Raw genomic sequence first — 114,298 nt, 5'->3', positions numbered from 1 at the left:
CCTGCGGCGATATCACGAACGTTTCTGGCGGCGTTCACATCGGCGTTCTCCTGATGCCCACAGGCGCGACACCGGAACACCGCTTGGCTCTCACGGTTATCCGGGTCACGATGCCCGCAGCGATTACAGGTCTGCGATGTATAAGCGGGATTGACTTTGACGACCCGGACGGAGGCCTTGTCTTTGAGCCGGGCGTCGAGCCGGCCCCATCCAGCTGCGAGAATGTCTCGGTTGAGCCCGGCCTTCTGGCGAACGTTCCGTCCCGGCCGCTCGATCGTGCCCTTGGCCGAACGGGTCATGGCGGCGACCTTCAGGTCCTCCACTCCGATGACATCGAACCGCCGCGCGAGCATGGTGGTGGTCTTCTCCACCCAATCCTTACGCCGGTCGATCTCGCGCGCCCTGACGCGGGCGATGGCCTGCTTGACCTTGCGACGCCGATTCGACCCGCGCTTGGCGCGAGCAAGTTTTCGCAGCAGGTGCAGAAGCCGCGCCTTCTCCGTGTCCCGCAGTGTGGGCATGACCAGGTGTTCACCTGTGGACAGGGCTGCCGCGACGGCCACTCCGCGATCCACACCGACTACTTCACCTCTTCCCGGCGCGGGGATGGGCTCTGGAATCGCGGCGAACGCGACATGCCAGCGCCCGGCTCGGTCCCAGGTGACGCGGTAGGACTTCACGCCATCTGGAACGGATCGCGACCAGCGGAAACGGACCCAGCCGACTTTGGGGACCTTGACCTCGCCGACGTGACGGGAAAGGCGGCGAACGTCGCTGGGCGTGATCGCCACGATGCGGAAGCCCTCGTTCTGCCCGCGCTTTCGCCATGTCGGCCGGTTGTGCGTTCTGCGGAAGAAATTCGCCATGGCTTGGGCGAAGTCTTTGAGTGCCTGCTGCTGGACGACGACGGAGCCATTACGCAGCCATTCGAATTCAGTTCGCGCCTCCGTCAGTTGGCGGCATTGTTCGGCGAATCCAGGGGCGCTGCCGCCGCCCGGCTTCCAAAACGAATGCTGTTCGACGGCGAGATTCCACACAAAACGCGCGTGCCCGCAATGCTCCGCCAACGCCGCCTCCTGGGCAGGCGTGGGCGAAAGGCGGTAACGGGACACGCGGATGAATGTATCGGACCCCACCGGCAGAATCAGGGAGATCGAAAAGTGCCGCAGTGTTCCGCATTTCCTCCCCGTCCCGGACGGCTGAGCATCTCTGCCGGACGGTCTTGGTGACCGTGGGAACGCTACTGGAGGTCGAGGACCTCACCGTGTGGCTCGCCACCAGGAACGGACCCCGCAAGGCCGTCGACGGCCTGTCGTTCCGGGTCGACTCCGGCGAGGTCTTCGGCATCGCGGGGGAGAGCGGCAGCGGCAAGACGATGACCGCGATGGCGCTGCTCGGCCTGCTCCCGCACGCCGCCCGCACCAGCGGCCGGGCCGTCTTCGAGGGCCGCGACCTGCTGGCCATGAAGCCGCGCGAGCTGCGCGACGTGCGCGGGCGCAGCATCGCGATGGTGTCGCAGGACCCGTCGACGAGCCTGCACCCGATGCTCAGCATCGAGACCCAGGTGACCGAGCACATGCGCCACCACCTGGGGATCGGCAAGGCGGAGGCGCGCGGCCGGGCGGTGGAGCTGCTGTCGACCGTGCGGATCCCCGATCCGGAGCGGGCGCTGAAGGCGCACCCGGCGCAGTTCTCCGGCGGCATGCGCCAGCGCATCGCCATCGCCGTCGCGCTGGCCTGCGAGCCCCGGCTGCTGCTGGCCGACGAGCCGACGACCGCGCTCGACGTGACCGTGCAAGCGGGCATCCTGCGGCTGCTGAACCGGCTGCGGCAGGAGCGCGACCTGGCGGTCGTGGTGATCACCCACGACCTGGGCGTGATGTCGGCCGTGGCCGACCGCATCTGCGTCATGTACGGCGGCCGCACCGCCGAGGTCGGGCCGCGCGAGACCGTGCTGACCCACCCCCGGCATCCCTACACCCGGGGCCTGCTCGACGCGCTGCCGCACCCGGAGGGCGGGGCGGCGACGCTGCGGCCGATCTCGGGCAGCCCGCCGTCGCTCGGCGCGGTGCCCGAGGGGTGCGCGTTCCATCCCCGCTGCGCCTTCGCCGTCGACTCGTGCCGGGTGGACCGCCCCGAGCCGGTGCTCGTCGGATCCGACCACCGGCTGGCCTGTCCCCCCGACCCGCTGGGAGATACCGCGTGACCGCGCTGCTGGAGGCGACCGGGGTCGCCGTCGAATACCACCGGACCGGCGCGCCGCCGCTGCGCGCCGTCGACCACGCCGACCTGACCCTGAACAGGGGCGAGATCCTCGGGCTGGTCGGCGAGTCCGGGTGCGGCAAGTCGACGCTGGGCCGCGCGGTCGTCGGGCTCCAGCGCACCGCCGCCGGGGAGATCCGCTTCGACGGCCGCCCGGTCGCGCCGCTGGGGCTGCGCCGCCGTCCCGCCGACCTGCGCGGGCTGCAGATGGTCTTCCAGGACCCGTACGCCTCCCTCAACCCCCGCCGCCTGGTCGGCGACCAGGTCGGGGACGGGTACCTGCTCGGCGGGACGTCCAAGGCGGAGGCCCGCCGCCGGGCCGGTGAGCTGCTCGAACGCGTCGGCCTCCCGGCCGACGCGGTGAAGCGCTACCCGCACGAGTTCAGCGGCGGCCAGCGCCAGCGCATCGCGATCGCCCGGACCCTGGCCGCCGAGCCGAGCTGCATCATCGCCGACGAGCCGATCAGCGCGCTCGACGCCTCGGCGCAGGCGTCGGTCGCCAACCTGCTGGTGGAGCTGGTCCGCGAGCTCGACATGGGCATGGTGTTCATCTCGCACGACCTGTCGGTGGTGCGGCAGATCGCCGACCGCACGGCGGTCATGTACCTGGGGCGGGTCGTCGAGGTCGGGCCGACCCGGCAGGTGTGGTCGGAGCCCGCCCATCCGTACACGAAGGCGCTCATCTCGGCGGTGCCCCGGGCCGACGGCGCGGGCGTGCTGCCGGTCGAGCTGCCGGGCGACGTGCCCGACCCCTCGCGGCCGCCCGGCGGGTGCCGGTTCCACCCGCGCTGCCCGGTGGCCCTGCCGTCGTGCGCGGACGACGACCCGCCGCTGACGATCCTGCGGGACGGCCGGTCGGCCGCCTGCGTGCTGGCGAAGTGACTCATGGAAGGACATCTCGTGCTCGCGGAGCTGACCGAGCGGTTCTGGGCCTGGCGGCTGGCCACCACGCCGCGTAGCCGCGACGACATCCCCCGGGTGGTCCGGCCCGCCGGGTGGCGTCCGGAGTGGGACGCCCTCACCGTCGAGGAGGACCTGCGCTTCCTGGCCGGGATCGAGAGCGACCTGGCGACGGTCGCGCCGTCGGACGACCCCGCGATCGAGGTGCCGCGCCGGCTGCTCGGCTCGGCGACCGCGCGGGTGCGCTGGGAGCTCGACGTCCTCCGGAGCTGGCGGCGCGACCCCTGGTTCTACCTCGACCAGACCGTCGGCCACGTCTACGACGCGCTGCTCCAGCCGGGTCCCTTCGACGCGGCCCGCAGCGCCGACCTGGTCGAGCGGCTGCGCTGGATCCCCGGCACCCTCGACACCGCCAGGGACAACCTCGACGGCACCGCGACCCGCGAGTTCGCCGAGCTCGCCCTGACCGACAGCGCCGACGTGCCCGACCAGCTCCGGACCGCCGTCGGCCTGCTGCTGCCGCACCTCGATCCGGCCGCCCGCGACGCCGCGGCGGCGGCGGCCGAGGAGGCGGCGCGGGCGCTCGCCGACTGGCGGGCGTGGCTGATCGAGCGGCTGCCGGGCCTCGCCCCGCACCGGCCCGTCGGCGCGGAGGCGTTCGGCTTCTTCCTGCACCAGGTCGCCCTGCTGCCCTGGTCGGCCGACGAGATCCTCGCCCTGGCCGCCCAGGAGCGCGACCGGGCCGAGGCCTTCGAGCTGTTCGAGCGGGCCAGGTCGGGCCCGCCCGAGTGGCCGCCGCCCCCGGCGAGCGCCGAGGAGCAGAGCGCGGCCGAACGGGCCGCCGAACTGGACGTGCGCGCCTTCTACGAGGAGCGCGGCCTGCTGTCGCAGCCGGCGGAGCTGCGGCACTACCGGAACCTGCCCCGGCCCGACTACCTGGAGCCGCTGCGCTGGCTGGGCGTCAGCGACGACCTGACCGACGAGCACCGGCTCGACCAGGACGGCATCGCCTACGTCCCGGTGCCGGGCCCGGACCTGCCCTACTTCTACCGGGCCAACGCCGCCGACCCCCGGGCCGGGATCATCCACGAGGGCGTCCACTACCAGCAGCTCGCGCTGACCTGGCGGCACCCCGACCCGGCCCACCGCCGCTTCTACGACTCGGTGCCCAACGAGGGCATCGCCTTCTACAACGAGGAGATGATGCTCCAGGCCGGCCTGTTCGAGGACGCGCCGCTCACCCGGGCCATCGTCTACAACTTCATGCGGCTGCGCGCGATCAGGGTCGAGGTGGACGTGCGCCTGGCGCTCGGCGAGCTCGACATCGACGGCGCGGCCCGCATGCTGCACGAACTCGTGCCGGTCGACCTCGACACCGCCAGGGAGGAGGCCGCCTTCTTCGCGTCGGCCCCGGGCCAGGGGCTGTCGTACCAGGTCGGGAAGGTCCAGGTGACCCGCCTGCTGGCCGACGCCGCCCGCCGCGACCGCGACGGCTTCGACCTGCGCGCCTTCCACGACGCGCTGTGGGCCGACGGCAACATCCCGCTGGCCGTGCAGCGCCTGCAGCTGCTCGGCGACGACGGAGAACTGCGCAGGGCCGACGCCCTCGCCGGTGACATGCGCGCCTTCGCCGCCGAACTCCTGGACGCCATCACCTCCGGCGACGTCGCCCGCCTCGACCGCCTGTACGCCGACGACATCCGCATCTGGCACAACTACGACGGAGTCGAGCGGGACAAGGCCGAGAGCCTCGACGCGATCCGCCGCTTCGACGCGGAGATCGAGGACTTCCGCGCCACCGGCGTGCGCGTCGACCCGGTGGCCGGCGGCTACGTGCAGCGCTGCGTCTACCGGGGCCGTGAGCGCGGCGCCGAGATGGCCGTCGACGCGATGATGTTCGTCGAGGTCCGGAACGGCCAGGTCGTCCGGATCGAGGAGTACACCGACCCTGCGCAGGGCTCGATTCCCCCGGCGACCCGGTTCAAGGACGGCTCGGGCTGGGAGGAGCAGGCCGGCTACTCCCGCGCCGCCCGCGAGGGCGACCTCATCGCCGTGAGCGGCACGACGGCCGACGGCCCGGACGCCTACGCCCAGACCCTTGAGGCCCTGCGCCGGGGCGTTGCGGCGGTGGAGGCGCTGGGCGGCTCGCGCGACACCGTGTTCCGCACCCGGCTGCTGCTCACCCCCGACGCCGACTGGGAGCAGGCCGCGCGCGCCCACGCCGAGGTGCTCGGCGACGTGGCCCCCGCCAACAGCACGTACGTCGTCAACGCCCTCATCGGCGAGGGATTCCTGGTCGAAGTAGAGATCGACGCGAAGGCGGTCGGCGCATGACGTTCTCCCTGCGGGTCAACAACGACCTCGACATCCCGACCCTGGTCGACCTGGCGCGGCGGGCCGAACGGCACGGCTTCGACCAGCTGTGGGTCTCCAACGACCTGTTCCTGCGCTCGGCCCCGGTGCTGCTCGGCGTCCTGGCCGCCAGGACCGAGCGCATCAAGCTCGGCGTCGGCATCATGAACCCCTACTCCATGCACGTGTCGGAGATCGCGATGATGGCCGCCACCATGCGCGAGGCCACCGGCGGCCGGTTCCTGCTGGGCGTCGCCGCCGGGTCGGCCGAGTTCCTCGGCTGGGCGGGGATCGAGCGCCCGCGCCCGCTGTCCAAGACCGCCGAGGCGGTCACCGTGCTGCGGGCACTGCTCGGCGCGGAGGAGGTCGGGGGCGAGCTGCCCGCGTGGTTCGGCCCGCTGTCGGAGCTGCGCCTGCCGCCGGGCGATCCGGTGCCGGTGTACGTCGGCGCGATGAGCCCCAAGATGCTCCAGATGGCCGGGCGGCTGGCCGACGGCGTGCTGCCGCTGCTCTATCCGCCGGAACACTTCACCACCGCGAGGGCCGAGGTGGCGAAGGGGGCCGAGGAGGCGGGGCGGTCCGTCGAGGAGCTCGACATCCCGGCCTGCTTCTGGGTGTCGACCGGCGACGACGACGAGCGGGCCCGGCTCGCCATGGCCGCCAAGATCGCCTATTACGGGCCGTCGTTCGCGCCGTACCTGCTCAGCCGGGCGGGGCTCGCGGTGGAGGACTTCGCCCCGATCACGGCCGTGCTGGAGCGCGACGGCCTGGACGCCGCCGCGCGGCTGGTCGACGACCGCATGCTGTCGCTCGGCATCACCGGCGGCACGGCCGACGTGGTCGACCGCTGCCGGGCGCTGCGGGCGGCGGGCGCCACCCACCTGTCGTTCGGGCCGCCGCTCGGCCCTGACCTGCGGGAGGCCGTCGAGAAGCTCGGCAGCGAGGTCCTGCCCGCCATTGCGCTTTAACTGAACAGCGGTGAACACACCTCCGCAGGTCAGCGAAGACATGTTTACTCAGATGAAACAGCTTCCCCTCTTGTTCACGGAAGTTTCGCCTTGGTAGAACGGTGCTAGGTGCGGGCGACCCCCAGCCCGCACACACCTGTTCGTGGAAGGCGAGCTATGGCTGGTTCACCCGCTTTCTCTCGTCGGTCGGTGCTCCAGCTCGGCGGCGGCGTCGCCCTGCTGCTGGCCACCGGCTGCGCCGCCGGCTCCAAGCCCCAGGGCGCGAACGCCCCTTCCGGCACCGCCCCCGCCGCCGCGTCGTCCCTGCGGATCGCCGTCTCCAGCTACCTCAGCAGCTGGGACCAGGACTTCGTCGGTTTCGACCTCACCGCGCTCATGCTCTACAAGAACGTCTACCCCTACCTGATCGACTACGGCGTGACCGACGTGAACGGGGCCCAGATCCTCGACACCACGAACATCACGCCCACCTTCGCCGAGTCCTTCACCCCGAGCGCCGACCAGAAGGTCTGGACCCTCAAGCTGCGCAAGGGCGTCAAGTTCGCCAGCGGCAACGAGATGAAGGCCGCCGACGTCAAGTGGTCCAAGGACCGCGCCTTCGCCGCCCAGGCCAACGTGGCCGGCGTCTACCGCGTCATCGGCCTGACCGAGCCCGACCAGGTGAAGGTCGTCGACGACTACACCGTCGAGTTCACCCAGGCCTTCCCGAGCGCGCTCACCCCGCAGATCCAGGCCATCTCCCTGTACGTCTTCGACTCCGTCGAAGCCAAGAAGCACGCCACCGACGCCGACCCTTGGGCCAAGGAGTGGTTCGCCAAGAACCCGCCCACCGGCGGCTACTTCAACGTCGAGAAGGCCACCCAGGGCCAGGAGATCGTGCTGGCGGCCAACGCCGGCTACCCCGGCCCCGACCCGGCCAAGACCCCGACGATCCGCGTCTCCGTCGTGCCGGCCGCCTCCAACCAGCGGCTCCAGCTCCAGAACGGCGACATCGACATCGCCCTCGGCGTGAGCAAGCGCGACGTCGCCGACCTCAAGAAGGTCCCCGGCGTCAAGGTCATCTCCGCGCCGAGCAACCAGCAGGTCACCCTCCAGATGTCGGTGACCACCGCCCCCTTCGACGACGTGAACGTCCGCAAGGCGCTGGCGTACGCGGTGCCGTACGAGCAGATCATCGCCAACATCTACGGCGGCGACGCGCGCCCGGCCAAGAGCCCGGTGCCGCTCGACATGCCCGGCTACGACGAGCGCGGCTACCCGTACACCTACGACCTGGCGAAGGCCAAGGCGGCGCTGGCGGCGGCGGGCAAGCCCTCCGTCGCCTCCGAGCTGGTCTTCGAGGCCGACAACGAGGAGCAGCAGCAGCTCGCCGTGCTCGTGCAGAGCGAGGCCCGCAAGGCCGGCATCGAGCTCACGCTCGCCCCGCTCGACCCGGCCACGCTGGCCGAACGCCGTCAGAAGCGCAGCGTGCCGCTCCAGATCACCTCGGGCCAGCTGTGGGTCAACGACGTCGAGTACATGCTGGCCACCAGCCTGGTGAAGGGCGCGAACCTCAACTACTCGAACTACTCCAACCCGGAGATCGAGAAGATCTACGAGGAGTCGCACACCACGGTCGAGGCCGCCGCGCGCGGCGAGCTGTGGGCGAAGGCGCAGGACATCCTCGCCGCCGACGTGCCCTGGGTGGTCGTCTGCCAGCCCAACTTCAACCTGCCCGTACGCGAGAACGTGGCCGGGTGGGTGCAGCCCATGGACGGCCTGGCCCGGCTCCGCTTCCTGGGGTAACGACATGCGGATCGCGCGTTTCGTCGGCAGGCGGCTGCTCCAGCTCATCCCGGTGCTGCTCGGAGTGGTCGTCCTGACCTTCCTGCTGGTCCGGGTGCTGCCGGGTGACCCGATCCGGACCATCCTCGGCCCGAACGCCACGCCCGAGGACGCCGCCGCCGCGCGGGCCCGCTACGGCCTCGACCAGCCCATGGTGAAGCAGTTCCTCGACTACCTCGGCGGGCTGGTCACCGGCGACCTCGGCACCTCCATCCAGAGCGGCACCTCGGTCGGCGCGGAGATCGGGCTGCGCATCGGCCCGACCTTCGAGCTGGTCGTGCTGGCGCTCGCGGTGGCGCTGGTCGTCGCCGTGCTGCTCGGCGTCTGGTCGGCGCGGCACGCCGACCGGGCCGGCGACCACGGGGTGCGGCTGGCGGCCCTGGTCGGCAACTCGATGCCGGAGTTCTGGCTCGGGCTGGTGCTGATCCTGGTCGGCTACAGCGTGCTCGGCTGGTTCCCCGCGCCCAGCGGCCGGGTCGACCCGGACACCAACCTGACCCCGCTCACCGGGGCCGACCTGCTCGACGCCGCGCTGACGCTCAACGGCCCGGCGTTCGGGTCGGCCCTGGCCCACCTGATCCTGCCGGTGGCGACGCTGTCGATCGTGGTCGTCGCGCCGCTGCTGCGCAGCGTGCGGGCCTCGGCGCTGGAGGTGCTGCACTCCGAGCCCTACGTGGCGGCCACCGCCCACGGCCTGCGCGGGCGCACGCTGCTGCGCGGCTACCTGCTGCGGGCCACGCTGGCCCGGCTGCCCTCGCTGGCCGCGCTGGTCTTCGGCACCTCGATCGGCTCGACCGTGCTGGTCGAGTACGTGTTCTCGTGGCAGGGCTTCGGCCAGTGGGCGCTGCGCGGGCTGCTCTACCGGGACTACCCGGTCGTCCAGGCGTCGGTGCTGGTGATCGCGTTCTGCTACGTCGTGGTGTTCCTCATCGCCGACGTGGTGCAGGCCGTCCTCGACCCGCGCGTGCAGATCTAGGAGCCGCGTCATGCCCGAAGTCATGCCCGAAACCGTCGTCGTCGGCGCGGCCCGCGCGGGCCGCTTCGCCACCGTCCTCATCGTCACCGGCTCGGCGATCCTGGCCGTCGTCGCGCTGGCCGCGATCGTCGCCCCGCTGCTCACCGGCTGGGGACCGACCGAGATCGACCCCCTCGGCACGCTCGTGCCGCCCGGCCCCGGCCATCCGCTCGGCACCGACGCCAACGGCATGGACGTCTGGAGCAGGCTCCTGTACGCCGGCCGCCTCGACCTCGGCATCGCGGTCGCCGGGGTGGCCGCGGCCGTGGTCGCCGGCACCGCGCTCGGCCTGGTGGCCGGCTATCTCGGCGGCTGGGTCGACGACGTGCTGATGCGCGTGGTCGACGTCTTCCAAGCCTTCCCCACTTTCATCCTGGCCCTGGCGGTGGCGGCGCTGGTCGGCAACGGCACCGGCAACCTGATCGCGGTGATCGCGGCGGTGAACGCGCCCGCGTACGCCCGGCTGGTCAGGGCCGAGGTGCGCACGGTCCGCGAGTCGTCGTTCGTGGCCGCCTCGGTCACCTCGGGCGCCTCCACCTTCGGGGTGCTGTGGCGGCACGTGCTGCCCAACAGCCTGACCCCGGTCCGGGTGATCGCGCCCCTGAACGCCGGGTGGGCGATGCTCACGCTGGCCGGGCTGTCGTTCCTCGGGCTGGGCGTGACCGTCCCGGCCGCCGAGTGGGGCGCGATGATCAGCCTCGGCAGCCCCGACGTGGTGGCCGGACGCTGGTGGACCTCGGTCCCGCCCGGCCTTGTCCTGCTCATCTGCGTGCTCGGCTTCAGCCTTCTGGGCGAGGGCCTCCAGGAGCGCGCCGAAGCGAAGCGGCGGTGAGCCCCGTGGACCCTGACCTGCTCTCGATCGAGAATCTGTCGGTCGTCATCCGCCGTCCCGGCCGCGAGGTGGCCGCGCTCAGCGACGTCACGCTGCGGGTCGGCCGGGGCGAGGTGGTCGGCCTGGTCGGAGAGAGCGGCGGCGGCAAGAGCATGGTCGCCCGCTCGATCGTCGGGCTGCTCCCGGGCGGGTCCCACGCCACCGGCGCGGTCCGCTTCGAGGGCGACGACGTGCTCCGCATGGACGACGACGCGCTGCGCCGCCACCGGGGGCACGGCGCGGCCATCTGCTTCCAGAACCCGCGCGGCGCGCTGAGCCCGACCCGAACCGTGGGCCGCCAGCTCACCGACCGCCTGATCACCCACCAGCGGCTGACCGAGACCGAGGCGCGGCGGGCCGCCGAGGAGCAGTTCGCCGCCGTCGGCATCCGCTCGCCCCGGCGGCGGCTGGGCGCCTACCCGCACGAGCTGTCGGGCGGCATGGCCCAGCGGGTGATGATCTCGCTGGCCACCGGCTGCGCCCCCGGCCTGCTCATCGCCGACGAGCCGACCACCGGCCTCGACGTGACGCTGACCAGGGAGATCCTGCGCCAGTTCCGGCACGCCGCCGACACCGACGGCCGGGGAGTGCTGCTCATCTCACACGACCTGGCCTCCGTCGCCGACGTGTGCGACCGCGTCGTGGTGCTCTACGCGGGCACCGTGGTGGAGAGCGGCCCGGCCGCGCGGGTGCTGGGGCGGCCCGCCCACCCGTACACGCGGGCGCTGCTGCGGTCGGTCCCCGACGTCGACGGCCGCGCGGTCGTCGCCACGCCGGGCGCGATGCCGCTGCTGAAGGCGGCCCCGCGCGAGTGCCCGTTCGCGCCGCGCTGCGCGCACGCCACCGCCGAGTGCTCCGTCGACCGGCCTCTCCCGACCCCGGTGCCGGGCGCCACCGACGAATGGAGCCTGGCCTGCTTCCATCCGCGTACCGACGAACTCGCCTTCGAAGAGCCCGCCGCCACCCCTGCGCGGGCGACGGCGGCGGAGCGGGCCGTGCTGGAGGTCGACGACGCCCACGTGGTCTACCGCAGCCGGTTCGGCAAGGGCGGCCACGCCGCGCTGCGCGGGGTCAGCCTGCGGGTGGCGGCGGGTGAGACGCTCGGCGTGGTGGGGGAGAGCGGCTGCGGCAAGAGCACCCTGGCCAAGCTGCTGCTCGGCCTGGTTCCGGCGGCGCGCGGCGACGTGCGGGTGGCCGGGTCGCGCATGTCCGACCTGCGCGGACGTGAGCTGCGCCGGTTGCGGACCCGCGTCCAGATGGTGTTCCAGGACCCGATCGGGTCGCTCAGCCCGCGCCGCACCGTCGCCGAGGCCATCGCCGAACCGCTCCGGGCCCTCGGCCTGCCGGCGGCTCAGCGGGCCGAGCGGGTCGCCGCCGTGGCCGACCGACTGAAGATCGACCGCTCGATGCTGGCCCGCCACCCCCACGAACTGTCGGGCGGGCAGGCGCAGCGCGTCTGCATCGCCCGCGCGCTCGCCGGGGAACCCGACGTGCTCGTCTTCGACGAACCCACCTCGGCGCTCGACGTCACCGTGCAGGCGCAGATCCTCGACGTGATCGCCGACGTGGTGCGCGACCCGTCGCGGGGCTCGGTCTTCATCTCGCACGACCTGGCCACCGTGCGCGGCTTCGCCGACCGGGTGATCGTGCTCTACCTCGGCCGGATCGTCGAGGAGGGCCCGGTCGAGGAGGTCTTCGGCCGCCCACGCCACCCCTACACCCGGGCGCTGCTGTCGAGCGCGCCCAGCCTCGGCTCCGGCTTCTCCGGGCCGAAGGTGACGCTCACCGAAGATCTCGACGACACCGAGGCCGCCGCCACCGGGTGCCCGCTGGCCGCGCGCTGCCCGTTCGCGGCCGACCGCTGCCGTACCGAGGAGCAGCAGCTCCGGCCGCACGGGACCGCCCAGGTGGCCTGCTGGCGGGTGCCCGAGATCCCCGACCTGCTGAAAGGTAGTGACATCCGTGTCTGACCGCACCATCCGGCTGGCCGTCGACATCGGGGGCACCTTCGTCGACGCGATGGAGCTCGACTCGCGCACCAACCGGGTCAGGTTCCGCAAGGCCTCCACCACCCCGGCCCGGCCGTGGGAGGGCGTGCTCAACGCGATCGAGGCGCTGGGCACCGACCTGTCCCGCGTGGAGCTGTTCATCCACGGCACCACCCTCGGCCTGAACGCCGTGCTGGAGCGCCGGGGCGGCCCGACCGGCATCATCACCAACGAGGGCTTCCGGGACGTCTTCCTCATCGGCCGGGGCAACGTACCGCCCGACCACATGTACGACTTCCAGTACGAACGCCCCGAGAGCCTGGTCCGCCGCCGCCACACGGCGGGCGTCAGAGGACGGCTCGACTACCGGGGCCGCGTCGTGGAGGACCTCGACCCCGACAGCGTGCGCGCGGCGGCCCGCACCCTCGTCGAGGAGCACGGCGTGCACGGCATCGCCGTCTGCTTCCTGCACTCCTACCTCGACCCGGTCCACGAACGGGAGGCGGCGGCCGTCATCCGCGAGGCGTACCCGCAGGTCAGCCTGTCGCTGTCCACCGACATCGTGCGCGAGTACCGCGAGTACGAACGCACCAGCACCACCGTGCTGGAGGCCTACATCCGGCCCATCTTCGAGAGCTACGTCGACGAGCTGGAGGCCGGGCTGGCCGCGCGCGGCTTCGGCGGCCGGTTCCTCATCATGCGCTCGGGCGGCGGCTCGATGACCTCCTCGGTGGCCAAGACCTCGCCCACCCACACGGTGCTGTCCGGCCCGGCCGGGGGCATCGTCGGCGCGGCCTACCTGGCCGACGCCCTCCAGCGCGACTACCTGCTGACCTTCGACATCGGCGGCACCTCGCTGGACGCCTGCGTCATCGAGCGCGGCTCGGCGGTGGCCGCCTACGAGGCCCAGCTCGAACACTTCCCGCTGCTCATCCCGACGTACGACATCCGCACCATCGGCGCGGGCGGCGGCTCGATCGCCTGGCTGGACCGGGGCCTGCTCAAGGTCGGCCCCGAGAGCGCCGGGGCCGACCCGGGCCCGGTCTCCTACGGCCGGGGCGGCACCCGCCCCACGGTCACCGACGCCGCCGTCGTCCTCGGCTACGTCGACCCCGACCGGTTCCTCGGCGGCGAGATGGGCCTGCACGCCGACGCCGCCCGCGCGGCGCTGGAGGAGCAGATCGCCGGGCCGCTCGGGCTGCCGGTCGAGTCGGCCGCCGCCGGGGTGTTCGACGTGCTGCTGGCCAAGACGGTCGGCGCGGTCCGGCAGATCACCGTCGAGCGCGGCCACGACCCCCGGGTCTTCTCGCTGCTCGCCTTCGGCGGGGCCGGGCCGCTGCTGGCCCCGCTGCTGGCCAGGGAGATGGGCATCCGCGAGGTGGTCGTGCCGTTCGCGCCCTCGGGCTTCTCGGCCTGGGGCATGCTGTCGGCCGACATCGTCGGCGACTTCTCCCGGACCGTCATGGCGACCCTCGACGACATCGACCTCGCCGGCCTGGAGGGACGCTTCGGCGAGGTGGAGGCCGAGGCGGTGGCCTCCCTGAAGGAGCAGGGCATCCCCGCCGACCTGGCGATCCTGGAGCGGCAGCTCGAACTGCGCTACCTGGGCCAGGAGCACACGCTGACGGTCCCGGTCGGCCGTGACCTCGACGCCGAGACCGTCCGGGTCGCCTTCGAGGAACTGCACCGCGCCCGCTACGGCCACGCCATGGACAACCGGCTCCAGATCCTCAACCTGCGCGTACGCGGCATCGGCCGGGCCGAGCGCCCCGAACTGACCCGCCCGCCCCGCCGCGAGAAGGACCTCGCGCCGGCGTACCGCCGGGCCTACGACTTCGGCACCCGAACGCTGACCTCCTTCGCGGTGTACGACCGGGCCGACCTCGCGCCCGGCGACACGTTCGCGGGCCCGGCCCTGGTCGACGAGGGCACCTCCACCACCGTGGTGCCCAGCGGCCAGCGGGTCGAGGTCGACGAATTCGGCCACCTGCTGGTGACCCTCGACGAGGAGGCGTGATGACCCCGCTCGACGGCGCGACCGTGGAGGTCGTGCGCAGCTACCTGCTGTCGGCGGCCGAGGAGATGCGCGCCACCCTGGTGCGCACCTCCTTCAACCCCGTCATCTACGAGGTGCACGACTTCGGCATGTCGATGTACGACGCCGACCTGCGCCTGATCGCCGAGGCCACCGGCCTCACCTTCTTCCTCGGCGCCAACGACTTCGCCCTCCGCAGGGGCGTGGAGTACGTCGGCAGGGAGAACCTGCACCCGGGCGACGTGGTGCTGATGAACTATCCGTACTGGAACTCCGCCCACGCCTACGACGCGACCCTGTTCGCGCCGGTCTTCGAGGGCGCCGACCTGGTCGGCTTCCTGTGTGTGCGGGCCCACTGGATGGACCTGGGCGCGAAAGACCCGGGCTACGTGCTCGACTCGACCGACATGCACCAGGAAGGCCTGATCTTCCCCGGGACGAAGGTCGTCTCCCGGGGCGAGCCGGTGCGGGAGATCCACGAGCTGATCCGGTTCAACTCGCGCATGCCGAACGAGGTGCTCGGCGATCTGCACGCCCAGATCGCCGCCCTGCGCACCGGTGAGCGCCGCTTCCTGGAGATCCTCGCCAAGTTCGGCCGCCCCACCGTCGAGGCAGCCGTCGAGCGGATCATCGCCGACGGCGAGGCGCGCACCCGCGCCGCGCTGGCCGCCCTGCCGCAGGGCTCGTGGACGGCGGTCGACTGGGTCGACGACGACGGCATCACCGACGACCCGGTGAAGATGCAGGTCACCGTCACCATCGACGACGGCGGGTTCACCGTCGACTTCGCCGGTTCCGCCCCGGCGACGGCCGGCCCGATCAACATGCCCTACGGCGCGACCGAGGCGATCTGCAAGGTCGTGCTCAAGTCGCTCACCTCGGCCGACCAGCCCTCCAACGAGGGCACCGTCGCGCCGCTGGTGGTGAAGGCCGAGCCGGGGACGCTGTTCCACGCCGTCTACCCGCAGCCGACCTTCACCCTGTGGACCGGCATCGTCGCGGTGGAGCTGATCCTCAAGGCCCTGGCCCAGGGCATGCCCGACCGGCTGGCGGCCTCCTCCGGGGGTGACGTGCCGGGCTTCATGATGGTCGGCGTCCACCCCGACACCGGGAAGCTGTTCGCGGTCAGCAACAACGACCCGGTCGGCTGGGGCGCGACCCCCGACCACGACGGCATGCACGCCGCCACGCACGTCTCCGGCAGCACCGGCCGCACCACCCCGATCGAGGTCCTGGAGGCCAAGACCGGGATGTTCTTCGAGCGGGTCGAGATCCGCACCGACTCGGGCGGGGCGGGAAGGCACCGGGGCGGCGCGGGCCTGCGCCGCGACATCCGCTTCGTCACCGAGGGCGAGTTCCTGTCGGTCATCAAGAAGACCCGCACCCGCCCCTGGGCCCTCGACGGCGGCTGCGAGCCCGAACCCAACCAAGTCATCGTGTTCCCCGGCACCGACCGCGAGGAGCGGGTCAGCACCCGCCGCACCCCCGTGTCGCCGGGCGACCGCGCCACCCTGCTCACCGCGGGCGGCGGCGGCCACGGCGACCCCCGCGACCGCGACCCGGCGGCCGTCCGCGACGACGTCGCCGAAGGCTACGTCTCCCCGCAGGCGGCCCGCGACCTCTACGGAGTGGACGTCGATGACTGACGGCACCACCGTCGAGGTCGTCCGCAGCCACCTGGTCTCGGTGGCCGAGGAGATGCGGGCCACGCTGGTCCGCACCTCCTTCAACCCCGTCATCTACGAGGTGCACGACTTCGGCATCTCGATCTACGACCCCCGGCTGCGCCTGGTCGCCGAGTCGACCGGCCTGAGCCGGTTCCTGGGCGCCAACGACTACTCCGTCCGCAAGGGCGTGGAGTACGTCGGCGTCGGGAACCTGCATCCCGGCGACGTGGTGCTGATGAACTATCCGTACTGGAACGCCGCCCACTCCTACGACGCGACCCTGTTCGCCCCCGTCTTCGACGACGAGCTGATCGGCTTCGTCTGCGTGCGGGCGCACTGGATGGACCTGGGCGCCAAAGACCCCGGCTACGTCCTCGATTCGATCGACATGCACCAGGAAGGGCTGATCTTCCCCGGGACGAAGGTCGTCTCCCGGGGCGAACCGGTGCATGAGATCCACGAGCTGATCCGGTTCAACTCGCGCATGCCGAACGAGGTGCTCGGCGACCTGCACGCCCAGATCGCCGCCCTGCGCATGGGTGAGCGCCGCCTGGTCGACCTGAGCGTCCGGTATGGCCGCGACACCGTCGCCGAGGTGATCGACACCGTGATCGAGGTGGCCGAGGCGTCCACCGCCGACGCCCTGGCCGCGCTGCCGCAGGGTTCGTGGACCGCCGAGGACTGGCTCGACGACGACGGCGTCACCGGCGACCCCGTGAAGATGCGGGTCACCGTCACCATCGCCGACGGGACCTGCGTCGTCGACTTCGCCGGTTCCTCGCCCGCCGTGGCCGGCCCGGTGAACCTGCCCCTCGGGGCCACCATCGCCACCGCGCGGGTCGCGTTCAAGGCGATCACGACGCCCGGCGAGGCCGCCAACGCCGGTCACTTCACCGCCCTGACCGTCCGGGCCGAACCCGGCACGATCTTCCACGCGGTCTACCCGGCGGCGACCTTCACCCAGTGGACCGGCACGGTGGCGCTCGAACTCATCTACAAGGCCCTCGCGCAGGGCATGCCCGACCGGCTGCCCGCCTCCTCCGGGGGCGACGTGCCGGGTTTCATGATGGTCGGCGTCCACCCCGACACCGGCAAGCTGTTCGCGGTCAGCAACAACGAGCCGGTCGGGTGGGGCGGCACGCCGCACCACGACGGCATCGGCCCGGCCAACCACCTGGCCCAGACCCAGGCGCGGATGACGCCGATCGAGGTCCTGGAGGCCAGGACCGGGATGTTCTTCGAGCGCCTGGAGATCCGCACCGACTCCGGGGGAGCGGGCCGCTTCCGCGGCGGCCCCGGCCTGCGCCGGGACATCCGGTTCGTCACCGAGGGCGAGTTCCTGTCGGTGATCAAGAAGACCCGCTCCCGCCCCTGGGCCCTCGACGGCGGGCACGAGCCCGAACCCAACCAGGTGATCGTCTTCCCCGGCACCGACCGCGAACACCGCGTCAGCACCCGCCGCACCGCCGTGTCGCCCGGCGACCGCGTCACCGTCCTCACGGCCGGGGGCGGCGGCCACGGCGACCCCCGCGACCGCGACCCCGCGGCCGTCCAAGACGACCTCGCCGAAGGCTACGTCTCCGCCGAGGCGGCCCATGACCTGTATGAAAGGAAGAACCCTTCATGAACTCGACCGTGCTGACCGGCTGCACGGTGGTCGACGCCCGCGTCCTTGACGGCGTCGCCCCACTGCGCGACGCGGCGGTGTGGGTCCGCGGCGACCGCATCGCCGCCGTCGGCCCCGCCGACGACGTCCTGGCCGAGGCCGGGCGAGACCATCGGCGGGTCGACCTGGGCGGCGCGTTCGTGACGCCCGGCCTGGCCAACATGCACACCCACCTGTCCCTGTCGCTGCCCGGTCAGGGCGGCGACGCGGTCAAGGGGCTGAGCCCGCACGACCTGGCCTTCTACATGGCCGACGGAGCCCGGCGCACCCTGCTCTGCGGGGTGACCACGGTCCGCTGCGTCGCCGAGAAGGACCACGCCGACTTCGCGCTGCGCCGCGCCGTCACCGCCGGCCGCGCGGCCGGGCCGCGCATCTTCACGGCGGGCCGCGCGCTGGTCTCCACCGGCGGCCACGGCCACGAGGGCACCGACACCCTGGAGTGCGACGGCGCCGACGGCTTCCGCCAGGGGGTGCGCAGCCAGGTCAAGGCCGGGGCCGACCTGATCAAGGTGATGATCTCCGGCGGCATCGCCGGCGAGCACGAGGACATCGACACCCGCCAGCTCTTCACCGACGAGCTGACCGCCGTCATCGAGACCGCGCACGCCTGGGGCCGCAAGGTCACCGCCCACGCGGGCCCCGCCCCGGTCATCGCCGAGGCCGTCGAACTCGGCCTCGACTGCGTCGAGCACGGCTACCAGCTGACCCCCGAGGTGGTCGCCGCGATGGCCGCCCGGGGCACCGCCCTCGTGCCGACCCTGCTGGTCACCCGCTGCAAGGCGTTCTTCGACGAGCTCGGCGTACCCGAGTGGATGCAGCGGCGCTCGCTCGGCGCGGGCCCCCGCCACCTGGAGAGCTACGCCCTGGCCCTGGCGGCGGGCGTGGAGGTGCTGCTCGGCAGCGACATGCCCCCGTTCTGGGACTTCGAGGGCACCAACGCCACGGTCCGCGAACTGGAGCACATGTCGGACGCCGGCCTCGGCCCCGCCCGCGCCCTCTACGCCGGCACCCTCGGCCCGATCCGCTGGCTCGGCGCGGAGGCCGACCTCGGCACCGTCGAGCCCGGCAAGTACGCCGACCTCATCGCCATGGACGCCGACCCGCTGGAGTCGACGTCGGCCTTCCGGGGCGTGCGCTGGGTGATGTCCGGCGGCCGGATCGTCCGCGACGACCAGAACGGCCGGGCCGCCCTGTGACCGGCTTCGACGTCACCACGCGCGGCACCACCGCCGCCGATGTCGCCGCCGCCATCGACGACATGTACGACGCCTTCCTGGCGGGCGACCGCGCCCGGTTCGACAGCCACCTCCACCCCGAGGTGACCACCTGGGAGACCCACCTGCCCGGCCCGCTGCGCACCCGCGCCGAACTCGACGCCTACCGCGCCCAGCGGGACGCCGCCGGGGCGCGGCCGTCGCTCGACTCGCTGAGCGCCAGGGAGATGCGCGTGGACGTCTGGGGCGACACCGCCGTGGCCCGTTACGTGCTGGTCGCGGTCGCGCCGGGCGGCCCGCCGGAGCACACCCGGGTCACCGACGTGCTGCGCCGGTCGGCCACGGGCTGGGCCATCGTGCACCATCACGCGGAACTCGTCCGCGATGTTACGTGAGAGTGAACAGAGCCCTCGTCAGAACAGCCGGGGGGTGACCACGGACACCACCGTGGTCACTTCGTCGGTGTCGTTGTAGAGCCGGTGCGGCACGCTCGACCGCAGGTGCACGCTGTCACCCGGCAGCAGCCGGTGTTCGACCCCGTCGACCTCGTAGAGCAGCTCGCCGTGCACGACGTAGGCGAACTCCTCGCCCCGGTGACCGTAGGACTCCTCGCGCCGGCCGCCGGGCGCGATGTGCACCAGCATCGGCTCCAGCACCAGGTCGGGGCCCCGGTCGGAGAGCATGCGGTAGGTGGTCTGGCCCGAGACGTACTGGGTCGCGCCGTCGTCGCGGCGGGTCAGCGTGAAGTGCGGCGGCGCGGCGGCCGGCTCGGACCGGGGCTCCGGCTCGTCGGCGCTGAAGAACTCCGGCACCGGCCGGTCGAGCGCCTTGGCGAGGCTGTTGAGCGCCGTCAGCCCGATGGAGGAGACACCCCGCTCGACCTGGGAGAGGAACCCGATCGACAGCCCGGACTGGGCCGACAGCCCGCGCAGGGTCAGCCCCCGCTCGGTGCGGAACTGCCGCACCCGGGCGCCGACCAGCACCTGCTGACTGTCGCCGTCGTCGGCACGCCGGTCACTCCTGGCCACCTGATCTCCCCATGACTCACGCCGGATTTGTTCGATGGTATCGAACATCGGTGGGCGATGTATGTGATCATGCCGTGACCTGGCCTTGTGAGACTTTCGCGCATGAAGCGAGTGATGGCGGGGACAGTGTTGCTGGTGAGCGCCCTGGTGGTGCCCGCGGCGCCGGCGGCGGCCAAGGTCGATCCGATCAAGGCGCTGAAGGCGCGGTTCGTCGCCGGGCAGGGCGTCAAGTTCAAGACGGTGCAGCAGGTGAAGGTGAAGGGCGGGAACGGGAGCGTCACCCAGGAGATCGGCGTGATCCAGTTCGGTCCGAAGGGGGCGCTCGCGTCCGATCTCACCAAGAAGATGCGCTACGACAAGGGCTTCTTCGACGACTCGAAGAAGGACGAGCGCGAGATGCGGAAGCTCCTTGAGGCCCCCGGCAGGGTGATCTCGCTGCCGAAGGCGGCGTACATGCAGGGACGCTGGGCCGGGGAGCTGCCCGAGGGCAAGTCGTGGGTCCGGAAGCGGCCGATCCCCCCGGTCCCCGACGGGATCATCATCAGCGTGTTCGAGCCGGACACGGTCAAGGCCCTGATCGCGAGGGCCGATTCGGTCCGCGGGGGCGTGGTGAAGGGGTCCACCACGAGCGCGAAGATGGCCGCGCTCTCCCCGGTGTTCCGCAAGCAGTACGGCCCCGGCGGCAAGAGCGAGAGCGGGCAGATCTCCAAGATCACCTATGCGTTCACCCTCAACAAGGAGGGCCTGGTCACCCGCCTGCACGCCACGATGCGGATGCCCGTCCCCGGCGGCAGCATCGTCGACCACGTCTCCGACACCCGTCTCTACAACTGGGGCGCCAGGGTCTCGGTCGCGGCGCCCCGAGCCGACCAGGTGATCGACGAGAAGGACCTCAAGCGCTAGGTCACTTCCGGCGGAAGGTGGCGATCTTCTCGGAGTCGCCCTTGAGGACGTTGACCGTCAGCCACAGCCGGGAGGTGCCGGGGATGCGCTCGATCTGCGCATGCAGGCCGGTGCCGACCTGCGGGGGCGTCTCCTGAGTCCAGGTCCGGCCGTCCCAGTGCAGGACGGTGATGTGCCCCGGCCGGCTGAGGTCGCGGCCCGCGAACCAGACGTCGTCGGGGCCGAAGGCGGTCACGCTGTTCACCTCACCCCGCACCTGCGGGATGGCGGGCCGCTGCCACGACCGGCCGTCCCAGTGCAGCAGCAGGGGTTTCTCGCCGTCGCCGCCGACCGCCCAGACGTCGTCGGGGGCGAGCTGCAGGATCCGGTTGAGGCGGCCCTTGGGCAGGGCGGGGGTGGTCTTGTACCTGCCCCGGTGCCCGTGCCAGACGACGGGCTGGTCGGGGTCGCGGTAGCCGGCGACCCAGGTGTGCCCGGCTTCGGTGTCCACCGAGGTGAGCCGGGTCCGCTTGTCGCCGAGCCTGGTCTCCCGGACGAAGGCGGTGCCGTTCCAGGTCAGGACGTCGGCGTCGGTGACCACGGCCACCCGGCGGCCGTCGACCGCGACGTCCCTCCCGTAGGTGGGGAGCTGGTGCCGCCGCCAGGTCCGGCCGTCCCACTGGTGGGCGAACGACGCGTGGAAGCCGCCGCTGAGCATCCAGGCGTTGCGCGGGCCGTCGGAGTCGACGCTCGCCAGGCCGCCCTTCATGCCCGTCATCTGCACCGACTGCCACCGTGACCCGTTCCAGACGCGCAGCGACGTCGCCACGTTGTCCTCCCAGCCGGTGTACCCGACCGCCCACGCCAGGTCGGGGCCGATGGCGCTCACGTCGTACAGCCCCCGCTCCCAGCGCTCGTCGTCGGGTAAACCGGGGACGCGGACCCACGTCTCGGCGACCACCGCGACGGGCGCGCTCGTCGCCGGGGAGGCGCAGCCCACGGTGATCAGGCAGGCGGCCAGCGCCGTCGTCCGGGTTCTCATGGCGATCACTCCAAGTAGGTGAACACGGCGTCGGAGAAGCCGTCGGACGCCGTCCAGACGAGCCTCACCCGGACATGGGTGGCGTTGCGGACGAACGTGACCTTCCGCCCGTCGTCGGCGACGGTGGCCCGCGCCCAGCCGTCGAACTTCCTGGTCAGGTGGTGCTCCCACGTGCCGAGGTCACCCACGGCCACCGCGGCGACGGACTCGGTGGGCGGCTCGCCGTCCGAGCAGTAGCGGCCGAAGTTCGCGATCGCCGTGACCGTGCCGTTCTCGGCCCCGAGCTTGATGCTCTGGCAGGCGTCGGTCTTCGTGCCGTAGATGAGGAGAGGATCCGACCACGTCCCGGTCTCCGGTGTGTAGTGCTGCTCGAAGAGCCCGCGGCCGTTCTTGTACTGCATCGCCACCCGGCGCCCGTCCGGGAGCGTCAGCTCCACCCCGACGTGTTCCTCGACGGCGCTTTCGCGTGGTTCTTCGGTGATCCGCGCAGCGGGGGCCGGCGGCTCCTGGCCGCAGGCCATCGCGGTCGCGAGCAACGTCAGACAGGTCAGTATCCGGGCGCTCGCTGCGCGCATCGCACCTCCTGTGGACGTTTGTCCGGGTCAGGCTAGCAATCTGGAGGTGAATCTTTCAGCCGTGCCGGAAGACCGGTCCAGGTCATCGCGAGCCCAAGATCAACACGCTGGCCGAGGGGCCGCCGGGATGCGACTCTCGCGCCATGCGCAAACTGATGGTCTCCGCACTGCTCGCATTCGGCTTCGTGCTGTCCGTGGGCGCCGCGCCCGCGCAGGCGGCCACACTCCGCAACGTCTACTACTACAACTGGGACTGCAACCGGGTGGGCAACCTCGGCATCACCGAGGGCTGGTGGACGTCCTACCAGTGCGTCCCGGAACACGGCTACTGGTTCCTGTACGCGTAGCAGTCGGGCCGCGTACTGACGGGTGCGTGGCCCCCCGCTCGGCATTCGGGATCAGCGGCGCATTCCTCCCCGATTCCTGTGGGAGGATGCGGACCCGTGAAGTCAAAGATCGCCGGGATCGGCGTCGCGGTGCTCGCCTCCGTCGTCCTGGTGCCGCTGCCCGCCGAGGCCGCCGCCGACCCGGTCGCGGCCGTGCAGCGGCTGATGGCGCAGAAGCGCACGGCGAAGGTCATCGAGTGGGGTTCGGTCATGCTGGGCGGCCGGGGTCGCAAGATCAACAGCATGATGCACCTGTTCGACTACCACTTCGAGCGCAAGGGCTGGCTCCAGTTCGGGTCGGGCGGGGTGGTCGGCTCCAACCTGACCCGGAAGGTCATGTTCAAGCGCGACGGCACCCTCGCCATCGCCAAGGAGGACGCGGCCAACGGCGACCTCCAGGCCAGGAGCCTCCTGGCCCAGACGTCCCCGCACCGGTCGGTCACGGCGAACGGCCGGCACTACTCGGCCGGGAAGCTCTACTCCCCGGCCCTGCCGAAGGGGCGGCCCTGGGCCTATCGGGGCAAGGCGGTGAGCGGCGGCGCGTTCGGCGACCAGATCGTCAACATCTTCGAGCCGAAGACCCTGCAGCGCCTTCTCTCGGACACCTACGAGAAGAAGTACATCTCCGGGCCGGTGTTCATCGACCCGTTGGGGCGCTCGCACAAGAACCTTTACTCGTGGCGGGGCAAGCTCACCTTCGACGACCTGTACGCCGTCTCGCCGACCTTCCGGGCGCTCGCCCAGACCAAGCCCGACGAGTCGTACGGCCCGGCGCTGGTGTGGTGGGACCTGCTGACCGACCGGGCCGGGATCCCGGTGCGGTTCAACGTCATGTGGGACACCGCCTACCAGGGCCACTACGCGACCAGGGAACGCGCCTCGGGCAACACGGTCACCGACTTCGTCGGCTGGCGGACCGGTCTTCCGGTCAAGCCGCCGCACTCCACGAAGGCGGCGCCGCTGCCGAACCCGGCGGCGGGGCTGCCGGAGTTCGACGACGTCATGGAGGTCATCCGGGGGAGACGCCCCCGGAGTTGACGACGCGTTCGAACGGGCCCGGGCCGTCGTGGAGCTTCGGCGGGGCGTCGAGATGGCGTACGCGAAGCTCGTCCATCAACTCCTCGACGAACGCCGGGCCCTCGTCGCGCATGAACCGCTGGCGGTTCCGGAGCTCGTCGCTGCCGGGCAGCCAGTCGAGGCCCCAGTTGCCGAGGGCGTAGATGATCGGCAGCGTCTGGATGCCGGCTTCGGTCAGGCTGTAGCGGGCGCGCTGCCCGCGTGCGGCGGTGCCGCGGGTGAGGATCCCCGCTTCGACGAGCCGTACCAGGCGGTCGGCGAGGATGTTCGAGGCGATGCCCTCGGCCGAGCCGGTGAGCAGCGCCCGGAAGTGGCGGCGGTCGCCGAACATGACGTCGCGCAGCACGAGCAGCGACCACCGGTCGCCGAGCACCTCGACGGCGGCGTTGATCGGACACCCGGACCGTGGTTCCACGATTCCCTCCTTGACAGGCGTTTCGCCCTGCCGATAGTAGTTGCAGAATACAATCACTCTTGGGGAGGTGGGGCCGATGGGCCGTTTCGTCTATGCGATGCAGGTCTCCCTCGACCTGCGGATCGAACAGGTGCCCGGAGACAACGGCGCAGGCGAGTGGCTGCGCATCCACGAGGAACTGCACCGCGAGGCCAACGCGCGGACGCGGGCGCTCGCGCTCCTGGTCCACGGCCGCGTCCACTACGAGGTCATGGAGGAGTTCTGGCCACGGGCGCACGAAGACGCGTCCCTGCCCGACTTCATGCATGAATTCGGCGAGATCTGGACGTCCAAGCCCAAAGTGCTCGTCTCCCGCACCCGCCGCGACGCCGACCACAACACCCGGATCATCGGCGGAGACGACGCGATCGAGCGGCTCGCCGCCCTGCGGGCCGAGACCGGCGGCGACATCGGCGTCGGCGGAGCCGCGCTGGCGACCCAGCTGCTGCGGGCCGGGCTCCTCGACGAGCTGCTGCTCTTCACCCATCCCACCATCCTCGGCTTCGGCAGGCCGCTGTTCGACGACTACGACCGCCCGATCGACCTCGACCTGATCGAACGGCGATCGTTCGAGCAGGGCGTCACCATGCATCACTACGCCGTCCTGGGCGTGAAGGGGGAGAGCCCGTGCTGACACAGGTCGCCGAGGGCGTGCTGGTCCACGTAAGCGCGTTCCTGCAGAGCAACGGCGTCGTGGTGCAAGGCCGGGAGGGTGTGCTGCTCGTCGACCCGGGGCTGACCGCCGCCGAGCTCGACTGTCTTGTGGGCGACCTGGCGGAGCTGGGGCAGACCGTGGTCGCGGGCTTCTCGACGCACCCGCACTGGGACCACGTGCTCTGGCACCCCCGGCTCGGTGGGGCGCCCCGCTACGGCACGGCGCGCTGCGCGGCCGCCATCCGCGACGAGCTGTCGGACGCGAACGCGAAAGACCGCATCGCCGACCACCTGCTGGAGACGGAGATCGCCGGGCAGGTGCCGCTCGACCTCCTCGGCCTGATCACCGGCCTGCCCGCCGGAACCGGCCGGATCCCCTGGGACGGCCCCCGGGTCCGGATCATCGAACACGAGGGACACGCCCCCGGTCACGCGGCGCTGCTGATCGAGGAACGCGGCGTCCTGGTCGCCGGGGACATGCTGTCCGACGTCCTGATCCCGATGTTCGAGGCGGAGGACGCCGTCGACCCGATCGACGACTACCTCACCGCGCTGCGGCTGATCGAGGACGTCGCGGGCGACGCCGAGGTCGTCATCCCGGGCCACGGGTCCGTCGGCCGATCCGGCCAGGTGCGGGCCCGGATCGACCTGGATCGGGCCTACGTGCTCGCGCTGCGCGACGGCGGCGTCCCCGCCGACCCCCGGATCGGCCCGTCGGCCCAGCCCGGCTGGGAGTGGGTGGGCGACGTGCACGAAGGGCAGAGTCAGCGGTTCACCTGATGAGGCTGCCCGTGCTGTGCCGGGGCGCCGGACAGGGTGATCTCGTCTTCGGTCTGGTCGACGGTGGCGACGACCAGCAGGGCGGCCGCGATCGCGGCCAGCGCCGCGCCGGCGGCCGTCCACCGGCGGCGCCGCGGCCGGACGTCCACCGGTTCCGGCTGCGGTTCCGGCTCAGGTTCCGGTTCCGGTGGCAGGCCCAGGTCCAGCCGGGTGCGGGCGGTGTGCCACGCCGCGGCCGCCTGTTCGTCGAGGCCGCAGCCGAGGACGAACGCCGTGACCGCCTCCTGCCGGGGCAGCGTCCGGCGCTTGAGCATCCCGGCCGCCGTCGAATAGGGCAGGTGGTGGCCGGCTCGCTGCGCGTGGAGCTGGATGTCGCGGTAGCTGCGTCCAGACCAGGTCTTGAGCCGTTGGAGCATCGCCACGAACTCGGCGTCGGTGTGCGCGGCGGCCGGGTCGGGACGTGCCGCCAAAGCGTCTGAGCTCATAACCAGGCAGTACAACGGAGTCGCACAGATCCGCACAAGCCGGAACAGCACATTCCTTGCTCACCGGCCGGCGGCTCGGCCAGCGTCGATCGCATGATCTCCACCTGGTTCCACGCCGCACTGGCCGGCGTCCTGCTGTCGACTGCTCCGGTCCACCCGCGGATCGAGTCGTTCCTCGATCGGACGATGCCGCGAGGCCCCGGCGGCACCGTGGCGGTGGCCCGCGACGGCGAGCTCGTCCACTGCGCCGGGTTCGGGCCGGCCGATCGTGAGGCCGGGATCCCGGCCGGGTGCGACACGGCCTACGACATCATGTCGATCACCAAGCAGTTCACCGCCGCCGCGATCATGAAGCTGCAGATGACGGGCAGGCTGCGCACCAGCGACCGGATCTCCGTCCACCTCGGTCCGGTGCCCGCCGACAAGCGGCTGATCACGGTACGCCATCTGCTGACCCACACCTCAGGGCTGTCCGACCTCGGCGACGACTACGACCCCGTCTCCCGTGACGCCATGACGCGCCGCGCCCTGGCCTCGCCGCTGCGGTCGAAGCCGGGAGCCGAGTTCCACTACTCCAACGTCGGCTACAGCCTGCTGGCCGCCGTGATCGAGCGCGTGTCCGGCATGTCGTACGAACGCTTCCTGGCCGAGCACCTGTTCGCGCCCGCCGGCATGACCCATACGGGATACGTGCTGCCCCGCTGGGCGAGGGGTCAGATCGCGGTCGAGTATGACGAGACGGGGAAGAGGCGAGGGCGGCCCACCGAGCATCCGTGGGCGGCCGACGGCCCCTACTGGTACCTGCGGGGCAACGGCGGCATGCTCTCCACCGCCCGCGACCTCTACCGCTGGCACCGGGCGCTGGAGGGAGACACGGTGCTGTCCCGCCGGGCCAAGGCCGAGATGTTCGGGGCGCAGGTGGTCGTCGACCGGAAGGCGAAGCTGTACTACGGCTACGGCTGGGGCGTGTTTCCGCGCACCGATCACGGCCGGGTCGTCGAGCACGACGGCGGCAACGACTGGTCGTACGGCGACCTCGCCCGGTTCCTCGACAAGGGCGTGATGGTGTTCTGGATCAGCAACCACGCCTATCGGGCGGGGAAGTGGAACCTCGAGGAACTCAACGGCACGCTCACCTTGGGACTCCTGCGCGCGTCCATGGCGTCGTAGCCGCTCCGGACCTCACCTGGCGACGGTTTCGCCCGCCACATCGATCGCGACCTTGCCGCGCAGTGCATACGACCGCCTGTTCTCCAGGAGTTCATGAGCCTCGCCCATGCGAGCGAGCGGCAGAGTCGCGCCGATGACCGGCTTCACGAGACCGCGCTCGACCAGCCTGGTGAGCGCGTCCAGCTTTCCCCGGTTCTGTCGGGTGAAGACGAAGTGATAGGCGGCGTTCCTGCCCCACGCCTCGATGAGGTTCTGCGGCTGCGCGATGTCGACGATGCTGACGACGCGTCCGAAGTCGGCGAGCGTCAGCGGGCTTCGTGTGAGCGTGTCGCCGCCGATCGTGTCGAAGACGACATCGACCCCCTCGCCTCGTGTCATCTCGGCCACGGCCTCGACGTAGTCCGTCGAAGTGAAGTCGATGGCCGCATCCGCTCCGAGAGAGCGCACGAACTCATGGTCGCCTGCCTTCGCGGTGGTGATCACTCGTGCGCCGATCGCCTTCGCGATCTGGATCGCGATCGTGCCGACACCGCCCGCGCCTCCATGGATGAGGATCGTCTCCGCCACGGTGAGCCGAGCTCGCGTCACCAGGGCCTCCCAGACCGTTCCGCCGACGAGGGTCAGGCTCGCCGCCTCCAGGTGGCTGAGGTTCTCCGGCTTCCGGCTGACGAGGTCGACGTCGGCGACGTGCTGCTCGGCGTAGGAGCCGGGGCCGCCGAAGATCCGGGGCGTGTAGTACACCGCATCCCCGGCGCGGAACTCGGTCACGTGGGATCCGACTTCCTCGATCACGCCGGAGACGTCGTACCCGATGATCGCCGGGAGCGGCACCTGATCCGCGTAGTCTCCGCGACGGATCTGATAGTCGAGCGGGTTGACGGCGGTCGCATGGACGCGCACCCGCACCTGACGGGGTTCGAGTCGCGGTACGGAGACGTCGCGCAACTCGAACGCATCGACCCCTCCGAAACGGGCGAGCACAACGGCCTTCACCGGATCAGTCATACCGGTGCCATCGCGGTTCTGGGTGCCCGACGCGCCGGGACGGGACTCGCCGCCTCGGCGAACGTTCCGGAGCCTTACAGGTGGTTTCTGGCCAGGCCGGCGGGGGTGTCGCGGGCGCCCGTGACCGATCCGGCCGGGACGGCCTCGTCCAGGGCCTTCAGTTCGGCGGCGGTGAGGGTGATCTCCATCGCCGCCGCGTTCTCCTCCAGGTAGCGCCGCCGCTTGGTGCCCGGGATGGCGACCGCGCCCTGCGCCGCGACCCAGGCCAGCGAGATCTGCGCCGGGGTCGCGCCCCGGTCGGCGGCCACGGCGGAGACGCGGTCGACCAGATGCCGGTTGGCGGCGATGTTCTCCGGGGTGAACCAGGGGAGGGTGCGGCGGGCGTCGTCGGGGTCGAGATCGTCGACCTTCTGGATCGCGCCGCTCAGCAGGCCGCGCCCGATGGGGGAGAAGGCCACCAGGCCGATGCCCAGTTCGTCCAGGACGTCCTTCACGCCGTTGTGGAGCAGATCGGGGACGAACAGCGACAGCTCCGACTGCACCGCCGCGATGGGGTGGGTCGCGTGGGCCTGGCGGATGGTGGCCGGGGCGGCCTCCGACAGGCCCAGGTGGCGGACCTTCCCGGCCGTGACGAGGTCGGCCATCGCGCCGACGGTCTCCTCGATCGGTACGTCCGGGTCGACCCGGTGCAGGTAGTAGAGGTCGATCACGTCGATCTCCAGGTGCCGCAGGGAACGTTCCACGGCGCGGCGCACGTGGGCGGGGCTGCCGTCCATCACCGCGCCGTTCTCGAAGTCGAGGGCGAACTTGGTGGCGATGGTGATCTCGTCGCGGCGCGCCCCCAGCGCCTTGGCGATCAGCTTCTCGTTCTCGTACGGGCCGTAGGCCTCGGCCGTGTCGATGTGGGTGACCCCGAGGTCGACGGCCCGGTTGAGGGTGGCGATGGCCTCGGCTTCGTCGCGGGTGCCGTAGAAGGCGCTCATGCCCATGGCCCCGAGGCCCTGGGGGGAGACGCGGAGTGCGCCGAGACTGACGTCGTTCATGTGATGGATGCCTCGTATCTGGTGATCTTCGCTTCGATGGCGCGCAGGTGGCGCTGGGTGCGCCGTACCTCGGCGAGCACGTGTTCCCGGTGCCGGGTCAGCAGCTCCAGGCGCTCCTTCTCGGTGCCCTCACGGCGACACAGGTCGGCCATGACCCGGATGTCGGCGATGGACATGCCGGTCTCGCGGAGCATGACCAGGCCGCCGAGCCAGGCCAGGTCACCCTCGCGGTAGCGCCTGCGGCCCCCGCCGTCGCGCGGCGCGGGGTCCAGGAGCAGCCCCTCGCGCTCGTAGTACCGCAGGGCCTCGACGCCGATCCCGGTCACCCGGGACACCTCGCTGATCGACAGGCCCTCGGGCGGCACTTCCACGGTGACCTCGGGAAGCAGAACCTCGCTCATGCGTCCACAGTGCCACCTGTAGTGCACTACAGGTCAAACGGGCATTTCTCGGGTAGGACCAGCTCATGGCATACGGAGATCGGCAACCGGTGATCGTGGTCGGCGCGGGCCTGGCCGGGCTGGCCTGCGCGGTGCGGCTGCACCGATCGGGCGTGCCCGTCACCGTGCTGGAGGCCTCCGAGGGGGTGGGCGGCCGGATGCGCACCGACGTGGTCGACGGCTTCCGGCTCGATCGCGGCTTCCAGGTGCTGAACACCGGCTATCCCGAGGTGCCCCGCGTCCTGGACGTCGAGGCGCTGCGGCTGCGCGCCTTCAACTCCGGCATGCTGGTCTTCCGCACGGGCGCCGGCAGGGAACGGGTCATGCTGCCGTGGAAGCATCCCCGGCACGCCCTCACCGGCCTGACCGCCGACCTCGGCACGCTGGTCGACAAGGCGGTCCTGGCCACAGTGAGCGCCCGTGACCTGGCCTTTCCCGCCGGGGTGCTGCGGGCGGGCACCGAGCGCACCGTCCTCGACGAGCTCCGCCACTGGGGCATGTCACCGGTGATGGTCAACCGGTTGATGCGGCCGTTCCTGGCCGGCGTGCTGCTGGAACGGGAGCTGGAGACCTCCAGCAGGGTCTTCCACCTGATCTGGCGCTCGTTCGTGCGCGGCACCATCGGCGTGCCGGCGCTGGGCATGGGCGAGGTCCCGGCGCAGCTGGCCAGCCGTCTTCCCGCCGAGGCCGTGCGCCTGCGGTGCCCGGTGCGGGCGGTCAGCGGCACAGGAGTGGTCTTGGACGACGGGAGCGAGCTGCCCGCCGCCGCCGTGGTGGTGGCCACCGACCCGAGCACCGCCGGGGCGTTGCTGCCCGACCTGCCCACACCCGCCATGCGGGCCGTCACGACCTTCTACCACGCCGCGCCCCGGTCCCCGCTCGGCGAGGCCACCCAGGTGATCGACGCCGACGGCGTCATCGCCGACACCTTGGTCATGACCGACGCGGCCCCCGAATACAGCGCCTCGGATGAGGCGCTCATCTCCACGTCGGTGCTGGGCGTGGCCGGCGACGACGACGAACCGCGCGTGCGGGCCCGCCTGGAGGAGATCTACGGTTCGGACGTCCAGAGCTGGCGTCACCTCGCCACCTACGCGATCGCCGAGGCCCTGCCGGCGATGCCGCCGCCCATGCCCCTGCGCCGGCGGGTCCGTCTGGGGGAGGGGCTCTATGTCTGCGGCGACCACCGGGACACGGGGTCCATTCAGGGGGCGCTGGGGTCGGGGCGGCGCGGGGCCGACGCGGTCCTGAACGATCAGAGATCCCTGTGATAGACCACGAAGTCGCATGGTGTCACCAGGAGGGGCGCCAGATCCCGCGAACCGGACGAGTTCCCGTCCGATCCCGATGCCCCGGTGGGCGGGGTCGGAGGCGACCAGGAACAGGGCATTCGACACGAGGTGGCCCGGGCCCCAGCCGATGTGGTGGGAGAGCGACCCAGCGTGAGAAGCGACGGCGAGAGATTCCACTGCCGTTCGTAGAGCACCGGCAGCTGCGCCTGCCGCGAGGTCCGGTCAGGGCGGGGCCGGGCGGTTACCTGAGGTGACACGACAGGTCCCTGAAGTGTGCCCCGCTCCTACGCGGGCCGGTCGGTGATGACGACGACGCCCGACGGCGCGTCGAGCAGCTCCACGGTGCGGTCGGCGGCGTGGTCGATCTGGACGCGGGGCTCCGCCGGGATCTGCTGCTCGTTGTAGGTGCCGGGCCCGTAGAACTGCCCGTAGCTCAGCACGACGCCGCCCTCGGCGAGAACGGAACGCTCCAGCTCGACGACGGCCTCGGCGTCGGGCCCGTCGGGCAGCTTCCAGGCGACGGTCTGGGCGAGGATCTTCGGCGATCCGCTCCGCCGGGCCGCCTCGATCAGGTTCTGGTTGCCCTCGGTCCGGATGCGGGCGTTCAGCTCCCCGTGCTCACCGATCTTCTCCACCTCGTCGGGCAGGTCGGTCAGTTCGTTCAGGATGACGTCCGGGCCGAAGTCGCCGACCGTCTTGATCAGGGCCTCCCGGTCGAAGACGTCGCACAGGATCGGCTCGGCCCCCAGCCGGGCCAGCAGCTCGGTCTTGCCGGGCGAGCGGGTCATGCCGCCGACCACGTGCCCCCTCTCGACCAGACGGGGAATCAGCCGCTGCCCGATCACGCCGGACGCGCCGGCCAGAAAAATCCTCATGATCCTCACCTTGTCTCGTTGTCTTGGTCAGGCGTAGCCGTCGGCGCGCAGCACCCGGGAGGCCGCCCGGATGACGGCGATCACGCCGAGGTAGCTGGTGGCGTGCATCCGGTCGAGCGCGGCGGTGTCGGCGTCCGGGTCGTCCACGGTGCGGTCCTGCTCCGGGGAGATCGCCGCGTTGTTGACGAGGATGTCCAGGCCGCCGAAGTGCGCGACCACGTCGTCGATCAGCCCCGGCGCGCGGGACGTGTCCGCCTGGTCGGACCTGAAGGCGACGGCCTTCGCCCCCGCTGTTCGCGATGCACCGCGCCGCCCCCGATCCGGGATGCGTGATCGGCTACGGCATCCAACCCGCCATGCAGAACATCTATGAGGGCATCGAGGAGTCACTGCGGCGCGAACTGGCGGGCGTCACGCCGGAGGACGTGCTGCGCGACGTCCTCGCCGCGCCCCGGTAGGGGGCGAGGAAGGGTGTCAGGGCCGCGATCACCTGGTCGGGGTTCTCGTCCATGAGGAAGTGACCGGCCCCGGGGATGATCACGCTGGCGACGTTCGTGGCGACGGCTCGCATCTCCGTCTCCACGCCGGTCCCGACGGCGCGCTCGCCCGCGACGGCGAGGACGGGCATCGTGAGCCGGGTCTTCTTCCGCTCGGCGTTCTGGGCGATGATCTCGTCGATCGCGCGGTAGAACTCGAAACTGGCGCGCAGCGCCTGCGGGCTCGACTTGAGCGCGTCGACGTAGACCTGGACGGCCACGGGTGGCATCGAGGTCGGCGTTGTGCCCTTGGAGGCGAACTGGTACCTGAAGTAGAGGTCCTCCCGGCCCCGCACCAGTTGCTCGTTGACGCCGTCGACCCGGTTGAACGGGAAGTGCCACAGCAGGTTGTTCAACTGCCCCGGGATCAGCAGCGCGCCGGGCTCGGTGAGACCGGGAGTGATCGTCTCCATGGCCACGAACCGGTCCACGGCCGCCGGGTGGTCCGAGGCGAGCGCGTATCCCGTCCATGACCCCACGTCGTGGGTGACGAGGGCGAATCGTCGGTGGCCGAGGGCTCTCATGAGCTTCACCGCGTCGTCGGCGAGCGTGCCGGAGTCGTAGCCCGAGACGGGTTTGTCCGACAGGCCCACCCCACGGGGGTCGATCGCGACGACGCTGAAGTCCGGGGCGAGCGCGGGCAGCACGTGCCGCCAGGCGTACCAGGTCTGGGGCCAGCCGCCGATGAAGAGGACGGGCGGGCCCTCACCGCCGGTCACCGCGTGCAGGCGTACTCCGTCGACGTCGACGTATCGGCTGGTGAAGGTCTTCCAGAAGCCCTTCGGCAGGCCGGGTAGGCGGGTGGCGGGGGTCGGCTTCCCGGCCGCCGGCCGGGCGAGGGCCGGCGACGTGCCTCCGGCGAGGAAGGGCGCGGCCGCGGCGCCGATGGCCGCCGTCCTGAGCAGCCATCGCCTGCCGATTTCCGGGTCTTCGCTGTGGTTCATAGCAGGAACTCTCATGTCGGGGTGGTGGGGCATGGATCAGGAGGCGAGCGGGGCCAGTTCCCGCCACTGGGGCAGGGGCGTCGCCGAGTCGGCCCCCACGACGTGCAGGCAGACGTGGTCGGCGCCGGCCTCGTGGTGTGCGCGGACGCGCGCGCCGATGGCGTCGACGTCGCCCCAGGCCACGACGCCGTCGATGAGGCGGTCGCTGCCGCCGTGGGCGAGGTCGCTTTCGGTGAACCCCTGCCGCCGCAGGCTCCGCGCGTAGTGGTCCATGCCGAGGAACACGGCCAGGAAGTCGCGCGCCGCGGCGCGGGCCCTCCCCGGATCCCGTTCGAGGACGACGGCCTGGTACGGCGCGATCACAGGCCCGTCGCCCAGCCGCTCGCGCGCCTCGGCGGAGTACTCCGGGGTGACCATGAAGGGATGGACGCCTGCGGTGCGTCGTCCGGCCAGTTCGGTCATTCTTGGGCCGAGCGCCGCCATGACGCGCTCGCCAGGGGGCACGGGCGTGGGTTCCTGTTCGAGTCTGTCCAGGTAGGCGGCCATGTCGGCCAAGGGCCGATACGGCCGTCCCGCATCGTGGGCGGCGGCCGGGTCGCTGACGCCGAGGCCGAGCAGATGCCGGCGGCCGTAGGCGGCCTGGAGGCGCGTGTGCCCCGCCGCCAGGTCGGCGGCCCGGTGACGCCAGATGCTCGCGACCCCGATCGCCACCGTCGCGTCGCGGGTGGCCCGCAACAGGCGTTCGGCGTCGCCGATGACGTCGCCGCCGCCCAGGCCCGGGATCCACAACGCGCCCCAGCCCAGTTCGTCGAGTTCGGCGGCGGCGTCGGTGATCTCGTGCGGGTCGGCCGTCCGCAGTTCGATGCTCCAGATTCCCGTTCGGCTCAGTCGCATGGTCATGTGCCTAGATCTGGTTCCGGCCGCCGTCGACGAAGAGCTCGATGCCCGTGATGAAGGAGCTCTGGTCGGAGGCGAGGAACAGCACGGCGCCGGCCACCTCCTCCGGACGTCCGACGCGGCCCATCGGGATGGTGCCGGCCATGTACGACTTGAGCTGGGCGGCCCCCTCCGGGTCGGCGGCGAGGCCGTCGATGCCGGGGGTGTCGATCGTGCCGGGGCTGATGGCGTTGACCCGGATCGAGCGCCCCTTGAGCTCGGCCGCCCACGTGCGGGCGAAGGACCGGACGGCGGCCTTGGAGGCCGCGTACACCCCGAACGCCTCGTTGCCGAGGGTGGCCGCGTTGGACGCCTGCAGGATGATCGAGGCGCCGTCGTTGAGCAGCGGCAGCGCCTTCTGGACGGTGAAGAGCATGCCCTTGGTGTTGGTGCCGAAGGTCTGGTCGAAGTGCTCCTCGGTGACCTGTTCCAGGGTGGAGAACTCGCCGCCGCCCGCATTGGCGAAGAGCACGTCGACGCGCCGGTTCTGCCCGGCGACGGCGGCGTAGAGCCGGTCGAGGTCGGCCAGGTCGGCGACGTCGCCCCGCACGCCGGTCGCGTTGGGGCCGATCTTGGCCACGGCGGCGTCGAGCGCGTCCTGGCGGCGGCCGGTCACGAAGACGTGCGCGCCCTCCGCCGCGAACCGCTCCGCGGTGGCCAGGCCGATTCCGCTGGTGCCCCCGGTCACGATGGCCGTCTTGCCGTCGAGCTGTCCCATGATCCCGCTCCTCGTTGTTTTTTAGTGAGTACTAAAAAACTAGACCCGACAAAGGACGGGTGTCAAACAGGAGTCGGGGCTACTGCGGCCAGACGGTCATGGCCAGGTCCACGACCTGGTGCAGTTGCTCCCGGGTCGCGCCACCGGCCGCCTGGACGGCTATGCCCTGGTAGATGGTGGTGAAGTAGCGCGCCAGAGCCTCGGGATCGCTGCCCGCCGGAAGTTCGCCGCTCTGGCCGGCCTGCCGCAGCCGTTCCCGCAGGGCCGCCTCTCCGGCCGCCCTGCGCATCGTCAGTTCGTCGCGGGCGGCCTCCGCGCCGGGCGAGCAGGCCAGGCCGCCCTGCACCGTGATGCACCCGCGCGGATGGTCGGGATGGGTCGTCGCGTCGGCGGCGCCGTGCAGGAGGGTCGACACGGCCGCGCGTGCCGTCGGCTCCAGGAACGCCTCGCGGATGTAGCCCGCGGGGCCCTCCGCGTAGCGGTCGAGCACCTTACGGAACAGCTGCTCCTTGTTGCCGAAGGCGTTGTAGAGGCTGGGCGCGTTGCTGATGCCCATCGCCTTGAGGAGGTCGGAGATCCCGGTGCCCTCGTAGCCCTGACGCCAGAACACCTCCATGGCCCCGTCGAGGGCCGCGTCGCTGTCGAAGGTCCGCGGTCGTCCGCCGGCCATGGCCCCCTCCGGGTTTTGTAGTCACTGCTAACATACGCCCCCGCGCCCTAGCGTGCCGGATTCGTCTCGTGCGGGGCGACCTGCCGCCGGCCGTTCATGACGATCGCCGTCAGCCGCTCCAGCCGCCGGCGGGGGATCGGCCGTTCGGCGGGGCTCTCCTGGGGCGCCTCGGTCGTGCGGGCACGGGGCGGGCACTGGGGGATGCGCAGCACGAAGCGCGCGCCCCGGTCGCTGTCCTCGATGGTCAGCGTGCCCGCGTGCGCCTGGGCGATCTCCCTGGCGATGGCCAGGCCGAGCCCGGTCCCGCCCGAGTCCCGGTCGCGGGCCGCGTCCAGCCGGGTGAAGCGTTCGAAGACCCGTTCGCGGTCCGCGACGGCGACGCCGTCGCCGTCGTCCAGGACCTCCATGACGGCGGTCCCGTTCTCGGCCCGTACGGTGACGGAGATCTGGGACGCGGTGTGCCGTTCGGCGTTGTCGAGCAGGTTGACGAGGACCCGGGAGATGCGCAGCCGGTCGCAGTCGACGCACACGCCCTCCTCGATGCGCCGGACGATCTTCGCCCCGTGGGCGCGCTGGTCGAGCTCGGCGGCGGCGAGTGCGCCCAGGTCGGTCGGCTCGCCGCTGAGGGGGGCGCCCGCGTCCAGCTTGGCCAGGGTCAGCAGGTCGGTGACGATCGCCTGGAGCCGGTCGACACCCGCGAGCACCGCCGTGGCGACCTTCGGCCAGTCGGCGTCCTGGGGGTAGGTGAGGGCCTCGTCCAGCTGCAGCCGCATCGCGGTGATCGGGCTGCGCAGGTCGTGGGAGGCGTCGGAGGTGAACCGCCGCAGGCGTTCGTAGGCGGCCTCCAGCCGGTCGAGGGTGCCGTTCACCGTCTCGGCCAGGACCCTGACCTCTTCGTAGGTGTTGTACGGGACGGGCACCGGGACCCGGCGTTCGAGCTGGGCGGCGCTGATGTCGGCCAGTTGCCGCTGTATCGCGGTGACCGGCGCCACCGCCTTGGAGATGTCGCGGAACACCCAGCAGCTCACCGCCGTGGTCACCAGCAGGGACGTGCCGACCGCCAGGAACACCGCGGTGGTGGTGCCGTACCAGGGGACCGTCGGCGTCGCCACGTGCATCGACCAGATGCCGTCGGGCTGGTAGACGTTGATCGAGGTCACGGTCTTGCACCCCGACAGCCCCGCCGGCGGGCACAGGACCTGGGTGGTGCTCAGTTTCTCGTTTGTGGGATGGAAGGAGACCATCGGCGGCGCGCCGGTCAGCTGGCTGGTCGCCGCGACCACCGTGCCGTTGGCGTCCAGCACCTGGATCGCCTCGTCGTCGTCGTGCGGCAGCAGCGAGGGCAGCGTCCCCTGCCGGATCTGGGGTTCGACCTTGCTCCAGGCCATGAGCCCCTGGTGCAGCGCGTTGTCATCCTCCTTGCCGCCCACGTACATGAGGAAGAGCAGACTCAGCCCCAGGCACATCAGCGCCATGAGAACGCCTGTGGCGAGTGTCCTCCGCGTCCGGAACGACGAACGCCTCAACTTGCCCATTGATCTTCCCCCGCCTGATTCACCTGCCCCCATGAGTCAAAAAACCCCAATGACCAGCCATAACTTCCCGACGGCAGGCAAAGTCCTCAGATCGGTCAATTAAGCCTTGACAGAGTAAAAGATCATGACCAGCCTGGACACCTTGATCGAGAAGCTCGGGCCCGGGAGTCGTGACGCTGGATGGAATTCAACGTACTGGGGACGTTGCAGGTCATCCGGGACGGGCGTGTGGTCTCTCTCGGAGACGCCCGCAAGCTGCGGCTGACGCTCGCCGTACTGCTGGCCGGGGCCGGTCGGCCCCAGTCGCCCGAAGCGCTCGTCGACGCGGTCTGGGGCGACCGGCCGCCCGCGTCGGCGCGGCACAATCTTTACCTGTACGTCCACCGGCTCCGCCGAATCCTGGGCGACGACGTGCTGACCCGCGGGCCCGGCGGCTACACCCTCGACGCCTCGGGGGTCGACGCCCGCCGCTTCCGCGACCTGACGGCCCAGGGCGAGGCGGCGCTGGCGGCCGGGGAGGCCGAACTGGCCGCCAAACGGCTGGGAGAGGCCCTGAGAACGTGGCGGGGCGAGGCATTCGAGGGGTTCACCGACTGCCCGCCGGTCGCCGAGGCCGCGCGCGCCCTTGAGGAGGCCCGGCTCGCCGCGGCCGAGTCATGGGCGGACGCCCTGCTGCGGGCCGGTCGTCCCGCGGACAGCGTCGCCGACCTCACCGAACTGGCCCGGCGGCATCCCTTCCGTGAAGGGTTGCGCGGCCGGCTGATGCTGGCGCTCTACCGGTCCGGACGGCAGGCCGAGGCGCTGGAGAGCTTCCACGAGGCCAGAGAGGTGCTCGACCGGGAGCTCGGCGTCGAACCCGGCCTCGACCTGCGGCGGCTGCACGAGGCGATGCTGCGGGGGGACGAGGAGCTGATCCCCCTTCCGGCCGACAGCGGCGAGTGTCCGTACCGGGGACTGGCGGCCTTCCAGGCGGCGGACGCCGCCTGGTTCTTCGGACGGGAGGCGCTGCGCGACCGGCTGGTCGACCTGTCCGACCGGCTGCCGCTCGTGGCCGTCTTCGGCGCCTCCGGCAGTGGCAAGTCGTCGCTGCTGCGGGCCGGGCTGGTCGGGGCCCGGCCGGGCAGCGTGCTGGTCACGCCGGGGGAGCACCCGCTCGCCCAGGTGCCCGAGGAGACCGGCGCGCTGCTGGTCGTCGACCAGTTCGAGGAGCTCTTCACGCTCTGCGCCGACGAGGCGGAGCGGCGGGCCTTCGTGGTCCGGCTGCTCGAACCCGGGCGGCGGGTCGTGCTGGGCGTCCGGGCCGACTTCCTGGGCCGGCTGACCCGCTATCCCGACCTGGTCGAGGCGCTCCGCGGCGAGGCCCAGTTACTGGTGGGGCCGCCGTCGACCGCCGAGCTGCGGGACATCGTCGTCGGCCCGGCCGCGCGGGCGGGGCTGCGGGTGCAGCCCGAGATGCTGGCCGAGATCGTCGCCGCCGCCGTCGCCGAACCGGGCGGGCTGCCGCTCGTCTCGCACGCCCTGCTGGAGACCTGGCGGGCCCGCGAGGGCACCCTGCTCAGCCTGAAGGCCTACCACGGCACCGGCGGCGTCACCGGGGCCATCGCCCAGACCGCCGAGCAGGTGTACGCCGACCTCGCCCCCCGGGAACGCCAGGTCGCCCGGAGGATCTTCCTGCGCCTGTCGGCCCTGGGAGAGGGCACCGAGGACACCCGCCGCCCGGTCTCTCCCGCCGAACTGGTCGGCATCGCCCCCGAACCGGTGGTCACCGGGGTGCTGCTGCGGCTGGCCGCCGCCCGGCTGGTCACCCTCGGCGAGGGCTCGGCCGAGGTCGCGCACGAGGCGCTGATCCGCAACTGGCCCCGGCTGCGCGGCTGGCTCACCGACGACCGCGCCGCGCTGCTGGTGCACCGGGGCGTCACCGACGCCGCCCGGCTCTGGGACGCCCAGGGCCGCGACCCCGGCATGCTCTACCGGGGGGCGCGGCTGTCGTCGGCCCGTACGTGGGCCGAAGAGCACCCCGGCGAGCCGAACGCCCTGGAGACCGCCTTCCTGACCGCCTCCCGGGAGGCCGAGCACGACGAGATCGTCGCGGTCCGGCGGCGCAACCGGCTGCTCAAGCGGATGGTCGCCGGGATCGCGGCGCTGCTCCTGGTGGCCTTCGTCAGCGGCGGCGTCGCGGTCGGCCAAGGACGGGAGGCGCAGCGCCAGCAGCACACCGCCGCCTCCGGCCGGCTGTCGCTGACGGCCCGGTTCCTGCTCGACACCGACCCCGACCTGGCGGGCCTGCTCGCGGTCGCCGCCCACCGCCTCAACGGCGACGCCGAGACGGTCGGCGGCGTGCTGAGCGTGGCGGCGGCGGCCCGGCGGCGGGTCGAGGTCCAGGCAGACGACTCGGGCGTCTACGCGCTGGCGTTCAGCCCCGACGGCGGCATGATGGCCGGTGCCGGGGTCAGCGGCACCGTCGCGGTGTGGGACCGCGACCACCGGCGGATCGCCACCCTCACCGATCACCCGGCCGACGTGCCGCTCTACGTCAGGACCGTGGCGTTCAGCGCCGACGGGCGCTATCTCGCCTCGACCGCCCGCGAGCCGGTCGTGGCGAAGGCGCGCGGCTCGGTCGTGGTCTGGGACACCACCACGATGAAGGCCGTCTTCGCCGAACGGCTCACCGACCTCACCCCCGCCATGGCCTTCTCCACCGACGGCGCCACGGTCGCGGTCGGCCACGACGACGGCACCATCGACCTGTGGACGCTGCCCGATCGCGCCCACCGCGTGATCGACACGCATGGGCCGAAGATCGGCTCGCTGGCCTTCGGCGCCGGGAACTCGCTGCTGGTCGCCACCGGCCCCGACGAGACGGTCGTGTGGGACGTCCGCACCGGCCGCCGCCACGCCGAGGTGCCCGTCGAGCACGTCCACCGGGTGATCGTCTCGGGGGAGACGCTGGTCACCGCCTCCGACACCGGCGGCGCCCGGTTCTGGCGGCTGACCCGCGACGCCGTCTCCTCCCTGTTCGCGCTGCCGACGAGCGGCCCCTACGCGTGGGAGGTGTCCGCGCCCGCCGGCGACCGGGTCGCGGTGGCCGACGAAGACGGCATGATCACCATCTGGGACCTGACCCGCAGGCAGCCCGTGGAGACCTACCTCGACCGGAGCCGGGCCGAGACCCGCGCCCTGGCCCTCAGCGCCGACGGCTCCCGGCTCGCCTCAGGTGGCATGGGCCGGTCGATCGTGATCCGCGAGCGCGCGGTCCCGCTGTTCGGCGGCCACAGCCAGGCCGTCAACGACCTCCAGATCAGCCCCGACGGTACGACCGTCGCCTCGGCCGGCAGCGACCGGACCGTCCGCCTGTGGGACCTGACCGGACAGCCCGTCGCCATCCTCGACGGCCATCCCGACCAGGTCAGGTCGATCGCCTTCAGCCCCGACGGCCGGGTGCTGGCGGCCGTCGGCCGCGACCACAGCCTCACCCTGTGGGACGTGCCCACGCGGCGGCGGCTGAGCGAGACCCGCTACGCGGGCACGGGCGCCACCACCAGCGTGGCGTTCGACCCCTCGGGCCGGGTGCTGGTGACGACCGCGCTCAGCCGGTTCCGCTGGGACGTCACCGACCCCGCCGCGCCGAAGCAGGCGCCGTTCACGGCCCCGCCGTACCTGTCGACGGTGGTGGCCTACAGCCCGCGCGACCCGCTGCTGGTCTCGGTCGGCCCGTCGGACCTGCTGCTGCTCTGGAACACCGCCACCGACAAGGAGATCTCCCGGGTACGACCGGGCCACGGGTCGATCCTGGACGTCGCCTTCAGCCCCGACGGGAAGACGATCGCCACGTCGGGCTCGGACCGTACCGTCAAACTGCACGACCCGGCCGGACGGACCTTCGCCACCCTGCCCGGCCACACCGCGCCCGTCCACGCCGTCGCCTTCAGCGCCGACCGGCGGCTGCTCGCCTCGGCCGGGGAGGACCGCACGATCATCGTGTGGGACCTGGCCAGCCGGCGCCCCATCGCCCGGCTGACCGGCCCCACTCTGCCGATCAAGGCCCTCACCTTCACCCCGGCGGGCGAGCTGATCAGCGGTGACGACTCCGGCCGCATCATCCGCTGGTCGCTCGACCCCGCCGAGGCGGTCTCTCGGTTGTGCCGGGCGTCCGGACGTGACCTCACCGCCGCCGAGTGGGACACGTACGCCGCCGGGCTTCCCCGTCAGGCGACCTGCGGCTGATCGGCCGACCTGACGGGCACCACTCTGCGCCATGACGTTATAGGCGAGATATATCGGCTGGTCAGCGCCGTGGCGACAAGTGAGGAGACCGGCGCCGGCGCAGCCCGCGAGCGCTGACAGGGACGGCCGGACCCGGACCAGACCGTAGATCACGATTGCGATCCCCGGGGCGAGGAACACCACCTGGACCAGGGCGCCGATGAGGAGGACGCCGGCGAGGACCTGGCCCAGCGCCGCCCCCGCGCCCAGGACGAGCGCGCCGAAGGCGAGCGCCGGGTTGAGGGTGAAGGCGATCAGCGATAGCAGCGCGCCCGCGACGGCGGCGACACCAGGAGCCCTCCGAAACAAGCGCCGAGATCGACCTGGGACCGGATCGTGCGTAACCCGCCGCTCGTCAGAGCGGCGGATAGGCGTTCCGGACGAGATCCCGGAAGTAGGACGGCCAGAAGATCCCGTAGCCCGGCCCGCCCGGCGTCGCTCCCGACGGCCGGTACGACCCGATCGGCGGGGCGTAAGTCGGGTCGCACCAGCGGTTGGGCCCGTCGCTCGCGCCGTCCGACTCACCCGGCGGCCTGGCCCAGATGAAGGCGTCCACCCCGGGTCTCGGAGCGGCGGCCGGACGTTCGCCGATGCCCGCGTTGAGCTGGTTGCACCAGTTGTAGCGGTTGATGCGCCGGTCGAGCCTCGACTGGTCGACGTAGGTGTTGACGTCGAAGGAGGTGCTGACGGCGGTCGGCCTGGCGGACCCGCCCCAGCCGTTGCGCGAGGTGTCGATCAGCATGCCGATGTCCGCCGGGAACCCCGCCTCGATGAGGGCGGCGCGCAGGAAGCGGGTGTAGTCGTCCTCGTCGATGTGGGGATTCCAGTCGACCCACCGGGTCCAGTACAGCGGCTGGCCGGCGACCAGCTTGGCGGTGTCCGGGAGGAAGATCTCGTCCACCGGGACGTAGTTGGCGACGTTGGTGACGAACCCGTGCACTCCCGGCGTTCCTTCGACGACCTCCGCGAGCAGGTCGACGAACGGCCCGGACACCTCGGTCCACCCGGCGACCGAGGACCTGGCGGCGTCGAGGTAGACGTAGACGTTGGGGACCGCCCCGAGGGCCGTGATGGCCTGCCTGATCCCCTGGAGGTACACCCCGGAGGTGCGCGCTTCCACGCACGGGGTCTCCTGGGGCCAGGAGACCATGTTGCCCAGCGTCTCCGGCTCGACCAGGGTGACGATCCTGAGCCGGGCGTAGCGGGGGTCGGCCAGGATCGCCGCGATGGGGTCCACGAACTGGTTCCTGTACGCCGCCAGCCCGTCGGCCGTCATGGGGAACTCCGCCGTGGACCACCACGACGAGCACTCCTTGCCCGGAAGATCGCTCAGCACGAGCGTCACGACGACGGGATCCATGTTCCCCTGCGACAGCGACTGGACCAGAGCCCGTTCCAGGTGCTCCCGCAGCCCCAGTCCGCCCCTGATCGACCCGATCGCCGCCACGGAGTCCAGCCACAGGGCGGTCGGCTGGAACGCGACCTTCCGCATCGCGGTGCCGACGTCCCCGCCCGCGGCGGTCGCGGCGGCGTTGACGTTCGCGACGTAGTCGGGGTTCAGGTAGCCGCGCGCCCCGAGGTAAGGATTGTCGACCCGCGAAGGCGAGGGCGAAGGCGAAGGGGACGGCGACGGGCTGGGCGACGGACTCGGTGAAGGAGACGGGGACGGGGACGGCGACGGGCTTGGCGAGGGCGGCCCGCCGCAGCTGGTGCCGTTCAGGGTGAACTGGGTGGGAGCGGGGTTGCCGCCGCTCCAGCGGCCGTTGAAGCCGATGGTCACCGTCGCGCCCGGCGCGAGCACCCGGTTGTGCGGCTCGTTCAGGGCCTGAACCCGGGTCCCGGCCTGGCTCCACCGCGCCGACCAGCCATGGGTGATCGTCTGCCCGGCCGCGAAGTCGAACCGCAGCGCCCAGCCGTCGATCCGATCACCGGTGTTCTTGACGGTGACCGTCGCGGTGAACCCTCCCGGCCACGAATCAGCCCTGTAGGTCACCGCACATCCCGGAGCGGCCCAGGCCACCCCCGGAAGAACGACGAACACGAGCATGACCCCGACAAGCACGCGCAGGAGCCTCATGGCACCCCCAAGACGCGAAGACCGACCCCCGATCGTCACCTCAGAAGACCCGCCCCCGGCAAGTCGACCCGACGAACCCCCAGGTCAGCCCTGAACCTTTCAATCCCCAGTTGATCAAGGGCTCGGGTGCCGCTACCGTCCTCCCACCACCCCCTGGCGCGCACGAGGAGACAGAGGATGATCACGGCACTGGTCCTGGCGGGTGCGCTGGCGGTGGCGCCGCTGTCGACGGCGGAGCTCAAGCAGGCTCTGCTGACCAAGAAGGACTTCGGGAAGGGCACGGCGGTGCTCGTGGGGGAGTCGGACGCGGGGATCGTGTCCCGGTTCTGGGTCGACAACGCCCGCTGCATGGACGCCCTCAAGGCCTACGACGAGGTCTTCGGCGGAAGTCACCCCACGGTGACGACGGTCGGGAAGGTCGCCGCGCTGCAGCAGGTCTTCACCGGCGACGCCGCCACGATCAAGATTATGAAGTCCGCCGCCTCGAAGGTCTGGCCGGCCTGTGACGGGCAGACCACGCTCCACCGGAAGCACGTCTTCAAGCGGAAGAAGGTCGCCAACCTGGGCGACGCGACCTACGCGTTCGAGATCTCCTTCAACTACGTCCCGGCCTTCGTGTCGGAGTTCGTGTTGGTGGCGTACAAGAGCGGAGTGATCGTCTACCAGGGCAAGTCCGCCAAGGGCCACTCGACCTGGCCGACCACTGTGAAGAACACCAAGAAGGCCGTGGCCAAGCTGAAGAAGCTCTACGCCAAGCGCTGAGCGGACTCGTCCCAGGTGATGCGGTGGTCGTACATCCAGGAGAGCGACCCTCGTTTCGCCACCTGCCGTAGCACCACCGGCAGGAACAGGTCGCGGAGGTAGGCGCCGACCGGACCGGGCGCCTTTCCGCCGCCGTTGCGTTTGCCCTGCGCGACGATCCGCTCCACGCGCGCCCGGCGCTGCCGTTCGTAGACGGCGAACGCCTCCGGCGTCTCGTGGTCGCGCAGGCACTTGGCCAGGACGACCGCGTCCTCGATCGCCATCGACGCGCCCTGCCCCGACGACGGCGAGGTCGCGTGGGCGGCGTCGCCGACGATCACCATGTGGGAGTTCGACCAGGTCGGAACGGTCGGCAGGTCGTAGGTGTTCCAGGCCGGCATGACGTGGGGCGTGGCCGCGATGATGTCGCGCATCGGCCCGGTGTCGTCGCGGAACAGATCGATGAGCGCCGACGGAGTGACAGCGGCCAGGTCGGCGGCCGTCGGCTCCTTGGGACTGGCCGGGTTGGCGAACCACCAGACCTCGCCGTTCGGGTGGATCAGGTACCCGAAGAAGCAGCGCCGCCCGAACACGAAGTGGCTGACGCCGGGCCGCCCCGGCACGCGCACCCCCTCGGCGAACCCGCCCGTGTTGAGCAGCCCCAGGTGCCGGGGCCTCGGCGCGCCGGGATCGATGATCGTGCGGGTCCGCGACCAGAGGCCGTCGGCGCCGATGAGCAGCGCGCCGTCCGCCGTGGTCCCGTCTTCGAACCGGGCCTGTACGCCGCCGCCGACGACGCCCGCGTCCGTCAGCCGTCTGCCGTATTCGACGCTCACCCCGCGCCGGACGGCCTCGTCGCGGAGCGTCCGGTAGAGGTCGCCCCGCCGGAGCGTCCGGCTCGGTTGCGGGATGACGGCCAGTTCGCGGCCCTTCGCGTTGACCATCACCCCCTCGGGCGTGTCCATCCCGAGGTCGGCCACGAGGTCGTGCAGGTCGAGGACCTTCAGCGCCTCGAGCCCGTTCTGAGCCAGGGTCAGGAACGCCCCGACGCCGTCGGAGCCCCGGTCGTACGCCTCGAAGAGCCGGACCCCGAGCCCGGCCTTCCGGAGTGCCATGGCCGTGACCGGCCCCGCGATACCGCCACCGATGATCAATGCATCCTTGGTCATACTATGACTATACATAAAATGACTAACAAATACGATGGCCGTCATGACATCCCGGCGATCACCTCTGGCGATGGCGGTCCTCTCACTCGTCGTGGAGATGCCGATGCACGCCTACCGCATGCAGCAACTGATCAAGGAGCGCCACAAGGACGACGTCGTCAACGTCGCGCAGCGCAACAGCGTCTACCAGACGATCGACCGCCTGCTCCGCGACGGCCTGATCGCCGTCCAGACGACGACCCGCGACGAGAACCGCCCCGAGCGCACCGTCTACGAACCCACCCCCGCCGGCCGCGACACGCTGCGGGAGTGGATGCGCACCATGCTCGCCGTCCCCAAACGCGAGTTCCCGGAGTTCCCGGCGGCCCTGGCCTTCCTGCCGGTGCTGACCGTCCCCGAGGCCGTCGAGGCGCTGACCGAACGGCTCACCGCCCTGGAGACCAGAGCGGCGGCCCTCGACGCCGAACTCGCGGACGGCGCGAACTTCCTGCCGCGGGTGTTCCTGGTGGAGACCGAATATCAGCGGGCGGTGGTGGCGGCGGAGGCGGAGTACGTACGGAGGCTGCTCGACGACCTGCGAAACGGTGAGGTCACCTGGCACTGACGGCGGGGGTCTTCATCGGATGTGATGCAGACACTCGGCTCCGACCCCGATGTCCGGGTGGTCACTGAGCTCGCGCTGTGGGCGCCCGCGGACATCGCCGGCGAGCTTGCGGCGCATTCGCATGCCGATGTTCGTCGTTCGGTGGCGGCCAACGAAGGGACGCCGCCAACTGTACTGGCGTCGTTGCTGACCGGTGACGGGCTGCCGTCGGCGCGGTCCTGCGTGGTCTGTGATCGAGAACCGGTCCCTTTCGTTCACGATCCGAACTGCGAACGATCTGACTGCCCACCGCCGCCGGGCGCCCATCCCTTGGGTGCGCGCAACGCTCGCGGGCAACCCCTCGATCGGCGAGAACCTGATCCGCGCCCTGGCCACCGATCGGGGCCACGACGTCCGGCGTCGACTCGCCCACCATCCCGAGGTGCCGCTCGACGTTCTGTCCGACGTCGCAGGCAACACCCGGATCGGCCAGGTACTCCTGCCGCGCATCGCATCTGCCTCTGGGGCCGAGATCATGGCACTGGCCGCGTCAGCGATCCCGGCGGTACGCATGCTGCTCGCCCAGCGGCGCGACCCGTCACCCGAGATCCGCGGCGCGCTCGCCGACGATCCCGATGCGAAGGTGGTCACGTCCGTCGCGCCGCACCCGGGCCTGTCCGAGGCGCAGCTCCGTGCGATGGTCGCACGCCACGGTGCGCGGGTGCTGGCGAGAGTGGCCGTCAAACCCGGACGCCACGGCCCGGTTGCTGGAGGACCTCGCTCAGCACCGGCCGCCGGTGCAGAAGGCGTTCCGCGAGATCGCTCGGCATCCCAGGGCCACGGCCGTGGCGCTGCTGGCCTGCCTCGACGATCGCCGGGCCAGACCCTTGGCCGCCCGCCACCCCGCCTTGCCGCTCTCGGCGATCGTCGAACTACTCCACGACGAAGACTGGCAGGTAGTAGAGGCCGCGGCCGCTAACCCGTCGTTGCCGCTCGCCGCGATGCGAGAGCTTATTCCCTGATCCACGTCTCGATCTGCGAGCCGTCGACCGCGGCCACCGATCCGTCGCTCCACATCCGCGCCACGTCCAGGGCCGCGAAAGCGTTGACGACGTCCCGGAGGCGCGGTGGGGCCGAAGGAGCCCAGCCACCGCGTGTGCTCCAGGAGCTGCTTGAACTTCGTCGGGCTCGCCGCCTTCGGCGGATCCGTCAGCTTGTCGAAGCCGCTGCGCCCGGTTGCCGGATCCGCCACCATCAATGTCCGACAACGGCGTCCGGTACGTCCTCCAGCCTTGGGAACTAGCCAGGCGTCGGTGGCTCTTGAGCCACACCATCAGGGCCGGCAGATGCGCGTCGGTCGAGGACCTGCCCCGCGCCCACTCGATCTCGTCGTCCGACGGGGTGAACGCGTCGGCCGGATCACGCGACGCCATCCGCTTGAACGTCGGGTAGGCGGTGCGATCGATCGACGTCACACCCCGGGCGTCATGGCCATGGCGCTATTCGCTCGCTCAGCGCCTCCAGCACGGGGATACTGCATGTCGATGATCGAGTATGACAGTCCGGCCTCGTTCCGCGGTCAGCTCCAACGGGGACGCGGTGCCGCAGTGCATCGCGCATCGACCGTCCCCGGCGCCGCCGACGCGGTGTATGAGTGCGTGATCACGGACACGCGCTGGGACCGTCAATTTGATCAACGCGACAGCTACCTCGCCGGTCTCATCGCTCGGCTCGACCTGCCACTGGCGCCGATCCAACAGCACCTGCTCACATACGACGGCGAGGACGCCGAACCGGTTGAGCTTGCCTTGCAGGTCCTCGCCCTGCTTCTGATGGTCGGTCGACTCGACGCGGCGGCCGTGCTGCGCGGGTACGCGATCGACGGGCCGCACTGGTCCATGGCACTGGAGGCGATCGGCGATAGCGGGGCGATGAAGCTTCCCGCCGTCTGGGACGGGCTCGCTGACGACATCATCGCCAACCGCGACGATGCCCAGCTTGCACAGGCGATCTGGTGCGACACGGAGCCGTGGACGACGTTCGCGCAGTCCCAGCCGCGGGTCCGGCGAATCGTCGACGAGCTCAAGGCCTCCCGTTCACCCGGACCGGCCAGGCGCGACACACGACCCGAAATCGTCGCCATCGACAACGAAGACCTGATCGGGCTTGTCGCTGCCGGCGGCTCCGGGCGGCGGCGGGCGCTGGAGGAACTGGGCAGGCGCGGCGATCGCATCGTCTTCGACTTCGCCGAAGACCCCGGCCTACGCAACGCGGCCGGGTGGCTGCCTGGTGTCCAACAGGCGCTCCACCACCTTGGGCCAGACGCGCTGCCACGCGCCCGCACGTGGATCGGCAGCGGCGACGACACGCTCGTCGCGTTCGGGGAGTGTGTGGTGGCAGAGGTCGGTGACCGGGGCGATGCGCCGGTGTTGCTGGCCGCGTTGCACCGCACAGTCGCCGCTGGAGAATGGTGCGCTGCCGAGGTTCCGGCACGAGGCCTGGGCCGGTTGGGGATCCGAGAAGCCGCGAGCGAGCTCGTGGCCGCGTGGGAAGGCACGGTTCATTCACTTGCCCGGGAAGCGTTCCTGGACGGGCTTCGGGGATGTGCGCCGCATGAAGCCGAAGCCGTCGTGGTCGAGGGACTTGACGATTGCGAGCCGATGGTTCAGCAGCGCGCGTGTGAGGCAGCGCCGGATACGGCCGCAGTCCGCTCCCGTCTGCGGGAGTTGACTGCCGATCCCCTGGCACCTGAGGTTCATGAGGCCGCGAACACGAAACTGCAGGTCCTGGCCCTCAGTCCCGGAGCCTCTCACCTGCGCAGCACTACCTGACCGGAAACCGGCGTCGACCAGCGGGGAAGCACTACCGAGATCGGGTCATGGCCCCTTCGGACGTGTTCGAGATCCCGTTGGTGCAGGACCACGACGGGTTGCTGACGGCGTCGTTCGTAGTCGAACACCGCGCCCTCGAGGTGGAAGCCGTCCTCGGAGGCGACGACGACTCCCTTGCGCCACGCGTCGGCCTGGTTGTCAGTAGGCCAGGAAGTCGAGCCGCTTGGACTCCTCGACGAGCTACAGGCCGCCGTGCTGCCAGGGGGCGGCCGGATGCTGGGCTCGTAGACGGCGGGGGCGGCCTCGGCCGGCTCCGTCCGGGAGACAGGGTGAGCAGGGCCAGGGCGAGCGGCGCGGTTGCGGCCGGAGCGACCCGACGGCGGAGCCGCAACAGAGGAGCGGGGAGCACGCTGTCTCCTGTCGGTGGGCGTCGTATCGATTCGATCAGGTGAGGACCTCAGGGTAAGATCCGCTCCTCCTTTGTCAAGAAGGCGCTCTCTCGCGTCTGCCGCCGTCAGTGCGGCGGACGCGGCGTTGCGACAGGCAGACGGCAGCGACAATCCTCTGCATGAGAATGAAAGTTTCATACTCATCGCCTGACCGAATACGACCTCAATCGGCATTTCAACCGGAAGATGACGTCTACACCTCATCGATAAGCCTGCTTATTGTACCCGGCCGGTATGCCGACCCCAGGCGAGCCGGCCGTGGCGAGAGGGAGCAGCGTGCCTGACGCGCGTTGTTGACAGCACTGGGGGCGAGATCTAATCTGCGGTCGAATCGATTCGATCGTCAGGCTTTTCCGGGTGTCGCGACCGCCGTGAAGCCGCTTCCCTCACCTGTGCTCAGCACCCCCCAATGAGGAGAGATCCGAGATGAACGTTGGCGACATCGCCCGCCGGAGCCGCCGCGTGCTCGCGGCCTTCCTCGCGGTCGGCGCACTCGTCGCGGTCCCCGTCGTGACAACGGCCACGCCCGCCCAGGCGGCCGACCAGTCCATCAGCGTCGACTTCTCCGCCGGCGGCGGCACGCCCACCTACCGGGCCTCCGGCTGGATCTACGGCATGACGGAGAACGCGTCCGGCCCGCCCAGCCAGTACTTCACCGACGTGAAGTTCCGCTACATGCGGGCCGGCGGGGCCCAGCTCGACAGCCCCGGCGGCTGGGTGTCGGGCAAGTACGACCGCCGCTGGAACGCCACCCGCGCCCAGTTACTGCGCACCCGTTCGCTCGGCGGGGAGTTCATCCTGCTCGTCCATGACCTGTGGGGCGCCGACGGCTACCCGATCTCCCGCTTCCCCGGCGACAACGGCAACTGGACCGACTACGACAACTTCCTCACCCGCCTGATCGCCGACGTGCAGGCCACCGGCGCGCCGGTGCAGTGGGACCTGTGGAACGAGCCCAACATCACCCTGTTCTGGAACCGCCCCCAGTCCCAGTACTTCGAGCTGTGGCGGCGCACCTACCAGCGGATCAGGGCCGCGTTCCCGGCGCATCTGATCGTCGGGCCGAGCTGCGCGTGCGTGCCGTCGACCGGCCACGCGTTCTGGAACGCCTACCTCGACTACGTCAAGGCCAACAACGTGGTGCCCGACATCATCAGCTGGCACTCCCTGCCGGGCGACCCGGTGGCCAACGTCGCGGCGGCCAACACCACGCTGAACTCCCGGAGCATCCCGCACCCCCGGCCCTACCAGATCAACGAGTACGGGGCCTCCAACGAGCAGAACCCCGCCGACGGCGCCTGGTACATCGCGCGCCTGGAGCGGGCCGGCGCCGACGGCCTGCGCGCCAACTGGGCGGGCGGCGGAAACCTGCACAACGACCTCGGCAACCTGCTCGTCCGCAACTCCTCGGGCCAGTACCAGCCCAAGGGCGAATGGTGGGCCTACCGCTTCTACGGCTCGCAGACCGGCCAGATCGTCTCCGTCACCCCCAGCGCCAACTACGACGCCTTCGCCACCAAGGCGTCCGGGACGGCCAAGATCCTGGTCGGCGGCGGCACCACGACCGGCAACGTCGCCGTCAACCTGCAGCGCCTCGACGCCACCAGCGGCATCGTGCAGAACAACCAGGTGCGGGTCGTCGCCGAGCGCATCCCGTCCAACGGAGGCGGGGCCGTCACCGCCCCGGTCACCGTCCAGAACGCCGTGGTGACCCTGTCGGGCAACGCCACGACGGTCAACCTGCCGCACACCGCCATCGACGACACCTACACGATCACCCTGTTGCCTCCCTCCACCGATCCCGGCAACGGGTCGACGTCGGTGCTGCGCAACCAGAACGCGAACCGGTGCCTGGACGTCGCCAACGTCTCCCAGGCCAACGGCGCGGCCGTGCACCTGTGGGACTGCAACGCCGGCGCCGCCAACCAGCAGTGGACGACGACCTCCGCCCGGGAACTGCGGGTCTACGGCAACAAGTGCCTCGACGCCTCCGGCCAGGGCACCGCCAACGGCACCGCGGTGATCATCTGGGACTGCAACGGCCAGACCAACCAGCAGTGGAACCTCAACGCCGACGGCACCGTCACCGGCGTGCACTCCGGCAAGTGCCTGGAGGCGAGCAACTTCGGCACCGCGAACGGGACCAGGGTCCAGTTGTGGTCCTGCACCGGCACCAGCAGCCAGAAGTGGACCAGGAGCTGATGGCGTGAAGACGAGGTTGAAAAGCCTGCTGGCCACGGCCGGGATCTCGTTCCTCCTGGCCGCGAGCGGTTACGTGCCCACGGCGCAGGCCGCCACCACCGGCCCGTGCGACATCTACGCGGCGGGCGGCACTCCCTGCGTCGCCGCACACAGCACCACCCGCGCCCTGTACGGCGCCTTCAACGGCCCGCTCTACCAGGTCAGGCGGTCTTCGGACAACACCACCCGCGACATCGGGCTGCTCAGCGCGGGCGGGGTGGTCAACGCCGCGACCCAGGACGCGTTCTGCGCCGACACCAGCTGCGTCATCACGATCCTCTACGACCAGTCGGGCCGTGACAACCGCCTCACCCAGGCCCCGCCCGGCTACTGGCCCGGCCCCGCCCCCGGCGGCTGGGACAACCTGGCCGACGCGAAGGCCGCCCCCATCACCGTCGGCGGCCAGAAGGCCTACGGCGTCCGCATCGAGCCCGGCACCGGCTACCGCAACAACAACACCAACGGCGTCGCCACCGGCGACCAGCCCGAGGGCATCTACGCCGTCCTCGACGGCACCCACTACAACCAGTGGTGCTGCTTCGACTACGGCAACGCGCAGACCGACGGCCAGGCCGACGCCCCCGCCATCATGGAGACCGTCTACTTCGGGGCCAACAAGCAGTGGGGCTACGGGGCCGGAGCCGGTCCCTGGATCATGGCCGACCTGGAATGGGGCCTGTTCTCCGGAGTGAACGCGGGCTACAACAACCTCGCCCCGATCAACCACCGCTTCGTCACCGCCATCGTCAAGGGCGAGCCCAACCACTGGGCCATCCGCGGCGGCAACGCCCAGTCGGGCGGCCTGACCACCTACTTCGACGGGCGACGGCCCAACGGCTACCACCCGATGAAGAAGGAGGGCGCGATCCTGCTCGGCATCGGCGGCGACAACAGCGTCTCCGGCCGAGGCACCTTCTTCGAGGGCGTGCTGACCTCCGGTTACCCGTCGGAGGCCACCGAGAACGCCGTGCAGGCCAACATCACCGCCGCCGGCTACGCGCCGTCGGGCGGCACCCCGCAGCAGGGCGTCCAGATCGTCGGCGGCCAGTCGAACCGGTGCGTCGACGTGGTCAACAACGGCAGCGCCAACGGCTCGGCCGTCCACCTGTGGGACTGCTCCGCCACGACGACCACCCAGCGATGGACCCGCACCTCGTCCGGGCAGCTGCAGGTGCACGGCACCAAGTGCCTCGACGCCTCCGGTCAGGGCACCGCCGACGGCACCCCGGTGATCATCTGGGACTGCAACGGCGGAGCCAACCAGCGGTGGAACGTCAACTCCAACGGCACCATCACCGGCGTGCAGTCAGGCAAGTGCCTGGACGCCAACGCGGCCGGCACGGCCAACGGCACCAGGCTCATCCTCTGGTCCTGCAACGGACAGCAGAACCAGCGCTGGACCCTGCGCAGCTGACCCCGGCCCAAGACGACGAACCGACCGCCACAACCCAGTGGCGGTCGGTTCGCGGTTCGCTAGCGGGTCATGCCCGGGTCCATCTCTGGCTGGCCTGGCCGTTGCACGAGGCGACCGTCACGGTGGCGGTGTTACCGGTGCCCGTGGCATTGAGGCACAGGTTGTTGGCGCCGCTGGTCACGGTGCCGTTGGAGTTGAAGGTCCACTGCTGGTTGCTGTTGGTGTGGCAGTCCCACAGCTGGACGCGGGTGCCCGATCCGGCGTTCGTGGGGGAGTCGAGGCACTTGCCGAGGGTCGAGAGTCTGCCTGAGCCGTAGCTGAAGAGCTGGTTGGCGTTGGAGTGGCAGTCGTAGATCTGCAGCAGGGTGCCGTTGGCGCTGGCGCTGTTGGGAGAGTCGACGCAGCGTCCGGCGGCCTCGTTGCGCAGGCGGAAACTGGTGCCGGGGGTCGGCGTCGGAGTGGGCGTCGGGCTGGCGCTGGGGCTGGCGCTGGGGCTGGGGCTGGGGCTGGGCGTCGGGTTGGGCCCCGACGTGCTCTGGAACTGGGAGATGAACCTCCACACCTCCGTCTTGGTCCAGGTCTGGGCGCCGTTCTCCGTGTAGGTCCCGTCCACCGGGGCCGGCGTGTGGCCGTTGTCGTACGCGGCCCAGACGACGGGATATCCGGCCTGGCACCCCGAGTAGGCGGTGACGACGTGCCCCCGGCTGCCCGACGACGGTTCCGGCGGGTTCTGGGAGGTGCAGCCGTTGTTGCGCACGAACCTGTCCCGCAGCGCCCGTCCCTGCGAGATGTTCAGGACGTTGTCGGTGATGCCGTGCAGGCCCATGTAGGCGATGGGCTGGTTGCCGCCGTTGCATCCGCTGAGCTGCGCGCCGGCGAAGACCGCGACCGCCCGGAAGACGTTCGCGCGGCTGCACGCGAGGGAGAAGCTCATGCCGCCGCCGTAGCTGAAGCCCATGGCGAACCGCAGCGAGGTGTCGATGCAGAGGTCGGCCTCCACGCGCTGCAGGATGTCGTCGAAGAGGGTGACGTCCTCGCCGTTGGAGTTGGCCCAGCCGTTGTTGAGGCCCTGGGGCGCGATGAAGATCGTGCTGTTGTTCGACAGCTGCCGCTGGCCGTAGTAGGACCAGGAGGCACCGCTGCTTCCACCGGAGTCGACGTCGTTCATGGTGCCGTTCAGCCAGTGAATGCCGAAGATCAGGCGGTAGGGATTGTTGTTGTTGTAGTTCGACGGAATCCGCAGAATGAAGCTGCGATTCCTTCCGCTGGACTGAATGGTGTGGGTTCCGCTGGTCAGCGTCGGGTTCTTCCCGCATCCCGAGGTCGCGGCGGCGAACGCCGAGGAGCCTGCGCTGGTCCCGCTGGTCACCGCCGCGTGCCCCGCCACCAGGACGAATGCCGCCGCGAGCGCCACGGCCCCGAAGACGGACCTATTCCTGAACATTCGCGATTCCCTCCGGCTGTCGGGGCCGGGCCGACGATAAAGACATGTTCTGCGTTCCTCTCCTTCAGGGGCATCGAATGCCCGGAGCCGCGAAACCGTGGGAGCGCTGACATCTCTGAGGGCTTATCGGCATGGCGTGTAACGCAAGGGAGCACATACGACCTGTTCACGGATGTCAAGCAGCTTGATACGTAACTCAGGACGCGGTCGTGCGCAGTCCGCCTCTGTGCTGGGACGGCCGGGGAAGCTTCGTTCTGGTTCCGGGCGCACAGCGTGAAACTTTCGCCGTGAGGGGCCGATCGCATGCCGAGAGGGGGCGATGGCGCACCACGATGATCATGGGTTTCCGGCGTCACCTGCAGGGCGTCCCCGCCAGAACTTTCGACAAGACTCCGATAGTTTCGATCGAAAGCGGGGTCGGCTACGGGGCTTGGATATCAGGACGAGATCGCGCAGATGAAGTTGGTCGTCTGCGGGGAAGCGATCCCAGTCATCCAGGGGGAGCCCAAGGTCGCCGGACCTTGCGGGCCGCGGGGCCGGTTGCACACACCGACTGCGGGACATCCGGTCAAGGGGTCGGCCGAGTCGGAAACCCGACAAGCTGAAGGCATCGCGCGGTGCTGCTTCCAAGGCCCGGTCGGCGGAGTGCCCTACGAGGGCTCTTCGACGGTCATGACACGTGCACGCGCGAAGTGGCCTACTCGACCGGATCGTCGTTCTCCGGCAGGCATCCGCGCACCCGCACTCGGCCGCCGGGGTTCGGAGAGGCGAAGCCCCCGGGTTCCAGGTTGGTCACGCCGGGTCCCTCGCTGGAGACACCCCAGCCGAGCGCGGCGGCGTCCCGCGCGAGGATCCTCGGGTGGGCCGGGCGGCCCACCCGAGGGTCGGACTACGGAGCGGGGTAGTCGGTGATGTACACCGGCGAACCGACCCGCGTCAGGTCGGCCGGGCCGCCCACGCCGTTGACGACGTGGTCGATGATGCCGGCGCTGAGGTTGACGGTCATGATGTGGTGCAGTTTCACGCCCGGACGGTCCGGCACCTCGAAGCCGTTCTCGGTGTGGATCGACGGGTTGTTCTGGTTGAAGACGTAGACGCCGCCGCCGTAGAGCTGGTGCTTCTGGACGCCGTTGCCGACCTTGTAGCCGGCGTAGCCCTCGACGTCGCCGTTCATCCAGTCGGCCTGCGTCGGCGGGTCGTAGGGCAGCTCGTTCTGGTAGAGGATCGTGGTGCCGTTCTCACCGTTCCAGATCGTGTTGTAGCGCTGGAAGTGCTCGACGAACAGGCCGGTCGCGGTCACGTTGTCGCCGTTGATGATGGCGCCGTTGCGGCCGTCGTTGGTGTTCCACCGCTGGGTGTCGGTGAAGCCCTCGACACCGTGGTCGGCGCGCCACACCCAGGTGTGGTCGATGAGCACGTTGTCGGTGTTGACCTCGAGCGCGGTGTTGGTCCGGCCGATGTGGGGGCCGCCGACGCGGAAGTACACGTCGGACAGGGTCGTCGGGTTGTCCGCCGGGTTGTGGCTCCGCTTGTCCTTCTTGCCCACCTTCAGCAGGACCTGCGACTTCTTGAGTCCCGCGTCGATGGTCACGCCGGCGAAGATCACGCTGGGGACGTCGGCGATCTCGACCGGAGTCGCGGCGTTGACGGCGGTCAGCGTGGCGTGCCCGATGCCCAGGACGACCGTGTTCGCGCGCTTGATGTCGATGCTCCGCTCGACGTCGTACACGCCGGGCGTGAGCAGCAGGTGCTTGCCCTGTTCGAGGGCCTTGTTGATGTCCTTCACCGAGTCCGACGGCTTGGCGATGAAGAAGTCGCTGAGCGGCAGCGTGTACCCCGGGGTCAGGCCGTTGGCCCAGGTGATGCCACGGGAGTTCTTCTGCGCGGCGGGCACCCGGACGTTGTAGTCGCCCTCGGCGTCCACGAACAGGTAGGGCTTCTCCCGGCTGACGGGGTTGGTGTCGAGCGTGGTGTAGGGCGGGCTCGGGAACGTGGAGTCGTCGGGAGCGCCCACGGTGCCCGCGAACACCTGGTTCCACACGGCGTTCGACCAGCTGGCGACCTCGCTGTTGCGGGTCAGCCACTGCTGCTGCGATCCGTTCGTGACGGACGGCAGCTTGGAGTCGGCGATGAAGCCGCCGCTGGCGTACTGCGGGCCGGCGGTGCAGTAGTCCATCAGCGACAGGTTGCCGCCGGTGACGTTGAGCCGGCGCATGGACACCGCCTGGGAGACCGCCCAGAAGTTCGTTCCGGTACGGCAGCCCTCCGAGCCCTTGCCGGTGATGTTGATCGACAGGTTGGAGATGGTCCGCCAGAAGTTGGTCAGGGCGATGCAGTTGGTGGGCGTCAGGCAGCGGTTGTAGACCTCGACCTTGCCGTTGATGACGACGTCGGTGGGCGAGGCGCCCAGACCGGCGATCTCGGTGTAGTAGCCGACCTTGAAGTGCAGCGGCTGCTCGGCGGTCCCGTAGGTGCCCGGCTTGAAGAGGTAGGCGTGCCGGGTGGTGCCCATCTCGTTGTCGACCTGGGCGGCGTGCGCCGCGTCGAGGGTCGCCTGGATCGTGCTGAGCGGCATGCTCGGGTCGAAGACGGTGACGTTCGAGCCGAGGTCGGCCACCGGCGCCGCCGCAGTGGCGGCCGGGCCTGTCGACACGACGGAGGCCGCCAGTAGCAGCCCTAAGGCGAACAACCTGCCGAGATAGGGCCGGCGGGTGGTCGTCATGGTTCGTTCCTTCCTTGGGGGGCACCACTGATCTTTGAGAGCGCTCTCTCATAGGTCAAGAGGTTGGAGGAAACTAATGTCACGACTTTTTTCATCTCATGTGAGAATGGATTTCAGTCAAGTGTCCTGGACGGCATCGGCGAGTCGGCCGCCGATCCCACATCCTCCGGCCGGGCATCCCCATCGCCTCACCGACCCGCCACCGACTTGGCCGACCTGTCGCTCGGTGATCTGCAACGGCCGTCAGACCTGCTCGCGTGTGCGCGGGACATCCAGACGATCGAGAGCCCGACAGGTTCGAAGGCCGACTGTCGTGCGGTCTGACTTGTGCCGCTGCTCGTCGGCCCACGCCTGACACGAGGCGATCGTCGAGAGTCGTCCGCGAGGCGCACCTCATGGACGAGGAACACACCCGAGCAGGCAGTGAGGTGGCCGCGCGCGTTCGGCGTTCGCGTCAGGCGGGTGGAAGCTGGTCGAGGCCCCGCCGGCACACGGCCCACCGGATGTCGTGGCTCCCGGCGTCCTCGAGGATCACGCTCGCGACGATCTCGTCATGGCACGGCGGTGTCCCGTGCTGGCTGCAGCCTCCCCGCGCGGCCGTGCTGTTCGGGTCGTTGTACCAATCGGCGGGCTGCCGGGGGAGAACCCTCACGACTTTCGTCTTCATGCCACCGACGGTACGTCCCACGCCCATCGACCGCGTTCTTGGCAGCTTGTCAGAGAACACCACAAACAGATCACCTCATGCCAAGATCGGCCGATGCGATTAATGATCTCCGCCGTCTCCGCCGCCGCGCTCGTGCTCGTCGCCACCCCTGCGCAGGCCGCCGCCCCCAAGGACCCGGTCAAGGCAGTCCGGGCCGTGCTCACTCCCGGCAAGGGCGTCAAGTTCACCGATGTCACCGACATCGTGACCAGGGACGACGGCGGCGTCACCGTGCAGCGGCGCACCGGGTCGCTCATGTTCGGCCGAGGCAAGATCGCCGCCTCCGACATCACCGCCACGTGGGAGAAGGGCGCGTTCGGCGACTCCCACAACAACGGCCGGACGATCCGGATCGGCACCGTCGTCTACAGTTCCGGCGGCGAGTACAAGGGCAAACTGCCCGAGGGCACGCGCTGGTTCAAGCAGGCGAAGAACGGCATGACGGGTGACTCCAACGGCTGGTTCAGCCAGGTCGTGAACGTCGCCGAGCCGGCCACCCTCGCGGCGCTGGTCAAGGCCGGCAAGCGGTCGGGCGCCACCTACTCCGGCACGATCACTTTCGGCCGACTGGCCAAGGTCTCGCCCTGGTTCAAGGCGTCCCTGCCCATCCGGTGGGACAAGACCGTGCTGACGTACAAGCTGACCGTAGGCGGCAACGGCCTGCCGCAGAAGCTCGCGACGTCGTTCCCGGCCACCGGTATCTGGGACAGCCCCAGCTGGGAGGGCCGGACGTTCGAGACCGAGACCCGTTACAAGGGCTGGGGCGGCAAGAGCTCGATCAAGGCACCGGCCGCGAACCTGGTGACCACCAAGACGTTGTAACCGCACCCGATCCCGGGTTGCAGGGGATCGTCTACTCCTTTGCAACGCTGGAGCGGTCGCCGGACGAGATCGCGGTGTTGCAATTGCACCGAATCCCGGCCTGCCATCGGTCGTCCAATCCGCTGCAACGCAACTCGAGCTGGAGTGGTCGCCAGACGGATCACGGTGTTGCAACCGCACCGGATCCCGGCCTACCAGCGGTCGTCTACTCCGCTGCGATGAGAGTTCGGGGTGCAGCGGTCGCCTGACGGGATCGTGAAACTGATCGACGGCCGGCGCTCATGAGCGGCTGAGGAACATATGCATGGGCGGCACTGCGGAGGGGCTGCCCCTGCACCTCCTCCGGATCCTGCCTGACCGAGGCAGCCTCGGCGATATGCGGCCAGGCGGCGGGAGTTCTGTTTGTGCTGTGGGCGAAGGTGCCGCGACGGCGGCGCGGGGGCTGTTTATGGTGAGGCATGGCCTCCTCTGTTACGCCGCTGCGGCGGGTGAGCGATCGAAGCGAGCCGGAGCCCGCGCGTGAGCCGCTGTGGCGGGAGGCGCTCGGTGAGTGCCTGCGGGGGATCCGCCACGAGCGTGGTGAGAAGCTGGCCGAGACGGCGCAGCGCGCCGGGGTCTCGCCGCAGTACCTCTCCGAGATGGAACGGGGCGTCAAAGAGCCGTCGAGCGAGATGATCGCCGCGGTCGCCGGGGCGCTTGAGGTCACCTTGGTCGAGCTGACCTCCTCCGTGACCGAGATCCTGCGGGGGGCACAGAGCTCGCGGGCGGCACAGGACCTCCGAGCAGCCCCGGGCGGCCCGGCGGCGGGGGCCACACTGCTGGCTGCCTAGCGTGACCCGCCAGCCCTGGACTTCGCAGAGAGCTCTTTGGGATCAGGTGCGTGAGTGCTCCTCGATGATCTGGTCGAGGAGCCCGTATTCCATCGCCGCCGTCGCGGTGAACACCCGGTCGCGGTCGGTGTCGGCGCGCAGCGTCTCGACGGTCTGGCCCGTGTGACGCGACAGGATGCGCTCGATGTCGGCCCGGACGCGCACGACCTCGTCGGCCTGCAGGATGAGGTCGGGGATCGCGCCGCGCCCCTGGGCGGCCGGCTGGTGCAGGACCACCCGTGCGTGCGGCAGAGCGGCCCGCTTCCCCTCGGCGCCCGCCGCGAGGAGCACCGCGCCCACCGCGATGGCCTGGCCGACGCAGGTCGTGGCGACCTTCGGGCGGATGTAGCGCATCGTGTCGTAGATCGCGAGCATCGCGCTCGGGTCGCCGCCCTCGCAGTTGATGTAGAACTGGATGTCGGCGTCGGGGTTGTCGGACTCCAGGAAAATCATCTGCGCGATGAGCGCGTTCGCGACGCCCGCGTCGATCGCCGTGCCCAAATAGACGATTCGCTCGGTGAGCAAATGCGAATAGACGTCGAGAACGCGCTCGCCACGCGAATTGCGGGCAATGACGTTGGGGATCGTATAGGTGCTCATCGGGCTGCTCCTGCGGTGACGCCGAAACCGAGTCGATGGTGGGAGAGCGGCGCGATCTCGCCGAAATCGCTGACGATCGAATCGATGAAGCCGTAGTCGAGCGCCTCCTGCGCCGTATACCAGCGGTCGTGCAGGGAGTCGTCGAAGATGCGCTCCACGGGCTGGCCGGTGTCTTCGGCGATGAGGCCGAGCACCGTGTCGCGGGTGTGGCGCAGGTCGCTGGCCTGCAGTTCGATGTCGACAGCGGTGCCGCCGATCCCGGCCGATCCCTGGTGCATCAGCACCCGCGCATGGGGCAGGGCGCGGCGCTTGCCCCGGGTGCCCGAGGAGAGCAGGAACTGGCCCGCGCTGTAGGCGATGCCCAGCACCAGCGTCGACACATCACACGGAATGAGCCGCATGACGTCACGGATCGCCAGCATCGACGGAACGGAACCACCCGGGGAATGGATCCACAATGCGATGTCGGCCGAGGGATCCTGCGTGGCGAGGGTTATCAGCTGGGTGGTGAGAAGGGTGCCGTTGTCGTCGTCGAGAGGCCCGTCGAGAACGAGCGTTCGCTGTTCGTAAAGCCGACGCCGCACATGCACGTCGAACAAAGGGGCTTTCGATTCATCGCTCATGCGTCCATCATGTGAGGCCGCCCGGTGCGATATCGACCCGATCCGCCTGCGGCAGATCCGCTCAGAGCAGCGTGGCCTGGGCGAGTGATCGCGACGGATCGACGTGGACCGCACCCCACTTTCGAACGCGGCCACCCGACTGTCATCCGATGCACACTCCACACCGGGGGACTCGTGCGACCCCCCGAGCGGTCAGACATCGCGCATGGCGTTGTCACGCCGGCGATTCACTCTTGTAGAACGCGGAGAGATCGACACTGAGTACCGGCACGGCCGGTCCCTAGGGCGATGTGTTGATCAGTTGAGACCGCCATCTTTGCCCAACGCGGAGTGGCGGCCTCCCACCAGCGGGGAATTTGGTTCCAGACGGCTCAGCGGGACTGACCGGCGCTACCGCTGAGGTGGCGCGCGACACAGGGGAGAGGCGAGTCAGCGCCGCAGGACTCCAGGTGCGCCGTCGTCCAAGGGCCTGGCCCGGTGCCAGCACGGTGAAAGAAGAGATGTCATGTCGCTGACTGCGATCCTTCCCGGCCGGCGAGGGTTCGGGACGGCTCCCCTCGGCAACATGTTCCGCGCCATCCCGGAGGAAGAGGTCCACGCCACCTTGGAGGCCGCCTGGGAGCAAGGCACCCGCTACTACGACACCGCCCCGTTCTACGGGGCCGGGCTGGCCGAAGCCCGGCTCGGCACCCTGCTGGCCACCAAGCCCCGCGATTCCTTCGTCCTGTCGACCAAGGTGGCCGGGTCATCCTCGACGAGGTGCAGGTCGGCACCCGCGAGCTCGGGGACAAGGGCGGACTGTTCGAGCACGGCCGCCCGAACCGGATGATCAACGAGTGGACCGCCGCGGCCACCGAGCGTTCGATCGAGGACAGCCTCGAACGTCTGGGCGTCGACCGGCTGGACATCGTCTGGGTCCACGACATCGCCCAGGACTTCAACGGCGACCAGTGGCTGCAGAAGTTCGAGGAGGCCCGCACCGGCGCCTTCCGGACGCTGTCCCGGCTGCGCGACGAAGGCGTGATCAAGGCCTGGGGGCTGGGTGTCAACCGTACCGAACCGATTGAACTGACGTTGGCCCTGGACGAGCCCCAGCCCGATGGCTTCCTGCTCGCCGGCCGCTACACGATCCTCGACCATGAGCACGCCCTGCAGCGGCTGCTGCCCATGGCCCAGGAGCAGAACGTCGGCATGGTCGTCGGCGGGCCCTACAACTCCGGCGTCCTGGTCGGAGGCACCCACTTCGAGTACCGGCAGGCGGCACCGGAGATCCTCGCGCGCGTCGAGAAGCTCAAGGCCCTCGCCGGGCGGCACGGCGTCGGCATCAAGGCGGCCGGACTGCAGTTCTCCCTCGCCCACCCGGTGGCCGCCGCCGTCATCCCCGGCGCCACCCGGCCCAGCCGGATCGCCGAGGACATCGCCGCCGTGGACGAGACCGTCCCGGCCGCGTTCTGGCAGGAGCTACGCGCTTCCGGCCTGGTCAGCCCCGCCGCGCCTCTCCCCGACGGCGCTTGACCCGACCACCCGCACCGCCACGACCATCAGGAGAACGACCATGGCATCGACCTCGGTCAGCCGCGTCCTGCCCGCCTCCCCGGAGCAGGTCTGGGAGCTCATCGGCGGGTTCCACGCCCTGCCCGACTGGCTTCCCTACATTCCCGAGAGCACCATGCTCGAAGGCGGCCGTGTGCGTCGGCTGGTGAACCCGGACGGTGGGGTGATCGTCGAGCGGCTGACGGCCTTCAGTGAGGCCGAGCGCTATTACACCTACGCCATAGTCGAAGGGCCCTTTCCCGCGACCGGCTACGTCTCGACCCTGCGGGTCTATCCGGTGCCGGGGCGTGAGGACGCCGCTGAGGTGCTGTGGTCCGGATGCTTCACCCCGACGGGAGTGAGCGAAAGCGACGTGGTCGCCCTGTTCACGACCATCTACCGCGATGGTCTCGCCGCCCTGCACAACGCGCTGACGCGTTGAACCCTCCACAGCCCCGGCACGACGAGACTCGGAACGCCCGTCAGCAGGCTGAGCCGATGGTCTGGTCCCTGGCCGAAGGCACGTCGACGCCCGATTGAGCCGCCGGCACGGCCAGGCCGTTGCGCTCCAGCATGCGCAGGTTCTGGGTCAGCATCTTGTGGCTGATGCCCTCGACCTCGTCGCGCAGTTCGCTGAAGCGGAGGGTGCGCTCGCCGAGGGTCTCGATGATCAGCAGGGCCCACTTGTCGGCGACGTCCGGGAAGATCTCCCGCGCCAGGGAGTCGGCGCCGGGCAGGTCGCCCAGGTCTACCGCAACGTCGCCAAAGCGCTGGACGCGGCCGGAGCCACGTTCCACGACGTCGTCCGCATCACCTGGTATGCCGCAGGCTGGAAGAGGAGATGTACGACGCCTTCGACGCGGGCATCGTGGACGACTTGAGTGTGCCCCCAGGGCATGGTGTTCGCTCTTGAGCGCATCGACCGATTCGAACTTGAGAGGACCTTCCCCATGGAGGCAACAGGCCCCGCCGATCACCGAGAGGCGACGAGTCCCCTGACGCGGGAGCGTCTCCGGCCGTTCGGCGCGCACCTGCGCATGAGCTGGTGGAAGGCGCTCGTGGTGATCATCGTGCCGTCGCTGGCGATGATCGTCATGCAGGTCGTGTTCTACCAGCTCGTCGGCGTCATCGAGGGCAGCGACGACCCGTTGGCGGCCACCTTCACGCCGCTGAAGTTCCTGGCCGTCAACCTGAGCGTGGGCGCGGCGGGTCTGCTGGCGATCGGGCTCCTGGTGTGGACGGCGAGGGTGCCGTGGCGCAGTCTGATCAGCTTTCCGCGAGCGTTCGACGGGCGTCGTCTGACGGAGTACCTTCTCGGCGCGACGCTGCTGGCGGGCGCCGGGATCGGGGTCGTGGCCCTGGTCGCGCCCGAGGCTCCGGGCTGGACCGCCTTCGGCGTGAGCGCCACGACGATCGCCATACTGATCCTCACCTTCTCGACCACTCCGATACAGGCCGCCGGGGAGGAGCTGATGTTCCGGAGCGCCGCCCTGCCCGCCGCCGCGTCGTGGGTGCGCGCGGTTCGCCCGGCCCTGGTCGTCGGGCTCGTGGTCTCCAGCCTGGCCTTCGCCGTGATGCACGGCTCGACCGACCCGTGGCTGTTCGGCTACTACGCCGTGTTCGGCGTCTGCACCGGGCTGATGGCGATCATCAGCCGGGGCCTTGAGGCGCCGATCGCCTTCCACGTCGCCAACAACGTCCTGGCGACGACCGTCAACACGCTGATGGCGGACGGAGAGGCGTTCCCTCTCGACCGGTCCACCGACACCGGCGACGCGTCCCTGCTGATCCTCGTCGCCGGCAACGTCGGCATGGTCGTCCTCGTCTGGCTGCGCGAACGGCACAGGAAGGCGGGGGCCGCATGACGTGGAGCACTCGTGAGATAGCCGAGCTCGCGGAGACCACCGTGAAGACGGTGCGCTACTACCACGAGATCGGCCTGCTCGACGAGCCTGACCGCGAACCCAACGGTTACAAGCGCTACGAGGTCCGCCACCTGACGCGGCTTCTGCAGATCAAGCGACTGACGGGGTTGGGCGTGCCGCTCGCGCAGATCGCCGCGATGGGCGCGGACACCGAAGGCCACGCCTCGATCTTCCGGACCGTCGACGCCGAACTCGAGGCGACCGTGGAGCGGCTCCAGAACATCCGGCGGGCGCTGGCCACCCTGTCCGAGCCGGGCGCGGCGGCGGACGTGCCGACCGAGTTCAGCGGCGTGGCGGAGGACCTGCGCGACAACGACCGCGCACTCCTCATGATCTACGCTCAGCTGTTCTCGGAGGAGTCGATGGACGCCGTGAAACGGACCCTCGAGGCACGCCCCAATCCGGCACTCGACGAGGAGTTCCGCGACCTCCCCGAGGACGCCGACGACCTCACGCGGCAGTCCCTAGCCGAGCGGCTCGCCCCGATCGTGGACGGCGCGTCCGCCGATCACGCGGTCACGTTGGAGCTCAAGGCCTCCACACCGCGGCAGGTCAGAGCGGCCCAAACCGCCATCGGCCGCGCTCTGGAAGCCCTCTACAACCGCGCTCAGATCGACGTGCTGCGCCGCGCCCACATGATCAGCGCAGCCAGACGCGACGCGGTCGCGGAGTAACCGCCACCGCACCGATGAACGCCGACGAGGTGAAGTACCTCCTGTTCGAGAAGATCACCACGATCGGCGGCCGCCGCCTTCACAGCCTGCTGCACCGCGCCGAACGGCTGCTCGGGCCCCACTGCCCTGCTCCGCCCCCGACGACCACATCGCGTGGATCGGCGACCCAGCAGGACCCGAACGGCCAGTCCCGCCGGTTCGGCTAGACCCGGGTGAACGTCAGGTGCGTGACGCCCGAGGGCGTCGACACCGCTTCGATCGTGTACGTCTTCTCCAGCGCCTCCAGTCCGTCCCAGAGCCGGACCCCACGGCCGAGCAGGATCGGCACCTGCACCACGTGCAGATGATCGACCAGCCCTTCGGCGAGGAAGTCGCGAACGACCGTGGGCCCGCCGCCGACGCGCACGTCCAGGCCGCCGGCGGCCTCCCGGGCCCGCTCGAGCGCCTCGGCGGGTGGGGCGTCCAGGAAGTGGTAGGTGGTGCCGCCGCCCATCTCGATCGAGGGCCTCGGCCGGTGAGTGAGCACGAAGACGGGCGTCCGGAACGGCGGGGTGTCCCCCCACCAGCCCTGCCAGGCCGGGTCGTCCTGCCAGCCGGGCGGGCCGAACTTGCCGGCCCCCATGATCTCGGCGCCGATGCCCTGACCGTGCCGCGCCGCGAACACGTGGTCGGCGCCCGCGGCGCCGTCGCCGCCACCTCCCATCTCGTGCCAGAACCGGGTGGCGAACATCCACTCGTGCAGCCGTTCCCCGGCGTGCCCGAACGGCGCGTCGAGGGCCTGGCCGTCGCCGGTGGCGAAACCGTCAAGCGAGATCGAGAGGTTGTGTACGCGTACCGCGGACATGAGCAGGCTCCTTTGGTCGGGCTTTCACCGATGAGTCGGAGCCGGCGGCCCGTTTTCTACATGCCTCACAAGACCCAGAAGTACGGGGCGGCGAACAGGCATCTGCAGACACCGGCCCTGCCGAGCCTTACGCCGCGTTCCGCCAAGCGCCGAGCCCAGAACACCCCTCGCTCCGTCTGCCGCTCCCATACTGTGACTTCGCATGACCGAGATGAAGATCACCGCAGACCTGGTCCGCGACCTGCTGCAGGAGCAACATCCGGACCTTGCGGGGCTGGCCGTCCGCGAGGTGGCGGGCGGGTGGGGCAACCAGATGTGGCGCCTCGGGGACGATCTGGCCGTGCGCATGCAGCGTATGGACCCCACCCCGGAGCTCCAGCTCAAGGAGCGGCGGTGGCTACCCGTGCTGGCCCCCCGCCTGCCGCTCCCGGTGCCGATCCCCGTGCGGTTCGGCGAACCGTCCGAGCGCTTCCCCAAGCACTGGACGGTGATGACGTGGGTTCCCGGCGAGCCGCTGGACCACGACTCGATCAGCCGCGGCACCCACGCGGCCGACACGCTGGCGAGCTTCCTCCGGGCGCTCCACGTGGAGGCGCCCGACGAGGCGCCGATCGCTACGGACCGCGGCGCCCATCCCAAAAACTGCACGGACGGTTTCGAGCACTTCTTCCGGGCCGTCGCCCCCGACGACCTCGCGGCCGACGTCCGGGACGTCTGGGACGACGCGGTTGCGGCCCCCGCGTGGGAGGGCCCGCCGGTGTGGGTGCACGGCGATCTCCATCCCGCGAACGTCGTCGTCTCGGACGGCACCCTCACGGGCGTCATCGACTTCGGTGACCTGTTCGCCGGCGATCCGGCGTGGGACCTCGCCGCCGCATGGGTGCTGCTACCCGAGGGCACGGCCGCACGGTTCTTCGACGGGTACGCGCATGCGGACGAGGCGGCGATCCGGCGCGCCCGCGGGCTGGCCGCCATGAAGAGCCTCTTCCTGATGCTCATGGGGCGGAACGGAGATCGGGGCCTGCCCGGCGGCAAGCCGAACTGGGGACCTGCCGGCCGGGCCGCACTCGATCGTGTTCTGAAGGGCGTTTGACGCCGTCAGGCGGTCAGGTCTTCCAGGGCGTTGAGCAGGCGGTCCACGTCCGATCTGTCGTTGTAGTGCACCAGCCCGGCCCGCACCCCGGACCCGGCGTGGCGGATGCCGAAGGCCTGCGTGAGCTCCCAGGCGTAGCAGTGCCCGTCCCACACGTTGACCTCGCGGGCGGCCAGGTGCTCGGCCACCTGGCGGGGGGTGTGCCCGCCGACGGTGAAGAACGCAGTGGCCGTACGCCGCCGGGGCGAGCCGACCAGGCCGACGCCGGGCAGCGCCGACAGCCCCTTGAGCAGGTGGGCGAGTTCGGCCTGCTCGTGGGCTTCGACCGCCGTCATCGAGGCGAGCAGCCGCTCCCGCCGGGTGCCGGTCGCGTCCGGGTCGAGCCCGGCCAGATGGTCGACCGCGGCGGCCACGCCCGCCAGGTCGGCGAAGGGCAGCGTGCCCGTTTCGAACCGGTCCGGCACTTCCGCCGGCGAGGAGGCGAGCTTGTCGGGCGAGAGCCGTTCGAGCAGGTCGGGGCGGGCGGCGACAGCGCCGATGTGCGGGCCTGACCACTTGTAGGAGCTGGTCGCGTAGAAGTCCGCGCCGAGGGCGACCATGTCGATCGGGGTGTGCGGGGTGGCGTGCACACCGTCGACGTAGGTCAGCGCGCCGACGGCGTGGGCCCGTTCGGTGATCCGCCGGACGTCGGGCATGGTGCCCAGGATGTTGCTGGCCGCAGTCACCGCGACCAGTCTCGTCCGGTCGGTCACCAGTTCGTCGTACTGCTCGGCCGGCAGTTCCCCGCTGGGCACCTCGACGTCCGCCCACCGGATCTGTGCTCCGGCCCGGGCGGCGGCCTGCACCCACGGCCGCACGTTCGCGTCATGGTCAAGCCGGGACACCACGATCTCGTCGCCCGGCCCCCAGTCTTTCGCCAGGGCGTACGCAAACCGGTAGGTCAACGTGGTCATGTTCGGACCGAACACCACGCCGCCCGCGTCCCCGCCGACCAGGTCCGCCACGGCCTGCCGCGCCCGCGCGACGATCACGTCCGACCGCGCGCTGGCCGGGAAGGCGCCGTGCGTGTTGCCGATGCCCTCGGTGTAGGCGGCGGCGATGGCGTCGATCACCGGCCGGGGCACCTGAGTGCCGGCAGCGGCGTCCAGCCAGGCATATCCGTCAGAGAGGGCAGGATAAAGCGCGCGAATCCGCGCAATGTCGAGGCTCATGCCACCACAGTCTTCCGGGTCACCCTTCTGTGCGGTAAGGGGCATCCGGCCTCGGGAGTGAAGTACCGGACAGTTCAGCGAGGTGAGGTCCCACAGCCGGGTTTTCCGCCCGCGCTGAAGGTGGTGGGGTATGCCGGAAGTTCCGGTTCGTCCAGGGCCGCCGGTCATGGCTCACCGCCGACACGGTTCACCCGTCGGGGCTGAGGTCGGCGGAACTGCGTCCTGATCCGACGACTATGCCACCACTGTCACCCGCGACGCGCCGGCTGACGGCAGGTGGTCGCGCTCGCCGTCGCCCCGAGGGCCGTCGAGGACTTGCGCAACTCGACATGCCGTCCCCGCCGCCCGCCGGGCCGCTGTCGGCCGGCAGGTCGACGAAGCTCGGCCCCAGCTCGGGCACGGTGGTCCTGGGCGCCTCGGGCGGCCGCGGCCAGCGTGGCGCTCCAGCAGGCTTGCACGATCCCCGCCGGACATGCCGGAAATACCCGCTTGAAATAGCGGCCGGATGCTCGATGATTGCCTGGCGACACGAAAGGAGATCGCCAGGTGGCGTCGGACATGCGGGTGGCGCTGCTCGGTTCCGTCGAGGTCACCTCGGGGGGCCGCACGAGTTCCCCGCCACGATCACGGCTCCGCGCCGTCCTGGGACTGCTGGCCCTCCGGGCGGGCCGGGTCGTCCCCGTCGAGGCCCTGATCGACGGGCTCCACGGTGAGGATCCGCCGCCCGCCGCGACCCGCACCCTGCACGCGCACGTCTCCTACCTTCGCCGATCGCTGTCCGACCTCGGGGCCCGGGAGATCGTCGAGACCCGGTCGCCCGGTTACCGCCTGGCGCTTCCCGAGTCGTCGGTGGACGTCTTCCGGTTCCAGCAGGGCGTGTCGGCCGGCCGGGCCGCGCTGGCAGCGGGCGACGCGATGACCGCCGCCACCACCCTCGGCACCACGCTGGCGATGTGGCGTGGCGACGCCCTGGCCGACTGCGACGTGCACGGCTGGGCCCACGGCGAGTCGGGCCGCCTGCGCGAACTGCGCATGGCGGCGACCGAGGACCTCCTCGACGCCAGGATCCGTCTCGGCGACCACCGCGCCACGGCGGCCGAACTGGAGGCCCTGGTCACGGTGGACCCGTTGCGCGAACACCTCTGGGAACTCCTCATGACCGCCCACGCCCTGGCCGGCCGCCAGGCCGACGCGTTGCGCGTCTACCAGCGGGTGCGCCGGGTGCTCCTCGACGAACTGGGTCTGGAACCCGGCCCCGAACTACGCCGCCTGGAAGCAGCGGTCCTCTCCGGCGAACCCCTTTCCGATACGGCCCCGCCCACCGCAACAGCCCGGCGGACCGGACCGGGCCCGACCGCCCCTGACCGCCGAGCCGAGCCGGGCGGCCGACCAGGTTCAACCGCTCCCGACCGCCGAGGCGAACCCGGCCCGACCGCCCCTGACCGCCGCAGCGAACCCAGCGGCCAACCCGGCCCGACCATCCCTGACCGCCGCAGCGAACCCAGCGGCCAACCCGGCCCGACCGCCCCTGACCGCCAAGGCGAACCCGTCGGCGAACCGGGCGTCGCCGCGCGGGCGACCGCGCGGCCCACTGTCTCGCCGGTTCCTTCGCGGGCGCCCGGTGGGGTGCTTCCGCCGAGGCTGGCCTACCGGGGTGAGTCCTCCTCGGCCGCGCGGGCGCCGGGCGCGGCCCCGCCACCTCGGCTCGCCTACCGCAGCCCGGCCGGGGGAACGCGCCGCCCTGGAGCCGCGCCGCTGGGCTCGATGGCGATCCGCCACGTCGCAGCCCCTCAGGTGGAGAGCAGGCCTGCAGCCGCCGCTCTGTCGCCGACGGTTCCCGCCGTCGTGACCCGGCTGATCGGCAGGGACGCCGACCTCGCGCACGTGTCGCAGCTGGTGGCCGCGCAACGGCTGGTCACCCTGACCGGGCCAGGGGGAGTGGGCAAGACCCGGCTGGCGGGAGCCGTGGCCGCCCAGACGGGCGATTTGTTCGACCGGGTCGAGATGGTCGAGCTCGCCGGGGTGGCCACGGCCGAGTTCGTCGTCCCGGCGGTCGCCGACGCGCTGGCCGTACACGCGACCGGGGCGCGCGGGCTGGAAGCCGCGCTGGCCGAGGCGCTGCGCGGGCGGCGGGTGCTGCTCGTGCTGGACAACTGCGAGCATGTCGCGGCCGAGGTCGCCTATCTCGCGCATTGGCTGCTGGGCAGGGCCGCGGGCGTGCACCTCCTGGTCACCTCGCGGGAGGTGCTGCACGTCAGCGGCGAGGTGGTGCGTCCGGTGCGGCCGCTCACCGGGCACGGCCCCGAGTTGTTCCTCGAACGCGCCGGGCTGTCCTCCGACCTCTCGCGCGAGGACGTGGCCGCGCTGGAGCGCATCTGCGCCGAGCTCGACGGACTGCCGCTCGCCCTGGAGCTGGCCGCGGCACGGGCGCGCGTGCTCTCGCTCAGGGAGATCGCCGACCGGCTCAACGACCGGTTCTCGCTGCTCACCGGCGGTCCGCGCACCGCTCTGCCGCGCCACAGGGGGCTGCGGGCCGCCTGCGAGTGGAGTTTCCAGCTCCTCGACGACGAGGAACGCGACCTCATGGCCGTCCTGTCGGTCTTCACCGGCGGCTTCGACCTGGCCGCGGCGGCGGCCGTGGCGGGGCACCACGACGAGCTGGCGGTGCTGGACACCCTCGCCAGACTCGTGGACAAGTCCCTGCTCACCGCCGACGTCACCCCGGCCGGGGCGCGGTACCGGATGCTGGAGACGATCAGGCGCTTCGCCGCCGAGACCCTCGGCGACGGGGAGCGGGCCAGGCAGGCGCACGCCGGGCACTTTCTCAAGCTGGCCGAAGAGGCGGAGCGCGGGCTGCGGGGCGCGACCCTGGTCGCCGCCCTCGACCGGATGTCGGCCGAGCACGCCAACCTGCGCGCCGCCCTCGGTTACGCCAGCGGCGACCGGGCCCTCCGGCTGGCCGTCGCCACCTGGCGTTATCTCTATCTGCGCGGCCACTACTCCGAGGGCCGCCAGTGGCTGGAGTCCACCCTGTCCGGCGAGGCCCCCACGCCCCTGCGCGCGAAGGCGCTGGTCGGGCTGGCCACGCTGACGGCGTACCAGTGCGACTACGCGACGGCCACCGGGCACGCGGAGCGCGTACTGGAGATCGAGGAGGATCCCGGCGCGCTGAGCCTGCTCGGCGAGATCGCCCGCGAGACCGGACGCCACGACGACGCGATCGCCCACCACGAACGCGCCATGGGCCACCACGAGACGCGCGGCGACACCTGGGGCGTCGGCTTCCAGCTGGAGCTGATGGCGCTGGCCGGATGGCTGGCCGCCCGCTGGGACGAGGCCCGCGACTGGGCCACCCGGGCCCACGACGTCTTCGCCGGGCTCGGCGACAAGGAACGCCTCGGCTGGACCCTGCTCGACCTGGCCGCCGTCGACCACTACACCGGCCGGGACCCGTCCGCGCGCCTGAGGGAGGCCGAGCGGCTCTTCGGCGAGGTCGGCTTCCCCGAGGGACAGGGGTGGACGGAGAACCTGCTGGCTCTCACGGCGCTTGGCCGGGGCGAGGTGGCCACGGCCACCGCGCACCTGCGCACGGCGCTGCGCATCCAGCGCGATCTCGGCGATCTCTGCCGGGGCGCCAGCCTCGTCGAGGCCATGGCGCGGGCGGCGTACCTGGCCGGAGAGACGCGAAGAGCCGCCGAGCTGGTCGGCGGCGCCTCCGTCATCAGGACGGCGATCGGTTCCCCGGTGCCCCCGGCGGAGCGGGCGGACCTCGACGAGCTCCGCGCCTCGCTCGCCGAGACTCTCGGCGAGCCCGCGTACCGGGAAGCCCTGGCGGCAGGCCGCGGTCAGACCGTTCCCGCTGTGATCACCGTGGCGATCGAGTCGTGAGTCGGACTTCGCCGGTCATCTCGAACTCCTCCTCCCGGCGCGGCCCCTCGGCCTCGCCCATCCGGCGTGTGGTGGGCCGGTTCGGCCGCGGCGTGGGCAGTCCCATGTCCATCTCCCCGATGTGGTGCTTCGTGGTGTGAACCAGTTCTAAGCGGCATCCCTTGCACGTCGCTTGCCGCGCGGGCAACAGCGGGACAACGCCGCGGGTGGACCTTCATGGCAGGACACGAGGAAAGGACCTGTCATGGAGACGCACGGTGTCGCGTCGATGCCGGAGCACCGGCGCACCACCCGCCCCCGGACCGTCGCGGCGGTGCTGGCCGGCTCGAACCTGTCGCTCAGCGCGAGCGTCTTCGGCTGGTTGCCGGTCACCTACGGCCTGAACTGGTGGCAGGTCGTCACCGCGACGATCGCGGGCACCGTGCTCGGGCTGCTGATGGCCGCGCCGCTGGCGCTGCTGGGCTACCGGTCGGGCACCAGCAGCACGGTCGCCAGCGGCGCGTTCTTCGGCGTGCGGGGCCGGTTGCTGAGCTCGGCCATCGGCATGGTGCTGTCACTGGGGTACGTCGCCGTCGCCGTCTGGACCGCCGGTGAGGCCGTCGTCGCGGTGACCGGGGCGGGCGACCAGCCGCTGGTGCATTTGGCGATCGCGCTGGCGGTGACGGGTCTGGCCGTGTTCGGCTTCGACGTGCTGACCAGGCTCAACCGGTGGCTGATCCCGGTGATGGCGGTGACGTTCACGGCCGGGGTGGCGGCCTTCTGGGACGACTTCGACGTGACCTGGACGGCGGGGCCGTACGTGATGGACGGCGCGGCCGGCACCTGGATCCTGGCCCTGGTCACGGCCGGGCTGAGCGGCCCGGTGGCCTACGTGACGATGCTGGGTGACTTCACCCGCTACGTCTCCCCGCTGCGGCACCGGCCGGGGGCGGTCATGGCGGCCACGGCGGCCGGGTTGTTCTGCGGCCTGGTCGTACCGGCGCTGTTCGGAGCCTTCCTGGCGATCGCGGCGCGGGCCGGTGACTCCTACCTCCCGGCCGTGGTGGCCGCCGCGCCCGGCTGGTACGCGCCGTTCATCCTGGCCGGGGGAGTGCTGGGCAGCCTGGGGGCGGCCGGGGTGCCGCTGTACAACATGGGCCTGGAGCTGCACGGCATGTGGCCGCGCCTGTCCCGGGTGGCCGGCACGACGCTGGTCGCGGCGGCGACGCTCTGCCTGCTGTTCCTCGGCCGGCACACGATGCAGGACGCGGTGACCGGTTTCGTGGTGGTGCTGACCGTGATCACGGTGCCGTGGGCGGTCATCGCGCTCATCGGGCACCTGCGGTCGGGCGGCTACGACGTACGCGACCTCCAGGTGCACCGCAAGGGCGGCACGGGTGGGCGCTACTGGTTCACCGGCGGCTGGAACCGGCCCGCTCTGCTGGCCTGGCTCGCGGGCGCGGCCGTCGGCCTGCTCGACGCCGACAGCACCTTCTACACCGGCCCCCTGGTGGCGCTGACCGGCGGATACGACGTCAGCTACCTGCTGGCGGGGGCGCTCTCCGGCGGCCTGTACGTCCTGCTGTCGCCCCGCAGGGAGCAGGAACCGGTGCCCGACTGGCGGCAGGTCTACTACTGGCCGGCCGTCCGCCTGCCCGACGGCAAGGCGGAGACAGGCGAGCGGCAACATGCGGTCGCGACCCTCGAACCATGAGAACGACGTACCGAATGATCAGCAAGGCCGCGGCGGCGGCCGCCGCCCTCACCCTCGTCGTCGCCACCCCCGCCGCCGCGGCGACGACGACCTGGGGCCAGTGCTCCAGTGGCTCCTACGGGGCCGCCTTCCGCGGCACCTTCACCTCGGCCGACGGCCTGCACACCTGGACCAAGCTGGAGTTCGTCCTCGACGACGGCAGCTCCGCCAACGTGGTCACGCTGTCGATCCTCGACGGCGACGAGGTCGTGTGGAGCGGGTCCTACTCCGGCAAGCGCCCGGGACGCGTGTACGCGATCGTGCCCCGCAAGCCGGACGGCTCGACCGTGCGCACCGGCGCCCCGGGCCTCGACGACCGGGTGCGGGCCCGGGTCTGGTTCACCGGGCTCGGCCTCGGCAAGCCGACCTGCCAGGGGTCGACGCTGGGGGCGTGAGGTCACCCGCCGAACCCCGCCGCCCCCGGGCGGAGCGGCGGGGTTCCCGGGTTCACTTGATCTCGTAGGCCCTGATGACGGTCTCGGCGAAGGCGTTGCCGCCGACGTCGGCGACCTTCACCCGCAGGGAGGCGAAGCGCCCGCGCGCGGTGGCCGGGTGCCTGGTCTCGGCGGCCCAGGCGTCCTTGCCGGCGGCGTGCACCTGCGTCGGCTGCCAGGTGCGGCCGTCGTCATAGGAGATCTCGACGGTCGGCGCGTGCACCTTCAGTCCGGGGGAGGCGTCCTGGCGCTGCAGCGTCAGCGGGATGCGCATCCGGCCGACCTCGGCGCGGTTGCGGTCGTCCAGTTCCGGGCTGATCTTGACCGACAGCAGCGGCAGCACCTGGCGGGTGCCCGGCGCCGGGGTCTTCGAGCGGAACCTCCACTCGGCGTCGACCCGGGTGGAGAACCGGGTCATGGACGCGGCCCGGTCGGCCGTCATGGTGATCCGGTACTGGCTCTCCTTCGTGTCCACGGGCACCTCGACGGTGCCGGGCAGGTACTGGTCTGTGAAGATCTCCTTGCCGTCGCGGTAGAGCGTGGCCCGCGGGTTCTGGTACTCGCCGAAGGAGTACCGTCCCGGCACGGCGTCCTCGAACTGGCCGGTGGCGAACTGGAGGTAGCCGTCCTCACGCCACGAATCGTTGCCGGGGTTCAGCGAGGCGGCGAAGACGCCGGAGTTCCAGCGGTCGGACGTCTTCTGGCCCGCCCGGAAGGACGTCATCTGGCCGAAGAAGAACTGGTCGATGTTGTCCCAGGCGTCCAGGGCCTTGTACTGGATGAACGATGGGTACCAGGTGGTCTCGCCCGGCGTGAAGTACTCGGTGCGGCGGAACGGCAACGGGAACGTGGACAGCGAGCCGTAGGGCATCCACGCCAGTTCCTTGCCGTACAGGACGGGAAGGGCGAAGCGCTCGCCGTGCTTGCCGTCCTGCTGGGTGGCGTACGTCGAGGTGACCTCGGCGAGGTCGTGGCGGCGCGGCCGGTATCCCGGGTCGGCGGGGATGCCCGGCTCGGCCTTCATCAGGTGGTACCAGTACGGGCTGGCGTCGTAGCCGTCGCCGTTCGGCTTGGCCCACTGCGTCCACCGGTAGTAGGCGAACTTCTTGCTCACCATGCGCCCCGAGGGGATGGCCTTGATCCCCTCGACGCGGTCGGCGTCGCGGGCCAGGTCGACGTCCACGCCGAAGGGCTGTTTGCCCTCGACGAGCTGGAGCATGCCGAGCATGCCCATGGCCAGCCGGGCCGTCGGCTCCTGCGTCCGCACGTCCACCGGCCGGGCCGCGCGGGCGTCGGCGGCGATGACGCGGTCGGCGGTGAGGGTGAACTCGGGGTCGGCGGCCATCACGAGCGTGCCGTCGTGGTCGAGCATGAGCGTGACGACCGTGTAGCGGCCGCCCTTCGGCAGCTTGAGGTCCAGGCTGCCGCCGGAGACGTCGAAGTTGGTCTGCTCCTTGGCGTCCAGGTCGATGACACCGGCGAACGCGGCCGAGGCGGGCTTGCGGTCCGAGCCGGTGAAGGTCAGCTTGACCCGCCGCTTCTCCGGTTCGACCCGCATGCCGATGCCGGTACGCACCGACACCCCGTCGCCGGTGGCGATGACGGTGCCGCTGTAGCGGCCGATCGCGGACGCCTCCGAGGTCACCTCGACCTGCGCGGTGCCGTGCGCGGGCACGTCCACCGTGGTGGCGCTGAGCGTGAACGGCGTCACCGCCGCGCCTTGTCCGTCCTTGGCGACGACGCTCAGGTTCAGCCGCACGGCGGCGTCTCCGTCGTTGCGGTAGGTGAGCGTGCGCTTGGCGGGCGCGACGGGCAGCTCGAAGTCGCCCATGGTCAGCGCCGTGGGCTCGGAGGTGACCTGCTGGGTCACCGCGCGGGCGACGTCCACCCGGCCCGAGCCCTGGACGTAGGCGCCCAGTTCCTCGCCGGGGGCGGTGGAGGCCATGAGGGCGGCCTTGATGCGGTCGGCCTTCCAATCGGGGTGCAGCCCGGCCAGGATCGCCGCCGCGCCCGTCACGTGCGGCGTGGCCATCGAGGTGCCGTCCATCGAGGTGTACGAGTCGCTCCCGGCCAGGGCCGCCACGATGCCCACGCCGGGGGCGATCAGGTCGGGCTTGACCGCGCCGTCGTCGACGCGGGGGCCGGTGCTGCTGAAGCCGGCCACGACGTCGGCGTCACGGTAGGACGCGCCGACCGACAGCGCCCGGTCGGCGCTGCTCGGCGAGCCGAGCGTCTGCGGCCCGGAGTTGCCCGAGGCGGCGACGAACAGCGTGCCGTACTTCTCCGTCAGGGAGTCGACGGCCTGCTCCAGCGGGTCGTCGCCGGGCGCGTCGGGGCTGCCGAGGCTGAGGTTGGCGACCCGGGCGCCGTTCTCCGCCGCCCACGTCATGGCCTCGATGATGCCCGAGTCGGGGCAGTCGCCGCTCTGCTCGCAGACCTTGCCGATCATCAGTTTCGCGCCCGGGGCGACGCCCTTGTGCGTGCCGCCCGAGGCCGCGCCGGAGCCCGCGATGGTCGAGGCGACGTGGGTGCCGTGCCCGTTCAGGTCACGGACGTCGGGCTCGGAGGTGAAGTTGGCGGTCTTGACGACCAAGCCCTGGAGGTCGGGGTGGTCGGGGTCGTAGCCGCTGTCGAGCACGGCCACGCTGACGTCCTTGCCGGTGTGCCCGGCCGCCCACGCCTGGGGCGCGCCGATGTGCGGGACGCTGACGTCCAGCGAGAGCTTGGCCTTGCCGTCCAGCCAGATCTTCTCGGGCGCGGCGGCGGCCCTGGCCTCGGCGGTCAGCGACTTCCAGAGGGTGCCCGCCGCGGCGCGGGGCTCACGCTGAGCCATCGCGTCGATCGCGGTCAGCGGGCGTCCGCCGGCGACGCGCAGAGCGGAGACGTCGGCGCCGTAGGTGACGATCAGCGGGAGCGCGGGGCTGGCGGCGTCGTCGTACCCGAAGGCGGCGAGCTGGGTGACGTTGAACAGCCGGGGGTCGAGCCGGCCTTCGGCCAGCAGGGGCATCGCGTCGACGGGGACGACGCTGAGGCCGTCCTGGCCGCGCCGGTGCACGAAGGTGATCTTCTCCCGGCCGGGGCCCGGCTTGACGTCGAGCTGGGTCTGCTTGTCGGGGAGCGGGCGGAGGGTGACCGTGTCCCCGGTGATGAGGGTGATCGTCTTGGGGGGTACCCGCCCGGGTTCGGGGGCGGCGGGAGTCGCCTGAACAGGGGCGGCGGTCGCTACCAGCGCTGATATCAGAACGCCGGTGAGGAGAGTTCGCTGTAGCACGACCAGATTTCTAACTGTCTGTTAACACTGGTGCCAATGGTGCTCGTGTGGCCTATTGCGGCAGCCGCCGGAAATGGCCATGATCTCCCCATGCTTGAAGTGCTGGGCATCAGCGCGTTCGACGAACGGATCTACCGGGCGGTGCTGGCCTCTCCCGGCATCACGCTGCAGGAGCTCGTCGCCAGGAGCGGCGAGAGCTCGGGCCGCATCCAGTCCTCGCTGACGAGACTCCAGTCCAAGGGCCTGGTCAACCGGCTGTGGGGCCGCTCACCCCGCTGGACCGCGACCAACCCGGGGACCGCGATCCGTTCTCTCGTCCGTTGTTTCCAGGGCGAACTCGACCGCGTCACCGACACGGCCGACGAGCTGGAGACCGCCTTCCGCGCCGTCGGCCAGGATCCGGACGACATCGGCCACTTCGAGGTGCTGGCCGGTCCGGAGGTGCTCGCCCGGTGGTATCGCCAGGTGCAGCAGGAGGCCAAGGACGAGGTGCTCACCTTCGACCGCCCGCCGTACGTGCTGGACTACCGCAACCCCCTCCAGAGCGACCGCCTGCGCGACGGCGTCCGCTACCGCACCATCTACGCGCCGGAGGCCTTCCAGCACGAGGGCGCGCTCGACCAGCTGGACACCATGCTCAAGGTGGGCGAGCAGGCGCGGGTGCTGCCCGGCCTGCCGTTCAAGATGGTGCTCGCCGATCAGCGGGTGGCGATCATGCCGCTGCACCTCCACCTGCACCAGCCGTTGAGCCGCAGTGTGCTGATCAGGGGATCCACCATGGTGGTCGCCCTGGTCGAGCTGTTCGAGCGCATGTGGCGCGAAGCGGTGCCGATGTACCCGCAGGCCACCCCGCCCGACTCCACGCCCGGGCCGGTCGGCGACCCCGCGCCGGAGGAGGACGGGGAGCGCATGGATCTCGACCTGGAGGACCGCCGCCTGCTGGCCTTGCTGGCGGCCGGGCTCAAGGACGACGCCATCGCCCGCCAGTTCGGCACCAGCCCGCGCAGCCTCCGCCGCAAGCTGCGCCACCTCTTCGACGAGCTCAACGCCGAGACCCGGTTCCAGGCGGGCGTCCAGGCCCGCCGGCGGGGCCTGGTCTAGGGAAGCAGACCGTGGTCGCGGGCGTAGACCGCCGCCTGGGTGCGGTCGCGCAGGCCGAGGCGCTGGAGGATGCGCGAGATGTGATTCTTCACCGTGCCCTCGCTGAGGTAGAGCCGGTCGGCGATCTCCCGGTTCGACGCCCCGCCGGCCACCAGCCGCAGCACGTCGAGCTCCCGCGCCGTCAGCGGCACCGGCGCCTCCGGGGCACGGGCGCCGCCGGTCGCCACCAGGCGGGCGGTGACCGCCGGGTCGAGCTGGGTGACCCCGGCGCGCGCGAGCCGCACGGCCGCCGCCAGTTCCCGTGCCGGGAGGTCTTTCAGCAGGTAGCCGGTGGCGCCTGCGCGGAGGGCCTGGAGGACGTACTCCTCGTCGTCGAACGTCGTCAGCATGACCACCCGGATCTCGGGTGCGCTCTCGCGGAGCGCGGCGACCGCGCGCACCCCGTCCATGCGCGGCATCCGCACGTCCATCAGCACGATGTCGGGCCGCAGGGCGACCGCCTGCTCGACCGCCTCGTGGCCGTCGGCCGCCGTGCCGACCACGGTGATGCCGGGTTGCACGCCGAGCAGCGAGGCGATGGCCTCCCTGATCAGCCCCTGGTCGTCGACGACCAGCACCCGCACCGGCTCGTCGCTCACGGCGCGGCCCTCCGGGGGATGGTGACGGTCAGCCGGGTGCCCCCGCCGGGCGGGCTGCCGATGTCGACCCGGCCACCGGCGAGCTCGACCCGTTCGCGCATGCCGAGCAGGCCGTACCCCTCGCTCTCGGGCGCGAAGCCCCGCCCGTCGTCACTGACCACCAGCTCCGCGCCCCGCGGGTCGAGCGACGCGGCGACCGACACGCGCGTGGCGCGGGCGTGCCGCCGGGCGTTCGTGATGCCCTCCTGTGCCGCCCGGTAGAGGGCCCGCAACGCCGCCGGATCATGGCCGCCCTCCTCGCCGGAGAACTCCAGGACCACATCCGGCTGGCCTTCGACCAGGGCGGACAGGGCCTCTTCGAGGCTGAAGGACTCGCGCAGGGTGCGTACCGAGCGCCGCACGTCCTCCAGCGCCCGCCGCGCGGAGCCGTGCGCGTCCGCGACCGCCCGGTCGGCCGCCCCGGCGTCGAGGTCACGGAACGCGGTGGCCTTCTCCAGCAGCACCACGATCGCGGTCAGGTGGTGCCCGAGATCGTCGTGGATGTCCCTGGCCACCCGGTTGCGCTCGGCCGTGGCCGACAGTTCGGCGACCGCCGCCGCCGAGGCGGCCAGTTCCATCCGTGCCCTGCGCTCCTCGGCCGCCACCGCCGCCATGGTCACCGCGAGGACCAGCCCCACGCAGAACATCAGCAGGTCGGATACCTGCCCGGCGTCGGCGAGCCAGTGCGGGTCGTGGATCGTGCCGGCCGCCGCGAAGACCACGACGCACCCCACGGCGAGCGCCACGGAGACCGTCCGCCCGAACGCGAAGTACGCAGTGAACGGCACCAGCACGAACAACACCCGCGACAGCCCGGCTCCGTCGGCCGACGCGACCAGCGTGAACAACCCCACCCGCAGGGCCAGCAGCAGCACCGGATCGATCCGCCGCTCGAACCGGTCGAGGACGGCCAGCGCCGCCAGCCCCGCCACGAACGGGACCGGCCGGGTGTCGCCCAGCCCGGCCAGCCAGGCGTACAGACCCGCGATGAGGACCGCGCCGTAGAGCACCGGCGACACCCACGGCACCGGACGAGACAGGGCCATGCCCGAAAGACTACGGTCGGTCCGCATACGGCCGCACTGATCTCCGCACCGACAGCGACAACCAGATGAGCGTCGCGCCGACCAGGACGTGCAGCAGGCTCGTCAGCGCGCCGTCCGGCAACGACGCGCCGAGCGCGAGCGCCGTCAGCGTGACGCCGTACCCGGCGGCGGGCACCCGCGGGAAGACGCCCGCCCGCAGCATCGCCACCGAGAACAGGACCGTGCCGACCACGAACACCGCCGTCCCGCCCAGCAGGACGATCTTCGTCGGCCCCAGGAGCAACTCCCGCGTCACCGCGTCGTCGAGGAAGAAGACGACCAGGTTGAGCGCGAAGGCGATGCCGGCGAAGAGGCTGAGCCCGATCATGTTGACGGCGTACGCGACCTCGCCGAACCGCCCGGAGACCTCGCTCTGCCGCAGGTGGAAGGCCGTGAGCGCGGGCGGCCCGAAGGCGACCCCGAGACCGATGACGAGACTGGTGACCGTCGTCTCGCCGGTGAACGCCTCGACGGCGCCGGGGACGCCGACCGACAGGCCCATGACGACGCCGCAGAGGGCGCCGAACCGAAGCAGGGGAGAGGGCATGCGAGAACTCCTTGACCGAAGGGATTCCGACGGTAGGAGCGGTGACTTTTCCGGATAAGTGCCGCCGGTCATGGTGACGTCACGACTTCGGCGACCCTGGTCATGTGCCGTCACCGACGTCGAGGAGGACGGCCTCGACGCGTTCGAGCGGACCTTCAGCGGTAGAGCCCCCCTTCCGCCACCTCACCCTGGATGATCGCGTCCTCCTGCCGCAGCCGCCGGTCGGCTTCTTCGTCTTCCTGTTTCTCCGCCTCGGCGCGCTTGAAGCGGCGGCGGGCCATTTCCCACAGCCTCTCGTAGGACACCTCGGAAAGGCCGGAGACGTCACCCATGAAACACTCGGCGATCTCCTCGACCTTGTCCGCCAGCATTCCCGTCGGGGTGAACCGCGTCTCGTAGGCCCCCATGGCGGTGCCGTCGCCTCCGAGGTAGAAGAGGTTCCGGTTGCGCTCTGGAGCGACCCGGGGAATCCACGTGAAGAAGAAGGTGTAGGTGGGTTCGTGCTCCGAGGTCAGCGAACTGATGTCCAGGGTGTAAAGGACCCAGCGGCATTCGTCGGCCGGAAGTCCCGCGAGGAACTCGTCGTGGGCCACCGCGAGATCGCCGGTCTGTGCCACATCGTGCATGAAAAGACGATTGAGCTTGAAAATGACGTGCCCGTAGGTATCCCTCTCGTTTTCGTCGTTGCTCCGGAGCTCGAAGAGCAGCTCCTGCGCCTTCCCGGCGAACCGGCCGATGGAGATGTCGTGATCCGGCAGCTCCAGGTGGCGCGGGTGACCTGCCGCCGCCAGCCGGTTCACCAGCGCCTCATGGGACGCCTCGGCGGGCCCGGAGACCGTGGTGGAGACGACCACGACGTCGAATTCTTGCGAGAGCAGGCCACTGGACCGTTCGTACAGCGCTCTCTGCGCTTCGGGTGCGGCGGGGGGCAGCCAGGTGAAGAAGACGGGCTCGAAACTGCACAGGGCGCCGTAGGAGCCGAGGTCCATTTCACACAGGCCCCACCGGCATTCGTCGGCCGGCAGGCTCGCGAGGAAATCGTCGTAGCCGTCACCGCTCTTTTCCGGGACGATCGTCGAACCGTCGTCGTCGATCTTGTAGATCACATAGTCGACGCTTCGGTCGTCGACCATGTCGGAGTACGCGGACATCACTTCGGCGGCGAGATCAAGGTTCTGGGACATGCCATCTCCTTTCGCGGCTCGCCCCACGCTAAGGGCGCCCCCACACCCTTGGAAGATCACAAATCTGTGGCCGTCCGCGACATTGCCAACCGAATTCCGGCGGAAATGCACGCCAGCATGACCGGCGCCGGTGACGGCTCCGCACAGATATTGACTCAGGTCCGCCATGTGCGTCTTGGAGGCGCGTAGTCGTCACCGGCCGATGCGGATGAACACCCCTTTGGACGGCACCCTGTCCTGCGTACACGCGTACAACAGGTAATAGCCGGGGACGGCGACGACGGTGGACGGAATCTTGACGGAGTAGCGGCCGGGTTCCACCTCATGAGCGATCAGGCCGATGTAACGCTGGTCAGAATTGAAGGCGTGGGTCGCACTGCCGCACCGAACGAGCGCGAGGCGGTCGATCGGTTCCACACCGCGTACATCGACGTTGAGCGTCTGGCCGTTGGACACCCTGTCAGGCACATTGAGGAGGCGTGGCCGGTTCCGGCAGACGTACCAGGGTTCGTAGATCTCCAGGTTCAGACGGCGCACTTCCTGGCCGCCGGGCTTGGCGTCGATGTTGCCGCCACCGGTGAACACCCGGCCGTCGGGCATCAGAAGCGCGGTCGAGTGGTAGTTGCGCGGGACGCCCGCTCTCGGGAAGGCGTTCTGGTCCCATTCCCAGCCGGCGCCGACGTTTTTGAGGATCTCCGGCTCAAGAACAGCCGTGTCGTCGTCCGCGCCGTCCTCCACCCCGTTGCAGAGGAGCACCTCGCCGCTGGGCAGCAGCACCAGGTTGCTGTTGAAGCGCGCCCGCGCGTTCGACTGGCCACGCGGGCCCAGTACTGTCCACTGCGGGGCGGAGACGGGCGCGGCCGGCGTGCCGAGATCGATGGTCCAGCCGGAGGTCCGACCTGCACCGCCCGCCAGCAGCACCTGGAACCGAAACCCCTCCTCCTCCAGCAGCGGCAGTAGCGTGGCGGGCATGTTGAAGCCCTCGTAGGCGTCCCATCTGGGGATGCCCGCGGGGGGCCGGGAGTTGCGCGTCCAGTTGACGCCTGCGGCGGGGCCTGCCCAGCTCGCGCTCGCACGCGGCAATTGGGGTGGATCTGACAGTTCGGCGGCGATGGGAGTCGCACTGAACACCTCTCCGCGGGGGCCGCTGAAGATGCGCGGGTAGAGATAGCCGGCGAGCGGCGGGACGGCGGCGGGCGGCTCACGCCGGATGTCGATGGCGTCTGTGTCACCCAGTTGCGTCCAGCCGTCGCCTGCCCATACCTCCATCGTGTTGTTCTGGTGGCGGACTGCGTCGGCGTCATCCGGATGCCCGGACAGCGCGAGAACGATTCCGTTGTGCAGGGTGAGCAGCGTCGGATACCACCGGCCGCCCTTCATGGGTTGCTCCCGGCTCCAGTGCGGCTTCCCCTCGCCCGGCCGCGGGTTGAACATCCACGCGTCCTTCAGACCGCCGAAATGACCGCCGTGCGGGTCGGGGCTGTCCGTCGGCCAGCTCTCCGTACCACCGGCGACGAGCAGACGTCCATCGGACAGGAAGGCGTGTCCCGAGCAGAAGACATCTGATGTGGGGGCGTCGATCTTCTTCAGGGTCAGGGACGCACAGTCGAACAGCTCGCATTGGTTGACGTCTTGGAGGTCAGTGGGCTTGCTGTGCTTGTCACCACTGAAGATCACGATCTTGCCGGTATTGGTCAGCGCGACGTGAATGGCGAAGGACTTGGCGAGCAGATCCTTGCCCTTTTCGTCCTCTACCCGGAACCAGCGTCCACCCGCGAAAGTCACCCGACGACCACGTGACACCGGGCTGACGATGCCGCAGAGTTCTTGCCGCGCGGTGAGCGTCGCGCCGGCGGGGAGGGCGATGTCCACGGGCATGCTGGCAGCGCCTGCTTGCCAGCGGCCGATCTCGGTGCCGTTGGCCATCAAGATGACCGTCGCCGCCGGCTTGAGCCTGCTCAGTGTCAGCTTCTGCGCGGTCTTGCACATCGGCCCGTCGATCCGCGGCGGCAGAAGCGACTGCAGTTTCACCACCTCGCCGGTATCCGCCTGGCTGTGGGACTTACACAGTTGAAAGATCTGATCGGTCTCGAAGCGCTCCCCGAGTTGCAGGGGCGCAATGCGGATGCTCATGGTGGAATGCGCCACTGGGGAGTCGAAGACCGTCGAACCCTCACGCCGTAGCCGCAGGACCGCGCCCGGCACGATCCCGGTCACCGTGACGAGTCCGACGCATTCTTCCAGTGGCTCGACGAGACTCGGCGTAGGAAGTTGCTGGTCGTCGTTCCAGGGGGGAGTGGTCGGCATGCCGCTGATGGTCGACACTGTGGCCGGACTTCCACATATGCGTTGCCGGACTTCCACCTTCTGGCCCGACCCCACTCGTTCTCCGGCGTCAAAGGTGATGGTGACTTCGTCGGTGGCAGCCTGTGCGTGGCCGAGGAGCACTCCACCCTGCAGGACCTCCAGTTCGCCTCCCGGGCAACACCCCTGCACATGGAGAGCCTGCGCACAGACGAACGGCGTGGTGAAGGCGACCTTGCCGTTGAACGCCTTCTCGACGATCTCTCCACGTTCTGACCGCGGGCTTTCGGGCTCCCCGGGACGCTGCTGAGTTGCCCGGAGCAACTGGTTCGGCACCAACCGGGACTGGTCGACCGCGACAAAGGTGTCGGCCCAATCCACCGTGGTGTCGGCGATGGGATGGGGGTCGCTCCCGATATAGATCCGCACCCGGGAGCCCGAAAACTGTCCCATGACCCGGACGGCTCGACTGCAAGTGGAGACTGGACCGACTACGGCCGGCGGCGACGATGGCATGGAAGATCCTCGTTTATGGCTACTCTAAGGCAGGTGACCACTACCCAAGGTAACGAACCTCCGAACCCCGACCAGCCGTAGTGATCGCTTGCCTGCTGGGGTGAGTGAACACCCTCAAGCGCCGGAGCGGGCACCGCGTTGGGGGATTTGCGTTCGAGCGCGCTCGAAGGCATAGCGTCCCCGCCATGACGACACAGACCTGGATCATCACCGGCGCGTCCCGCGGGTTCGGACGCGCACTGGCGGAGTCGGCGCTCGCGGCGGGCGACCGCGTGGTGGCGGCGGTGCGCCGGCCCGAGAGTGTCGCCGATCTGGAGGCCGAGTACCCGGACGACTGCCTGATCGCGACGTTCGACGCCCGGGACGTCGCCGCGGCCGCGGACCTCGTGCGCGCCACCCTCGACCGCTTCGGTCAGCTCGATGTGCTGGTCAACAACGCGGGCCGGGCCGTGGTCGGAGCGGTCGAGGAGGTCGGTGACGCGCAGTTGCGCGAGTTGATGGAGCTGCACCTGTTCGGCCCGGCCGCGCTCGTCCGGGCGGCGCTGCCCCCGATGCGTGAGCGGGGCACCGGGACGATCGTGCAGATGAGCAGCCAGGGCGGGCGGACGTCGTTCCCCGGCGTGTCGGCGTACTCCGCGTCGAAGTTCGCCCTCGAAGGCTGGTCCGAGGCCTTGGCCGGGGAGGTCGCGCCGTTCGGGATCCGGGTGATGCTCGTCGAGCCCAGCCGGTTCAGGACCGGTTTCAACGGGGGCGACGTGCTCGAGTTCGCCGAGCCGTCCGCGACCTACCGTGACGTGCTCGCCGGCGTCCGCGCGGACATGGCCGGAACCGACGGCCGTCAGGAAGGTGACCCGGCGCGGGCGGCCGAGATCATCGTGTCCCTCGCGCACGCCGACGAGGTGCCGCTGCGGCTGCCGCTGGGGCGCGAGGCGGTCGAGCGTATCTCGCGTGCCTACCGGCAGGGCTTGGACGAGGTCGAGCAGTGGGCCGAGACCGCCCGCAGCGCCGACTTCGAGGGTGTCTCCGCATCGGTACGGCCCATCTAGGCTCGGGGTCATGGCCACCGACGATCTGATGACCAGGGCGCTCGAAGCGCTGGGGGACGACGGTCCGGTGTCGGTCGAGGCGATCCATGACCTCGCCGACCTGGCCGATCTGCCCGAGACGATGACGATCGCCGAGGTCGCCGATCTCCTCGACATCTCGCCCCACACCCTGCGCTACTACGAGCGGGCCGGGCTGGTCGAGGTGGCCCGCGACGGTCATGGTCATCGCGTCTACGACGCCGGAGCGGTCCGGCGCCTGGTGTTCCTCACCCGGATGCGGCTGTCCGGTATGCCGATGCGTGACCTGCAGCACTACATCGCGCTCGTCGACGCCGGAGGGCACACAGTGCCGGAGCGGCTCGATGTACTGGTCGAACATCGCGACACCCTCCGCCGCCGGATCCGTGAGCTGACCCTTTCCCTCACGGCGGTCGAATACAAGATCGCCACGTACGGGGGCTCGACCGGGGCGGACGAGCCGCTGCCCGGGCTGTAGGAGGGCCCGGGGCTTCCTGGTCAGCCTGTGGTTTCGGTGAGCCGGACTGCACGGTCATGGTGCTTCGCGGGAGCGAACTGTCCCGTGGCGATCAGGATCACGACGAGCGCGAGCGGCACGATCCACCCGCTCCAGCCGAGGATCGTCGCCTGCGTGGTGTCGACGTGCTCGCCGGCTTTGGCGAAGAGGAGGTAGGTCCCGCCCGCCCCGTTGAAGGCGGCATGGGCGAGGGCCGCGGGCCACACGGACCCCGATCGGAGCCGCAGCCAGCCGAAGACCGCGCCGACCAGGATGCACATGCCGACCATCGCGGTCAGGCCGAGCCAGCCCGGCGTATCCGGGTAGTTGTACCCGAGGAGAATCAGCGGAGCGTGCCACAGTCCCCAGATCACGCCCGAGATCAGGAGGGCCGGGAGCGTGCCGAGCGGCATCAGTTTCGGCAGCAGCCATCCTCGCCACCCGAGTTCCTCGCCCAGCGCCGGGATGAGGTTGATGAGCGCCGCCAAGGGGAGCGTGGCGAGCTGGATGAGGATGAGCGCGCCGATCGGTATCGGGATGTCGGCCACTCCCGCGGCGCTCGCCTGCTGGTCGAGGACCTGCCGGAACCCGGAGAAGTTCACGAAATCGGCCGGGTAGACCCCCAGCAGCGCGCCGACCGGGAGCGCCGCCAGGACGAGCGCGATGGACACGACGATGCCCAGCGCCGCGTGGCCGAGCAGGCTCCGGACCGGTCGCAGCGGCCACAGTCCGAGCGTCCACGACTTCTGCCGCGGCCGCTCGACGAAGAACACGACGACGAGGGCGGCGATCGCGGGGGTCGTCATCGTGGCGGCGGCCACGAGGGTGAACCGGGGGTCGGCGAGTCCGTCGCCGAACCAGAGCGGGAGCGCGAGGAGCCAGGCGAGCGCGAACGCCAGGGCGGTGAACACTCCGATGGATCGCAGATCGCGGCTGCTCACGCGGGATCCGGCCGGAGATTCGATGGTCACGGCGTCTGCCTTTGGAGGATGTGCAGGCCGGCGATGGTGCGGTCGTCGCGGAACGCGATCCGTACCGTGTAGTCACCCGCCTCCAGCGCGAGCGGCGTGTTCGTGATCGTCACGTCGCCGGCCCGGGTGACCTCGGGCTCTCCACGTCCCTCGAAAGCCCCCGACATGCCGACGATCTGCGCCCACGCGGCCGCGAGCGCGTCCTCCGACAGGCCGTCGCGCATGCTGGGATCGAACCGCGCGGTGACCCGCGCCCATTGCCCGGATGCGAGGTCCTCGATCACCGAGGCGGCCAGTTCGGCGACGCCGGGGAGGGGCGTGGTGTTCATGGGTTCTCCTGTTCTCGGATCGATCGGTTTGCCGTAGCGCTGGAACGCCGCCTGCCGGCTCACGCCGAGCGCATCACCGATGACCTGCCACGTGGCGCCGTTCTGGCGTGCCTGCTGCACGACGGCACGCACGACGTCGTCGGCGGCCGCCTGCATGCTCAGGGCGCGCACGATCGAGTCGGCCCAGTCGTCGCTGCTCGTCAGGACACGGGAGGCGAGGAACGCCTCCGTGCGCGCTTTCAAAGCCCGCACCGCCTCTGTCAACATCTCTTGCATGCGTAAAGCATAGCTTTACAAATCTGCTATACGTCAAGGCAAGCTTGCGGGGATCATCTGGCCGGGCAGACCCGTGACGCAGCTGAGGGCGAGCACGTATGTGCTCGCCCTCAGCCGGTGTTGGTGATGGTCACTCGCCGGGCAGGACCTGGATGGTCTTCGACGTCGTGATCGGCGCGAGCGAGCTGTCGTCGGTGTAGGCGCGCATCGAGTCGTTCGTCACCGTCACGGTCACCGAGCCGGGCTTCAGCGCGGTGAGCGTCCGGGTCCGCGGGTCGAGGATCGCGACCCTGCCCTTGCGGAGGGCCGTGTCGACGGCGTCCTGCCCGCTGCCGATCGCCAGGTTGGACGAGCCGCTCCAGTCGACCGACATCGGGTACCGCAGCGGCACCACGCGCGTGCCCGCCGACACACCCGCCGGCTGCACGATGCTGCCCGAGAGCTGAGCCGTCTCGTTCACCTTGAGCGAGTCGGGGGTGGTGAGCGTGATGGACTGCGCGAAGGCGCGCACCTCGGCCTCGAGCCACTGCTTGTCCGCGTCCCGCCGCGGGTCGACCGACCAGTTGACCCACCCGGTGAAACCGCCGCGGTCCGGCGTGCCGTACGGGTCCTTGCCCGACGACGGCAGCACCATGTACTGCACGCCTTCGAGGCGGTGGACGTCGGCGATCTGGGCGTGGGAGCCGACCATCGCGGCGCCCTTGCCCGTGGAGTCACGGAAGTCCGTGAGCATGTTCTCGATGAGCGCGACCTCGTCGCGGTCGCCGAGCTGACTGGAGTCGGCCTCGGCGGGGTCGTCCACCGGGTGGTGGGCGAACACCACGACGTTGCGCACCGACTCGTCCTTCTCGGCGTCGCCGAGCGCCTTCTGCAGCATCGGGAGCTGCTCCCACGCCGTCGAGCGCAGCGACCCGAGCGAGCTGGCGAGCAGGATGAACCGCGTGCCCTTGTGGTCGAAGGTCCGGTACGGCTGCCCGAACTCCTTGATGAAGTTCGTCAGGTCCGACTGGACGTTGTTGAGACCGTAGGACTCGTGGTTGCCCGGCACGTAGTAGCACGGGACCGAATCAGGCGTGCTCGTCGCGGCCGGTTCCTGACCGACCGGGATCAGGTCGCAGCCGGCGTCGGTGAGCACCTGGCGAGCCAGGGCGAGGTCCTGCGGCAGGCCACGGTCGGTGATGTCGCCGTTGAGGACGATCAGGTCCGGCTCGGTCGTGCGGATCCGCTTGACGGCGGCCGTCGCGACCTGGGTCAGCGCCGGGTTGTCGGCCGTGAACTGCACGTCCGACAGCGTGGCGAACCGCCACGTGCCGGCGCCCTCGGGCAGCGAGCCGTCGTCGGAGATGAGCGGGTCGGCCCTCAGGCCGGGCTGGGCGGGCAGGTCGATCGACGTCGGGACGTCGGCCTCGATGCGGTCCAGGACGAACGTGCCCGCCTTCTGCTGGGGGACGCTCGTGTTGATGCCCTGGAAGCCCGAGACAGAGATCGGGAACGCCGTGTTCGCAGGCAGCGTGAACGACGCGTACTGCCAGTCGCCGCCCGCGGTCAGGGCGGTGCCGTAGACGCCGGTGCCCTTGCCGGTCGCGTCGGAGTAGGCCAGGTAGGTCAGGCCGCTCGGCACGCTGATGCTCGACTTGATCCGCACCCGCACGCGCAGCGGCTGGCCGGGCACGGGGACGCGCCGGGCCGCCGACGCCGCCGTGATGCCCACGTTGCGCATCGCGTTGAAGTCGATCCGCAGACCGTCGGGGTCCACCGAGAACGTCGTGGCCGCGGTGCTGTTGTTGCGCCAGCGGGCGAGCACGTCGTCGTCGAAGTCGTAGACCGTCTTGGTCTCGACCCCGACCGTGATCGGGAGCTGGACCGACTGGCCGCCGACCGAGACCGTGAGGATCGTGGCCGCGGCGGTGAGCGGGGTGATCTTCAGCTTGCCGTCCACGGGCTGGATCTCGACGACGTCGTGGTCGTAGTCGAGCGTGAGGTCCCGCGGGTCGATCGGGGCCGTGTAACCCTGGTCGTCGCGGCCGGTCACCGAGACGGTGACCGCGTTGGCGGGCGTCGCGTCGGCGATCGACAGACGCTTGGACGACAGTTCGACGCTGCCGACCGGGTCGAGGACGGTGACCTTCACGGGCTGCGCGACAGCGGAACCCACCCGCGCGTCGACTGTGATCTTGCCGTTCGGCTCGGCCGGGGCCACGAGCGTCCCGCCGTCGACGGAGGCTCCGCGAGTCGACCACCGTACGGATTCGGGGTCGACGCTCACCGGCGTCAGGTGGTTGTCGACGCCCTCCGCGACGAGCGGCAGGCGCAGCCCCGGGAAGACCTTCAGGCCGCCGTCGGCCGACGCCGCGCCCGGCGCGGGCTTGATGAGGAGCTCGTGCAGTTTGCCGTCGCCCTTCGCGACGAACACTCCCACGCCGTTCGGGTCGTTGCGCTCGCGGCCGTCCGACGGGACGTTGCGGACGGTCGCCTCGTCGCGGCCGAGCGCGCGGGCGACCATCGTGGTCGAGCCGCCCCCGTCGAGGTTGACCGCGGTCTGCACGCCCAGCGCGACGAGGTCACGCGCCTCCTTGTCGATCCCGATGCCGCCCTTGCCGGTGCCGCCCGGGCCGTCCCAGGTGGCGAGCACGAGGGTGCGACCGCCGTCCTTGAAGCCGAGCGCGGTGCGCGGGGCGATCGAGGGGTCGAGGCCCCCGACGACCTGGCCGCCGGTGACGATGGTGCCGCCGTGGCCGAGCGCGAACTTCATCGTCTTCGCGGCGTCGTCGGCGAGCGCGTAGCTGAGCGTCACCGGGTTGCCCGGCTGCAGCGCGCGGATCGCGGTCGCCGCGGCGCCGCGCCCGACGAGCACGAAGCCGTCGTCCGGGATCGTCCCCGAGCCCGCGGGACCGTTCGGCGTGACCGACACGACCGAGCCGCTGCGGACCAGCACCTCGGCGATCTGGTCGTTGGCCACGCCCGTCAGGCCGCGGTTGCGGCTGTAGTCGCCCCACGCGGACGTGAACGCGATCAGGCCGTCCGCGGGCACCCCGCCGCCGTTCGCGGCGTTCACGGACAGGACCGTGTGGTCCGCGCCCGAGAAGTTAGCGGCCGCGTCGACCATGAGGTTCACGAGCTGGGCGATGCCGTCCTCGCTCACGCCGACGTGCTGGCGGCCGCCGATGTCGGCGGTCTTGATGAGCTGCCCGTTCTGGACCTCGCCGCCGAGCGCCGCGTTGGAGTTGCCGATGTCGAAGAACTCGCCGTTGACGCCCGCCACGGCGCCGGCCTTGTTGGCGGCCTCGCTGAGCGGCCCGCCGAACGCGACCGGTCCGGCGGTCAGCAGGTCGGTGCTGACCGCGCTGTCGGACAGGTCCACGGTGAGGAACTGCGCGTCGTACCAGCCCTTCTGGTCGAGCGCTTTGACGTGCCGTAACTCGATTCCCGGACCGATCTTCTCGGTCGTGTTGATCAACGGGATTCCGCCGGTGACCGGCGCGGGCGGACCGCCGTCCGCGTACGCGGCGGCGGGTGCGACGGCCAGCGTGGTCGCTGCGGCGAGCGCCACCAGCATCAGCTTCGTACGTGGATGGTTCGAGACCATCGATTTCATTGGTACCTCGGGTCAAGTGATGACACGGAGGCGACGCCTCCGCTGTGCCCAGGTGGATCAAGGGCACAAGCACCTGATTCAAGAGATCACCGAAGAAGTGCTGGTGACGCCACTACGAGCAGGCAATGAAGCCTTGCGGAAGAGGCGTAGGTACGGCTACCTCTGCTCCGGAGTCAGAACCCGCCGGGTCCGGTCCCCGCTCCAGGCCGCTTCGAGGATCGCGGTCAGGCTGGCGGTGTCGGTCGGGCCCGGATGGTTCTGGATCAGGCGGGTGACGCCGCCGGCCATCTCCGCGAAGCGCGGGAGGTCGGCGCGTGCCACGCCGATGTCCGCCAAGGTCGTGGGGATGCCGATGTCGGCGAGGAGCCCGTCGAGCCAGGTGAGGAACGTGTCCGCGGCCTCGGCGTCCGAGGCGCCGGTCACGTCGAGCCCGCACACCCCTGCGAGGATGGCCAACCGGTCGCTGATGGCGTCCTTGGCCGCGTCCAGCGCGTAGGGCAGCAGCAGCCCGACGCCCAGGCCGTGCGGCGTGTGGGTGGCCGCGCCGATGGGGTACTGGAGGGCGTGCGGAGCCCCGTTGCCCGCGTGGGAGAACGCGAGCCCGGCCAGCATGGACCCATAGGACATGTCCGCGCGGGCGTCCTTGTCGCCTCCGTCCCTGACGGCTCGGGGCAGGCTGCGGGCGATCCGCTCCGCGGCCAGGAGCGCGTAGTGATCGGTGATCGCGTTGCGGCCGAGGAAGACCTGCTCCACCGGGTCGCGCGGTCCGTGGGGGCGGGGCCGCGCGGTGTAGCTCTCCACCGCGTGGCAGAACGCGTCGATGCCGGAGTACGCGGTGACGGTCGCAGGGCAGGAGTAGGTGAGCTCGGGGTCGACGATGGCGAAGTCGGGCACGATGTGGACGCTGGAGACGCCCACCTTCAGCGCGCGGTCCGGGTCGGTCAGCACCGAGACGGGCGTGAGCTCGGAGCCGGTGCCCGACGTCGTCGGGACCGCGACGAGGGGAATCGACGGCCCCGGCACCCTCGACTCGCCGTAGTAGTCGCGCGGCGTCCCGCCGTAGCGCCGGATGACGCCGACGATCTTGGCGAGGTCGATCACCGTGCCACCCCCGATGGCGAGGATGACGTCGGCGTCCACCTCCGCGGCGGCCGAGACGCCCAGGGCGACATCGGTGAGTGGCACGTCCGGAGTCGCGTCGGCGAACACCCCGACGACGTCGACCTTCTCCCGCACGGCGGCCACGATCTCGGCCACGCCCGGCTGCCCCACAAGCACCCGGTCGGTCACGATGAGGACTCGTGAGCCGCACTCGGCCACCACTCGGGGGATGTTCTGCGCGACCCCTTCGCCCACGATCAGCTGGCGTGGTCCGCGGACGGTCTCAAGCATGTCGGTGCCTCTCTGGAACGTCGGCGGTGATGTGCTGGGTGGACGTCCAGGTCACGGGAGGTCGATCGCCGCGTAGGTGACGTCGAGGTACTCGAGGATGCCCTCGTGCGACCCCTCCTTGCCGATCCCCGACTGCTTCACGCCTCCGAACGGAGCAGACGGGTCGGAGATCAGGCCACGGTTGACGCCGATCATCCCCGTCTCCAGCCCCTCGGTGAACCGGAGCGCCCGCTGGAGGTCACGGGTGAAGACGTATCCGACCAGGCCGTGCTCGGTGTCGTTGGCCTTCGCGATCACCTCGTCGTCGGAGGTGAACGAGATGATCGGCGCCACCGGGCCGAAGATCTCCTCCTCCAGCATCAGCGCGTCCTCGGGCACGTCGACGAGGACCGTGGGCGGGTAGAAGTGGCCCGGCCCGTCCGGGCGCTCGCCGCCCACCAGGACACGGGCGCCGCGATCGACCGCGTCGGCGACGAGCTCGTCGATCTTGGTGACCGAGGCCTCGTCGATCAACGCCCCGACGTCCACGCCGTCGTCGAGACCATGGCCCACAGAGAGCGCGCCCATGCGCTTGGCGAAGCGCGCGGTGAACTCCTCGCGCACCGGCTCCTCGACGTAGATGCGGTTGGCCGCGATGCAGGACTCGCCGATGTTGCGCATCTTGGCCACCATGGCGCCGTCGACCGCGACGTCCAGGTCGGCGTCGGCGCACACGATCAGGGCCGCGTTGCCGCCCAGTTCCATGGAGGTGCGCAGCACGTTGTCCGCCGCCTGCCGGAGCAGCACGCGCCCGACCTCGGTCGACCCGGTGAACGAGAGCTTGCGGGTCCGGCGGTCGGCCAGCAGTGCCGAGACCACCGCGCCGGAACGCTTGGTCGTCACCACGTTGACGACGCCCGGCGGAACGCCGGCCTCCTCCATGATGCGGGCCAGCAGCAGCATGGTGAGCGGCGTCTGGGCGGCCGGCTTGGTGATCGTCGTGCAGCCCGCCGCCAGGGCGGGAGCGATCTTGCGGGCGCCCATGGCCAGCGGGAAGTTCCAAGGGGTTACGAAGACGCACGGTCCGACCGGCTTCGGCACGGTGAGGATGCGATAGCCGCCACCGGGAGCGGTGTTGTAGCGCCCCTCGACGCGCACCGCCTCCTCGGCGAACCAGCGGAAGAACTCGGCGCCGTACTTCACTTCTGCCCGAGCCTCGGCGAGCGGCTTGCCCATCTCTAGCGTGATCAGCCGGGCGACCTCCTCGGATCGCTCGGTCAGTGCCCGGTACGTCGCGGTCAGCAGGTCCGACCGTGTGCGCGGCGGGGTGGCCGCCCACTCCGTCATCGCGCTGCTCGCCGCGTCCAGAGCGGCGAGCCCGTCGGCGACGTCGGCGTCCGCCACCTCGGCGATGGTCTGGCCGGTGGCCGGGTCCTCGACGGCGAAGGTGGCTCCGCCTGCGGCGTCGCGCCAGGCGTCGCCGATCCGGAGCCGCCGGTGTTCTGGGGCCAGGGCGTTCATCGGGTCACTCATTGCGTCCCCTCATGTAATGATCTTGGTGATGTCCGGCGCGATCTCAGCGACCGGCTTCGGACAGCGCCAGCCCGGTGCCCGCGTCGAACAGGTGCGCCCGGTCCAGGTCGACGGTGACGTTCAGCCGCTCGCCGGGCGTGCCGGTGACGGTGGGCCGGGCCTTGACCTTGAGGATCACCGTCCCCACCTGGACGTCGACCACCGTCCGGTCGCCGAGCGGCTCCAGGCCGTAGAGCTCACCCGGCAGCGACGCGTCCCCACGCCGCTCGACGGACAGGTCCTCCGCGCGCAGGCCCAGCAGCAGCGGACGACCGTCCTCGGCCGTGGTCCAGCGGGGCCGCGGCAGCGACCAGCCGTCCGCCCCGACCAGGCGGTCTCCCTCGGCGTGGCAGGCGAGCAGGCTGATCGCCGGGCTCCCGACGAAGCCGGCGACCCACTTGTTGGCCGGGCGCTCGTACACCTCGGTCGGCGTGCCGACCTGCTGCACCTTCCCCTCCTTGATGACCGCGACCTGGTCGGCCATGGACAGGGCCTCGACCTGGTCGTTGGTCACATAGATGAAGGTGCCGCCGAGGCTCCGGTGGATGCGGGTGAGCTCGGTGCGCATCTCGACGCGGAGCTTGAGGTCGAGGTTGGTCAGCGGCTCGTCCATGAGGAACGCGCGCGGGCTCCGGACCAGCGCCCGCGCCAGGGCGACCCGCTGCATCTCACCGCCCGACATCTGCGCGGGACGACGCTGGAGCAGGCGTTCGATGTGCAGCAGGTTCGACATCTTCTCGACGGCGGCGGCGATCTCGCTCGAAGAGCAGCGGCGGGCCCGCAGCGGCGAGGCGATGTTCTCGTACGCCGTGAGCCGCGGGTAGAGCGCGTAGCTCTGGAAGACCATGGCCAGGTCGCGCGCGGCCGGGGTGTCGGCGGTCGCGTCCCTGCCGTCCAGGTGCACCGTCCCGGCGTCGAGCTTCTCCAGGCCGGCGATCGCTCGCAGAGTCGTCGTCTTGCCCGCCCCGGAGGGCCCGAGCACGACGAAGAACGAGCCGTCCGGCACGTCCAGCGTCACTCCGTCCAGGGCCTGGACTTTGCCGAAGGACTTGCTCAGCCCCTGCACTGCCACGGTTCCCATCAGGCCACCAGTTCTTCCGTGCTCGCGTCGTAGACGGGCGGGGGCCCGCCGGTGTGCCGCAGCCCGACCGGCGCGTCGGCAGCGAAACGGACATTCAGGGGCATGCGAACCCGTACGTCGCGCTGGTCGCCGTGGTCGACCACGTAAATGATTTCGTCGCCCAGCCACTCGGCCGAGACCACGCGGCCCGGGACCGAACCTTCCGCTCCCGGCTCCGTGACCTCCAGCGCCTCGGGCCGGACGCCAGCGATCAGCGAACGGTCGCGCGGCAGGTTCGGCGGCGGGGTGAGGGTCAGTCCGCTCTTGCTGCGCAGGTGCCCGTCGGCCAGCTCCACCTCGATCAGGTTCATCGGCGGGGAGCCGATGAAGGCGGCGCAGAAGAGGCTCGCCGGACGGTCGTAGACCTCCAGCGGCGTGCCGATCTGCTCGACGCGGCCCTTGTTGAGGATGGCGATCCGGTGACCCAGCGACATGGCCTCGACCTGGTCGTGGGTGACGTAGACCATCGTCGTCCCCAGCTCCCCCTGGAGGTGCTTGATCTCCGTGCGCATGTCCGCCCGCAGTTCCGCGTCCAGGTTGGTGAGGGGTTCGTCCATGAGGAACGCGCGGGGTCGCCGCACCAGGGCGCGGGCGAGCGCGACGCGCTGCTGCTCACCGCCGGACAGCCGGTGCGGCCGCCGGTCCAGGAGCGGACCGAGCCGCATCAGCCGGGCGGCCTCGTCGACCCGCTCCTGTACCTCCGCCTTGGGCAGTCCCTCGGCCCGCAGGGGGAACGCCAGGTTGTCGCGGGTCCTCAGGTGGGGGTAGAGCGCGTAGAACTGGAACACCATGGCGATGTCGCGCTCGGCGGGCGGCAGGTCGTTGACCAGCGTGTCGCCGATGCGGATGTCGCCCGTCGTCTGCCGCTCCAGGCCGGCGATGGCCCGCAGCGTGGTCGTCTTGCCGCAGCCCGACGGGCCGAGCATCACGAACAGCTCGCCGTCGGCGATGGACAGGTCCACGTGCTCGACCGCGACCGTCCCGTCCGGGTAGCGCTTGTGCAGCGCGGTGACCTCGATGCCCGCCATCAGCGTCGCACCGCCCCGAGCGTCACACCGGCGACGAGGTGCTTGCGCACCAGGTAGGAGAAGATGAGAACCGGTAGGGCGAACACGATGGAGGCGGCGGCCACGAGACCCCAGTCCACGGTGGTACCGCCGATGAGGCCGGCGATGGCGGGTGGCGCCGTCCGCACGGCGTCGCTGGAGGTGAGGAAGATGGCGAACACGAACTCGTTCCACGAGAAGATGAGTGCGAAGACCGCCGTCGCGGCGATGCCGGGCAGGAGCAGCGGAAGGGTGAACTTCCAGAACGCCTGGAGGCGGGTGTAGCCGTCGAGCATCGCGGCGTCCTCGTACTCCGCGGGCACCTCGTCGACGAATCCCTTCATCATCCAGATCGTGAACGGGACGTTGAAGGCGGTGTAGATGAGGATCAAGCCGAGCTTGGTGTCGAAGAGTCCGACCTGGCGGTACATGAGGAAGATCGGGATCACGACCACCACGGGCGGCATGAACCGGGTCGACAGGATGAAGAACAGTTGGTCCTTCTTGGCCTTCACGGAGAAGCGTGAGTAGGCCCAGGCCGCCGGGACGCCCAGCACCGTGGCCAGCACCGTGGAGACACCGGCGACGATGACCGAGTTGAGGAACGAGCCGGACAAAGTCGTGGGACCGCCGCCGGAGGCGACGAACACGTCCTTGAAGTGGTCCAAGGTGACCGTGAAGTCGAAGAACTTGGCCGGAATGGCATAGACGTCCCTGTTCTCCTTGATGGACGTCTCGATCATCCACAGGACCGGGAAGAGCATCACGGCGGCCAGCACGGTCAGCGTCGCGGTCTCGACCACGGCGCGACCCCGGCCGCGACGACGGCGCGCGGGGGGCGTGCGATCCCGGGCAGGACCTGCGGACACGGCCTCGTTGACAGAGACGGCCATCAGTCCTCCTTGAGCTTGTTCAGGTAACGCATGTAGAGCTGCGCGAGGACGATGACGATGAGGACCATGAGGATCCCGTACGCCGAGGCGGTCCCGGTGTTGAAGCCCAGGAACGCGACCTTGTAGACGTGGAACGACAGCGTCTCGGTCGAGACCCCGGGACCTCCGCTGGTGAGGATGTAGACGAGGTCGAACAGCCGGAAGGCCTCGATGGCCCTGAACAGCACGGCGATGAGGAGCAGCGGCCACACCAGCGGAAGGGTGATGGTGCGGAACCGGAACCACTCGGACGCCCGGTCGATCGAGGCGGCCTCGTACAGGTACTTGGGGACCGCGGTGAGGCCGGCGAGGGCGATGAGCATGATGAACGGCGTCCACTGCCAGGTGTCGACCACGATCAGGGAGATCAACGCCGTGTTCTGCTTGGTGAGCCACTCCACCTGCCCGAGGCCGATCGAGCCGAGCATGCTGTTGATCACGCCGAACTGCGCGTCGAGCATGAACCGCCAGAACAGCCCGACCACGACCGGCGAGAGCATCATCGGAACGAGGAACAGAGTGGTGAGCACTCCCCGCCCGCGCACCCGCCGTGAGATCAGATAGGCGATGGAGAAGCCCAGCACGGTCTGCAGGGTGACCGCGCCGACCACGTAGAGCAGCGTCGTGAAGGCCCTCAGGTGGACCTGCGCTGAGGTCAGGATGGCGGTGAAGTTCTCGAACCAGACGAAAGTGGCGGGCCCCCCGCGCGTGGCCGAGTAGTCGGTGAACGACAGGTACAGCGCCCACAGCAGCGGGAAAACCGACATGGCGAGCAACAGCAGCAACGCGGGAGAGATGAAGGCCACCGTGAGCCAGCGATCGCTCAGGTGGCGGGACCGCCCCGGTGCAGGAGGCGTCGAGGACGCCTCCTGCACCGGGTGGTCCGTCAGAGAGACGGGGTCACTCACAGTCCGCCGCCGCCCTTTTTGCCGGCGGAGTCGAGCACGGCCTGCTGCTCCTTGGCGATGTCGTTCAGCGCGTCCTTCGGCGGCTTCGCGCCGTTGAGGGCCGCGTTCACGTTGGTGTTCTCGATGTCGATGAGACGCGCGTACTCAGGCACGTTCCACATGTCCCGCATTCGCGAGACCGAGTCGGCGTACACCTTGTTGAACGGCCCGGCATTGAGGAACTCGGGCGACGACAGGGCGTCCGTACGCGCCGGCACGCCACCGGCCGCGGCCCACTTCTTCTGGATGTCGGCCTGCTCGAACCACTTCATGAAGTTCAGCGCCTCCGCCTGCTTCTCCGGGGAGGAGTAGGCCGAGACGTGCATGCCCATGCCGCCGAGCGGCACGAGGTCGGTCTTCTGCTTCGGCAGGGTGGCGAAGCCCAGCTTGCCGAGGATCTCCTCGCGCGTCTTGCCGAGCGTCGACTGCTCCGGGTCGAGCAAGCCGCCGCTCGCGGCGATCCAGTTGAACGCGATGCAGGCCTTGCCCTGGGCGACAGCCGCGTTCACCTCGTCGATGAACCAGTTGCCGGAGCCCGCGGCGGTCAGCGGCTTCATCTTGTTGACCAGGACGTCCATCGCCTCCTGGCCCGCGGCGTCGTTGATGACGCCCTCGATCTTGCGCGCCTTGGAGTCCCACAGGTTGCCGCCGTAGACGCCGTTGACCGTGTTGTAGGTCACGGCCGCGGCGTCGGAGCCGTTGGCCTGGTGGAAGGCCAGGCCGCTGACGCCGGGATTCTCCGTCTGGCACTTCTGGGCGGCCGCGATCATCTCGTCCCAGGTCGCCGGCGGCGTGTCGCCGATCAGGTCCTTGCGGTAGATCATGGTCCAGGTGTCGCCGAGCAGCGGCAGGCCGTACAGGCTGGCGTTCTCGTCGCGCTGCCCGGTCTCCGCCTGGGGGAACTGGCCGTAGGCCGCCAGGAGGTAAGGGTTGTAGGCGCTGACGTCGATGTTCTTCTTGACGAAGTCGGTGATGTCGAGGATGTTGCCGTTCGTGACGGCCTCGCCGATGTGCTGCGAGTCCAGGATCGGGATGTCGAAGTCGGTCTTGCGTGCCGCGAACTGGGTGAACATCGCGTCGTGCCAGTTGGCGTTCGGCACCACGTTGACCTTGACGGTCACGTTCGACCGCTCTTTGGTGTACTCCGCGTTCGCGAAGGCTTCCAGGGCTTTGGCGGGGGGCCAGTCGAACCAGATGAAGCTGAGCGTCAGCGGGTCCTTGGTGAGCGCCGGGATGTCCGCCGGCGCCTTGGGGGCGCTCGCGTTCCCGCCCTCGTCCCCGCCGCAGGCCACCACGGTCGTGGCCACCATCATGACCGCCGTCGCCAGCAGTCCTATTCGCTTGGGATACCGCATCTTCTTGCCTGCTTTCTGGGGGGGGGGGTGACTTCTGGAGCCTTGCTGCGTGCTCCGAGCAGTTGGTGGGGTTCAGGCGTGGTACCGGTCGTCACGGGGGCCGACCCGCGGACCGGCGTCACGAGTACGCCGCGACGTGATGGGGCTTCAGGTCCTCGTACGGCCCGGTGGCGGACCGAGTAAGACGTCGAGCATGCTCATGAGAGCTCCAACTGATCGAAGCGGAGCGCTGGCGGGCGGTTCCCCGATGGGTGAAGGATGGGTGGCATCCGTGCCCTTTCCTATACGATCCGAATGGGGGCGTCAACATCCCGCAGCGTTGCGACCGATGTCAACAAGTCTCGAAGACGCCAGAAAGGACCTCACGTCAAGATGGACGACGAAGCGATGATCGCGCGGCGCCCTGGGGCCATGACGGGCGGAAACTCGCCGGGAAGATCTCGCGGTCGGCTTGCCGACGAGGTGTACGACACGCTGCTCGGACAGCTGATGTCGCTACGGATCGAGCCTGGCTCCCGGGTCACGATCGACGTCCTGGCGCGAGAGCTGGGCGTCTCGCAGACGCCGATCCGAGACGCTCTGAACCGCATGGAGGCCGAGGGCCTGGTCGTGCGCGTACCCCATGCCGGCTATCGCATTCCCCCCCAGATCACCCGTGAACGATTCGAGGACATGCTGGAGATCCGCCTGCTCCTCGAGCCGGCGGCGGCGCGCAGATCCGCCGAACGGGCGACGTCCAAGCAGGTGGCCGGGCTGCGACGGATGATCGAGGAGATGGCGGAGCTGGAGGGGGGCGACGGGCTCATGGCCTATGGCGCCTTCGGGCTGCGCGACGCCGCTTTCCACGATCTCATCGCCCTGAGCGCGGAGAACCAGCTCATCCGCGAAGCGCTCGCCCGCCTGCACACGCACGTTCACCTGTTCCGGCTGCTGCACGACACCCAGGTCACCCACCTGGCCATGGCCGAGCACGAGGACATCCTGGCCGCGATCGCCGCGCGTGACCCCGACGCCGCCGCCTATGCCATGCGCCGGCACATCCTGCGGTCCGGCGACCGGTTCCGGCGGTTGTTCGACGAGGCCAAGGGCGCGGACGGAATGGCCGTAAAGGCTTGACGGGCGGGCCGGGTCGAGGAATGCTAACCCAACCGGATCGGATTGGATCGGATTGGATCCACCTCACCCGTCCAGATGCGAGGAGAAGCAGGTGCCCAGAGCGCTGCTCCTAACCGGCGACGCCGCCGAGGAGCTCGACACCATGTATCCCTACTATCGCGTGCAGGAGGGCGGCTGGGACGTCGACGTATCGTCACGGACGTTGCGTGACGTTCAGCTTGTCATCCACGAGTTCGACCCGAACTCCGACGCCTATGTGGAGAAGAACGGCCGGAAGCTGCCGGTCGACGTGCCCTGGGCCGAGGTCGACGTCGAGCGCTATGACGCCCTGATCATCCCCGGGGGACGCGCCCCCGAGTGGATCCGGGTCGACCCCGACGTCAGGCGCATCACCGAGCACTTCTTCGCGCGCGACCTCCCGATCGCACTGGTGTGCCACGGCGCGCAGGTGCCGGCTGTGTACGGGCTGCTGAAGGGCCGGAAGACGGCGTGCTTCCCCCCGATCACCGGTGACATGGAGAACGCGGGCGCGACGGTCATCGACGCCCCCGACGTCGTCGACGGCAACCTTGTCTCCTGCCGCGGCTGGCCGGACATGCCCCAGTTCGGCCGGGCGATGATGGAGCTCTTCTCGAAGTCCGTCAACTCCGCGTCGGCATGAGCACATCGGACCTGTCGACTGTGACGGCGCTTCGGACCGTCACGGTCGGCGGTTCCCCCGTCCACGTCATGGAGAGCGGCACCGGCCCCGCGGTGCTGATGCTGCACGGCTCGGGACCGGGTACGACCGGATCCGGCTCCTGGACGACGACGGCACAGGCGCTGGGCACGTCCTGGCGTCTGGTGGCTCCTGACCAGGCGGGATTCGGCCAGACACCGATCCCGGCGGGCTCCAGGGGCGAGCTCCGGCTGTGGACGGAGCAGGCCGCGGGCCTGATGGACGCCCTCGGAATCGAGCACTACGCCGTGGTGGGCCACTCCATGGGCGGCGCCGTGGCGCTGGCGCTGGCGGCCGCGAGACCCCGGCAGGTCACCCACGTCGTGGCGGTCTCGACGATGGGCGCCCCCGGGGCGCCGCTGTCCGCCGACCTCGACGCGATCTGGGCCGCCCCCGCGGGCCCGGCCGGTGCACGGGACATGCTGAGCCGCCTCGTCCTCGACCAAGCGCTCGTGACCGAGTCGGCCGTCGCCGCACGTGCGGCTGCGATGGAAGCGGGGGAGGCCGCGTTCGCGTCGTTGTTCCCTCCACCGAGGGCACGCTGGGCCGACGACCTCACCCTCTCGGCGCAGACGCTGGCAGGGATCCGGGCGCCCGTGCTGCTCGTCCACGGCGCCGAAGACCGAGTCACCCCGCTCGAGACGGCAGCCCTGCCGCTGCTCGGACACCTGGCCGACGTCCGTCTGCACGTGCTCGGCCGATGCGGGCACGTGCCGGCGCTCGAGCACCCGCACGACTTCAGGCGACTGCTGTCGTGCTTCCTCGGCCGGGACCGAGGTCACTGATCGCAGCCCGTGCCGACCGCCGCCGGGCTACGTCGCCCGTCTCCAGACGTGCGCGTTGCGCTCGGCGAACTCGCGGAACGTGATGGGTCGCCTGCCGGTGACCTTCTCGACGTCGCCGGTGGGAACGGAGCCGTTGCCGGAGATGATCGCGTCGGTCAGCCACCGCAGCATCACCGCGTAGTCCGCGGGCATGCCCGCGGCGATCGCTCCGCCGATCCAGGCGTCCTGGTCGAGGTCGTGGTAGGCGACGGGCTCGCCGCGCACGGCGCCGATGAGGGAGGCGACCTCGTCGAAGCGGAGGGCCTCGGGACCGGTGAGCGAGTACCGCGCACCGGCGTGGGCGGCGGGGTCGAGGAGCGTCTCGACCGCTACCGCCGCGATGTCGTCGGCGTCGACGAAGGCCTCGGTGCCGCCGCCGCCGGGAACCATGATCGCGCCGTTGATGAGCGGGATGTGGTCGTCGGTGAAGTTCTGCATCACCCACGCGGCGCGCAGGACGGAATGGGTGAAGGTTCGCCGGCCCGCGAGGTCGGCCTCGACGGCGGCGATGTCGATTCCCGCCGGCGCCCGGTCGGCGTTGTAGGCGCTGAGGAACGTCACGTGGCGGACGCCGGCCTTCTCGGCGAGGTCGAGGAAACCGGTGACCTGGTGGGCGTAGGCGACGCGCGGGACGGGGGTCACCAGGTAGAGGCGGTCCACGCCTGCCAGCGCCTCGCGGTGCGTCGCCGGGTCGTCCCAGTCGAATCGGACGTCGGCCCCGTTGCGAGCCGCGGTGCGGGTGGTGATTCCCCGCTCTTCGAGTCTTCCCGCCAGTGCGGAGCCGGTGCGGCCGGTGCCGCCGAGGACGAGGGTGGTCGTGTTGGTCATGGCTCAATGTTCGGTGCCACAGGTGAGCTTATCCATGTGTGAACAGCTCGATTAACTACGCGGAACGCTCGTCTGATTGACCCAGGCAAGCTTTCCGCGCAACCTGACACCATGGACCTGTTGCACGACCATCTGATCCGGGCCCGCGCCACCGGCGCAGTCTTCGCGCGCACCCTGGCCGAGCCGCCGTGGGGATTGCGGCTGAGCGGCTCGATCCAGCTGGGGGTGCACGCGGTCGTGCGGGGCCGGGGATGGCTCTGGACCGACACCCCCGGCAGCGCGGTGGAGCTCTCGCCCGGGACCGTGGTGCTGGTGCGCGGCGGTCCCGACCACTACATCGGAGACCAACCGGCCGCCGACTGCGTGGGCCCGGAGGAGTTCCGGGCCCGGCATCCGCTGACCGGAGCCGATGACCACCCCCGGGCCACGGTCTTCCTGTGCGGGGCCTACCGGTTCTCCGGTGAGGTCGGCAGCGCGCTCCTCGATTCACTGCCCCAGGTCATGACCTTGACGCCGGCGCTCGACGACCCCCTCAGAGACGTGATCACCCTGCTGTCCCGTGAGCTCGTCAGAGCCCTGCCCGGCCAGCAGATCGTGCTGGACCGGCTGCTCGACCTGCTCCTCGTGCTCGCCATCCGCAGTGACTTCGAGCAGAACGCGAGCGCGCCGCGCTGGTATCGGGCGTCGGCCGACCCCCGGCTGGGCGCCGCGCTGCAGGCCATGCACGAGAACGCGGCACACCCGTGGACGGTGCCGGAACTGGCCGCGATCAGCGGGCTGTCGCGGGCCGCCTTCGCGCGGGCCTTCCAGGAGAGACTCGGCCAGGCGCCGATGCGCTACCTGACCGAATGGCGCATGACCCTCGCCCGCGACCACCTGCGCGACGACGACCTGAGCCTGGCGCGCATCGCCGAAGCCGTCGGTTACGCCTCGCCCTTCGCCTTCACCGCCGCCTTCCGCCGCCACCACGGCAGCCCGCCCGGAGTCTGGCGGAAAGCGGAACGGACGGCCGCGGACCCCGCTTGAGGGCGTCACCCCTGCCACCTCCACGCCCGCTCGCGCCGCGAATGAATGCGGGCCGAGTCCCTCTGATCGAACTGTGCAGGCCCGACGCTCCAGCGTCCGCATGGTCGCCGAGAACGGCCGGCTGAGGAGTTCATGGCCTGGACTCCAGACGGGTGGTGGAGGCAGCCATGCCGGGGGAGCGACGCCGCACCTGAGGTCTCCACCGCCGGTCCACGGCTCGGTCACGGTACGTGAGCGGCTGGTCAGCCTCCAGGTGACCGTATCGGTGCTGGAACACGGTGTCGCTCCGCCGTCATCTCATGCGAACACGCTCCGCTGATTCCAGCGGAATCGCGGCTGTGGTCTCCGATCGTGCCGTAGCCCATCTGTGCGCGAGGGCTTCACCCTTTTCCGCTGACCGGCAGCACCGGCCCTGACGGCGACGGCCGGCTCACCTGCCGGGAGAAGAGCCGCCTGATGCGACGGAACGGCCGATGGTTGAGCGAGACGGCGCAGGCGGAGTTGCCGACACCGCCATTCCGATGCAGGTGGGCCTCAGTGCGGCTGTTGAGGAGCGGCTCTGCCTGACCGCCGACGGCGCACCGAGGTCCTCTGGGGCGATCTGCAGGGTTCGGTGGATCGCCCTTAGGAGTCGAGCACGGCGGCGATGGCTTCGATCTCCACGAGTTGATCTTCATAGCCCAGCACTGTGACGCCCATCAACGTGCTGGGAACGTCGTGATCACCGAAGAAGGCCCGGACAACCTTCCAGGCGGTCACCAGGTCCTGCCGCCTGCCGGACGCCACGAGAACCCTGGTGCTGATGACGTCATGCAAGGATGCACCGGCGTCCGTCAGGGCGATCTGCATGTTTTCGAGGGCTTTCGCCGCCTGACCTGCGTAGTCTCCAACCGCCGCCGTGGACCCGTCCTTGTTCAGCGGGCAGGCCCCGGCAAGGAAGATCAGGCGAGATCCGGTGGGTGCCGTGGCCGCGTAGGCGTACTGGGCGACGTCAGACAAGGAGGACGAGCGGATCAACGTAACTGCACGGCCCATGGTCGTTCCCCTTCGAATCAGGCGAGAACGTGGCCACCATGCCAAAGGATCTTCCGCTGCGCCACAGGTTATCCGGCCTGGGAGCCTTGTCAGTGAGCTTGCTGTTCAGCCCGTTCGGCAGTGGTGGCTTCGCGTTCCCTCTGTTCCGCCGGCCGGGGTCGATCCGGTGGACGTCCCGGCTTGGCGGGACCGCTACTCCGGCGGGAGGGCTTCGGCGAGGCTCAGTAGCTGGTTCGGATGCTCCTGCTGCGTCAGCCGGACGGTCGTCTGGTAACGGTTGGTGTCGAGAAGCTGCCATTTGATGCCCTCGTAGAGCCAGTCCTCCAGGATCTGGATGTACACCTCGACGTCCGGCCTTCCGGCGATCTCGTGGTCGCACAGTCCGCCGCCGGAGCGGAACTGGGACTGGAGGTCGGCGAATTCACCGGCCACCCGCTGGAAGTTCTGCGCCGCACGCTCGACGTTCGTTTGCAGATCGCCGCCGTACTCCTCTTGCAGCGACAGGACGAGATTGTCCCGGATGCCGCGTAAAAGGTCCGCTTTGAGGCCGATGATGTCGTTGGCGTAGGCGATGGCGATCGTGCTCGCCCTGCTGATCCGCCTCAGGAACGGATGCCGGATCAGCTCACGCGGCAGTTCGATGCCGTACGCGAATTCCGACTGGGTGAAGACGGCCTGCGCCGCCGTGGCGAGCGGTCGCAGCTCGCTGGCCTTGCCGAAAGGATTCACCCGGCCGCTGCGGACCAGTTCGGCCTCTTCCACGGCGGTCCGCAGATAGACGCCGAGTTCCTCGCGGAGCCGGTGCCGCCAATCCGGCGAACTGTTCTGCTGGATCTGCCCCCAGATCTCCCTCAGGCCGCGGGCGACGGCGAGGTCCAGGCGACGACAGTCCTTCTCGGATTCGGCGAACCAGGTGAGGACGATGTCGGTCACGCGGGCGACGTCTTCGCGGTTAAGGAACCGCCCCAGCTGCTCGGCCCAGTCATCGTAGATGAACAACCACGTCTGGAGTTTGCCGTAGATCTCGCGGCGATCTCTGGAGACGGCACCCGGAATCACATAGGCGCACATCGTCCCGATGCGCTGTGCGGCGTAATACCGATCAGCCGTTTCGGTCGTCAGCAGCCCCGTCTCGCGGGCGAACGCGGCCACCACTCCATCGAGGTCCGGGCCCCACGACGCTTTCCGGTCACCGGGAATCAGCTGTAACTCCGGGAGGTCGAACAGCCTCGTCGGGTCAATGACCGGCATCGGGATCCCCGGCTTTCGTGGAGTCGGCACGGAGGCCCTGAGCTCGGGCTTCGGCGCGCATCTGCAGGTTCCGCGGATACAGGGCCGCACTTTTCGCCGGCCTCACCGGCGGTCCGGCGACGTGACGCAGGGTCCACCGGGAGGCGATGGTGGCCAGGGCCAGCGTGACTTCGGTGACGGCGAAGGTGTCGCCTATGCATTTGCGGCTTCCGCCGCCGAAGGGAACCAGGGAGTGGCGTCTCGGCTGGACCCGGCCGGGCAGCCACCGGTCGGGATCGAACCGGTCGGGCGCGTCGAAGAGGTCCGCACGGCGGTGAAGCAGGTACGGGCTGTAGATGACCGTCGTGTTCTCGGGGATCCGGTGGCCGCCGAGCAGGGTGTCGGCGGTGGTGGTCCGGGTGAAGATCCAGCCCGGCGGATACAGCCGCAGGGTCTCGGTGACGATACGGCCGGTCAGCTTCAGGTGCGGCAGATCGGTGTGAGTGGCGGTCCTGCCGTCCAGGACGGCGTCGACCTCGCCGTGCAGGGCGCGCTCGACCTCCGGATGCCCGGCGACCAGGTGGAACGCCCACGCGAGGGCCGAGGCGGTGGTCTCGGTGCCGGCCAGGACGAACATCATCGTGTTGTCGGTGATCTCCGTGTCGGACAGCCCCCGGCCCGCCGTCCCCGAGCCGTCGTCGCGTGCGGCCAGGAGGGCCGACAGGAGGTCGCCGTGATCGGTGCCGTCGAGGCGGCGGTCGGCGAGCACGGCGAGGACGGTCCGGTGCACCCGTGCGATGGCCTGCCGGTAGCGGCGGTTACCCCGGGTCGGCAGCCGGTTGAACGATCGTGGTGTCAGCATCCGCCGATACACGGTGTCGAAGATCGTGACGATGTCCTCGTGCAGCCGGTCATGACCGGCCTGAGCCGGCAGGGAACTGGAGAACATGGTCGCCAGGAGGACCTTGACGGTGATCCCCATCATCTCGGCGTAGACGTCGAAGACCCGTCCCGGCCGCCATGACCGGGTGGCGGCGGTGATGTGCTCGATCATGATGCCGGCGTAGCCCGGCATGCGCGCCTGGTGGAACGCGGGCTGTGCCAGGCGCCGCTGACGCCGGTGCAGGCTGTGCGGACAGGTGCCCAGGCTCTCGCCGACGAACTCCCGGGCCTTCTCGATGAACAACCCGCCCTTGTCGAAGGTCCGGTCCTCCATCAGGAGCTGATGGTTCAGTTCCGGATCGCACACCACGACCGCCCTGGTCGGGCCGACGCGCACCTCGACCAGGTCCCCGCAGCGAGGCAACGACGACAGGAACGCCAGCGGATCTCGTATCAGCGAAAGCACATGGCCGAGGAGCGGAAGGCCCCCGGGAGCCACGGGCAGAGCGGCGGGTTCCGATGTGCTGCGCAATACCCGAGATCCTTTCGCGTCCCCCGGGCCGCTTCAGAGCGCCCGTTTCCCAGCATCCGCCAAGCCGCTCGCCCTGATCAAGGCATTGACCCTTTCCGGCCGTCGCGAACAGTGCCCACGCGAGCGCCTTCGGGCGCCGGGGGCATGGCCCGGATGACGGCGGTGCTCGATGCGGAGACTCGACGCCACTGTCTGGTGCCACTTTCACTGAGCCAGAACAGTCAGCAGGCGCACTGGACGACGACGTCGTCGAGTTCCGCGCGTGGGGCGAACGGGTGGTTGAAGGCCTTTCCCACGGTCAGCCGCAGCACGACGTCGGAGCGCTGCGCGGTCCAGCTCACCGTGTGCAGGCGCCAGCCCGGTGCCACCGTCTGGTCCACCGGTACCGTCTTCAGGGCGATGTAGGTCCAGTCGGCCGGGTTGATGACCTCCAGGTTGAAGGTCGCCGCGGCGTTGCGCAGGTCCAGCCAGACGCAGGCCCGCTGCCTGGCCATGGGGGAGAGGCTCAGTGGAGCGCTCTTCCCGTCCGAGTGGCTGAACTCTTCCCACCACGTCTTCAAGATCGTCGATCCGCTGCCCGACGCGATCGTCCCGCGCGAATATCACAGCCCCCGGGCGCCCTTCCTGGACGAGCCGGAGTTGGCCCGCATCCTCGCCGATCCCTCACCCGCGATGGCACCGGTCGTCAACCGCACAATCGCGACCACCGTCATCGCGATCGCCGGAATCGACGACCCGATCGCGGGCGAGGTCCTGCGCCTGCTCGACACCGGCGAACGCTTCCCGGGGGAGCGCGATGAACTGAGAGACCGGGTGATCCAGCAGGCCGACGCGACCATCGACCAGGCGAAATCGCTCGGGAGCGGCCCCGAGGCCGACCGAGTGGAACTGACCGCTTACGCCCTGCTGGTTCTGCACCGGACCCTGTGGCCCGATCCCGCCGAGGCCGCGAGCGCGGCCTCGAGGCAGGCCATCAGCATGAAGGTGCCGAACAGAATCGACCTCATGCGCCTGACCGTGCTGCGCAACGTGAGCGCGCACATCCGGCGCGAATTGCGCGCTGATCATTAGGAGAAATGCTGCCACGAGAGGGCGGCGGTGCAGCTGTGGGACATCGGTGACAGAGCCGAGTGAGCCGGCCTTGCGATTGGGCATTGCAGGATTCGGGCCGACGTGAGCCCGGTTATCCAAAAACGGCGGGGAGTGCTCATGCCGAGTTCATCGGATTCCCGGCCGGTTACCTCTGATCGGCCTGCGCGGGGAACGGGGATCGGCGCGTTGGGGCAGGTTGCGGCGATGGAGGTCAGGATCTCCTTCTCCTGCTGTTCGGCGGCCACTCCCCAGCGTCGTTTGACCGGCGACGTAGCGGCGCCCCCGCCGTTGTCCCGACTGACTTTCAGCCTGACTCGGGATTGGCGCCAAGGGAGGGCCGGATTCCCTCGATGATCACCTTCCCCTGCCGGGGAGACCGCGCCGCCAGCGCATGGGCCGCCGCCGCGTTGTGGGGCGGGAAGACCTCGCGTACGGGAACCCGGAAAAGCCCCCGCTCGACGAGCGCCGCGACGTCCACCAGCCCATGACGGCCATCGACCTGCCCGGCCGGCCGCCCCATGGAGAGGCGCACGCCTTTGGACGGACCCTCGAAGTCGGCCAGGGTGACGACGTCGTCCACACTGCCGGTGATCTTGATGAGGTCGTCCAGCACCCCGGCCCCGGCGACGTCGAGCGCCCTGTCCACGCTCTGCGAGACGTCTTCGAGGCTCACCGGCCGAACACCGAGGGACTCCAGGAACGGATGGCTCTCCACTCGCGCCGCTCCCAGCACCCGGGCACCCCGCGCGGCGGCCAGCTGCACGACGACGCTCCCGACCCCGCCCGCGGCGCCGTGCACGAGAAGGGTCATGCCGTCGCGGACATCGAGCAGGTCCAGCGCACGGGTCGCGGTTTCCACTCCGGAACCCGCTCCGCCCGCCTCGTGCCAGGGCATCCGTTCAGGCTTGCGTCCCCAGAAGTCGAGAATCGCATACTCGGCGGTGGCCCCGCCGAGCCCGGCGAGGGCGACCGTGCCGAACACCTCGTCACCCGCGGAGACGTCGACGACACCCGGACCGACCTCGTCCACCACTCCGGCGGCGTCGACGCCCGGAATGTGCGGCAGCACGAGGTTCTTGCTCCCCGGGGACTCTCCGGCGCGCAGCGCCAGGTCGACCGGCGAGACGCCCGCCGCCTTGACCCTGATGCGCACCTGTCCCCGGCCGGGATGGGGGTCCGGCGCGACACCGATCTCCAGCACGTCCGGGGGGCCGAATCGGTCGAACTGCACTGCCAGCATGGTTGCTCTCCTTCGTGGACGACACTGGGGTTGAACACGGTTCCGAAGCACGTGTTCCGGAACAGGACGAAGTGAGAGGAGGTGCGGGCGGAGTGTCTCGGAAAGAGAGGGTCGACGCCCGGTCGAACCGTTCCGCCATCGTCGCCGTCGCCCGCGACGCCTTCGCCCGGGAGGGCTTGGACGTGCCGACCCGAGAGATCGCCCGCCTGGCCGGGCTCGGCGTCGCGACGATCTACCGTCACTTCCCCACCCGCACCGACCTCGTCACCGCCGCCCTCGCCGACCACGTGGCCGCCTGCCGCGCCGACATGCGCGCCGCCTACGCGGAACCCGACCCGTGGACGGCCCTTGCCTCGGCCATCCGCCGCTTCGCCGCCCACCAGGCCCGGTCGGTGGGGCTGGTCCAGGCGCTGTTCGGGACGCAGGACGCGGGAGACCCGTTCGGGGATGACCGGCGCGCGAACGCACTGCTGCTGCGGGAACTGGTCGAACGGGCGGGGGTTTCCTCGCGGGATGTACAGGTGGCGTTGCTGGCCATCGCGTCGGTCCGGGGGTCGCGGGGGATCAGCCGGGAGGCCGCGATCGGAAGGCTGCTGGAGATGCTGCTGGCCGGGATCGAGGCAGGACGCCCGCGATCATGAAATAGGTCCGTCCGGCGGGATGGCCGAGACCCGGACACTCGGGCTGCGTACACGCTCCCGAGGAGGACGGGGGAGCTGTACGGCCAGCACGGCGACCTGGCCCGCCTTGCGGCCTCGACGCCCACGAACAGTCGCCGAGGTCATCCGGAGGGCCCCGGCCATCGTCCGCGCCTTAGCCTGAGGTGATGACGAAGAACTGGGCCGACGTCCGCCGTTACTTCCTGCGCGACACGGTCGCCCATGTCGCGACCCTCCTGCCCGACGGTGCGCCCCACAGCGTTCCCGTGTGGGTGGGTGTGGAGGGCGATCTGATCGCCTTCTTCTCGCTCGAAGGCTCGCGGAAGGTGAAGAACCTCGAAGCCGACCCCCGCATCGCCCTTTCGGTGACCGGCTCGGACAACCCCCTCGACATGGCCACCGTGCGCGGCCGCGTCGTGCGGCGCGTCGACGGGGACGCGGCCCTGCCGATCGTCGACCGGATCGCCGAGCGATACACCGGCGAGCCGTATGACATCCGCGAGGGTCTGGTGGCCTTCCTCGTACAGCCGGAGGTCTGCTGGGCCCGCGACTACACCGCCGAGTAGGTCCTGACGAAGGGACCTCCCGGGGCGAAGGCGTAGTCGGCGAACCGCCGGCCGATGAGCTGATGCGTGGCGGTGTCGGGGTGGAGCGCGTCGGGGAGGGGGTGCTCGGCGGCGTCCACCTCTCCGTAGAGCGCGGTCCCGTCGAGGTAGTGGAGGTTCGGGTCGTCACCACGCCGCTCGACCAGGGAGGCGAGCGCGTCGCGGATCACCCGGAGCGTGAGGCGCCCCAGCTCACGGTCTCCGGGCCGGCCGGTCGCGGTGAAGCGGACCTGGTCGGTGCCCAGCGTCGCCGGGTCCACGGCTCCCGGTCCCGGGGTGTCCTCGTGGATGGGACACAGGATGGGGGAGATCACCAGAAGCGGTGTGTCGGGGTGTCCGTCGCGGATGGTGTCGAGGAAGCCGTGGACGGCGGGGACGAAGGCCCGCAGCCGCATGGCGTCGAGGTTCACGACGTTGATTCCGAGCTTGACGCTGATCAGGTCTGCCGCGGAGTCACGCAGGACGCGGGCGGTGAACGGGTCGACCAGCGCGCTTCCGCCGAGGCCGAGGTTGTGCAGTTCGACGCCGGCGCGTCGGGCCGCGACGACGGGCCAGATCTGAGTGGGTCCGCTCGCGTTCGAGCCGTGGCTGATCGAGCTGCCGTGGTGGACCCACAACGGGCCCTTCGCGTCGACGGGACGGACGGGCTCGTCCGTCCGCAACTCGACGAGCTCAAGCCCCTCATTGTGCGGCAGCCAGATCTCGATGTCCTTGTCATTGGGGCCCAGACCCTGGAACGACACCGTCTGTGAGGGACCCGGCCGGAACCGCGTCGCCCCCGTTTCGAGGTCGACCTCCACGAGATCGCCGTCGGCCAGTCGCACCTCTGCGACCAGTTCTCCGTCGACGACGAGATCGATTCCTCCGCGCGGCCGATCCGCGCCCCGATAGGCGACCCGGGTGGGATGCACGACCAGCTCGATCGTCCGCGCCGCGGTCGTGAACGCGAGACGGGCGCCAGAGGGCTGCGCCTCCATCATCGACAGCTGCGGATCCGGGAACAGATCGCGCACCCGTCCGGGCAGCCGGTGGAGCCGGACGCCTCGCGGGGTGCGTTCAAGCTCGGCGACCCCCCGGACGAGCCGGTCGTCGAAGGCGGTGGTGATCATGGTCGTTCTCCTTCGGGGGGCGCGGGCCAGGCCCGCAGAGCGGCGTCGAGCGCGTCGATGATCCGATGCCAGGAGACGTCGGCGGACGGCCGGCTGTGAGCGAAGCCGCCGTTGCGCTCGATGCGGAGATAGCCGTTGATGGTGCTGCCGATGAACCGCACGGCGTGGACGTGCTCGCTCTCCGGCAGCGGATAGCCGCGCAGGACCGCGGCGGTGAGGGCGACGATGTCGCGCGCGCCCGCCGACCGGGCCGCTTCCTCACCCACCGGGCGCTGCAACGCGTCCCAACGGCCCGGCGATTCGCGCGCGTAGTCGCGATGCGCGTCGGCCAGCGCCTCAAGGGCCGACCGTTCGGCCCGTCCCGCCACGGCGACCGACACCCGGCTCGCCAGTTCGGTGAGGGCGAGGACCGTCACACCCTCCAGCAACGCGTCGCGGTCCTTCACGTGTGAATACAGGCTGGGGCTCCGCACCCCCAGCCGGCGGGCGACGGCGGACAGCGTGACCGAGTCGAATCCCGTCGCGTCCGCCACGTCCGCGGCCGCCTCGACGATCGAGGCCACCGTCAAAGGGGTTGCCTTCATGCCGCCATCATATGCCTAACACCATTAGGCATTGCCCTAAGCTCAGTAGGCATAGCAAAGTTCGCGAGCCAGGTGCAGCAGCATGTCGTACAGGACCGTGATCTGGGGCCAGCCGGTGCTCTCGAAACTCTCGGCTCGGCGTGACACGCGGCGATCGCCGCCTGGAGCTGGTAGGGACCCGGCCGCCGGTGGCCGCGCGCTCAGGGCGGACGCTGACAATCTCGGCAAGTCCGACGAGCGCGGCATGCCGGGTTCCGCCAAGTGCTGCTGACGTGACGTCACCAGGTGACCGGCAGGGCGGTCAGCCCGCCGGTGAGAGTCTTCGGGTCGAAAGTCATCTCTTCCAGTGGGCGTCCCAGCCGCATGGCCGGGAAACGGGTGACGAGCTGGGTGAAGACCACGCTCAGCTCGATGCGGGCCAATGGCGCGCCGATGCAGTAGCGCGGGCCGTGGCCGAAACTCAGGTGGGGCGCCACGGGGCCGCCGGGGTCGAAGCGCTCCGGTTCGGGGTAGGCGGCCGGGTCGTGGTTGGCCGCGCCCGTGTCCAGCAGTACCAGGTCTCCGGCGCGTACCGGGACGCCTTCCATGTCGAGGTCGGTGCGGGCATAACGCACGAGGCCGCCGCCGCCCAGGCCGAAGCCGCGCAGAATCTCCTCCACCGTGGCGTCGACGCGGGCGGTGTCGGCGGCCAGAACCTGCCACTGGCCGGCAGTGGACATCATCCACAGGGTGCCCATGCCGATCGCCGTGACCGTGGTCTCGTGACCGGCGAACAACAATGACATGCCCAGCATGGCGGCTTCGTCGTCGCTGACGCCCTCGGTGGCGGCCAGGCGGGAGATCACATCGGCGTCCGGGTCGCCTTCGGCGCGTTTGCGGGCG

100 protein-coding genes and 1 pseudogene (2 of these 101 cut by a window edge) are annotated in these 114,298 nt (G+C 70.5%); 49 read left to right on the top strand and 52 right to left on the bottom strand.

What is annotated here, in order from left to right:
- Positions 1-1,112 carry the 5' portion of an RNA-guided endonuclease InsQ/TnpB family protein gene (locus FDA94_RS01880; RefSeq protein ID WP_137245238.1) on the bottom strand. Its footprint begins 82 nt before the window's first position, so the window shows 1,112 of its 1,194 coding nt (coding positions 1-1,112); its start codon is at positions 1,110-1,112; the stop codon falls past the left edge of the window.
- A gap of 119 nt (positions 1,113-1,231) precedes the next feature.
- On the opposite strand from FDA94_RS01880, the gene FDA94_RS01875 reads away from it, so the two are divergent.
- The 13 genes from FDA94_RS01875 to FDA94_RS01810 all read left to right on the top strand — a co-directional run bounded on the left by FDA94_RS01875 (position 1,232) and on the right by FDA94_RS01810 (position 19,157).
- The gene (locus FDA94_RS01875) at positions 1,232-2,206 is read left to right on the top strand and encodes an ABC transporter ATP-binding protein (RefSeq protein ID WP_246059455.1); all 975 of its coding nucleotides are present in this window, start codon (positions 1,232-1,234) and stop codon (positions 2,204-2,206) included.
- The gene (locus FDA94_RS01870) at positions 2,203-3,144 is read left to right on the top strand and encodes an ABC transporter ATP-binding protein (RefSeq protein ID WP_137245236.1); all 942 of its coding nucleotides are present in this window, start codon (positions 2,203-2,205) and stop codon (positions 3,142-3,144) included. Before FDA94_RS01875 ends, FDA94_RS01870 begins: the two co-directional genes overlap by 4 nt.
- A gap of 3 nt (positions 3,145-3,147) precedes the next feature.
- Positions 3,148-5,496, top strand: a complete 2,349-nt coding sequence (locus tag FDA94_RS01865) for a DUF885 family protein (protein WP_170990741.1) — start codon at positions 3,148-3,150, stop codon at positions 5,494-5,496.
- Positions 5,493-6,482, top strand: a complete 990-nt coding sequence (locus FDA94_RS01855) for an LLM class flavin-dependent oxidoreductase (RefSeq protein WP_137245235.1) — start codon at positions 5,493-5,495, stop codon at positions 6,480-6,482. Before FDA94_RS01865 ends, FDA94_RS01855 begins: the two co-directional genes overlap by 4 nt.
- A gap of 189 nt (positions 6,483-6,671) precedes the next feature.
- Complete coding sequence (locus FDA94_RS01850; protein WP_212735119.1) at positions 6,672-8,267, top strand: ABC transporter substrate-binding protein; 1,596 nt, start codon at positions 6,672-6,674, stop codon at positions 8,265-8,267.
- A 4-nt stretch (positions 8,268-8,271) separates the two neighbouring features.
- Positions 8,272-9,282 carry an ABC transporter permease gene (locus tag FDA94_RS01845; protein ID WP_137245233.1) on the top strand — a complete coding sequence of 337 codons (1,011 nt, stop codon included), beginning with the start codon at positions 8,272-8,274 and terminating at the stop codon, positions 9,280-9,282.
- Positions 9,283-9,292: 10 nt separating this feature from the next.
- Complete coding sequence (locus FDA94_RS01840; protein WP_137245232.1) at positions 9,293-10,153, top strand: ABC transporter permease; 861 nt, start codon at positions 9,293-9,295, stop codon at positions 10,151-10,153.
- 5 nt (positions 10,154-10,158) lie between these two features.
- Positions 10,159-12,162: an ABC transporter ATP-binding protein gene (locus tag FDA94_RS01835; RefSeq protein WP_212735118.1), complete on the top strand. Its 2,004-nt coding sequence runs from the start codon at positions 10,159-10,161 to the stop codon at positions 12,160-12,162.
- Positions 12,155-14,197: a hydantoinase/oxoprolinase family protein gene (locus FDA94_RS01830; protein ID WP_137245231.1), complete on the top strand. Its 2,043-nt coding sequence runs from the start codon at positions 12,155-12,157 to the stop codon at positions 14,195-14,197. The genes FDA94_RS01835 and FDA94_RS01830 overlap by 8 nt, the downstream gene beginning before the upstream one ends.
- Positions 14,197-15,861 carry a hydantoinase B/oxoprolinase family protein gene (locus tag FDA94_RS01825; protein ID WP_137245230.1) on the top strand — a complete coding sequence of 555 codons (1,665 nt, stop codon included), beginning with the start codon at positions 14,197-14,199 and terminating at the stop codon, positions 15,859-15,861. Before FDA94_RS01830 ends, FDA94_RS01825 begins: the two co-directional genes overlap by 1 nt.
- A complete protein-coding gene (locus FDA94_RS01820) occupies positions 15,854-17,509 on the top strand; it encodes a hydantoinase B/oxoprolinase family protein (RefSeq protein WP_137245229.1) in 1,656 nt (551 codons plus the stop codon). The genes FDA94_RS01825 and FDA94_RS01820 overlap by 8 nt, the downstream gene beginning before the upstream one ends.
- Positions 17,506-18,744 (top strand): amidohydrolase family protein, encoded by a 1,239-nt coding sequence (locus FDA94_RS01815; RefSeq protein WP_137245228.1) that lies wholly within the window; start codon positions 17,506-17,508, stop codon positions 18,742-18,744. Before FDA94_RS01820 ends, FDA94_RS01815 begins: the two co-directional genes overlap by 4 nt.
- A complete protein-coding gene (locus FDA94_RS01810) occupies positions 18,741-19,157 on the top strand; it encodes a nuclear transport factor 2 family protein (protein ID WP_212735114.1) in 417 nt (138 codons plus the stop codon). The genes FDA94_RS01815 and FDA94_RS01810 overlap by 4 nt, the downstream gene beginning before the upstream one ends.
- A gap of 18 nt (positions 19,158-19,175) precedes the next feature.
- Here the strand turns inward: FDA94_RS01810 and FDA94_RS01805 are convergent, their stop codons facing one another.
- On the bottom strand, positions 19,176-19,790 hold the full coding sequence (locus tag FDA94_RS01805) for a helix-turn-helix domain-containing protein (protein WP_212735113.1): 615 nt from the start codon (positions 19,788-19,790) through the stop codon (positions 19,176-19,178).
- 102 nt (positions 19,791-19,892) lie between these two features.
- On the opposite strand from FDA94_RS01805, the gene FDA94_RS01800 reads away from it, so the two are divergent.
- The gene (locus FDA94_RS01800) at positions 19,893-20,693 is read left to right on the top strand and encodes a hypothetical protein (protein ID WP_137245226.1); all 801 of its coding nucleotides are present in this window, start codon (positions 19,893-19,895) and stop codon (positions 20,691-20,693) included.
- 1 nt (position 20,694) lies between these two features.
- On the opposite strand, the gene FDA94_RS01795 is transcribed toward FDA94_RS01800, so the two are convergent.
- Both FDA94_RS01795 and FDA94_RS39790 read right to left on the bottom strand, forming a co-directional pair.
- The gene (locus FDA94_RS01795; RefSeq protein WP_137245225.1) at positions 20,695-21,714 is read right to left on the bottom strand and encodes a hypothetical protein; all 1,020 of its coding nucleotides are present in this window, start codon (positions 21,712-21,714) and stop codon (positions 20,695-20,697) included.
- A gap of 5 nt (positions 21,715-21,719) precedes the next feature.
- Positions 21,720-22,289 carry a hypothetical protein gene (locus FDA94_RS39790; protein ID WP_212735112.1) on the bottom strand — a complete coding sequence of 190 codons (570 nt, stop codon included), beginning with the start codon at positions 22,287-22,289 and terminating at the stop codon, positions 21,720-21,722.
- Between the two features lie 143 nt (positions 22,290-22,432).
- Between FDA94_RS39790 and FDA94_RS01785 the strand changes: the two genes are divergently transcribed.
- Both FDA94_RS01785 and FDA94_RS01780 read left to right on the top strand, forming a co-directional pair.
- A complete protein-coding gene (locus FDA94_RS01785; protein WP_062339263.1) occupies positions 22,433-22,636 on the top strand; it encodes a hypothetical protein in 204 nt (67 codons plus the stop codon).
- 96 nt (positions 22,637-22,732) lie between these two features.
- Complete coding sequence (locus tag FDA94_RS01780) at positions 22,733-23,713, top strand: hypothetical protein (protein WP_137245224.1); 981 nt, start codon at positions 22,733-22,735, stop codon at positions 23,711-23,713.
- Here the strand turns inward: FDA94_RS01780 and FDA94_RS01775 are convergent.
- Positions 23,685-24,167 (bottom strand): winged helix-turn-helix transcriptional regulator, encoded by a 483-nt coding sequence (locus FDA94_RS01775; protein WP_137245223.1) that lies wholly within the window; start codon positions 24,165-24,167, stop codon positions 23,685-23,687. The genes FDA94_RS01780 and FDA94_RS01775 overlap by 29 nt on opposite strands.
- Before the next feature lie 76 nt (positions 24,168-24,243).
- Here FDA94_RS01775 and FDA94_RS01770 point away from each other — a divergent pair, with 76 nt between their 5' ends.
- Together FDA94_RS01770 and FDA94_RS01765 are read left to right on the top strand one after the other, a co-directional pair.
- Entirely contained in the window at positions 24,244-24,840 is a 597-nt protein-coding gene (locus FDA94_RS01770; RefSeq protein WP_137245222.1) for a dihydrofolate reductase family protein, read from the top strand.
- On the top strand, positions 24,834-25,640 hold the full coding sequence (locus tag FDA94_RS01765) for an MBL fold metallo-hydrolase (RefSeq protein ID WP_137245221.1): 807 nt from the start codon (positions 24,834-24,836) through the stop codon (positions 25,638-25,640). Before FDA94_RS01770 ends, FDA94_RS01765 begins: the two co-directional genes overlap by 7 nt.
- On the opposite strand, the gene FDA94_RS01760 is transcribed toward FDA94_RS01765, so the two are convergent.
- A complete protein-coding gene (locus FDA94_RS01760; RefSeq protein WP_137245220.1) occupies positions 25,625-26,125 on the bottom strand; it encodes a hypothetical protein in 501 nt (166 codons plus the stop codon). The two genes, FDA94_RS01765 and FDA94_RS01760, sit on opposite strands and share 16 nt — an antisense overlap.
- 93 nt (positions 26,126-26,218) lie before the next feature.
- Between FDA94_RS01760 and FDA94_RS01755 the strand changes: the two genes are divergently transcribed.
- Positions 26,219-27,295, top strand: coding sequence for a serine hydrolase domain-containing protein (locus tag FDA94_RS01755; protein ID WP_137245219.1), 1,077 nt, complete (start codon positions 26,219-26,221; stop codon positions 27,293-27,295).
- A gap of 12 nt (positions 27,296-27,307) precedes the next feature.
- On the opposite strand, the gene FDA94_RS01750 is transcribed toward FDA94_RS01755, so the two are convergent.
- The 3 genes from FDA94_RS01750 to FDA94_RS01740 form a co-directional block, all read right to left on the bottom strand.
- Positions 27,308-28,300, bottom strand: a complete 993-nt coding sequence (locus FDA94_RS01750) for a zinc-dependent alcohol dehydrogenase family protein (protein ID WP_137245218.1) — start codon at positions 28,298-28,300, stop codon at positions 27,308-27,310.
- Positions 28,301-28,374: 74 nt separating this feature from the next.
- The gene (locus tag FDA94_RS01745) at positions 28,375-29,343 is read right to left on the bottom strand and encodes an aldo/keto reductase (RefSeq protein ID WP_137245217.1); all 969 of its coding nucleotides are present in this window, start codon (positions 29,341-29,343) and stop codon (positions 28,375-28,377) included.
- Positions 29,340-29,744 carry a MerR family transcriptional regulator gene (locus tag FDA94_RS01740; protein ID WP_137245216.1) on the bottom strand — a complete coding sequence of 135 codons (405 nt, stop codon included), beginning with the start codon at positions 29,742-29,744 and terminating at the stop codon, positions 29,340-29,342. Before FDA94_RS01740 ends, FDA94_RS01745 begins: the two co-directional genes overlap by 4 nt.
- Before the next feature lie 65 nt (positions 29,745-29,809).
- Between FDA94_RS01740 and FDA94_RS01735 the strand changes: the two genes are divergently transcribed.
- On the top strand, positions 29,810-31,054 hold the full coding sequence (locus FDA94_RS01735) for an NAD(P)/FAD-dependent oxidoreductase (protein WP_137245215.1): 1,245 nt from the start codon (positions 29,810-29,812) through the stop codon (positions 31,052-31,054).
- Between the two features lie 305 nt (positions 31,055-31,359).
- Here FDA94_RS01735 and FDA94_RS01730 read toward each other — a convergent pair whose 3' ends face one another.
- The 7 genes from FDA94_RS01730 to FDA94_RS01700 form a co-directional block, all read right to left on the bottom strand.
- Positions 31,360-31,950: an NAD-dependent epimerase/dehydratase family protein gene (locus FDA94_RS01730; RefSeq protein ID WP_137245214.1), complete on the bottom strand. Its 591-nt coding sequence runs from the start codon at positions 31,948-31,950 to the stop codon at positions 31,360-31,362.
- A gap of 27 nt (positions 31,951-31,977) precedes the next feature.
- The gene (locus FDA94_RS01725; RefSeq protein ID WP_212735111.1) at positions 31,978-32,340 is read right to left on the bottom strand and encodes an SDR family oxidoreductase; all 363 of its coding nucleotides are present in this window, start codon (positions 32,338-32,340) and stop codon (positions 31,978-31,980) included.
- Positions 32,318-33,430: an alpha/beta fold hydrolase gene (locus FDA94_RS01720; RefSeq protein WP_137245213.1), complete on the bottom strand. Its 1,113-nt coding sequence runs from the start codon at positions 33,428-33,430 to the stop codon at positions 32,318-32,320. Before FDA94_RS01720 ends, FDA94_RS01725 begins: the two co-directional genes overlap by 23 nt.
- A 36-nt stretch (positions 33,431-33,466) precedes the next feature.
- Positions 33,467-34,324, bottom strand: coding sequence for a TIGR03620 family F420-dependent LLM class oxidoreductase (locus FDA94_RS01715; protein WP_137245212.1), 858 nt, complete (start codon positions 34,322-34,324; stop codon positions 33,467-33,469).
- Positions 34,325-34,334: 10 nt separating this feature from the next.
- A complete protein-coding gene (locus FDA94_RS01710) occupies positions 34,335-35,084 on the bottom strand; it encodes a glucose 1-dehydrogenase (RefSeq protein WP_137245211.1) in 750 nt (249 codons plus the stop codon).
- A gap of 79 nt (positions 35,085-35,163) precedes the next feature.
- Positions 35,164-35,754, bottom strand: a complete 591-nt coding sequence (locus FDA94_RS01705; RefSeq protein ID WP_137245210.1) for a TetR/AcrR family transcriptional regulator — start codon at positions 35,752-35,754, stop codon at positions 35,164-35,166.
- A 47-nt stretch (positions 35,755-35,801) separates the two neighbouring features.
- The gene (locus FDA94_RS01700) at positions 35,802-37,229 is read right to left on the bottom strand and encodes a sensor histidine kinase (protein ID WP_246059453.1); all 1,428 of its coding nucleotides are present in this window, start codon (positions 37,227-37,229) and stop codon (positions 35,802-35,804) included.
- 240 nt (positions 37,230-37,469) lie between these two features.
- Here FDA94_RS01700 and FDA94_RS01695 point away from each other — a divergent pair, with 240 nt between their 5' ends.
- Positions 37,470-41,513: an nSTAND1 domain-containing NTPase gene (locus FDA94_RS01695; RefSeq protein ID WP_137245208.1), complete on the top strand. Its 4,044-nt coding sequence runs from the start codon at positions 37,470-37,472 to the stop codon at positions 41,511-41,513.
- A gap of 394 nt (positions 41,514-41,907) precedes the next feature.
- On the opposite strand, the gene FDA94_RS01690 is transcribed toward FDA94_RS01695, so the two are convergent.
- Positions 41,908-43,629, bottom strand: coding sequence for a glycoside hydrolase family 6 protein (locus FDA94_RS01690; RefSeq protein WP_137245207.1), 1,722 nt, complete (start codon positions 43,627-43,629; stop codon positions 41,908-41,910).
- A gap of 177 nt (positions 43,630-43,806) precedes the next feature.
- On the opposite strand from FDA94_RS01690, the gene FDA94_RS01685 reads away from it, so the two are divergent.
- The gene (locus tag FDA94_RS01685) at positions 43,807-44,391 is read left to right on the top strand and encodes a hypothetical protein (protein WP_137245206.1); all 585 of its coding nucleotides are present in this window, start codon (positions 43,807-43,809) and stop codon (positions 44,389-44,391) included.
- On the opposite strand, the gene FDA94_RS01680 is transcribed toward FDA94_RS01685, so the two are convergent.
- Entirely contained in the window at positions 44,376-45,539 is a 1,164-nt protein-coding gene (locus tag FDA94_RS01680) for an FAD-dependent oxidoreductase (RefSeq protein WP_137245205.1), read from the bottom strand. The two genes, FDA94_RS01685 and FDA94_RS01680, sit on opposite strands and share 16 nt — an antisense overlap.
- 43 nt (positions 45,540-45,582) lie before the next feature.
- Here FDA94_RS01680 and FDA94_RS01675 point away from each other — a divergent pair, with 43 nt between their 5' ends.
- From FDA94_RS01675 to FDA94_RS40255, 5 genes are all read left to right on the top strand, one after another.
- Positions 45,583-46,143 (top strand): PadR family transcriptional regulator, encoded by a 561-nt coding sequence (locus tag FDA94_RS01675; protein WP_246059451.1) that lies wholly within the window; start codon positions 45,583-45,585, stop codon positions 46,141-46,143.
- A 229-nt stretch (positions 46,144-46,372) separates the two neighbouring features.
- A complete protein-coding gene (locus FDA94_RS01670; protein ID WP_137245204.1) occupies positions 46,373-47,101 on the top strand; it encodes a hypothetical protein in 729 nt (242 codons plus the stop codon).
- 559 nt (positions 47,102-47,660) lie between these two features.
- Entirely contained in the window at positions 47,661-48,953 is a 1,293-nt protein-coding gene (locus FDA94_RS01660; protein ID WP_137245203.1) for a hypothetical protein, read from the top strand.
- An 875-nt stretch (positions 48,954-49,828) separates the two neighbouring features.
- The gene (locus FDA94_RS01655) at positions 49,829-51,604 is read left to right on the top strand and encodes an RICIN domain-containing protein (RefSeq protein WP_137245202.1); all 1,776 of its coding nucleotides are present in this window, start codon (positions 49,829-49,831) and stop codon (positions 51,602-51,604) included.
- A 4-nt stretch (positions 51,605-51,608) separates the two neighbouring features.
- A complete protein-coding gene (locus tag FDA94_RS40255; RefSeq protein WP_137245201.1) occupies positions 51,609-53,057 on the top strand; it encodes an arabinofuranosidase catalytic domain-containing protein in 1,449 nt (482 codons plus the stop codon).
- A gap of 67 nt (positions 53,058-53,124) precedes the next feature.
- Here the strand turns inward: FDA94_RS40255 and FDA94_RS01645 are convergent, their stop codons facing one another.
- The 4 genes from FDA94_RS01645 to FDA94_RS01630 all read right to left on the bottom strand — a co-directional run bounded on the left by FDA94_RS01645 (position 53,125) and on the right by FDA94_RS01630 (position 57,890).
- A complete protein-coding gene (locus tag FDA94_RS01645) occupies positions 53,125-54,501 on the bottom strand; it encodes a ricin-type beta-trefoil lectin domain protein (RefSeq protein WP_137245200.1) in 1,377 nt (458 codons plus the stop codon).
- A gap of 697 nt (positions 54,502-55,198) precedes the next feature.
- Complete coding sequence (locus FDA94_RS01640; protein ID WP_137245199.1) at positions 55,199-55,378, bottom strand: hypothetical protein; 180 nt, start codon at positions 55,376-55,378, stop codon at positions 55,199-55,201.
- Positions 55,379-55,390: 12 nt separating this feature from the next.
- Positions 55,391-57,223 (bottom strand): adenylyl cyclase, encoded by a 1,833-nt coding sequence (locus FDA94_RS01635; RefSeq protein WP_137245198.1) that lies wholly within the window; start codon positions 57,221-57,223, stop codon positions 55,391-55,393.
- A 454-nt stretch (positions 57,224-57,677) separates the two neighbouring features.
- Positions 57,678-57,890, bottom strand: a complete 213-nt coding sequence (locus tag FDA94_RS01630; RefSeq protein WP_137245197.1) for a hypothetical protein — start codon at positions 57,888-57,890, stop codon at positions 57,678-57,680.
- A gap of 93 nt (positions 57,891-57,983) precedes the next feature.
- Here FDA94_RS01630 and FDA94_RS01625 point away from each other — a divergent pair, with 93 nt between their 5' ends.
- Positions 57,984-58,751, top strand: a complete 768-nt coding sequence (locus tag FDA94_RS01625) for a hypothetical protein (protein ID WP_137245196.1) — start codon at positions 57,984-57,986, stop codon at positions 58,749-58,751.
- A 458-nt stretch (positions 58,752-59,209) separates the two neighbouring features.
- Positions 59,210-59,581, top strand: coding sequence for a helix-turn-helix domain-containing protein (locus FDA94_RS01620; protein WP_137245195.1), 372 nt, complete (start codon positions 59,210-59,212; stop codon positions 59,579-59,581).
- A 42-nt stretch (positions 59,582-59,623) separates the two neighbouring features.
- Here the strand turns inward: FDA94_RS01620 and FDA94_RS01615 are convergent, their stop codons facing one another.
- Together FDA94_RS01615 and FDA94_RS01610 are read right to left on the bottom strand one after the other, a co-directional pair.
- Positions 59,624-60,220 carry a ClpP family protease gene (locus FDA94_RS01615; protein WP_137245194.1) on the bottom strand — a complete coding sequence of 199 codons (597 nt, stop codon included), beginning with the start codon at positions 60,218-60,220 and terminating at the stop codon, positions 59,624-59,626.
- Positions 60,217-60,843, bottom strand: coding sequence for a ClpP family protease (locus FDA94_RS01610; RefSeq protein WP_137245193.1), 627 nt, complete (start codon positions 60,841-60,843; stop codon positions 60,217-60,219). The genes FDA94_RS01615 and FDA94_RS01610 overlap by 4 nt, the downstream gene beginning before the upstream one ends.
- A gap of 505 nt (positions 60,844-61,348) precedes the next feature.
- Between FDA94_RS01610 and FDA94_RS39780 the strand changes: the two genes are divergently transcribed.
- The 3 genes from FDA94_RS39780 to FDA94_RS01600 are packed head-to-tail and all read left to right on the top strand — an operon-like array spanning position 61,349 to position 62,818.
- A complete protein-coding gene (locus tag FDA94_RS39780) occupies positions 61,349-61,672 on the top strand; it encodes an aldo/keto reductase (protein WP_212735110.1) in 324 nt (107 codons plus the stop codon).
- Positions 61,603-62,358, top strand: coding sequence for an aldo/keto reductase (locus FDA94_RS01605; protein ID WP_212735108.1), 756 nt, complete (start codon positions 61,603-61,605; stop codon positions 62,356-62,358). Before FDA94_RS39780 ends, FDA94_RS01605 begins: the two co-directional genes overlap by 70 nt.
- 40 nt (positions 62,359-62,398) lie before the next feature.
- Complete coding sequence (locus FDA94_RS01600; protein WP_137245192.1) at positions 62,399-62,818, top strand: SRPBCC family protein; 420 nt, start codon at positions 62,399-62,401, stop codon at positions 62,816-62,818.
- A gap of 40 nt (positions 62,819-62,858) precedes the next feature.
- On the opposite strand, the gene FDA94_RS40250 is transcribed toward FDA94_RS01600, so the two are convergent.
- Complete coding sequence (locus FDA94_RS40250) at positions 62,859-63,173, bottom strand: winged helix-turn-helix transcriptional regulator (protein WP_246059449.1); 315 nt, start codon at positions 63,171-63,173, stop codon at positions 62,859-62,861.
- 153 nt (positions 63,174-63,326) lie between these two features.
- Between FDA94_RS40250 and FDA94_RS01585 the strand changes: the two genes are divergently transcribed.
- Genes FDA94_RS01585 through FDA94_RS01575 form a run of 3 tightly spaced genes read left to right on the top strand, consistent with a single transcriptional unit; the run spans position 63,327 to position 65,181 of the window.
- Positions 63,327-64,241: a CPBP family intramembrane glutamic endopeptidase gene (locus tag FDA94_RS01585; RefSeq protein WP_137245191.1), complete on the top strand. Its 915-nt coding sequence runs from the start codon at positions 63,327-63,329 to the stop codon at positions 64,239-64,241.
- Positions 64,238-64,975, top strand: coding sequence for a helix-turn-helix domain-containing protein (locus FDA94_RS01580; protein WP_137245190.1), 738 nt, complete (start codon positions 64,238-64,240; stop codon positions 64,973-64,975). Before FDA94_RS01585 ends, FDA94_RS01580 begins: the two co-directional genes overlap by 4 nt.
- Before the next feature lie 14 nt (positions 64,976-64,989).
- Positions 64,990-65,181, top strand: a complete 192-nt coding sequence (locus FDA94_RS01575; protein ID WP_137245189.1) for a hypothetical protein — start codon at positions 64,990-64,992, stop codon at positions 65,179-65,181.
- Here the strand turns inward: FDA94_RS01575 and FDA94_RS01570 are convergent.
- Positions 65,178-65,819 (bottom strand): dihydrofolate reductase family protein, encoded by a 642-nt coding sequence (locus FDA94_RS01570; RefSeq protein WP_137245188.1) that lies wholly within the window; start codon positions 65,817-65,819, stop codon positions 65,178-65,180. The genes FDA94_RS01575 and FDA94_RS01570 overlap by 4 nt on opposite strands.
- A 202-nt stretch (positions 65,820-66,021) precedes the next feature.
- Between FDA94_RS01570 and FDA94_RS01565 the strand changes: the two genes are divergently transcribed.
- Positions 66,022-66,912, top strand: coding sequence for an aminoglycoside phosphotransferase family protein (locus FDA94_RS01565; RefSeq protein ID WP_137245187.1), 891 nt, complete (start codon positions 66,022-66,024; stop codon positions 66,910-66,912).
- 5 nt (positions 66,913-66,917) lie between these two features.
- Here the strand turns inward: FDA94_RS01565 and FDA94_RS01560 are convergent, their stop codons facing one another.
- Positions 66,918-68,123 (bottom strand): cysteine desulfurase-like protein, encoded by a 1,206-nt coding sequence (locus tag FDA94_RS01560; RefSeq protein WP_137245186.1) that lies wholly within the window; start codon positions 68,121-68,123, stop codon positions 66,918-66,920.
- Between the two features lie 546 nt (positions 68,124-68,669).
- Here FDA94_RS01560 and FDA94_RS01555 point away from each other — a divergent pair.
- The 3 genes from FDA94_RS01555 (at position 68,670) to FDA94_RS01545 (ending at position 74,138) form a co-directional block, all read left to right on the top strand.
- A complete protein-coding gene (locus tag FDA94_RS01555) occupies positions 68,670-72,011 on the top strand; it encodes an AfsR/SARP family transcriptional regulator (protein ID WP_137245185.1) in 3,342 nt (1,113 codons plus the stop codon).
- A 244-nt stretch (positions 72,012-72,255) separates the two neighbouring features.
- A complete protein-coding gene (locus FDA94_RS01550; RefSeq protein WP_137245184.1) occupies positions 72,256-73,704 on the top strand; it encodes a purine-cytosine permease family protein in 1,449 nt (482 codons plus the stop codon).
- Positions 73,701-74,138 carry a hypothetical protein gene (locus FDA94_RS01545; RefSeq protein ID WP_137245183.1) on the top strand — a complete coding sequence of 146 codons (438 nt, stop codon included), beginning with the start codon at positions 73,701-73,703 and terminating at the stop codon, positions 74,136-74,138. Before FDA94_RS01550 ends, FDA94_RS01545 begins: the two co-directional genes overlap by 4 nt.
- A 52-nt stretch (positions 74,139-74,190) precedes the next feature.
- On the opposite strand, the gene FDA94_RS01540 is transcribed toward FDA94_RS01545, so the two are convergent.
- Positions 74,191-77,448: a S8 family peptidase gene (locus FDA94_RS01540; protein WP_137245182.1), complete on the bottom strand. Its 3,258-nt coding sequence runs from the start codon at positions 77,446-77,448 to the stop codon at positions 74,191-74,193.
- Between the two features lie 90 nt (positions 77,449-77,538).
- Between FDA94_RS01540 and FDA94_RS01535 the strand changes: the two genes are divergently transcribed.
- Positions 77,539-78,549 carry a TrmB family transcriptional regulator gene (locus FDA94_RS01535; RefSeq protein WP_170990739.1) on the top strand — a complete coding sequence of 337 codons (1,011 nt, stop codon included), beginning with the start codon at positions 77,539-77,541 and terminating at the stop codon, positions 78,547-78,549.
- On the opposite strand, the gene FDA94_RS01530 is transcribed toward FDA94_RS01535, so the two are convergent.
- From FDA94_RS01530 to FDA94_RS01510, 5 genes are all read right to left on the bottom strand, one after another.
- Positions 78,546-79,187 (bottom strand): response regulator, encoded by a 642-nt coding sequence (locus tag FDA94_RS01530; RefSeq protein WP_137245180.1) that lies wholly within the window; start codon positions 79,185-79,187, stop codon positions 78,546-78,548. The genes FDA94_RS01535 and FDA94_RS01530 overlap by 4 nt on opposite strands.
- The gene (locus FDA94_RS01525; protein WP_212735107.1) at positions 79,184-80,272 is read right to left on the bottom strand and encodes a sensor histidine kinase; all 1,089 of its coding nucleotides are present in this window, start codon (positions 80,270-80,272) and stop codon (positions 79,184-79,186) included. The genes FDA94_RS01530 and FDA94_RS01525 overlap by 4 nt, the downstream gene beginning before the upstream one ends.
- A gap of 10 nt (positions 80,273-80,282) precedes the next feature.
- The gene (locus tag FDA94_RS01520; protein ID WP_137245179.1) at positions 80,283-80,858 is read right to left on the bottom strand and encodes a hypothetical protein; all 576 of its coding nucleotides are present in this window, start codon (positions 80,856-80,858) and stop codon (positions 80,283-80,285) included.
- Positions 80,859-81,013: 155 nt separating this feature from the next.
- Positions 81,014-82,042 (bottom strand): hypothetical protein, encoded by a 1,029-nt coding sequence (locus FDA94_RS01515; RefSeq protein ID WP_170990738.1) that lies wholly within the window; start codon positions 82,040-82,042, stop codon positions 81,014-81,016.
- Between the two features lie 192 nt (positions 82,043-82,234).
- Positions 82,235-84,775: a galactose oxidase early set domain-containing protein gene (locus FDA94_RS01510; protein WP_170990737.1), complete on the bottom strand. Its 2,541-nt coding sequence runs from the start codon at positions 84,773-84,775 to the stop codon at positions 82,235-82,237.
- 272 nt (positions 84,776-85,047) lie between these two features.
- Between FDA94_RS01510 and FDA94_RS01505 the strand changes: the two genes are divergently transcribed.
- Both FDA94_RS01505 and FDA94_RS01500 read left to right on the top strand, forming a co-directional pair.
- The gene (locus tag FDA94_RS01505; RefSeq protein WP_137245176.1) at positions 85,048-85,908 is read left to right on the top strand and encodes an SDR family NAD(P)-dependent oxidoreductase; all 861 of its coding nucleotides are present in this window, start codon (positions 85,048-85,050) and stop codon (positions 85,906-85,908) included.
- A 10-nt stretch (positions 85,909-85,918) separates the two neighbouring features.
- On the top strand, positions 85,919-86,404 hold the full coding sequence (locus FDA94_RS01500; protein WP_137245175.1) for a MerR family transcriptional regulator: 486 nt from the start codon (positions 85,919-85,921) through the stop codon (positions 86,402-86,404).
- A gap of 20 nt (positions 86,405-86,424) precedes the next feature.
- Here the strand turns inward: FDA94_RS01500 and FDA94_RS01495 are convergent, their stop codons facing one another.
- The 10 genes and pseudogenes from FDA94_RS01495 to FDA94_RS01450 form a co-directional block, all read right to left on the bottom strand.
- On the bottom strand, positions 86,425-87,363 hold the full coding sequence (locus FDA94_RS01495; protein WP_137245174.1) for a CPBP family intramembrane glutamic endopeptidase: 939 nt from the start codon (positions 87,361-87,363) through the stop codon (positions 86,425-86,427).
- Positions 87,364-87,389: 26 nt separating this feature from the next.
- The gene (locus FDA94_RS01490; protein WP_170990736.1) at positions 87,390-87,998 is read right to left on the bottom strand and encodes a DUF3887 domain-containing protein; all 609 of its coding nucleotides are present in this window, start codon (positions 87,996-87,998) and stop codon (positions 87,390-87,392) included.
- 130 nt (positions 87,999-88,128) lie between these two features.
- Positions 88,129-91,593, bottom strand: coding sequence for a phosphodiester glycosidase family protein (locus FDA94_RS01485; RefSeq protein WP_137245173.1), 3,465 nt, complete (start codon positions 91,591-91,593; stop codon positions 88,129-88,131).
- Between the two features lie 156 nt (positions 91,594-91,749).
- A complete protein-coding gene (locus tag FDA94_RS01480; protein ID WP_137245172.1) occupies positions 91,750-92,985 on the bottom strand; it encodes an iron-containing alcohol dehydrogenase in 1,236 nt (411 codons plus the stop codon).
- A gap of 51 nt (positions 92,986-93,036) precedes the next feature.
- Positions 93,037-94,497 (bottom strand): NAD-dependent succinate-semialdehyde dehydrogenase, encoded by a 1,461-nt coding sequence (locus tag FDA94_RS01475; RefSeq protein WP_137245171.1) that lies wholly within the window; start codon positions 94,495-94,497, stop codon positions 93,037-93,039.
- A gap of 43 nt (positions 94,498-94,540) precedes the next feature.
- Positions 94,541-95,617 (bottom strand): ABC transporter ATP-binding protein, encoded by a 1,077-nt coding sequence (locus FDA94_RS01470; RefSeq protein WP_137245170.1) that lies wholly within the window; start codon positions 95,615-95,617, stop codon positions 94,541-94,543.
- The gene (locus tag FDA94_RS01465) at positions 95,617-96,684 is read right to left on the bottom strand and encodes an ABC transporter ATP-binding protein (protein ID WP_137245169.1); all 1,068 of its coding nucleotides are present in this window, start codon (positions 96,682-96,684) and stop codon (positions 95,617-95,619) included. Before FDA94_RS01465 ends, FDA94_RS01470 begins: the two co-directional genes overlap by 1 nt.
- A 104-nt stretch (positions 96,685-96,788) precedes the next feature.
- Positions 96,789-97,445: pseudogene (locus tag FDA94_RS01460) on the bottom strand (carbohydrate ABC transporter permease); the annotation flags it as partial.
- Between the two features lie 149 nt (positions 97,446-97,594).
- Positions 97,595-98,509 carry a carbohydrate ABC transporter permease gene (locus tag FDA94_RS01455; RefSeq protein WP_202610661.1) on the bottom strand — a complete coding sequence of 305 codons (915 nt, stop codon included), beginning with the start codon at positions 98,507-98,509 and terminating at the stop codon, positions 97,595-97,597.
- Positions 98,510-98,538: 29 nt separating this feature from the next.
- On the bottom strand, positions 98,539-99,936 hold the full coding sequence (locus FDA94_RS01450) for an extracellular solute-binding protein (protein ID WP_137245166.1): 1,398 nt from the start codon (positions 99,934-99,936) through the stop codon (positions 98,539-98,541).
- A gap of 372 nt (positions 99,937-100,308) precedes the next feature.
- Here FDA94_RS01450 and FDA94_RS01445 point away from each other — a divergent pair, with 372 nt between their 5' ends.
- The 3 genes from FDA94_RS01445 (at position 100,309) to FDA94_RS01435 (ending at position 102,555) form a co-directional block, all read left to right on the top strand.
- Positions 100,309-101,052, top strand: a complete 744-nt coding sequence (locus FDA94_RS01445; protein WP_137245165.1) for a GntR family transcriptional regulator — start codon at positions 100,309-100,311, stop codon at positions 101,050-101,052.
- Between the two features lie 91 nt (positions 101,053-101,143).
- Positions 101,144-101,713 (top strand): DJ-1/PfpI family protein, encoded by a 570-nt coding sequence (locus tag FDA94_RS01440; protein WP_137245164.1) that lies wholly within the window; start codon positions 101,144-101,146, stop codon positions 101,711-101,713.
- Complete coding sequence (locus FDA94_RS01435) at positions 101,710-102,555, top strand: alpha/beta fold hydrolase (protein WP_212735106.1); 846 nt, start codon at positions 101,710-101,712, stop codon at positions 102,553-102,555. The genes FDA94_RS01440 and FDA94_RS01435 overlap by 4 nt, the downstream gene beginning before the upstream one ends.
- 27 nt (positions 102,556-102,582) lie before the next feature.
- Here FDA94_RS01435 and FDA94_RS01430 read toward each other — a convergent pair whose 3' ends face one another.
- Positions 102,583-103,422 carry an NmrA family NAD(P)-binding protein gene (locus tag FDA94_RS01430; RefSeq protein ID WP_137245163.1) on the bottom strand — a complete coding sequence of 280 codons (840 nt, stop codon included), beginning with the start codon at positions 103,420-103,422 and terminating at the stop codon, positions 102,583-102,585.
- A gap of 111 nt (positions 103,423-103,533) precedes the next feature.
- Here FDA94_RS01430 and FDA94_RS01425 point away from each other — a divergent pair, with 111 nt between their 5' ends.
- A complete protein-coding gene (locus FDA94_RS01425; protein ID WP_137245162.1) occupies positions 103,534-104,448 on the top strand; it encodes an AraC family transcriptional regulator in 915 nt (304 codons plus the stop codon).
- A 624-nt stretch (positions 104,449-105,072) separates the two neighbouring features.
- Here FDA94_RS01425 and FDA94_RS01420 read toward each other — a convergent pair.
- The 4 genes from FDA94_RS01420 to FDA94_RS01405 form a co-directional block, all read right to left on the bottom strand.
- Positions 105,073-105,483, bottom strand: coding sequence for a RidA family protein (locus FDA94_RS01420; RefSeq protein ID WP_137245161.1), 411 nt, complete (start codon positions 105,481-105,483; stop codon positions 105,073-105,075).
- Positions 105,484-105,675: 192 nt separating this feature from the next.
- On the bottom strand, positions 105,676-106,734 hold the full coding sequence (locus FDA94_RS01415) for a terpene synthase family protein (protein ID WP_137245160.1): 1,059 nt from the start codon (positions 106,732-106,734) through the stop codon (positions 105,676-105,678).
- Positions 106,721-108,094, bottom strand: coding sequence for a cytochrome P450 (locus FDA94_RS01410; RefSeq protein WP_212735146.1), 1,374 nt, complete (start codon positions 108,092-108,094; stop codon positions 106,721-106,723). Before FDA94_RS01410 ends, FDA94_RS01415 begins: the two co-directional genes overlap by 14 nt.
- Before the next feature lie 254 nt (positions 108,095-108,348).
- Entirely contained in the window at positions 108,349-108,621 is a 273-nt protein-coding gene (locus tag FDA94_RS01405; protein ID WP_137245158.1) for a hypothetical protein, read from the bottom strand.
- Between FDA94_RS01405 and FDA94_RS01400 the strand changes: the two genes are divergently transcribed.
- Positions 108,620-109,198, top strand: coding sequence for a hypothetical protein (locus FDA94_RS01400; RefSeq protein ID WP_137245157.1), 579 nt, complete (start codon positions 108,620-108,622; stop codon positions 109,196-109,198). The genes FDA94_RS01405 and FDA94_RS01400 overlap by 2 nt on opposite strands.
- A gap of 325 nt (positions 109,199-109,523) precedes the next feature.
- Here the strand turns inward: FDA94_RS01400 and FDA94_RS01395 are convergent, their stop codons facing one another.
- Positions 109,524-110,459, bottom strand: coding sequence for an NADP-dependent oxidoreductase (locus FDA94_RS01395; RefSeq protein ID WP_137245156.1), 936 nt, complete (start codon positions 110,457-110,459; stop codon positions 109,524-109,526).
- Between the two features lie 92 nt (positions 110,460-110,551).
- On the opposite strand from FDA94_RS01395, the gene FDA94_RS01390 reads away from it, so the two are divergent.
- Both FDA94_RS01390 and FDA94_RS01385 read left to right on the top strand, forming a co-directional pair.
- Entirely contained in the window at positions 110,552-111,100 is a 549-nt protein-coding gene (locus tag FDA94_RS01390) for a TetR/AcrR family transcriptional regulator (protein WP_137245155.1), read from the top strand.
- Positions 111,101-111,285: 185 nt separating this feature from the next.
- Positions 111,286-111,684: a TIGR03618 family F420-dependent PPOX class oxidoreductase gene (locus tag FDA94_RS01385; RefSeq protein ID WP_137245154.1), complete on the top strand. Its 399-nt coding sequence runs from the start codon at positions 111,286-111,288 to the stop codon at positions 111,682-111,684.
- On the opposite strand, the gene FDA94_RS01380 is transcribed toward FDA94_RS01385, so the two are convergent.
- The 3 genes from FDA94_RS01380 to FDA94_RS01370 form a co-directional block, all read right to left on the bottom strand.
- Positions 111,669-112,832, bottom strand: a complete 1,164-nt coding sequence (locus tag FDA94_RS01380) for a GDSL-type esterase/lipase family protein (protein ID WP_137245153.1) — start codon at positions 112,830-112,832, stop codon at positions 111,669-111,671. The genes FDA94_RS01385 and FDA94_RS01380 overlap by 16 nt on opposite strands.
- Complete coding sequence (locus FDA94_RS01375; RefSeq protein WP_137245152.1) at positions 112,829-113,416, bottom strand: TetR-like C-terminal domain-containing protein; 588 nt, start codon at positions 113,414-113,416, stop codon at positions 112,829-112,831. The genes FDA94_RS01380 and FDA94_RS01375 overlap by 4 nt, the downstream gene beginning before the upstream one ends.
- 278 nt (positions 113,417-113,694) lie before the next feature.
- Positions 113,695-114,298, bottom strand: the 3' portion of a protein-coding gene (locus FDA94_RS01370; RefSeq protein WP_137245151.1) for a cytochrome P450. The gene runs 572 nt beyond the window's last position; only the last 604 of its 1,176 coding nucleotides appear in the window; its start codon lies off the right edge, out of view; the stop codon is at positions 113,695-113,697.

Source organism: Herbidospora galbida (assembly GCF_005233835.1).
GTDB lineage: Bacteria > Actinomycetota > Actinomycetes > Streptosporangiales > Streptosporangiaceae > Herbidospora > Herbidospora galbida.
This window is presented reverse-complemented; position numbering and strand designations above follow the sequence as displayed.

Excerpts from the sequence above, each read along its gene's own strand:
- FDA94_RS01400 (WP_137245157.1), top strand. The coding sequence starts at position 108,620 with ATGGGGGAGAGGCTCAGTGGAGCGCTCTTCCCGTCCGAGTGGCTGAAC.
- FDA94_RS01740 (WP_137245216.1), bottom strand. The coding sequence starts at position 29,744 with ATGAGCGAGGTTCTGCTTCCCGAGGTCACCGTGGAAGTGCCGCCCGAG.
- FDA94_RS01480 (WP_137245172.1), bottom strand. The coding sequence starts at position 92,985 with ATGCTTGAGACCGTCCGCGGACCACGCCAGCTGATCGTGGGCGAAGGG.
- FDA94_RS01745 (WP_137245217.1), bottom strand. The coding sequence starts at position 29,343 with ATGAACGACGTCAGTCTCGGCGCACTCCGCGTCTCCCCCCAGGGCCTC.
- FDA94_RS01475 (WP_137245171.1), bottom strand. The coding sequence starts at position 94,497 with ATGAGTGACCCGATGAACGCCCTGGCCCCAGAACACCGGCGGCTCCGG.
- FDA94_RS01815 (WP_137245228.1), top strand. The coding sequence starts at position 17,506 with ATGAACTCGACCGTGCTGACCGGCTGCACGGTGGTCGACGCCCGCGTC.
- FDA94_RS01375 (WP_137245152.1), bottom strand. The coding sequence starts at position 113,416 with ATGAAGGCAACCCCTTTGACGGTGGCCTCGATCGTCGAGGCGGCCGCG.
- FDA94_RS01730 (WP_137245214.1), bottom strand. The coding sequence starts at position 31,950 with ATGAGGATTTTTCTGGCCGGCGCGTCCGGCGTGATCGGGCAGCGGCTG.
- FDA94_RS01415 (WP_137245160.1), bottom strand. The coding sequence starts at position 106,734 with ATGCCGGTCATTGACCCGACGAGGCTGTTCGACCTCCCGGAGTTACAG.
- FDA94_RS01625 (WP_137245196.1), top strand. The coding sequence starts at position 57,984 with ATGCGATTAATGATCTCCGCCGTCTCCGCCGCCGCGCTCGTGCTCGTC.
- FDA94_RS01660 (WP_137245203.1), top strand. The coding sequence starts at position 47,661 with ATGTCGATGATCGAGTATGACAGTCCGGCCTCGTTCCGCGGTCAGCTC.
- FDA94_RS01705 (WP_137245210.1), bottom strand. The coding sequence starts at position 35,754 with ATGGCCGGCGGACGACCGCGGACCTTCGACAGCGACGCGGCCCTCGAC.
- FDA94_RS01490 (WP_170990736.1), bottom strand. The coding sequence starts at position 87,998 with ATGCAAGAGATGTTGACAGAGGCGGTGCGGGCTTTGAAAGCGCGCACG.
- FDA94_RS01385 (WP_137245154.1), top strand. The coding sequence starts at position 111,286 with ATGACGAAGAACTGGGCCGACGTCCGCCGTTACTTCCTGCGCGACACG.
- FDA94_RS01735 (WP_137245215.1), top strand. The coding sequence starts at position 29,810 with ATGGCATACGGAGATCGGCAACCGGTGATCGTGGTCGGCGCGGGCCTG.
- FDA94_RS01485 (WP_137245173.1), bottom strand. The coding sequence starts at position 91,593 with ATGAAATCGATGGTCTCGAACCATCCACGTACGAAGCTGATGCTGGTG.
- FDA94_RS01425 (WP_137245162.1), top strand. The coding sequence starts at position 103,534 with ATGGACCTGTTGCACGACCATCTGATCCGGGCCCGCGCCACCGGCGCA.
- FDA94_RS01630 (WP_137245197.1), bottom strand. The coding sequence starts at position 57,890 with ATGAAGACGAAAGTCGTGAGGGTTCTCCCCCGGCAGCCCGCCGATTGG.
- FDA94_RS01865 (WP_170990741.1), top strand. The coding sequence starts at position 3,148 with ATGGAAGGACATCTCGTGCTCGCGGAGCTGACCGAGCGGTTCTGGGCC.
- FDA94_RS01750 (WP_137245218.1), bottom strand. The coding sequence starts at position 28,300 with ATGACTGATCCGGTGAAGGCCGTTGTGCTCGCCCGTTTCGGAGGGGTC.
- FDA94_RS01820 (WP_137245229.1), top strand. The coding sequence starts at position 15,854 with ATGACTGACGGCACCACCGTCGAGGTCGTCCGCAGCCACCTGGTCTCG.
- FDA94_RS01760 (WP_137245220.1), bottom strand. The coding sequence starts at position 26,125 with ATGAGCTCAGACGCTTTGGCGGCACGTCCCGACCCGGCCGCCGCGCAC.
- FDA94_RS39790 (WP_212735112.1), bottom strand. The coding sequence starts at position 22,289 with ATGCGCGCAGCGAGCGCCCGGATACTGACCTGTCTGACGTTGCTCGCG.
- FDA94_RS01845 (WP_137245233.1), top strand. The coding sequence starts at position 8,272 with ATGCGGATCGCGCGTTTCGTCGGCAGGCGGCTGCTCCAGCTCATCCCG.
- FDA94_RS01405 (WP_137245158.1), bottom strand. The coding sequence starts at position 108,621 with ATGGCCAGGCAGCGGGCCTGCGTCTGGCTGGACCTGCGCAACGCCGCG.
- FDA94_RS01795 (WP_137245225.1), bottom strand. The coding sequence starts at position 21,714 with ATGAGAACCCGGACGACGGCGCTGGCCGCCTGCCTGATCACCGTGGGC.
- FDA94_RS01435 (WP_212735106.1), top strand. The coding sequence starts at position 101,710 with ATGAGCACATCGGACCTGTCGACTGTGACGGCGCTTCGGACCGTCACG.
- FDA94_RS01770 (WP_137245222.1), top strand. The coding sequence starts at position 24,244 with ATGGGCCGTTTCGTCTATGCGATGCAGGTCTCCCTCGACCTGCGGATC.
- FDA94_RS01515 (WP_170990738.1), bottom strand. The coding sequence starts at position 82,042 with ATGTCCCAGAACCTTGATCTCGCCGCCGAAGTGATGTCCGCGTACTCC.
- FDA94_RS01575 (WP_137245189.1), top strand. The coding sequence starts at position 64,990 with ATGAACGCCGACGAGGTGAAGTACCTCCTGTTCGAGAAGATCACCACG.
- FDA94_RS01645 (WP_137245200.1), bottom strand. The coding sequence starts at position 54,501 with ATGTTCAGGAATAGGTCCGTCTTCGGGGCCGTGGCGCTCGCGGCGGCA.
- FDA94_RS01700 (WP_246059453.1), bottom strand. The coding sequence starts at position 37,229 with ATGGCGCTGATGTGCCTGGGGCTGAGTCTGCTCTTCCTCATGTACGTG.
- FDA94_RS01615 (WP_137245194.1), bottom strand. The coding sequence starts at position 60,220 with ATGAGCACCTATACGATCCCCAACGTCATTGCCCGCAATTCGCGTGGC.
- FDA94_RS01470 (WP_137245170.1), bottom strand. The coding sequence starts at position 95,617 with ATGGGAACCGTGGCAGTGCAGGGGCTGAGCAAGTCCTTCGGCAAAGTC.
- FDA94_RS01585 (WP_137245191.1), top strand. The coding sequence starts at position 63,327 with ATGGAGGCAACAGGCCCCGCCGATCACCGAGAGGCGACGAGTCCCCTG.
- FDA94_RS01800 (WP_137245226.1), top strand. The coding sequence starts at position 19,893 with ATGAAGCGAGTGATGGCGGGGACAGTGTTGCTGGTGAGCGCCCTGGTG.
- FDA94_RS01535 (WP_170990739.1), top strand. The coding sequence starts at position 77,539 with ATGCTTGAAGTGCTGGGCATCAGCGCGTTCGACGAACGGATCTACCGG.
- FDA94_RS01580 (WP_137245190.1), top strand. The coding sequence starts at position 64,238 with ATGACGTGGAGCACTCGTGAGATAGCCGAGCTCGCGGAGACCACCGTG.
- FDA94_RS01685 (WP_137245206.1), top strand. The coding sequence starts at position 43,807 with ATGATCACGGCACTGGTCCTGGCGGGTGCGCTGGCGGTGGCGCCGCTG.
- FDA94_RS01565 (WP_137245187.1), top strand. The coding sequence starts at position 66,022 with ATGACCGAGATGAAGATCACCGCAGACCTGGTCCGCGACCTGCTGCAG.
- FDA94_RS01855 (WP_137245235.1), top strand. The coding sequence starts at position 5,493 with ATGACGTTCTCCCTGCGGGTCAACAACGACCTCGACATCCCGACCCTG.
- FDA94_RS01465 (WP_137245169.1), bottom strand. The coding sequence starts at position 96,684 with ATGGCGGGCATCGAGGTCACCGCGCTGCACAAGCGCTACCCGGACGGG.
- FDA94_RS01430 (WP_137245163.1), bottom strand. The coding sequence starts at position 103,422 with ATGACCAACACGACCACCCTCGTCCTCGGCGGCACCGGCCGCACCGGC.
- FDA94_RS01690 (WP_137245207.1), bottom strand. The coding sequence starts at position 43,629 with ATGAGGCTCCTGCGCGTGCTTGTCGGGGTCATGCTCGTGTTCGTCGTT.
- FDA94_RS01675 (WP_246059451.1), top strand. The coding sequence starts at position 45,583 with ATGACATCCCGGCGATCACCTCTGGCGATGGCGGTCCTCTCACTCGTC.
- FDA94_RS01755 (WP_137245219.1), top strand. The coding sequence starts at position 26,219 with ATGATCTCCACCTGGTTCCACGCCGCACTGGCCGGCGTCCTGCTGTCG.
- FDA94_RS01680 (WP_137245205.1), bottom strand. The coding sequence starts at position 45,539 with ATGACCAAGGATGCATTGATCATCGGTGGCGGTATCGCGGGGCCGGTC.
- FDA94_RS01525 (WP_212735107.1), bottom strand. The coding sequence starts at position 80,272 with ATGGCCCTGTCTCGTCCGGTGCCGTGGGTGTCGCCGGTGCTCTACGGC.
- FDA94_RS01420 (WP_137245161.1), bottom strand. The coding sequence starts at position 105,483 with ATGGGCCGTGCAGTTACGTTGATCCGCTCGTCCTCCTTGTCTGACGTC.
- FDA94_RS01785 (WP_062339263.1), top strand. The coding sequence starts at position 22,433 with ATGCGCAAACTGATGGTCTCCGCACTGCTCGCATTCGGCTTCGTGCTG.
- FDA94_RS01520 (WP_137245179.1), bottom strand. The coding sequence starts at position 80,858 with ATGCCCTCTCCCCTGCTTCGGTTCGGCGCCCTCTGCGGCGTCGTCATG.
- FDA94_RS01380 (WP_137245153.1), bottom strand. The coding sequence starts at position 112,832 with ATGATCACCACCGCCTTCGACGACCGGCTCGTCCGGGGGGTCGCCGAG.
- FDA94_RS01710 (WP_137245211.1), bottom strand. The coding sequence starts at position 35,084 with ATGGGACAGCTCGACGGCAAGACGGCCATCGTGACCGGGGGCACCAGC.
- FDA94_RS01505 (WP_137245176.1), top strand. The coding sequence starts at position 85,048 with ATGACGACACAGACCTGGATCATCACCGGCGCGTCCCGCGGGTTCGGA.
- FDA94_RS01500 (WP_137245175.1), top strand. The coding sequence starts at position 85,919 with ATGGCCACCGACGATCTGATGACCAGGGCGCTCGAAGCGCTGGGGGAC.
- FDA94_RS01635 (WP_137245198.1), bottom strand. The coding sequence starts at position 57,223 with ATGACGACCACCCGCCGGCCCTATCTCGGCAGGTTGTTCGCCTTAGGG.
- FDA94_RS01655 (WP_137245202.1), top strand. The coding sequence starts at position 49,829 with ATGAACGTTGGCGACATCGCCCGCCGGAGCCGCCGCGTGCTCGCGGCC.
- FDA94_RS01560 (WP_137245186.1), bottom strand. The coding sequence starts at position 68,123 with ATGAGCCTCGACATTGCGCGGATTCGCGCGCTTTATCCTGCCCTCTCT.
- FDA94_RS01600 (WP_137245192.1), top strand. The coding sequence starts at position 62,399 with ATGGCATCGACCTCGGTCAGCCGCGTCCTGCCCGCCTCCCCGGAGCAG.
- FDA94_RS01395 (WP_137245156.1), bottom strand. The coding sequence starts at position 110,459 with ATGCTGGCAGTGCAGTTCGACCGATTCGGCCCCCCGGACGTGCTGGAG.
- FDA94_RS39780 (WP_212735110.1), top strand. The coding sequence starts at position 61,349 with ATGTCGCTGACTGCGATCCTTCCCGGCCGGCGAGGGTTCGGGACGGCT.
- FDA94_RS01715 (WP_137245212.1), bottom strand. The coding sequence starts at position 34,324 with ATGCGACTGAGCCGAACGGGAATCTGGAGCATCGAACTGCGGACGGCC.
- FDA94_RS01840 (WP_137245232.1), top strand. The coding sequence starts at position 9,293 with ATGCCCGAAGTCATGCCCGAAACCGTCGTCGTCGGCGCGGCCCGCGCG.
- FDA94_RS01695 (WP_137245208.1), top strand. The coding sequence starts at position 37,470 with ATGGAATTCAACGTACTGGGGACGTTGCAGGTCATCCGGGACGGGCGT.
- FDA94_RS01545 (WP_137245183.1), top strand. The coding sequence starts at position 73,701 with ATGAGAACGACGTACCGAATGATCAGCAAGGCCGCGGCGGCGGCCGCC.
- FDA94_RS01445 (WP_137245165.1), top strand. The coding sequence starts at position 100,309 with ATGGACGACGAAGCGATGATCGCGCGGCGCCCTGGGGCCATGACGGGC.
- FDA94_RS01570 (WP_137245188.1), bottom strand. The coding sequence starts at position 65,819 with ATGTCCGCGGTACGCGTACACAACCTCTCGATCTCGCTTGACGGTTTC.
- FDA94_RS01450 (WP_137245166.1), bottom strand. The coding sequence starts at position 99,936 with ATGCGGTATCCCAAGCGAATAGGACTGCTGGCGACGGCGGTCATGATG.
- FDA94_RS01720 (WP_137245213.1), bottom strand. The coding sequence starts at position 33,430 with ATGAACCACAGCGAAGACCCGGAAATCGGCAGGCGATGGCTGCTCAGG.
- FDA94_RS01825 (WP_137245230.1), top strand. The coding sequence starts at position 14,197 with ATGACCCCGCTCGACGGCGCGACCGTGGAGGTCGTGCGCAGCTACCTG.
- FDA94_RS01550 (WP_137245184.1), top strand. The coding sequence starts at position 72,256 with ATGGAGACGCACGGTGTCGCGTCGATGCCGGAGCACCGGCGCACCACC.
- FDA94_RS01610 (WP_137245193.1), bottom strand. The coding sequence starts at position 60,843 with ATGAGCGATGAATCGAAAGCCCCTTTGTTCGACGTGCATGTGCGGCGT.
- FDA94_RS01620 (WP_137245195.1), top strand. The coding sequence starts at position 59,210 with ATGGCCTCCTCTGTTACGCCGCTGCGGCGGGTGAGCGATCGAAGCGAG.